Source organism: Actinoplanes nipponensis (assembly GCF_016862275.1).
Classification (GTDB): Bacteria; Actinomycetota; Actinomycetes; order Mycobacteriales; family Micromonosporaceae; genus Actinoplanes; species Actinoplanes nipponensis.
On the sequence record NZ_BOMQ01000059.1, the window covers coordinates 1 to 114,167 of the forward strand.

The 114,167-nt window shown below is 74.0% G+C and carries 98 protein-coding genes and 2 pseudogenes (1 of these 100 running past the window's edge); 62 read left to right on the forward strand and 38 right to left on the reverse strand.

Translation table 11 applies throughout. The annotated features are described in order from the left end of the window. From Ani05nite_RS24335 to Ani05nite_RS24350, 4 genes and pseudogenes are all read right to left on the reverse strand, one after another. Positions 1–2,133, reverse strand: a pseudogene (locus Ani05nite_RS24335) (hypothetical protein); the annotation flags it as partial. Positions 2,134–2,573: 440 nt separating this feature from the next. Further along, positions 2,574–3,011 carry a hypothetical protein gene (locus Ani05nite_RS24340; RefSeq protein ID WP_203771812.1) on the reverse strand — a complete coding sequence of 146 codons (438 nt, stop codon included), beginning with the start codon at positions 3,009–3,011 and terminating at the stop codon, positions 2,574–2,576. Between the two features lie 106 nt (positions 3,012–3,117). Then, on the reverse strand, positions 3,118–4,035 hold the full coding sequence (locus Ani05nite_RS24345) for a pirin family protein (RefSeq protein ID WP_203771814.1): 918 nt from the start codon (positions 4,033–4,035) through the stop codon (positions 3,118–3,120). Further along, positions 4,032–5,369: an acyltransferase family protein gene (locus Ani05nite_RS24350; protein WP_203771816.1), complete on the reverse strand. Its 1,338-nt coding sequence runs from the start codon at positions 5,367–5,369 to the stop codon at positions 4,032–4,034. Before Ani05nite_RS24350 ends, Ani05nite_RS24345 begins: the two co-directional genes overlap by 4 nt. Here Ani05nite_RS24350 and Ani05nite_RS24355 point away from each other — a divergent pair. Beyond that, complete coding sequence (locus Ani05nite_RS24355) at positions 5,368–6,420, forward strand: hypothetical protein (protein WP_203771818.1); 1,053 nt, start codon at positions 5,368–5,370, stop codon at positions 6,418–6,420. The two genes, Ani05nite_RS24350 and Ani05nite_RS24355, sit on opposite strands and share 2 nt — an antisense overlap. Here the strand turns inward: Ani05nite_RS24355 and Ani05nite_RS24360 are convergent. Continuing rightward, a complete protein-coding gene (locus tag Ani05nite_RS24360; RefSeq protein ID WP_203771820.1) occupies positions 6,386–6,820 on the reverse strand; it encodes a pyridoxamine 5'-phosphate oxidase family protein in 435 nt (144 codons plus the stop codon). The genes Ani05nite_RS24355 and Ani05nite_RS24360 overlap by 35 nt on opposite strands. Then, positions 6,817–8,247 carry a DUF2252 domain-containing protein gene (locus tag Ani05nite_RS24365; protein ID WP_203771822.1) on the reverse strand — a complete coding sequence of 477 codons (1,431 nt, stop codon included), beginning with the start codon at positions 8,245–8,247 and terminating at the stop codon, positions 6,817–6,819. Before Ani05nite_RS24365 ends, Ani05nite_RS24360 begins: the two co-directional genes overlap by 4 nt. Before the next feature lie 140 nt (positions 8,248–8,387). Between Ani05nite_RS24365 and Ani05nite_RS24370 the strand changes: the two genes are divergently transcribed. From Ani05nite_RS24370 to Ani05nite_RS24400, 7 genes are all read left to right on the forward strand, one after another. Continuing rightward, positions 8,388–9,401, forward strand: coding sequence for a LacI family DNA-binding transcriptional regulator (locus Ani05nite_RS24370; RefSeq protein ID WP_239130570.1), 1,014 nt, complete (start codon positions 8,388–8,390; stop codon positions 9,399–9,401). Positions 9,402–9,569: 168 nt separating this feature from the next. After that, positions 9,570–11,240, forward strand: coding sequence for a ribulokinase (gene araB, locus Ani05nite_RS24375; RefSeq protein ID WP_203771824.1), 1,671 nt, complete (start codon positions 9,570–9,572; stop codon positions 11,238–11,240). Then, positions 11,237–12,727 carry an L-arabinose isomerase gene (araA, locus tag Ani05nite_RS24380; protein WP_203771826.1) on the forward strand — a complete coding sequence of 497 codons (1,491 nt, stop codon included), beginning with the start codon at positions 11,237–11,239 and terminating at the stop codon, positions 12,725–12,727. Before araB ends, araA begins: the two co-directional genes overlap by 4 nt. A gap of 115 nt (positions 12,728–12,842) precedes the next feature. Beyond that, positions 12,843–13,973: a multiple monosaccharide ABC transporter substrate-binding protein gene (gene chvE / locus Ani05nite_RS24385; protein WP_203771828.1), complete on the forward strand. Its 1,131-nt coding sequence runs from the start codon at positions 12,843–12,845 to the stop codon at positions 13,971–13,973. A 74-nt stretch (positions 13,974–14,047) separates the two neighbouring features. After that, a complete protein-coding gene (gene mmsA / locus Ani05nite_RS24390; RefSeq protein WP_203771830.1) occupies positions 14,048–15,577 on the forward strand; it encodes a multiple monosaccharide ABC transporter ATP-binding protein in 1,530 nt (509 codons plus the stop codon). A 5-nt stretch (positions 15,578–15,582) separates the two neighbouring features. Then, positions 15,583–16,839, forward strand: a complete 1,257-nt coding sequence (gene mmsB, locus Ani05nite_RS24395) for a multiple monosaccharide ABC transporter permease (protein ID WP_203771832.1) — start codon at positions 15,583–15,585, stop codon at positions 16,837–16,839. Positions 16,840–17,021: 182 nt separating this feature from the next. Further along, the gene (locus Ani05nite_RS24400) at positions 17,022–17,858 is read left to right on the forward strand and encodes a helix-turn-helix domain-containing protein (protein WP_203771834.1); all 837 of its coding nucleotides are present in this window, start codon (positions 17,022–17,024) and stop codon (positions 17,856–17,858) included. A gap of 37 nt (positions 17,859–17,895) precedes the next feature. Here Ani05nite_RS24400 and Ani05nite_RS24405 read toward each other — a convergent pair whose 3' ends face one another. Further along, positions 17,896–19,173 carry a DUF1501 domain-containing protein gene (locus Ani05nite_RS24405; protein ID WP_203771836.1) on the reverse strand — a complete coding sequence of 426 codons (1,278 nt, stop codon included), beginning with the start codon at positions 19,171–19,173 and terminating at the stop codon, positions 17,896–17,898. A 5-nt stretch (positions 19,174–19,178) separates the two neighbouring features. Next, the gene (locus Ani05nite_RS24410; protein ID WP_203771838.1) at positions 19,179–20,720 is read right to left on the reverse strand and encodes a DUF1800 domain-containing protein; all 1,542 of its coding nucleotides are present in this window, start codon (positions 20,718–20,720) and stop codon (positions 19,179–19,181) included. Between the two features lie 115 nt (positions 20,721–20,835). Between Ani05nite_RS24410 and Ani05nite_RS24415 the strand changes: the two genes are divergently transcribed. The 5 genes and pseudogenes from Ani05nite_RS24415 (at position 20,836) to Ani05nite_RS24430 (ending at position 25,024) form a co-directional block, all read left to right on the forward strand. Then, a complete protein-coding gene (locus tag Ani05nite_RS24415; protein ID WP_203771840.1) occupies positions 20,836–21,882 on the forward strand; it encodes an ROK family protein in 1,047 nt (348 codons plus the stop codon). A 27-nt stretch (positions 21,883–21,909) separates the two neighbouring features. Further along, positions 21,910–21,984, forward strand: a pseudogene (locus Ani05nite_RS42265) (hypothetical protein); the annotation flags it as partial. A gap of 117 nt (positions 21,985–22,101) precedes the next feature. Beyond that, the gene (locus tag Ani05nite_RS41345) at positions 22,102–22,269 is read left to right on the forward strand and encodes a hypothetical protein (protein ID WP_239130572.1); all 168 of its coding nucleotides are present in this window, start codon (positions 22,102–22,104) and stop codon (positions 22,267–22,269) included. Positions 22,270–22,413: 144 nt separating this feature from the next. Next, entirely contained in the window at positions 22,414–22,890 is a 477-nt protein-coding gene (locus Ani05nite_RS24425; protein WP_307836716.1) for a hypothetical protein, read from the forward strand. 175 nt (positions 22,891–23,065) lie between these two features. After that, the gene (locus tag Ani05nite_RS24430; protein ID WP_203771844.1) at positions 23,066–25,024 is read left to right on the forward strand and encodes a PPC domain-containing protein; all 1,959 of its coding nucleotides are present in this window, start codon (positions 23,066–23,068) and stop codon (positions 25,022–25,024) included. Positions 25,025–25,078: 54 nt separating this feature from the next. Here the strand turns inward: Ani05nite_RS24430 and Ani05nite_RS24435 are convergent, their stop codons facing one another. Next, complete coding sequence (locus Ani05nite_RS24435) at positions 25,079–25,411, reverse strand: STAS domain-containing protein (RefSeq protein WP_203771846.1); 333 nt, start codon at positions 25,409–25,411, stop codon at positions 25,079–25,081. 130 nt (positions 25,412–25,541) lie between these two features. Between Ani05nite_RS24435 and Ani05nite_RS24440 the strand changes: the two genes are divergently transcribed. Then, positions 25,542–26,012 carry a peroxiredoxin gene (locus Ani05nite_RS24440; protein ID WP_275410619.1) on the forward strand — a complete coding sequence of 157 codons (471 nt, stop codon included), beginning with the start codon at positions 25,542–25,544 and terminating at the stop codon, positions 26,010–26,012. Positions 26,013–26,015: 3 nt separating this feature from the next. Here Ani05nite_RS24440 and zwf read toward each other — a convergent pair whose 3' ends face one another. Next, complete coding sequence (zwf, locus tag Ani05nite_RS24445; RefSeq protein WP_203771848.1) at positions 26,016–27,512, reverse strand: glucose-6-phosphate dehydrogenase; 1,497 nt, start codon at positions 27,510–27,512, stop codon at positions 26,016–26,018. 159 nt (positions 27,513–27,671) lie between these two features. Here zwf and Ani05nite_RS24450 point away from each other — a divergent pair, with 159 nt between their 5' ends. Continuing rightward, positions 27,672–28,610, forward strand: a complete 939-nt coding sequence (locus Ani05nite_RS24450; RefSeq protein WP_203771850.1) for an exopolyphosphatase — start codon at positions 27,672–27,674, stop codon at positions 28,608–28,610. 281 nt (positions 28,611–28,891) lie between these two features. Here Ani05nite_RS24450 and Ani05nite_RS41955 read toward each other — a convergent pair whose 3' ends face one another. Continuing rightward, complete coding sequence (locus Ani05nite_RS41955) at positions 28,892–29,716, reverse strand: DUF1775 domain-containing protein (protein ID WP_203771852.1); 825 nt, start codon at positions 29,714–29,716, stop codon at positions 28,892–28,894. 80 nt (positions 29,717–29,796) lie between these two features. On the opposite strand from Ani05nite_RS41955, the gene Ani05nite_RS24460 reads away from it, so the two are divergent. From Ani05nite_RS24460 to Ani05nite_RS24480, 5 genes are all read left to right on the forward strand, one after another. After that, a complete protein-coding gene (locus tag Ani05nite_RS24460; RefSeq protein WP_239130573.1) occupies positions 29,797–30,003 on the forward strand; it encodes an RNA-binding S4 domain-containing protein in 207 nt (68 codons plus the stop codon). Between the two features lie 143 nt (positions 30,004–30,146). Continuing rightward, positions 30,147–31,520 (forward strand): ABC transporter substrate-binding protein, encoded by a 1,374-nt coding sequence (locus tag Ani05nite_RS24465; protein ID WP_203771854.1) that lies wholly within the window; start codon positions 30,147–30,149, stop codon positions 31,518–31,520. A 12-nt stretch (positions 31,521–31,532) separates the two neighbouring features. Beyond that, on the forward strand, positions 31,533–32,495 hold the full coding sequence (locus tag Ani05nite_RS24470) for a carbohydrate ABC transporter permease (RefSeq protein WP_203771856.1): 963 nt from the start codon (positions 31,533–31,535) through the stop codon (positions 32,493–32,495). Further along, entirely contained in the window at positions 32,492–33,358 is an 867-nt protein-coding gene (locus tag Ani05nite_RS24475; RefSeq protein ID WP_203771858.1) for a carbohydrate ABC transporter permease, read from the forward strand. Before Ani05nite_RS24470 ends, Ani05nite_RS24475 begins: the two co-directional genes overlap by 4 nt. A 137-nt stretch (positions 33,359–33,495) precedes the next feature. Continuing rightward, complete coding sequence (locus Ani05nite_RS24480) at positions 33,496–34,383, forward strand: hypothetical protein (RefSeq protein ID WP_203771860.1); 888 nt, start codon at positions 33,496–33,498, stop codon at positions 34,381–34,383. Between the two features lie 117 nt (positions 34,384–34,500). Here the strand turns inward: Ani05nite_RS24480 and Ani05nite_RS24485 are convergent, their stop codons facing one another. Beyond that, positions 34,501–34,869, reverse strand: coding sequence for an FKBP-type peptidyl-prolyl cis-trans isomerase (locus Ani05nite_RS24485; RefSeq protein WP_203771862.1), 369 nt, complete (start codon positions 34,867–34,869; stop codon positions 34,501–34,503). Between the two features lie 156 nt (positions 34,870–35,025). Here Ani05nite_RS24485 and Ani05nite_RS24490 point away from each other — a divergent pair, with 156 nt between their 5' ends. Both Ani05nite_RS24490 and Ani05nite_RS24495 read left to right on the forward strand, forming a co-directional pair. Then, on the forward strand, positions 35,026–35,964 hold the full coding sequence (locus tag Ani05nite_RS24490; protein ID WP_203771864.1) for a lytic polysaccharide monooxygenase auxiliary activity family 9 protein: 939 nt from the start codon (positions 35,026–35,028) through the stop codon (positions 35,962–35,964). Positions 35,965–36,013: 49 nt separating this feature from the next. Beyond that, positions 36,014–37,243, forward strand: coding sequence for a glycoside hydrolase family 3 N-terminal domain-containing protein (locus Ani05nite_RS24495; protein WP_203771865.1), 1,230 nt, complete (start codon positions 36,014–36,016; stop codon positions 37,241–37,243). A gap of 137 nt (positions 37,244–37,380) precedes the next feature. Here Ani05nite_RS24495 and Ani05nite_RS41355 read toward each other — a convergent pair whose 3' ends face one another. After that, positions 37,381–39,825, reverse strand: a complete 2,445-nt coding sequence (locus Ani05nite_RS41355) for a serine/threonine-protein kinase (protein ID WP_239130574.1) — start codon at positions 39,823–39,825, stop codon at positions 37,381–37,383. A gap of 143 nt (positions 39,826–39,968) precedes the next feature. On the opposite strand from Ani05nite_RS41355, the gene Ani05nite_RS24505 reads away from it, so the two are divergent. Further along, positions 39,969–40,406, forward strand: coding sequence for a CBS domain-containing protein (locus tag Ani05nite_RS24505; RefSeq protein WP_203771867.1), 438 nt, complete (start codon positions 39,969–39,971; stop codon positions 40,404–40,406). A gap of 48 nt (positions 40,407–40,454) precedes the next feature. Here Ani05nite_RS24505 and Ani05nite_RS24510 read toward each other — a convergent pair whose 3' ends face one another. From Ani05nite_RS24510 to Ani05nite_RS24530, 5 genes are read right to left on the reverse strand one after another with little or no spacing between them, the layout of a single operon-like run. After that, positions 40,455–41,039, reverse strand: a complete 585-nt coding sequence (locus Ani05nite_RS24510) for a DUF624 domain-containing protein (protein ID WP_203771869.1) — start codon at positions 41,037–41,039, stop codon at positions 40,455–40,457. After that, positions 41,036–41,866, reverse strand: a complete 831-nt coding sequence (locus Ani05nite_RS24515; protein WP_203771871.1) for a carbohydrate ABC transporter permease — start codon at positions 41,864–41,866, stop codon at positions 41,036–41,038. The genes Ani05nite_RS24510 and Ani05nite_RS24515 overlap by 4 nt, the downstream gene beginning before the upstream one ends. Further along, complete coding sequence (locus Ani05nite_RS24520) at positions 41,866–42,849, reverse strand: carbohydrate ABC transporter permease (RefSeq protein WP_377881672.1); 984 nt, start codon at positions 42,847–42,849, stop codon at positions 41,866–41,868. Before Ani05nite_RS24520 ends, Ani05nite_RS24515 begins: the two co-directional genes overlap by 1 nt. 2 nt (positions 42,850–42,851) lie before the next feature. Next, on the reverse strand, positions 42,852–44,189 hold the full coding sequence (locus Ani05nite_RS24525; RefSeq protein WP_203771875.1) for an ABC transporter substrate-binding protein: 1,338 nt from the start codon (positions 44,187–44,189) through the stop codon (positions 42,852–42,854). 5 nt (positions 44,190–44,194) lie between these two features. After that, positions 44,195–45,247 (reverse strand): LacI family DNA-binding transcriptional regulator, encoded by a 1,053-nt coding sequence (locus Ani05nite_RS24530; RefSeq protein ID WP_203771877.1) that lies wholly within the window; start codon positions 45,245–45,247, stop codon positions 44,195–44,197. Between the two features lie 237 nt (positions 45,248–45,484). On the opposite strand from Ani05nite_RS24530, the gene Ani05nite_RS24535 reads away from it, so the two are divergent. From Ani05nite_RS24535 to Ani05nite_RS24560, 6 genes are read left to right on the forward strand one after another with little or no spacing between them, the layout of a single operon-like run. Next, positions 45,485–46,804: a Gfo/Idh/MocA family protein gene (locus Ani05nite_RS24535; RefSeq protein ID WP_275410621.1), complete on the forward strand. Its 1,320-nt coding sequence runs from the start codon at positions 45,485–45,487 to the stop codon at positions 46,802–46,804. A gap of 23 nt (positions 46,805–46,827) precedes the next feature. Further along, the gene (gene uxaC, locus Ani05nite_RS24540) at positions 46,828–48,231 is read left to right on the forward strand and encodes a glucuronate isomerase (RefSeq protein ID WP_203771879.1); all 1,404 of its coding nucleotides are present in this window, start codon (positions 46,828–46,830) and stop codon (positions 48,229–48,231) included. After that, on the forward strand, positions 48,228–49,529 hold the full coding sequence (locus Ani05nite_RS24545) for an enolase C-terminal domain-like protein (protein WP_203771881.1): 1,302 nt from the start codon (positions 48,228–48,230) through the stop codon (positions 49,527–49,529). The genes uxaC and Ani05nite_RS24545 overlap by 4 nt, the downstream gene beginning before the upstream one ends. Then, positions 49,520–51,010, forward strand: a complete 1,491-nt coding sequence (locus Ani05nite_RS24550; RefSeq protein ID WP_203771883.1) for a mannitol dehydrogenase family protein — start codon at positions 49,520–49,522, stop codon at positions 51,008–51,010. The genes Ani05nite_RS24545 and Ani05nite_RS24550 overlap by 10 nt, the downstream gene beginning before the upstream one ends. After that, positions 51,000–52,238: a Gfo/Idh/MocA family protein gene (locus Ani05nite_RS24555; protein WP_239130575.1), complete on the forward strand. Its 1,239-nt coding sequence runs from the start codon at positions 51,000–51,002 to the stop codon at positions 52,236–52,238. Before Ani05nite_RS24550 ends, Ani05nite_RS24555 begins: the two co-directional genes overlap by 11 nt. A gap of 52 nt (positions 52,239–52,290) precedes the next feature. Then, positions 52,291–55,512: an NACHT domain-containing protein gene (locus Ani05nite_RS24560; RefSeq protein WP_203771885.1), complete on the forward strand. Its 3,222-nt coding sequence runs from the start codon at positions 52,291–52,293 to the stop codon at positions 55,510–55,512. Between the two features lie 32 nt (positions 55,513–55,544). Here Ani05nite_RS24560 and Ani05nite_RS24565 read toward each other — a convergent pair whose 3' ends face one another. The 9 genes from Ani05nite_RS24565 to Ani05nite_RS24600 form a co-directional block, all read right to left on the reverse strand. After that, complete coding sequence (locus tag Ani05nite_RS24565; RefSeq protein WP_203771887.1) at positions 55,545–56,339, reverse strand: DUF6807 domain-containing protein; 795 nt, start codon at positions 56,337–56,339, stop codon at positions 55,545–55,547. A gap of 15 nt (positions 56,340–56,354) precedes the next feature. Beyond that, positions 56,355–56,531 carry a hypothetical protein gene (locus Ani05nite_RS41360; protein WP_239130576.1) on the reverse strand — a complete coding sequence of 59 codons (177 nt, stop codon included), beginning with the start codon at positions 56,529–56,531 and terminating at the stop codon, positions 56,355–56,357. Further along, a complete protein-coding gene (locus Ani05nite_RS41365; protein ID WP_239130577.1) occupies positions 56,528–56,749 on the reverse strand; it encodes a TetR family transcriptional regulator in 222 nt (73 codons plus the stop codon). The genes Ani05nite_RS41360 and Ani05nite_RS41365 overlap by 4 nt, the downstream gene beginning before the upstream one ends. Before the next feature lie 125 nt (positions 56,750–56,874). Beyond that, on the reverse strand, positions 56,875–58,275 hold the full coding sequence (lpdA, locus tag Ani05nite_RS24575; protein ID WP_203771889.1) for a dihydrolipoyl dehydrogenase: 1,401 nt from the start codon (positions 58,273–58,275) through the stop codon (positions 56,875–56,877). A gap of 25 nt (positions 58,276–58,300) precedes the next feature. Next, on the reverse strand, positions 58,301–59,686 hold the full coding sequence (locus Ani05nite_RS24580) for a family 43 glycosylhydrolase (RefSeq protein WP_239130578.1): 1,386 nt from the start codon (positions 59,684–59,686) through the stop codon (positions 58,301–58,303). Further along, positions 59,683–62,226, reverse strand: coding sequence for an alpha-L-arabinofuranosidase family protein (locus Ani05nite_RS24585; RefSeq protein WP_203771893.1), 2,544 nt, complete (start codon positions 62,224–62,226; stop codon positions 59,683–59,685). The genes Ani05nite_RS24580 and Ani05nite_RS24585 overlap by 4 nt, the downstream gene beginning before the upstream one ends. Positions 62,227–62,301: 75 nt before the next feature. Continuing rightward, complete coding sequence (locus tag Ani05nite_RS24590; RefSeq protein WP_203771895.1) at positions 62,302–63,063, reverse strand: glycerophosphodiester phosphodiesterase family protein; 762 nt, start codon at positions 63,061–63,063, stop codon at positions 62,302–62,304. After that, positions 63,054–64,805 (reverse strand): acyl-CoA dehydrogenase, encoded by a 1,752-nt coding sequence (locus Ani05nite_RS24595; RefSeq protein WP_203771897.1) that lies wholly within the window; start codon positions 64,803–64,805, stop codon positions 63,054–63,056. Before Ani05nite_RS24595 ends, Ani05nite_RS24590 begins: the two co-directional genes overlap by 10 nt. Before the next feature lie 20 nt (positions 64,806–64,825). Then, entirely contained in the window at positions 64,826–65,833 is a 1,008-nt protein-coding gene (locus Ani05nite_RS24600) for a LacI family DNA-binding transcriptional regulator (RefSeq protein ID WP_203771899.1), read from the reverse strand. A 124-nt stretch (positions 65,834–65,957) separates the two neighbouring features. On the opposite strand from Ani05nite_RS24600, the gene Ani05nite_RS24605 reads away from it, so the two are divergent. Both Ani05nite_RS24605 and Ani05nite_RS24610 read left to right on the forward strand, forming a co-directional pair. Next, on the forward strand, positions 65,958–67,973 hold the full coding sequence (locus tag Ani05nite_RS24605; RefSeq protein WP_203771901.1) for a neutral/alkaline ceramidase: 2,016 nt from the start codon (positions 65,958–65,960) through the stop codon (positions 67,971–67,973). 114 nt (positions 67,974–68,087) lie between these two features. Next, a complete protein-coding gene (locus Ani05nite_RS24610) occupies positions 68,088–69,884 on the forward strand; it encodes a LamG-like jellyroll fold domain-containing protein (protein WP_239130580.1) in 1,797 nt (598 codons plus the stop codon). A gap of 111 nt (positions 69,885–69,995) precedes the next feature. On the opposite strand, the gene Ani05nite_RS24615 is transcribed toward Ani05nite_RS24610, so the two are convergent. The 3 genes from Ani05nite_RS24615 to Ani05nite_RS41375 form a co-directional block, all read right to left on the reverse strand. Further along, a complete protein-coding gene (locus tag Ani05nite_RS24615) occupies positions 69,996–71,675 on the reverse strand; it encodes a glycoside hydrolase family 99 protein (protein WP_203771906.1) in 1,680 nt (559 codons plus the stop codon). Positions 71,676–71,873: 198 nt separating this feature from the next. Then, entirely contained in the window at positions 71,874–72,518 is a 645-nt protein-coding gene (locus Ani05nite_RS41370) for an efflux MFS transporter permease (protein ID WP_239130582.1), read from the reverse strand. A gap of 54 nt (positions 72,519–72,572) precedes the next feature. Beyond that, the gene (locus tag Ani05nite_RS41375; protein WP_239130583.1) at positions 72,573–73,022 is read right to left on the reverse strand and encodes an MFS transporter; all 450 of its coding nucleotides are present in this window, start codon (positions 73,020–73,022) and stop codon (positions 72,573–72,575) included. A gap of 35 nt (positions 73,023–73,057) precedes the next feature. Here Ani05nite_RS41375 and Ani05nite_RS24625 point away from each other — a divergent pair, with 35 nt between their 5' ends. Continuing rightward, the gene (locus Ani05nite_RS24625) at positions 73,058–73,360 is read left to right on the forward strand and encodes a hypothetical protein (protein ID WP_203771908.1); all 303 of its coding nucleotides are present in this window, start codon (positions 73,058–73,060) and stop codon (positions 73,358–73,360) included. Here the strand turns inward: Ani05nite_RS24625 and folP are convergent. Further along, positions 73,357–74,154: a dihydropteroate synthase gene (gene folP, locus Ani05nite_RS24630; protein WP_203772063.1), complete on the reverse strand. Its 798-nt coding sequence runs from the start codon at positions 74,152–74,154 to the stop codon at positions 73,357–73,359. The two genes, Ani05nite_RS24625 and folP, sit on opposite strands and share 4 nt — an antisense overlap. Before the next feature lie 281 nt (positions 74,155–74,435). Here folP and Ani05nite_RS24635 point away from each other — a divergent pair, with 281 nt between their 5' ends. Continuing rightward, positions 74,436–76,022, forward strand: a complete 1,587-nt coding sequence (locus Ani05nite_RS24635) for an ABC transporter transmembrane domain-containing protein (RefSeq protein ID WP_203772065.1) — start codon at positions 74,436–74,438, stop codon at positions 76,020–76,022. After that, complete coding sequence (locus tag Ani05nite_RS24640) at positions 76,019–77,752, forward strand: ABC transporter ATP-binding protein (protein WP_239130586.1); 1,734 nt, start codon at positions 76,019–76,021, stop codon at positions 77,750–77,752. Before Ani05nite_RS24635 ends, Ani05nite_RS24640 begins: the two co-directional genes overlap by 4 nt. Here the strand turns inward: Ani05nite_RS24640 and Ani05nite_RS24645 are convergent. Continuing rightward, the gene (locus tag Ani05nite_RS24645; RefSeq protein WP_203771910.1) at positions 77,729–78,877 is read right to left on the reverse strand and encodes an FAD-dependent oxidoreductase; all 1,149 of its coding nucleotides are present in this window, start codon (positions 78,875–78,877) and stop codon (positions 77,729–77,731) included. The two genes, Ani05nite_RS24640 and Ani05nite_RS24645, sit on opposite strands and share 24 nt — an antisense overlap. 82 nt (positions 78,878–78,959) lie before the next feature. Here Ani05nite_RS24645 and Ani05nite_RS24650 point away from each other — a divergent pair, with 82 nt between their 5' ends. The 6 genes from Ani05nite_RS24650 (at position 78,960) to Ani05nite_RS24675 (ending at position 84,168) form a co-directional block, all read left to right on the forward strand. Further along, on the forward strand, positions 78,960–79,607 hold the full coding sequence (locus tag Ani05nite_RS24650) for a TetR/AcrR family transcriptional regulator (RefSeq protein ID WP_203771912.1): 648 nt from the start codon (positions 78,960–78,962) through the stop codon (positions 79,605–79,607). 745 nt (positions 79,608–80,352) lie between these two features. Further along, entirely contained in the window at positions 80,353–81,213 is an 861-nt protein-coding gene (locus Ani05nite_RS24655) for a hypothetical protein (protein ID WP_203771914.1), read from the forward strand. Further along, positions 81,210–81,638, forward strand: a complete 429-nt coding sequence (locus Ani05nite_RS24660; protein ID WP_203771916.1) for a phage holin family protein — start codon at positions 81,210–81,212, stop codon at positions 81,636–81,638. The genes Ani05nite_RS24655 and Ani05nite_RS24660 overlap by 4 nt, the downstream gene beginning before the upstream one ends. Continuing rightward, the gene (locus Ani05nite_RS24665) at positions 81,614–82,285 is read left to right on the forward strand and encodes a DUF3618 domain-containing protein (RefSeq protein WP_203771919.1); all 672 of its coding nucleotides are present in this window, start codon (positions 81,614–81,616) and stop codon (positions 82,283–82,285) included. Before Ani05nite_RS24660 ends, Ani05nite_RS24665 begins: the two co-directional genes overlap by 25 nt. A gap of 81 nt (positions 82,286–82,366) precedes the next feature. Continuing rightward, positions 82,367–83,329: a TIGR03557 family F420-dependent LLM class oxidoreductase gene (locus Ani05nite_RS24670; RefSeq protein ID WP_203771921.1), complete on the forward strand. Its 963-nt coding sequence runs from the start codon at positions 82,367–82,369 to the stop codon at positions 83,327–83,329. Beyond that, positions 83,326–84,168 carry a glycosyltransferase family 2 protein gene (locus Ani05nite_RS24675; protein ID WP_203771923.1) on the forward strand — a complete coding sequence of 281 codons (843 nt, stop codon included), beginning with the start codon at positions 83,326–83,328 and terminating at the stop codon, positions 84,166–84,168. Before Ani05nite_RS24670 ends, Ani05nite_RS24675 begins: the two co-directional genes overlap by 4 nt. On the opposite strand, the gene Ani05nite_RS24680 is transcribed toward Ani05nite_RS24675, so the two are convergent. Next, on the reverse strand, positions 84,155–85,561 hold the full coding sequence (locus Ani05nite_RS24680; protein WP_203771925.1) for an aldehyde dehydrogenase family protein: 1,407 nt from the start codon (positions 85,559–85,561) through the stop codon (positions 84,155–84,157). The two genes, Ani05nite_RS24675 and Ani05nite_RS24680, sit on opposite strands and share 14 nt — an antisense overlap. A 151-nt stretch (positions 85,562–85,712) precedes the next feature. On the opposite strand from Ani05nite_RS24680, the gene Ani05nite_RS24685 reads away from it, so the two are divergent. The 18 genes from Ani05nite_RS24685 to Ani05nite_RS24770 are packed head-to-tail and all read left to right on the forward strand — an operon-like array spanning position 85,713 to position 101,761. Then, a complete protein-coding gene (locus tag Ani05nite_RS24685) occupies positions 85,713–87,356 on the forward strand; it encodes a carbamoyltransferase family protein (RefSeq protein WP_203771927.1) in 1,644 nt (547 codons plus the stop codon). Beyond that, positions 87,353–88,348, forward strand: a complete 996-nt coding sequence (locus tag Ani05nite_RS24690; RefSeq protein ID WP_203771929.1) for a glycosyltransferase family 2 protein — start codon at positions 87,353–87,355, stop codon at positions 88,346–88,348. The genes Ani05nite_RS24685 and Ani05nite_RS24690 overlap by 4 nt, the downstream gene beginning before the upstream one ends. Beyond that, entirely contained in the window at positions 88,294–89,904 is a 1,611-nt protein-coding gene (locus Ani05nite_RS24695; protein WP_377881642.1) for an HAD-IIIA family hydrolase, read from the forward strand. The genes Ani05nite_RS24690 and Ani05nite_RS24695 overlap by 55 nt, the downstream gene beginning before the upstream one ends. Beyond that, a complete protein-coding gene (locus tag Ani05nite_RS24700) occupies positions 89,901–90,824 on the forward strand; it encodes a glycosyltransferase (RefSeq protein ID WP_203771933.1) in 924 nt (307 codons plus the stop codon). The genes Ani05nite_RS24695 and Ani05nite_RS24700 overlap by 4 nt, the downstream gene beginning before the upstream one ends. Further along, positions 90,815–92,038, forward strand: a complete 1,224-nt coding sequence (locus Ani05nite_RS24705) for a glycosyltransferase (RefSeq protein WP_203771935.1) — start codon at positions 90,815–90,817, stop codon at positions 92,036–92,038. The genes Ani05nite_RS24700 and Ani05nite_RS24705 overlap by 10 nt, the downstream gene beginning before the upstream one ends. After that, the gene (locus tag Ani05nite_RS24710) at positions 92,038–92,661 is read left to right on the forward strand and encodes a D-sedoheptulose-7-phosphate isomerase (protein WP_203771938.1); all 624 of its coding nucleotides are present in this window, start codon (positions 92,038–92,040) and stop codon (positions 92,659–92,661) included. Before Ani05nite_RS24705 ends, Ani05nite_RS24710 begins: the two co-directional genes overlap by 1 nt. Beyond that, positions 92,658–94,049 (forward strand): PfkB family carbohydrate kinase, encoded by a 1,392-nt coding sequence (locus Ani05nite_RS24715; RefSeq protein WP_203771940.1) that lies wholly within the window; start codon positions 92,658–92,660, stop codon positions 94,047–94,049. Before Ani05nite_RS24710 ends, Ani05nite_RS24715 begins: the two co-directional genes overlap by 4 nt. Next, positions 94,046–94,729, forward strand: coding sequence for an SDR family oxidoreductase (locus Ani05nite_RS24720; RefSeq protein ID WP_203771942.1), 684 nt, complete (start codon positions 94,046–94,048; stop codon positions 94,727–94,729). The genes Ani05nite_RS24715 and Ani05nite_RS24720 overlap by 4 nt, the downstream gene beginning before the upstream one ends. Beyond that, the gene (locus tag Ani05nite_RS24725) at positions 94,726–95,661 is read left to right on the forward strand and encodes a glycosyltransferase family 9 protein (protein ID WP_203771944.1); all 936 of its coding nucleotides are present in this window, start codon (positions 94,726–94,728) and stop codon (positions 95,659–95,661) included. The genes Ani05nite_RS24720 and Ani05nite_RS24725 overlap by 4 nt, the downstream gene beginning before the upstream one ends. Further along, a complete protein-coding gene (locus tag Ani05nite_RS24730) occupies positions 95,645–96,622 on the forward strand; it encodes a DNA topoisomerase IB (protein ID WP_203771945.1) in 978 nt (325 codons plus the stop codon). The genes Ani05nite_RS24725 and Ani05nite_RS24730 overlap by 17 nt, the downstream gene beginning before the upstream one ends. Before the next feature lie 34 nt (positions 96,623–96,656). Then, a complete protein-coding gene (locus Ani05nite_RS24735; RefSeq protein WP_203771947.1) occupies positions 96,657–97,067 on the forward strand; it encodes a ChaB family protein in 411 nt (136 codons plus the stop codon). Positions 97,068–97,092: 25 nt separating this feature from the next. Then, on the forward strand, positions 97,093–97,653 hold the full coding sequence (locus tag Ani05nite_RS24740) for a helix-turn-helix domain-containing protein (protein ID WP_203771949.1): 561 nt from the start codon (positions 97,093–97,095) through the stop codon (positions 97,651–97,653). Further along, the gene (locus Ani05nite_RS24745) at positions 97,650–98,186 is read left to right on the forward strand and encodes a GNAT family N-acetyltransferase (RefSeq protein WP_203771951.1); all 537 of its coding nucleotides are present in this window, start codon (positions 97,650–97,652) and stop codon (positions 98,184–98,186) included. Before Ani05nite_RS24740 ends, Ani05nite_RS24745 begins: the two co-directional genes overlap by 4 nt. Positions 98,187–98,208: 22 nt before the next feature. Continuing rightward, complete coding sequence (locus Ani05nite_RS24750; RefSeq protein WP_203771953.1) at positions 98,209–98,670, forward strand: glycosyltransferase; 462 nt, start codon at positions 98,209–98,211, stop codon at positions 98,668–98,670. Continuing rightward, a complete protein-coding gene (locus Ani05nite_RS24755; RefSeq protein WP_203771955.1) occupies positions 98,670–99,164 on the forward strand; it encodes a hypothetical protein in 495 nt (164 codons plus the stop codon). Before Ani05nite_RS24750 ends, Ani05nite_RS24755 begins: the two co-directional genes overlap by 1 nt. Further along, on the forward strand, positions 99,161–99,913 hold the full coding sequence (locus tag Ani05nite_RS24760; RefSeq protein WP_203771957.1) for a class I SAM-dependent methyltransferase: 753 nt from the start codon (positions 99,161–99,163) through the stop codon (positions 99,911–99,913). The genes Ani05nite_RS24755 and Ani05nite_RS24760 overlap by 4 nt, the downstream gene beginning before the upstream one ends. After that, positions 99,910–100,986, forward strand: a complete 1,077-nt coding sequence (locus Ani05nite_RS24765; protein ID WP_203771960.1) for a radical SAM protein — start codon at positions 99,910–99,912, stop codon at positions 100,984–100,986. Before Ani05nite_RS24760 ends, Ani05nite_RS24765 begins: the two co-directional genes overlap by 4 nt. Then, positions 100,976–101,761: a class I SAM-dependent methyltransferase gene (locus Ani05nite_RS24770; RefSeq protein ID WP_203771962.1), complete on the forward strand. Its 786-nt coding sequence runs from the start codon at positions 100,976–100,978 to the stop codon at positions 101,759–101,761. The genes Ani05nite_RS24765 and Ani05nite_RS24770 overlap by 11 nt, the downstream gene beginning before the upstream one ends. A gap of 3 nt (positions 101,762–101,764) precedes the next feature. Here Ani05nite_RS24770 and Ani05nite_RS24775 read toward each other — a convergent pair whose 3' ends face one another. Beyond that, positions 101,765–102,301, reverse strand: a complete 537-nt coding sequence (locus Ani05nite_RS24775; RefSeq protein ID WP_203771964.1) for a hypothetical protein — start codon at positions 102,299–102,301, stop codon at positions 101,765–101,767. Between the two features lie 163 nt (positions 102,302–102,464). Here Ani05nite_RS24775 and Ani05nite_RS24780 point away from each other — a divergent pair, with 163 nt between their 5' ends. Both Ani05nite_RS24780 and Ani05nite_RS24785 read left to right on the forward strand, forming a co-directional pair. Next, the gene (locus tag Ani05nite_RS24780; RefSeq protein ID WP_203771966.1) at positions 102,465–103,592 is read left to right on the forward strand and encodes an alpha/beta fold hydrolase; all 1,128 of its coding nucleotides are present in this window, start codon (positions 102,465–102,467) and stop codon (positions 103,590–103,592) included. 176 nt (positions 103,593–103,768) lie between these two features. After that, positions 103,769–105,280: a serine/threonine-protein kinase gene (locus Ani05nite_RS24785; protein ID WP_203771968.1), complete on the forward strand. Its 1,512-nt coding sequence runs from the start codon at positions 103,769–103,771 to the stop codon at positions 105,278–105,280. On the opposite strand, the gene Ani05nite_RS24790 is transcribed toward Ani05nite_RS24785, so the two are convergent. Genes Ani05nite_RS24790 through Ani05nite_RS24805 form a run of 4 tightly spaced genes read right to left on the reverse strand, consistent with a single transcriptional unit; the run spans position 105,272 to position 113,298 of the window. Continuing rightward, complete coding sequence (locus Ani05nite_RS24790) at positions 105,272–107,305, reverse strand: aminotransferase class I/II-fold pyridoxal phosphate-dependent enzyme (RefSeq protein ID WP_203771970.1); 2,034 nt, start codon at positions 107,303–107,305, stop codon at positions 105,272–105,274. The genes Ani05nite_RS24785 and Ani05nite_RS24790 overlap by 9 nt on opposite strands. 25 nt (positions 107,306–107,330) lie before the next feature. Next, entirely contained in the window at positions 107,331–110,918 is a 3,588-nt protein-coding gene (cydC, locus tag Ani05nite_RS24795; protein ID WP_239130587.1) for a thiol reductant ABC exporter subunit CydC, read from the reverse strand. Beyond that, on the reverse strand, positions 110,915–111,895 hold the full coding sequence (gene cydB / locus Ani05nite_RS24800) for a cytochrome d ubiquinol oxidase subunit II (protein WP_203771972.1): 981 nt from the start codon (positions 111,893–111,895) through the stop codon (positions 110,915–110,917). The genes cydC and cydB overlap by 4 nt, the downstream gene beginning before the upstream one ends. 8 nt (positions 111,896–111,903) lie before the next feature. Continuing rightward, positions 111,904–113,298 carry a cytochrome ubiquinol oxidase subunit I gene (locus Ani05nite_RS24805; protein WP_203771974.1) on the reverse strand — a complete coding sequence of 465 codons (1,395 nt, stop codon included), beginning with the start codon at positions 113,296–113,298 and terminating at the stop codon, positions 111,904–111,906. Positions 113,299–113,372: 74 nt separating this feature from the next. On the opposite strand from Ani05nite_RS24805, the gene Ani05nite_RS24810 reads away from it, so the two are divergent. Together Ani05nite_RS24810 and Ani05nite_RS24815 are read left to right on the forward strand one after the other, a co-directional pair. Continuing rightward, positions 113,373–113,729: a BlaI/MecI/CopY family transcriptional regulator gene (locus Ani05nite_RS24810; RefSeq protein WP_203771975.1), complete on the forward strand. Its 357-nt coding sequence runs from the start codon at positions 113,373–113,375 to the stop codon at positions 113,727–113,729. Beyond that, positions 113,726–114,167, forward strand: the beginning of a protein-coding gene (locus Ani05nite_RS24815) for a M56 family metallopeptidase (protein WP_203771978.1). It continues 482 nt past the right edge of the window; the window shows 442 of its 924 coding nt (coding positions 1–442); the start codon lies at positions 113,726–113,728; the stop codon falls past the right edge of the window. The genes Ani05nite_RS24810 and Ani05nite_RS24815 overlap by 4 nt, the downstream gene beginning before the upstream one ends.

The window sequence follows — 114,167 nt, forward strand, 5'->3', positions numbered from 1 at the left end:
CACCGGCGCACCGGGCGGGACGGGCCGGCCGGCCCCGGACTCGGGAGCGCCGGGGGGCGGCGCGAGGCGGGGATCGTGACGCGGCGCCTGGTCGCCCTCGGCCCACGGGGTGAAGGCGGCCGGGGCCTGCGGGCCGGCCGGGCTCTGCGGCGACTCACCGACCGCGGGCCGCCGGATGGGCGCGGGCGCGGACGGCGGAATCGGCGGCGGCGCGGCGGCCGGCATGACGGGCGGCCGGACGCGCGGCCCGGACGGAGTGGCCGGCGGCGCAGCGGCCGCGCGGCGGTCAGGCGGGGGAACCGCACCGGGCCGGGGCCGCCCCGGTACCGGGCCGGGCGCGGCCGGCGATCCGGGCCGTGCCTGGTCGAACGCGGCGGGGTCGACGGGTGCCCGTCCGGGCCCGGCGGGCGAGCCCGGCCGTGCCTGCTCGAACGCGGCGGGATCGACGGGAACCCGCTCGGCCCCGGCGGGCGCGCCGGGACGTGCCCGGTCGAAGGCGGCAGGATCGACAGCGGCCCGTCCGGCGGCCGGCGACACGGGCCGTGCCTGCTCGAACGCCGCGGGATCGGCCGGTGCTCCGGGCCGGGTCTGCTCGAACGCCGCGGGATCGGCCGGTGCTCCGGGCCGGGTCTGGTCGAACGCCGCCGGGCCGGCCGGAGCCCGTCTCGCCCCCGCCGGTACTCCGGGCCGTACCTGGTCGAACGCGGCAGGGTCGACCGGTCCCCATCCCGGGCCGGCCGACGATCCCGGACGCGCCTGGTCGAACGCGGCCGGATCGGCGGGCACATCGCCGGCCGGTGACACGAAGCCGACCCGCGGCCCGCGGGAGGCGCCCCCGGCGGGCCGGACCGGCGTCGCCTGGTCGTGGGCCGGCGGTCCGGCGACGATCCGGCCCTGCTCGAACGCGGCCGGGGCCTGCCCGGCGCCGGGCGCGACCGGGCGGACGGTCTCGGCGGGCGCGGATGCCGCCGGAGTCTTCGGCACGTTCGGCGGCGCGGGGGTGACCACCCGCGGCGTCGCCGGTGGGTCGGCCTTCTTGACCACCCGGGGCACCGCCGGCGGGTCGGCCTTCTTGACCACCTTCGGCGGCGCGGGAGGCTTTGCCTTGCTCAGCACGCGCGGCGCCACCGGGGGCGGCGCCTTGCTCAGCACCCGCGGACCGTCGCCGTCCTCGGCCTTCTCCACGTCCGCGGCGGCAGCCGGGCGGTCGGCCCACGGCTCGGTCCGGCGGTCCGTGTCCGGCGTCGCGGCGGCGGCCGGCTGGTCGGCCCACGGCTCGGCCCGGCGGTCCGTGTCCGGCGTCGCGGCGGCGGCAGCCGGGCGGTCGGCCCACGGCTCGGTCCGGCGGTCCGCCTCCGGCGTCGCGGCGGCGGCGGGCCGGTCGGACCACGGCTGCTTCTCCGGTACGGCCCCAGCAGGCGCGTCCCACCCGGTCCGTGCCGGCCGGCGGCGCTCGAAGGCGGCCGGCCGCTCGTACGGGAGCAGGTCCTCCTCGCGCAGGTCGTCCACCAGCGGGTCGAACTCGGGCGGCGTCACGCGGGCCCGGCCGCTGACCGGCTGCGGAACCTCCCGGCGGCCCCGTCCGCCCGTCGGCGTCTCGTCCCAGTCCTCGACCACGCGGGAGCGGCGCGACGCGTTGTAGCGCTGCTGCTCCTCCCAGTCGCGCTCGTCGAAGTCGCGGTCGTCGTACTCGAGCTCGTCGAAGTCGAGGCTGCGGCGCTGCCAGCCCTCGGCGCCGGGCGGCGACACCGGGGCGGCGTCGAGGTCGGCCGGGGCGAACGCGGGATCGTCGAGCCAGCTGGGCCGCTCGGTGTCGAACGCCTGCTTGATGCGCTTGTCGCGGTTCGGTGACCGCTGGTATCCGTCCTGGCGGCGCTGGCGGCGGCGTTCGGCCAGCTCGTCGACGCCCGGATCGAACGCGGTGACGGGCGGCGCTACCTGGGGCGGGGCCTCGTCGAATTCGTCCTCTTCGACATATCGGGCGCGAATCGGGGGGCGGCGGGTATCGGCGCCCCAGCGGGCCGCGACGGCTTCCGCGTACGGGTCCCGGGCCGTCGCGGTGGTGTCCGCGTACGGTCGTTTCGGGTCGTCGTCGTACTCGGATTCCCAGTACTCGTCGTCCTCGAAACTCATCGGGTCACCCCGGCGCCGCCCGTTGCGGGGCACGACGGTGGCTGCGCTGAGCCGGCCGGCTGCCGCATCCGTCCCCCCGTCCTCGCTGCCGCGCACCCGTCCCCGCGCCCGGTAGCACCTTCCCCGCCGTACGAATAGGAAGGTTAACCACGGATTTGCGGAGAGCGCTACCGCCCGCGGAGGTCCTTCTCCGGGCCCTCGGACGCCCCGGACGTCCGGAGCCTTCCCGGCGCCGCGGCCCACCGGGAGAGTTCCATCGACAGACAGTACGGATGCGGACGCCCAGCGGTTCATTCCCGATGAGCCGGGCACGGAAGGTTTTCGGGAATCGACGGAAAGTCACTGGTGGGGCCGGGGTCGAGACGCATTCATGAATGGGCGCGGCCACGGAATTTAAGCCATTCTTAACGGCCCGCTCAGGTTCATGCCGCGCCCCGGCCTCAGCGCCGTCCGTCCTTGGTGAACGGCGCCACCAGGGCGGGCAGCACCAGCCCGGCCCCGGCCAGGTCGGTCAGCAGCCGGCCGAGCGCCGCCCGGGTGAGGATCTCCAGCTGTTCCGGCTCCCGGTGTGGCACGTCGAGGGCGCGCGCGGCCTCCACCGCCCGCGCGCCGATCGCCGCCTCCACCGCCCACACCCGGTGGGCCAGCATGGCCAGGTGCGCCGAGCGGGTGAGCTCCTCGTGCAGCCGCAGCAGCCGGCGCAGGTCGGCGGCGAGCTGCTCGATCGGCGGCCCGAGCGGTTGCGGCTCGTCGGCCCGGTGGGCGTTCCAGGCGCGGGCCACGGCGGCCCACCAGCGGGGCGAATAGATGACGGCGGCGCCGATCAGGGTCGGCGTGACGGTGATGAGGGCGAGTTTCCCCACGTCGAGCAGGCTCACGGTGCGCTCCTTCAGCCCGCGTGCATGGCTACCCTCCTGACGATCCGCCCGCGCCGCACCAGCGTCAAGCCGGGTTTGTCCGTCGACCGGAGTGGATCTTCGCAGCTCAGCGGGTGCGGCCCCGGGCGACCAGCCGGGTGATCGGCATCGGCGGCGCCGGGATGTCCGGGCCGTCGTAGCCGCGTACCGTGCCGAAGGGCCCGCCGGCCGCGCGGTTCTCCCAGCCCTGCCGGGCCGCCACGATCTCCTCGTGGTCGCGGCCCACGAAGTTCCACCACATCACGATGCGTTCGGTGAACGGCGCGCCGCCCAGCAGCATCAGCCGGGTGTCCGGCCCGGCCTCCAGCCGCAGCTCCGCGCGTCCCTCGCCGAGGTAGAGCAGCGGCCCCGGCTTGACCGGCACGTCCGCCACCGCGGCCGCGCCGTCGACGACCAGCGCCGCGTACTCGAAATCGGGTCGCAGGGGGAGCGTGGCCCGGCAGCCGGCCGCCAGGGTGACCTCCGCGCCCAGCAGCGGGGTGTGGCACCGGGCCGGGGAGGCCGCGCCGGCCAGCTCGCCCATCAGCACCGTCGCGGTGAGGCCGCCGTCGGTGAGCACCGGCAGGTCCGCGTGGTGGGCGAAGGCCGGGGGTACGGCCCGGTCCGCCTCCGGCAGTGCCACCCACAGCTGCACGCCCTGCAGCACGTCGCCGTGCCGGGCCGGCGTCTCCTCGGAGTGCGAGATGCCGCGTCCGGCCGTCATCAGGTTGAGCTGTCCCGGCCGGATCTCCTGCCGGTGGCCGAGGCTGTCGCGGTGCAGGATCTCCCCGGCGACCAGCCAGCTGACCGTCTGCAGCCCGATGTGCGGGTGCGGGCCGACCCGCATCCCGGGCGAGCCGGCCAGCCGGTGCGGCCCGTACGCGTCGAGGAAGCACCACGCCCCGACCATCCGCCGGTGCTTGCTGGGCAGGGTCCGGGTCACCTCGAGCCCGCGCGGGCCGCCCAGCGCGACGGGGGCGCCCTCCAGGAACTCAGGATCGCTCACCCCTGAGAAGCTACCCGCGCCGGGCGCAGCAGTCCCGCGCCCAGCGCCACCAGGGCCAGCGCGAGCGGCGCGCTGACCGGCACGACCAGCAGCGTCGCCGTGTGCCCGGTGAGCAGCCCGCCGAAGCCGACGCTGGAGACGCCGAGCACGCCCAGGGTGCACAGCGCCGCGCCGGTGGCGGCCCGCGCGGCCGAGCCGGGGGCGATCACGGTGGGCCGGGGCGTGTCGAAGCGCCGGAACGTGACCACGAGCCCGGCGGTGACCAGCGCGGCCGCCCCCAGCCAGAGCGGCCGGGTGGCCCACCAGCCGGCCGATCCCGGCGCCCCGGGCGACCAGCCGCCGAACGCCACCAGGACGGCGAACGCCGCGGTCAGGTGCCACAGGAACGCCGTCATCGCCAGGCCGTTCGCCGCGACGACGGCCCGCCACACCCGGGCCCGGCCCAGCAGCCGGGTGGCCGGGCCGCGCAGCGCCAGCACCAGCCCGGTCAGCCACACCGCGTGCGCCGCCAGCGCCACCGTCGGCGGGGACATGTTGGACATCGCCTCGCCGGGCACGCCGACCATCGACACCGGGTACGGCCCCACGGTGGTGAGCAGCAGCACCGCGCCCAGGCCGGCGCCGGCCAGCAGCAGGGCCAGCCGCCGGCCGCCGCGCTGCAGCGTCCCGTCGGCGTAGAAGAAGCCGAGCTGGTGCACCCCGGCCCACACCACCAGCAGGTTGAGCGCGGCGATCCGCGGGTGCCCGGCGAAGCGCAGCACGTCCACGCCGGCCGCCACGGCCAGCAGCACGATCGGCACCCGCGCGCCGAAGCGCCGGTGCAGCCGCTCCATCACCGGCGCCAGCGCGACGAGTCCGAGGTAGACCGCGAGGAACCACAGCGGCTGCACCGCCGTCCGCAGCGCCGTCCGGACCAGGCCGTCGTCCTGGCCGGACAGCGCCGCCCCCAGCGCCAGGGCCAGCCACACCGCCAGGAAGACCGCGGTGGGCCGCAGCAGCCGGGCCGTGCGGGACCGGGCGAAGTCGGCGTAGCCGCCGCCGCGGCGCCGGATCGAGGCCAGCGCGGTCGCGTGCGCGAACCCGCCGACCAGGAAGAACACCGGCATGACCTGCAGCAGCCAGGTCGCCGGGCGCAGCTGCGGCGCCAGGGCCAGCACGTTGGTGACGCGGAGGCCGCCGCCCGTGCCGGTCACCGGCACGGCCATCAGCCAGTGCCCGGCGATCACGACGCCGAGCGAGGCGACCCGCAGCAGGTCGACGTAGCGGTCCCGGTCGGGGGGTGTGGTCGCCGCCAGGGCGGCCGCGGAGCCGGGCGCGGTGGTGGAGGAGGTCATGGCGATCACCCTGCCGGGCGACCGGCCGGCCCGGATGGGCGCGCGTACTCAGAACGCGCCGGGTACGGGCGCTGACATCGCGCGCCGCCGGCAGTACGGTGGCCGCTGCCCCGCGGACAAGGAAGGGATCGCCGTGCGCCGCATCCTCGCTGCCCTGCTCGCCGCCACCTTGGCCGGCTGCACCGCCGACCGGGTCGAGCCCGCCGCCGGCCCGTCCGGCGCCGCGCCGAGTGCCGCGCCGAGCGCCCGGGCCGCCTCGCCGCCGCCACCGGCGCAGCTGCCCCAGGGCGGCACCAGGATCTTCCCGGCCTACCGGGTCGTCGCCTACTACGGGACCGCCGGCAACAGCGTGCTCGGCGTGCTGGGCGAGGACAGCCCGGACAGGATGCTGCGCAAGCTGCGGTCGGCCGCGAAGCCGTTCGGCGGCGGCCGCAAGGTGCAGGTCGCGTACGAGCTGATCGCCAGCGTCGCGCAGGCCGGCCCCGGCGCCGACGGCGACTACAGCCGGATGATCCCGTTCAGCCGCATCCAGCAGTACGTGGACCACGCCCGCCGGAACAAGGCCCTGGTCGTGCTCGATCTGCAGCCGGGCCGGGGCGACTTCCTGCCCCAGGCCCGCCGGCTGGAGCGTTTCCTGGTGCAGCCGCACGTGGGTCTCGCGCTGGACCCGGAGTGGCGGATGCCGGCCGGCAAGGTGCCCGGCCGGACCATCGGCCGGGTCGGCGCCGCCGAGGTCAACCGGGTCTCGGCGTACCTGTCCGGGCTGGTCGGCGCGCACCGGCTGCCGGAGAAGCTGTTCGTGGTGCACCAGTTCCGCGCGTCCATGCTGCCCGACATCGCCGCGATCAGTAAGCGTCCGGGGCTGGCGCTGGTGCAGCACGTCGACGGCTTCGGCACCCGCGCGGAGAAGGACGCCACGTGGGACAGGTTGCGCCGGCCGGGGCAGTTCCACCTCGGCTACAAGCTCTTCTACGACGAGGACGTCAAGCGCTACGGTGCGGCCGAGGTGCTGCGGTTCAGGCCCGTTCCGGAACTCGTGAGCTTCCAGTAGCGCCCAGGCTGGCCGAGCCGAGCACCCGGGTGATCGTCACCTCGATGACCACCCGCTGCGGGTTCGGCCGGGGCTGGCGGTACCGCTCGGCGTAGCGGCGTTCGGCCTCGGCCACCGACTCGGGGTCGTCGCGGACCACCGCCCGGCCCTCGATCGTGCTCCACCGCGGGCCGTCGACCTGGCAGATGGCCACCCGGTCGCCGCCGGCGCGGACCTGGCGGACCTTGGCCGAGCCGCCGGACGCGATGACCCGCAGCAGCCCGGCCGCCGGGTCGACGGTGGCGCCCACCGGCACGACGTGCGGCGAGCCGTCCCGGCGCAGGGTGGTCAGCGTGCAGAGGTGCCGCTCGGTCCAGAACTGCAGGACCGCGGGCGAGGACAGGGACAACGTTCCGCTCATGCTGGCTCCGCCGGTAGGTGACCCTGGCGCACGGCGGCGACCAGGCATTGGTGGTCGCTCTCGACCTGGTCGGCGTACGCGCGGGCGAACCTGCTCAGCATCTCGTCGAGCTTGTCGCTGCCGCCGATGTACCCCGCGATCATGGAGGCCCCGCTGGTCCGGGCGTGGCTCTTGGCCAGCAGGTACCCGCAGATCCCGGCGTAGTCGGCCAGCGCGCCGGCGTTGATGTCCTCGACCAGGATCGCGCCCTTCATGTCGCGGAACTGGCGCACGTAGAACTGCTGCCGTCCCACGGTGGTCCAGCCCAGCAGCGGATCGCTGACCGTCTGCAGCGCCTGCTGGTACTCCACGACGCGCTGACCCTGGTGCCGGTGCCAGGCGACCGAGCCGTGCTGGTGCCGGGCGACGACCGACCGGCGGGCCTGCTTGAGCTGGAGGAACACCACGTCGTCGGGGCTGCTGCCCTCGCACAGCGCGACGTACGCGCGCAGCCCGACCGAGCCCACCCCGACGACCTTGTGCGCGATGTCGACGATCCGGTAGCCGGCCAGGATGCGCGCCCAGTGCGGCGGCAGCGTGTTGAGGTAGCCGTCCAGCGCCGCGGCCAGGTGGTCGAGCTCCCGGTCGCTGGGCCGGGTGATCAGCGGCGGCTCCTGCACCAGCCGTACGGTGCCGTCGCGGTGCTCGGTGAAGCGGGGCAGCGCGCGGTCGCTGGTGCGGCGGCGGGCGCGGCGGGCGGCTCGCTCGATCTCGTCCCGGAAGCCGGGCCTGGTGGCCGCCTTGCGCAGGTCGTCCACGTCCAGGGCGGCGAACGAGCGGGCCAGCAGCGGCTGCTCGGCGAGGTGGCCGATCTGCTCGCGGTACTCCTCGACGCAGTGCCGTACCGCGTCGGCGCAGGCGTGCTCGCGGAAGCCATTCTGCCGCCCGGCGACCCAGACGCTGGTCACCAGCCGGCGCAGGTCCCACTCCCAGGCGCCCGGGTGGGCCTCGTCGAAGTCGTTGAGATCGAAGACCAGTTCCCGCTCGGGGGAGGCGTAGAAGCCGAAGTTGCCGAGGTGGGCGTCGCCGCAGATGACCGGGGTGATGCCGGTGTGCGGCAGGTCGGCGAAGTCGTCGGCCATGATGTTGGCCGAGCCGCGCAGGAACGCGTACGGCGAGGCGATCATCCGGCCCACCCGGACCGGGATGAGCCAGGGGACCCGGCCCTCGTGCGCCTCGACGATCTGCTGGACCGGGTCGGCGCGGTCCGGCCGGGGCGTCCAGTGCGCCAGATCGGAGCGCGGCGACCGCTCGCGCAGGGAACGGCCGAGTTCGTAGCGCTCGGCCCGGGGCGGGGCCGGCGCGCGCAGCGAGGCGAAGCCGTGGTCGTGGCCGGTGTCGAGCACGACGTGGCCGTTCGGCGGCGGGGAAACCGGTGCTGCGTCCATCACCGCCGAGCGTACGGGTCGGCCCCCGCCGGGGCGCACAGGCCTGTTGACGAGGATCTTGTTATCGCTAACAATGGCGGGCGGGCCCACACTCCGGGATACCGGCCATCTTCTTCGATTGATCGGGACGAGGTGTGGCGATGGACGGGCAAGCGACGCGCAGCCCCGCCATGACCGACGTCGCCCGGCTCGCCGGGGTGTCGCACCAGACCGTCTCCCGGGTGCTCAACGACCACCCGAACGTGCGCGAGCAGACCCGGCTGCGGGTCCGCGCGGCCATCGCCGAGCTGGGCTACCGGCCCAACCGGGCGGCCCGGGCCCTGGTCACCGGCCGCTCCCAGCTGATCGGGATCGTGGCGCAGAACAGCACGCTGTACGGACCGGCCTCGCTGCTGGCGGCGTTCGAGCAGGCCGCCGCCGAGGCCGGCTTCGCGGTCAGCGTGGGCAGCGTGGGGCGCCTCGACCGGGAGTCGATCGCGGGCGCCGTCGAACGGCACCTGGACCAGCGGGTGGCCGGGCTGGTGGTGATCGCGCCGGTGAAGTCGGCCGACGACGCCCTCGAGGGCATGCCGGCCGGGGTGCCGCTGGTGACCATCGACGGCGATCCGGAGCGCTCGCACACGCTGGTGACCGTGGATCAGGCCGCCGGGGCGCGGGCGGCCACCCGGCACCTGCTGGCCGCCGGCCACCGTACGGTGTGGCACATCTCCGGCCCGCCGGACTGGTACGACGCCGCCTGGCGCATCGAGGGCTGGCTGGCCGCCCTGCGGGAGGCCGGCGCCGAGGTGCCGCCGTTGGTGAACGCGGACTGGTCGGCCGCCTCGGGTTACGACGCCGGCCGGATGCTGGCCCGGATGCCCGAGGTCACCGCCGTCTTCGCCGCCAACGACCATCAGGCGCTCGGCCTGTTGCGCGCGTTCAGCGAGCACGGCCGCCGGGTGCCGCAGGACGTGAGCGTGGTCGGCTTCGACGACGTGCCGGAGGCGGCGTTCTTCATTCCGCCGCTGACCACCGTGCGGCCGTCCTTCAGCGCGGTCGCCCGGGCCGGCCTGGATCTGCTGCTGGCCCAGATCACCGACCCCGGCACCCCGCCCAACCGCGTGGTCATCGCTCCGGTGCTGGTGGAGCGGGCCAGCGTGGCCCCGCCCGGCTGAGAAAGTCACCGGCCTGCGCAAACGGTTTCGCCTAGGTTGCCGCGTTGTAACCGCGAACCCGTTGACATCGGAAATGTTAGCGCTCACACTCGATCCCACGCCGCCCGTCGTGTGGTCTCTGACACGCCGGCGTCCCAGCCGGATCCCCCTTCCCGGAGGTACCCACTCATGCCCGTCGCTCCGTCCGAGACCTACGTGATCGGCGTCGACTTCGGCACCCTCTCCGGCCGGGCCGTGGTCGTGCGGGTATCCGACGGCGCCGAGCTCGGCTCCGCCGTCCACGAGTACCCGCACGCCGTGCTCACCGAGGCCCTGCCCGACGGCACGCCGCTGGGTCACGACTGGGCCCTGCAGGTGCCCGCCGACTACGTCGAGGTGCTCCAGCGGGCCGTGCCCGCCGCCGTGCGCGCCGCCGGCATCGACCCCGCGCGGGTCATCGGCGTCGGCACCGACTTCACCGCCTGCACGATGGTGCCGGCGCTGGCCGACGGCACGCCGCTGAACGAGGTCGAGGGCCTGGCGGGCCGGCCGCACGCGTACGTCAAGCTCTGGAAGCACCACGCCGCCCAGCCGCACGCCGACCGGATCAACCAGCTCGCGGCCAAGCGCGGCGAGTCCTGGCTGCCGCGCTACGGCGGCCTGATCTCCTCGGAGTGGGAGTTCGCCAAGGCGCTGCAGCTGCTCGAGGAGGACCCCGAGCTGTACGCGCGGATGGACCGCTGGGTCGAGGCCGCCGACTGGATCATCTGGCAGCTCACCGGCACCTACGTCCGCAACGCCTGCACCGCCGGCTACAAGGGCATCCGCCAGGACGGGCACTACCCGGCGCGGGAGTTCCTCGCCGAGCTCAACCCCGCCTTCGCGGACTTCGTCGCGGAGAAGCTGGACCAGCCCATCGGCCGGCTCGGCGCGGCCGCCGGCACGCTCAGCGCCGCGGCCGCCGGCTGGACCGGGCTGCCCGAGGGCATCGCGGTCGCCGTGGGCAACGTCGACGCGCACGTCACCTCGGCCGCCGCCCAGGCCCTGGAGCCCGGCCAGATGGTCGCCATCATGGGCACCTCGACCTGCCACGTGATGAACGGCGCCGAGGTCGCCGAGGTCCCCGGCATGTGTGGCGTGGTCGACGGCGGCATCGTCGAGGGGCTGTACGGCTACGAGGCCGGGCAGAGCGGCGTCGGCGACATCTTCGCCCACTACCTGCGTGACCTCGCCCCCGAGTACACCCACGAGCGCCTCACCGAGCTGGCCGGGCGGCAGCGGCCGGGCCAGCACGGGCTGATCGCGCTCGACTGGCACAGCGGCAACCGGTCCGTGCTGGTCGACCACGAGCTGTCCGGCCTGCTGGTCGGCGAGACGCTGGCCACCCGCCCCGAGGACGTCTACCGGGCGCTGATCGAGGCCACCGCGTTCGGCACCCGCACCATCGTGGAGACGTTCCAGGCCGCCGGCGTGCCGGTGCGCGAGTTCGTCGCCGCCGGCGGGCTCGTCAAGAACCCGCTGCTCATGCAGATCTACGCGGACGTGCTGCGGATGCCGCTGTCGGTGATCGGCTCCGACCAGGGCCCGGCGCTGGGCTCGGCGATCCACGCGGCCGCCGCCGCGGGCGCGTACCCGGACGTCCGGTCGGCCGCGGCCGCGATGGGCCGCAAGCAGATCGCGGTGTACGAGCCGGACCCGGCCGCCGCCGACGTCTACGACGAGCTGTTCGCCGAGTACACCAAGCTGCACGACTACTTCGGCCGCGGCGCCAACAAGGTCATGCGCAACCTGCGGGCCCTGCAGCGGCGGGTGGCCGCCGGAACGACCATCACCGCCTACGGACAGGAGTCCACCCGATGAAGCCGCAGATCTGGTTCCTCACCGGCAGCCAGCACCTCTACGGGCCCGAGACCCTGGACCAGGTCGCGTCCCAGTCCCAGCAGATCCAGCAGCTGCTCACCTCGTCCGGCGGGATCTCCGCCGAGATCGTCAGCAAGCCGGTGCTCACCGACAGCGCGGCGATCCGCGCGGTGATGCTCGCGGCCAACGCCGACCCGGCCTGTCTGGGCGTGGTCGCCTGGATGCACACGTTCTCCCCGGCCAAGATGTGGATCACCGGGCTGGACGCGCTGCGCAAGCCGCTGCTGCACCTGCACACCCAGCTCAACCAGGCGCTGCCGTGGGCGTCCATCGACATGGACTTCATGAACCTGAACCAGGCCGCGCACGGCGACCGGGAGTTCGGCTACATCCAGACCCGGATCGGGGTGGCCCGCAAGACCGTCGCCGGGCACGCGGCCGACCCGTCGGTGGTCGCCCGGATCGACGGCTGGGTCCGGGCCGCGGCCGGGGTGCAGCGCCTTCGGACGCTGCGCCTGGCCCGCTTCGGCGACAACATGCGCGACGTGGCGGTCACCGAGGGCGACAAGGTCGAGGCCGAGCTGCGCTTCGGCGTCTCGGTCAACACGTACGGGGTGAACGACCTGGTGGCGGTCGTCGACGCCGTCGCCGACAGCGAGGTCGACGCGCTGGCGGCCGAGTACGCGGACGCGTACACCCTGGACCCGCAGCTGGCCCGCGGCGGCGACCGGCACGAGTCGCTGCGCTACGCCGCGCGGATCGAGGCCGGCCTGCGCCGGTTCCTCACCGACGGCGGCTTCGGCGCGTTCACCACCAACTTCGAGGACCTCGGCGGCCTGCGCCAGCTCCCCGGCCTGGCCGTGCAGCGGCTGATGGCCGACGGCTACGGCTTCGGCGGCGAGGGCGACTGGAAGACCTCGGCGCTGCTCGCGGCGGTCAAGGCCATGGGCACGGGCACCGGCCGGGGCACCTCGTTCATGGAGGACTACACCTACCACTTCGGCCCGGGCGAGCAGAAGATCCTCGGCGCGCACATGCTGGAGGTCTGCCCGAGCATCGCCGCCGACCGGCCGTCCTGCGAGATCCACCCGCTGGGCATCGGCGGCCGCGAGGACCCCGTACGCCTGGTCTTCGACGCCGCCCCGGGCCCCGGCGTGGTGATCGGCCTGGCCGACCTGGGGGACCGGTTCCGGCTGGTCGCCAACACCATCGAGGTCACCGCGCCGGACGAGCCGCTGCCGAAGCTGCCGGTGGCCCGCGCGGTCTGGAAGCCGGCCCCGTCGCTGGCCACCTCGGCCGAGTCCTGGCTGACCGCCGGCGGACCGCACCACACCGTGCTCACCCAGGCCGTCGGGGCCGAGCCGCTGCGCGACTTCGCCACCATGCTCGACACTGAACTGCTGCTCATCGACGAGAAGACGACGACGTACGACTTCGCCGACCGGGTGCGCTGGAACCAGGCCTACTACCGACAGTTCGCGCGGTGACACGCGTATCGCCTCAGTAACAAGACTGTCTAGAAATGTTTACTTCTGATCGTACGTGCGGGAAAGTTGCCCCCGTCGTGCGACTTTGGGGACCCACCATCGCAAGGAGAGAACGATGAAGTTGACCCGACTCGCGTCCGTGGCCACGGCCATGACGCTGACGGTGGCGCTGGCCGCCTGTGGTTCGAGTGAGAAGACGGTGGACCAGCAGGCCTCCGGCGCCGCCGACGCGAGCGGCGCGCTGATCGGCGTGACCATGCCGACGCGTTCCTCCGAGCGGTGGATCGGCGACGGCGACAACCTGAAGAAGCAGCTCGAGGCCAAGGGCTACAAGGTCGACCTGCAGTACGCCGAGGACGACATCCCGACCCAGGTGAACCAGCTCGACAACCAGATCACCCGGGGCGCCAAGCTGCTGATCATCGCGTCGATCGACGGCACGGCGATCACCACGCAGCTGCAGAGCGCCAAGGAGAACAACATCCCGGTCATCGCCTACGACCGGCTCATCCGCAACAGCCCGAACGTGGACTACTACGCCACGTTCGACAACTTCAAGGTCGGCGTCCAGCAGGCCACCTCGCTGCTGGTCGGCCTGAAGCTGCTCAAGGAGGACGGCTCCAAGGGCGACGCCAAGGGCCCGTTCAACATCGAGCTGTTCGCCGGCTCCCCGGACGACAACAACGCCACGTTCTTCTTCAACGGCGCGATGTCGATCCTGAAGCCGTACATCGACAACAAGACCCTGGTGGTCAAGAGCGGCCAGACCGACTTCAAGACCGTCGCCATCCTGCGGTGGAAGCCGGCCGTCGCCCAGGACCGCATGGAGAACCTGCTGACCTCGACCTACAAGGGCGGCACCAAGGTCGACGGCGTGCTGTCGCCGTACGACGGCCTGAGCATCGGCATCCTCTCCGCGCTCAAGAGCAACGGCTACGGCACCGCCGGCCAGCCGTACCCGGTCGTCACCGGCCAGGACGCCGAGGTCGCCTCGGTCAAGTCGATCATCGCCGGTGAGCAGTTCGCCACCATCTACAAGGACACCCGCAAGCTGGCGGACACCACCGTGCAGATGGCCGATGCTGTTCTCAAGGGCCAGAAGCCCACGACGAACAACGACAAGGACTACGACAACGGCGTGAAGGTCGTCCCGGCCCAGCTGCTGGACTCGGTGATCGTCTACAAGAGCAACTACAAGAAGGAGCTCGTCGACTCGGGCTACTACACCGAGGCGGACCTCAAGTAATCCGGTCCGGTGCCCGCCGCCGCGACCGGCGGCGGGCGCCGGCTCCGTCTCGCGTGCCGACCCTGGGGAGTTCCATGAGCGACACCATCCTGCGGATGCAGGACATCACCAAGACGTTTCCCGGGGTCAAGGCGCTCCAGGACGTCAACCTGTCCGTACGCCGCGGCGAGATCCACGCCATCTGCGGCGAGAACGGCGCCGGCAAGTCCACGCTGATGAAGGTGCTGTCCGGGGTCTACCCGCACGGCTCCTACGACGGCGAGATCACCTTCGAGGGCGAGGAGTGCCGGTTCTCCGGCATCCGCGACAGCGAGCACCGCGGCATCGTGATCATCCACCAGGAGCTGGCGCTGGCGCCGCAGCTCTCCATCGCCGAGAACATCTTCCTCGGCAACGAGCAGGCCACCCGCGGCCTGATCGACTGGAACCGCACCAACCACGCCGCGGCCCAGCTGCTCGAACGGGTCGGGCTCCGGGAGAACCCGGTTACCCCGATCCTCGAGCTGGGCGTGGGCAAGCAGCAGCTGGTCGAGATCGCCAAGGCGCTGTCCAAGCAGGTCCGGCTGCTCATCCTCGACGAGCCCACCGCGGCGCTCAACGACGAGGACTCGGCGCACCTGCTCGGCCTGCTGCGCGGCCTGCGGGACCAGGGCATCACCTGTGTGATCATCTCGCACAAGCTGAACGAGGTCATGGCGATCGCCGACCGGGTGACCATCCTGCGCGACGGCCGCACGATCTCGACCCTCGACCTGGCGACCGACCAGGTCACCGAAGACAAGATCATCTCCGGCATGGTCGGCCGGGACCTCGACCACCGCTACCCGCCGCACGAGTCGCAGGTGGGCTCCGAGGTGCTGCGGATCGAGGACTGGACGGTGCACAGCCCCACCCAGCACGGCCGGGTGGTGGTCAGCAACGCCAACCTGACCCTGCGCCGCGGCGAGATCGTCGGGCTGGCCGGGCTGATGGGCGCCGGGCGTACCGAGCTGGCGATGAGCGTGTTCGGCCGCTCGTACGGCACCGGGATCTCCGGGCGGATCATCAAGGACGGCAAGGAGATCCACCTGCGCTCGGTGCGCGACGCCATCGACCACGGCATCGCGTACGCCACCGAGGACCGCAAGCGGTACGGCCTGAACCTCATCGAGGACATCAAGCGCAACATCTCCGCGGCCGCCCTGGGCAAGCTGGCCAAGCGGGGTTGGGTGGACGAGAACGAGGAGTTCAAGACCGCCGGGGCCTTCCGCCAGAGCATGAACATCAAGGCGCCGAGCGTGCTGAGCGTCACCGGCAAGCTCTCCGGCGGCAACCAGCAGAAGGTCGTGCTGTCCAAGTGGATCTTCACGAACCCGGACGTGCTGATCCTCGACGAGCCCACCCGCGGCATCGACGTCGGCGCCAAGTACGAGATCTACACGATCATCAACCGGCTCGCCGACGAGGGCAAGGCGGTGCTGGTCATCTCCTCCGAGCTGCCCGAGCTGCTCGGCATCTGCGACCGGATCTACACGCTCTCGGCCGGCCGGATCACCGGTGAGATGCCCCGCGCCGAGGCCACCCAGGAAGCCCTGATGACGCTGATGACCAAGGGAACGGAGTAACCGCGATGTCTGTCGCACCCACCAACGCCGACCTCGCGGTGGCCGAGACGCCGGCCGCGCCGGGCGGGCCGACCACGGATTCGCCCCGCCGGTACAACCTGAACCTGCGCCAGAGCGGCATCTACATCGCGTTCGCGCTGATCGTCGTGCTGTTCGCCGTGCTCACCGGCGGCGACCTGCTGCAGCCGCAGAACATCAGCAACATCATCGTGCAGAACTCGTACATCCTGATCCTGGCCATCGGCATGATCCTGATCATCATCGCCGGGCACATCGACCTGTCCGCCGGCTCGGTGGTCGCGGTCTGCGGCGCGGTCGCCGCCGTGCTGATGGTCGAGCACAACGTGCCGTGGCCGCTCGCGCTGCTGATCACGCTCGTGGTCGGCGGTCTCATCGGCGCGTGGCAGGGCTACTGGGTGGCGTACTTCGGCATCCCGGCCTTCATCGTCACGCTGGCCGGCATGCTGCTGTTCCGGGCCCTGACGCTGACCATCCTGGGCAACCGGGGCATCGGCCCGTTCCCGGACGAGGTGCGCACGCTGGCCAACGGCTTCACCGAGGGCTACCTGGGCAACATCGGCCTCGGCGCGCTCGGTGGCGCGGACCTGTTCAGCATCCTGGTCGGCGTGGTCGCGGTGGTCGGCATCGTGTTCACCCAGTGGCGTACCCGCTCGGCCCGGCAGCAGTACGGTCAGGCCGTCGACCCGATGCCGCTGTTCATCGGCCGCATCGCGGTGGCCTCGTTCCTGGTCATCGCGGTCGTCGTGCAGCTGGCCCGGTTCAAGAACCTGCCCTGGGTGCTGGTGCTGCTGGCGTTCCTGGTGCTGGCGTACTCGCTGCTGACCAACCGGGCGGTCTTCGGCCGGCAGATCTACGCGGTCGGCGGCAACCTGCAGGCCGCGACGCTGTCCGGCGTCAAGGTCAAGTCGGTCATCTTCTGGATCTTCGTGAACATGGGCGTGCTGGCCGCGCTGGCCGGCGTGATTTTCGCCGGCCGGCTCAACCAGGCCAACCCCACGGCGGGCAACCAGTTCGAGCTGGACGCGATCGCGGCGGCCTTCATCGGCGGCGCGGCGGTCCAGGGTGGTGTCGGCAAGGTCGTCGGCGCCATCACCGGTGGCCTGATCATGGGTGTCATCAACAACGGCATGTCGCTGATCGGTGCCCAGAGCGAAACGGTGATGCTGGTCAAGGGCGCAGTCCTGCTGGCCGCGGTCGCCTTCGACGTCTGGAGCAAGCGCCGCGCCGGCGCCTCCCGCTGAGGGAGGAACCGGGCGACGGGTGATAGGGGAGAGACGGCGGCGGCCCTTGGGGGGACCGCCGCCGTCTCGCATGTCGAGCCAACGCAACACCCACGCAGCCGCGGTCTGGATGTCCTGCCCGCCGTCTGGCACAGTTCCCGCGCGCCGGTCGGCGCGCGGGAACGACGAGGGAGGGCGAGGGCGTGGAAGAAGGACCCCTGGTGCGTCGCCGCCGGCTGGGCGGCGAACTCAAACGGTGCCGCGAGGCGGCCGGCCTGACCCAGGAGGCCGTGTCCCGGCACTTCGAGTGGCACGCCGCGAAGGTGACCCGGATCGAGACCGCACGCGTCGCGGTGACCCCCCGCGACGTGCGGGACCTGCTGACCTTCTACGGCGTGCGGGATCCGGCCTACCGCGCGTCGTTGACCGAGCTGGCCGGCCGGGGCCGCGACCGGGCGTGGTGGTCGGAGTACCGCGACGTCATGCGGTCGAACTTCATCGGCCTGGAGGCCGAGGCGACCGGAATGCTCTGCTGGGAGCCGGTCGTGGTGCCGGGGCTGCTGCAGACGGAGTCCTACATGCGGGCGGTCATCCGCGCCACGCTGCCGTCCGAGCCGCGGGAGGCCCTCGAGCGACGCATCGCGCTGCGGCTCCGCCGGCAGGCCCGGCTGACCGGGCACCAGCCGCTCGGACTCAGGACCATCATCGACGAGTCGGTCCTGCACCGCGTCGTCGAGGACGACGACACGACGGCCGGCCAGCTGGTGCGGCTCCGCGACGCCGCCGCGCTGCCCAACGTCACGGTGCGGATCCTGCCGTCCGCGGCCGGCCTGCATCAGCTCATGCCCGGCGCGGCCACGATCCTGGAGTACGCCGGCCCCCAGGCCCGCGACATCCTGTATCTGGAGAGCTTCACCGACACCTGCGTGGACCGGCCGGCGGTGGTCGCCCGCTTCCGGGCGGCGTTCGACGAGCTGAGCGGGCGGGCCCTCGACGAGCGCCGGTCCGTCGACCTGATCGACAACCTGATCAAGGGCTGAGCGGCCGGTCGCCGCTCGGGTCCCCGCGACGCCCGGGTCAGGAGGTGCGGGCCGCCGCCAGGCCGAAGGCGCCCGGGGTCACGTCCGGGAAGACCTCGGCCAGCGAGCCGAAACCGCACCGCTTCTGCAGCACCTCGCCGATCACCGCGCGGTAGTCGGTCGTGGCCGCCAGGTCGCCGCCCACCAGCGCGCCCGCGGCCAGGCCGGGCCAGGTGCCGTACACCGTGCCGCCCCGGACCCCGCCGCCCATCAGCAGCATCGCGTTGCCGTGGCCGTGGTCGGCGCCGCGGGAGGCGTTCTCCGCCACCCGGCGGCCGAATTCGCTCACCGTCACCAGGGTCACCGACGCCATGCCGGCCGGGCCCAGGTCGGCCGCGAACGCCGCCAGCGCCGTCGAGGTCTCGAACAGGTTGTCGTACATGCGCTGGCCCTTGACCGCCGTGCCCAGGCCCTCGTGCATGTCCCAGTCGCCGCAGTCGACCGCCGCCGCGGCCAGGCCGGCCTTCGCCTTGATCAGCCGGGCCACGTCCTTGAGCGCGTTGCCCAGCGGCGTGGCCGGGTACGCGGCCCCGTTCGCCGGCGTGTACGCGGTGGCCCGGATCGAGGCGGTCGCCGTCAGCGCCGCGTCCGCGGCCAGGGCGGGGCCGGCCAGCGGGGCGGGCGCGGTCGCGTACATCCGGCGCAGCGAGGCGGCCATCGGGCGGTTGGCGCTCTCGCCGGCCAGCGTGAAGCTGTCGACCGAGGCCATCGAGACGTCGGAGAAGGCGCCGCCGAACAGCCGGGCGGGCATCGCGTTGCCCATGGCGACCGCGGCCAGCGGGCCGGTCGCGCCGGACAGCCCGAGCATCCGGTCCAGCCAGCCGCTGCGCAGCGAGGTGCCGGCCGCGGCGCGTTCCATCTCCTCCATGGCGGCGAAGTGCGAGCGGGTCGGGTTCGGCTGGCCGACCGCGTGCACCGCGGCCAGGCTGCCGTTCTTCCACATCGGCAGCAGCGGGGCCAGGCCCGGGTGCAGGCCGAACATGCTGTTGCCGCCGATCGCCTGGCTCTTCGGCAGGGCGATGGCCGGGCGCGCCCGGTAGTAGTCGGGGTCGCCGATCGGCGCGATCGCGGAGAGCCCGTCGAAGCCGCCGCGCAGGGACAGCACGACCAGGGTGTCACCGGTGTAGCCCTCGGCGGCGTAGGCCAGGCGGGTGGACAGGCCCTCGCCGGCCAGGCCGGCGAACGCGCCCGCGGCGCCGGCGGCCAGGCCGCGGCCCAGCACGCCCCGGCGGGTGAGCAGCTTGTTCTCGTCGCAGCAGGCCTGTGTGGCGGTCATGGTGGTCACCTCAGCTGGAAGGAGGGCGAGTCGAGGACGAGGGCGATCAGGTACGGCAGGCTCCCGGCGACCGACTCCTTGCTGGTCAGAGAACTCGTCGGCAGCTTCCCGGCGACGCTTAGCACGGCGGCCACGTGATCGGCCGGCAGCGCGACGCCGACCAGCCGCCGGGCCAGGGCGTCCACCAGCGCGCCGTACGTCGGCGGCAGCACCGGCACGAGGGCCGTGAGCAGATCCGCGGGACGGGTGAGCTGCCTGGGGTACCAGCCGGCCGCGAGGTTCAGGTGGCTGTTGCAGCGCATGAGGAACGCCGACGGCGACGCCCAGGCGGCCGCGACGTCCGGGAAGCCGTTCGGCGGGCTCCAGCGGAACGGCGCGTTCCCGGCGTTGACCAGGTTGTTGTAGAGCGCGTCGAGCGCCTTGACGCCGGCGGTCTCCGGGCCCAGGCCCAGGGTGCGGACCGTGGCCGCGAGGTCCTCGAACGGCGTGCGGACCTTCTGCCCGACCGACGCCGCGAACTCCGGCGAGGTGAACAGCGCCCGCAGCACCGGCCCGATCGCCGTGTCGTTGTCCAGGTACACCTGGGCCAGCTTGGCCACCAGCGGCGCCGGGGCCTCGTCGGCCACGAAGCGCAGGCACAGCTTGGTGGCCAGCCGCCGCGCCGTGGCCGGGTGCCGAGCCAGGTGGTCGACGAAGGCCAGCGCGGCCGCCTCGCCACCCTCGGCGGTGGCGTTGGCGTGGCTGAACCCGAGGATCGTGACGGCGCCGGTGGCGTGCTTGGCCGGCGCGTACGTGTAGGCGCCGGTGCTCGCCACGGTCAGGCCGGTGAGCAGCTTCGCGGCGGACTGCACGTCGGCCTCGGTGTAGATCATGCCGACGGTGTGCAGCTCCATGAGCTCGCGGGCGTAGTTCTCGTTCGGCCGGACCTTGGTCGACGACCGGTTGTCCAGGTACGTCAGCATCGCCGGGTGCCGGGCCGAGGCCTTGAGCATGTCGGCGAAGCGGCCGAAGGTGAACTTGCGGGTCACCGACCTGTCGTAGTCGGCGCGGCTGTCCCAGACGCCGCTGGACGGCGCCGCGATGTGCAGGTGGTTGGCCCAGAAGGCGGCGGTGGTCTCGAAGAGCTGCCGGTTGCTCCAGACGGCCCGGGCCACCGTGGCCCGGCCGAGCTGGCCGAACGCCTCGTACGAGTGCCGCGGCAGCGTGGCGCGCACCGTCGCGATGTCGGCGCCGGCCAGGGGCAGCCGGGTGAGCAGCGCGTCCAGCGCCGAGTCGTCGATCGTGGCCGGGTTGAGCTGGCGGTCCAGCCAGGCCGGCACGCCCAGCCGGGCGAGCTCGGCCAGGGCGGCCGGGGTGGGGCCAAACGTGGCCCGGCGCAGCAGGTGCGCGAGCGGGTCGGCGGAGACGAGGTCGGTCGGCACGGGGCTCGCGGCGGCGGCGGGCACGGCCAGCGCCGCGTCGAGGGCGAGGCCCCCGGTCACGGTCACGGCCACGGCCGCGGCGCCACCGAGAACGGCGCGGCGGGTCGGCTCAGGCTTCGTCTGCATGCCGGACCCTTCGACCGGATCCGGAGCCGTCGTCGTGGTGGCAACCGGACGCTCACCGCTCGCAATGCGCTTGCACCCGTCGCTTCCGGACGCCCCGGCACGTACGCTCGGGGCTGTGGATCAGATCGATGTGGTGCGGACCCCGGCGTCCTGGGTCGTCGTGGGTCTCGACAACGGCGGCACCTGCAACAACGCGACCGTGCTGGACGCCACCGGGCAGTTCCTCGTGGATCACCTGGTGGAGAACCCGAGCCTGGTCACCGAGGGCCCGGAGTCGGCGGTCGAGCAGCTCGCCGAGGCGTTCACCGGCATCCTCGCGCTGACCAGCACGCCGGCGACGCTGGTCCGCGCGGTCGGGCTGGACACCCCGGGCCCGGCCAGCGCCGACGGCGTCATCTCGTCGAAGGGCTCGACGAACTTCTCCCAGGTCTCCTGGCACGGCTTCGACATCCGCGGCGCCCTGCAGGCGCGCATCGGCCTGCCGGTGATCTACAACAACGACGCGAACGCGGCCGCGCTCTACGCCCATCACCGGCACTTCGGCGCCGCCGCGATGGAGAAGTCGTCGGTGGCGGCGATCGTCGGCACCGGCCTCGGCGGGGGCGTGGTCGAGGCCGGCAAGGTGATCAGCGGCGCGGCCGGGATGGCCGGCGAGCTGGGCCACGTGCAGATCCCGCTGCAGGGTGTGCTGGAGGACGACCAGCCGGTGCCGCAGTGCAACTGCGGCTTCGCCGGGGACGTGGAGAGCGTCGCCTCGCTGACCGGCATCACCAACAACCTGCTGCCGTACTGGCTGAAGCGCTTCCCGGACCACCCGCTGGCCCGGGAGCCGATCCCACGGGCGGCCAAGCTGCTGCGCGGGTACGGCGAGAAGGAGGACCCGCTCGCCCTGGCGGTCTTCGGTCAGCAGGCCCGGGCGATCGGCAAGCTGTTCACCATCGCGGCGAACTTCACCGACCCGGCCGCGTACTTCCTGGGTGGCGGCGTGGTCGAGGCGGCGCCGCGCTTCCGCCAGTGGTTCCTCAACACCGTCCGGGAGAACACCCAGTTGCGGGCGGAGCAGCAGGCGGCCGCGACCTTCGCGCTGGTGCCGGATCTGGACATGGCCGGCGCCCGGGGCGCGGCCGTCGCCGCGCTGGAAGCGGTACGCCCGGCCGGCTGAGCTGGTGGCCGGACGGCGGGCGACCGGCCGGTGTCGGCGGACACCCGGTTCCCGATCGCCTCACCGACCATGGCGTTCACCACGACCGCCGTCCTGCAGCTGGTCGAGACGGGTCCTGCCGGAGTTCCGGGTCCGCGGTCGGCGGGGCGGCGCGATCACGGTACGGCACCTGCTGAACCAGACCAGCGGCATGGCCGACACCGGCTCCCGGAGCAGACCATGCCGCCGCCGGCCGACTCGGCGCGACGGGTGGCCGGCCTGCGGGCGGCGCGACTGGTCAGCGCGTCGGGCGCCCGGTTCCACTACTTCAACCCCAACTACGACGTGCTGGCCCGGCTGATCGAGGTGACCACGGCCGGTCGTACGCGGACTGGCTGCGAGCCATGATCTTCGAGCCGCTGGGCATGCGGCTGGCTGGTCGCGCAGACCACCGGACAGTACGGCGGCCGCCGGATCCTGAGCCCGGCCGGCCTGAACCTGCTGCGCACGGCGCCGAACGGGGCGGGCACGGGCTACGGCATGGGCTGGGCGGTGGAACGGGACGCGGACAGCACGACGCGGCTGACCCACAGCGGCGTCCTGCCGACCTACTACGCCGAGGCGCTGATCCTGCCGGGGACCGGCACGGGCGTGGTGGCCCTGTTCAACTCCTACCACGCGCTGGCGCCCTACTACGCCATCGTGGCGGGCGTCGCCGCCATCGTTCAGGGGCGGGCGCCCGCCGCCAGAATCCCGTTCGCCGTGATCGAGGTGTCGCTAGGCTGCCTCACGGTCCTGGTGCTGGCCACCCGGATCCGCCGGCTGGCGCGGTCGCGGTCGTGGGCCGCCGGGCGTCGCGGCGTCCCGGCGTGGCGGCTCCTGGCGGGCCTGCTCCGGCTGCTCGTGCCGGCCGGGCTGCTGGTGGCGTTGCCGAATGTCGTCGCGACGTTCACCGGGCGGGTGTACAGCCGTCATCAACGGGTGCGGCCCTGCCGAGCGTGCACGGATTGCTGGGTGTCGCGGCGCTGACCGGGCTGGCGCTGGCCGCCGTCCGGCTGACGCTGCTGGTCCGGCAGCGCCGCGGGAGCCGCATCTGACACCTGTTACATCTCATCGACTCCCCTAGATATTGATCGACACCTTCAGTAGCGTCCCCAGTGCCGTCCGTGGCGGGGGCCCCGGACGCCTCGAAGGGGGATCACAGATGCGACGAAGCATCGCGACCGTCGGAGCAGTCGTGCTCGGGCTCGTTGCGCTCACACCGGGCGCCGCGCCGGCGACTCCACTCCGGACCGACCCGGGGCTCAGCCCCGCCGACCAGGCGTCCGTCGACGCCGGGCTGCCGGTGGCCACCAAGGCCAAGCCGGGCGCCAAGCCCGCCGGGGCCAATCCGTTCCTGGCGTTGCTGCCCGACCCGGCCAAGGCCGACTACAGCGGCTGGGCCACGTACATGAAGAAGCAGGCGTCCGCGAAGGCCGCCGCCCGGGTGAAGGCGCTCACGGCGGGGCCGTCGGCGGCGGCCGTCAAGGCCGCGGCGGCCGCGGTCGTGGTCGACGAGGACGAGCCCGCGGGCACCCGTGGGTCCAATGAGGATCCCGCCTCGGCCCAGCTCATCAGGAACTTCGGCACCGGCAGCGGGCAGAACCCGGCGATCCGCGTGCTCGGCGCGCTCAACCCCGAGACGGTCACCCCGGTCAGCCGGGCCGCCACGCCGGAGGACGACGGGTCGATCCCGCTCGCCGGCGCCACCGGCATCGGCGCCGGGCGCCGGGCGATCGTCACCGACGCCGTCATCGGCGACGGCCCGCACGGCTCGGCCGGCACCGGCACCAACGACTTCGACTTCTACTCGTTGCAGGCCACCGCGGGTCAGGTGGTCACCGTGCAGACGGCCACCCCGACCGGCGCGCTGGACACGCTGGTCGCGCTCTACACCCCGGACGGCACCGTCGTGGCGAGCAACGACGACGCGGGCGGCAGCTTCGACAGCCTGCTGCAGTACCAGGTCCCGGCCGCCGGCACGTACTACGCGGTCGTCGCGGCGTACAGCGGGCTGCCGGCCGATCCGTTCGATCCGGCCAGCGGGGACGGCGGCGCGAGCGAGGGGCCGTACACGGTCACCATCTCGGCGGCCTCCGACGACCAGGACTTCTTCGCGGTCAAGCTCCGGGCCGGCGACGTGCTGGGCGCCTCGGTCAAGGGCGCCGCGGCGTACCTGACCGTCTACGACACCGTCCCGCGTGAGGTGCACGGCTCGGACCAGGACGCGAGCTTCATCTACCCGATGGACTCGCGGCTGCCCGGCGGCGGCAACGCGGCCACCGACTACGTGGCGACCAAGGCCGGCTGGCACTACGTGGGCGTCGCGCGCGGCTCCGGCAGCTACGACATCACCGTCGAGGCGTACCGGCCGGTGCTGCAGGGGGCCAAGCCGGTGCAGACGCTGTTCCTGGACTTCGACGGCGCCCGGGTCAACACCGGCGTCTTCGGCGGCACCGGCAACGTGACGCTGAGCCCGTTCTCCGCGTTCCTCGCCAAGTGGGGCATCCCGCGCGCGCAGGAGGACGCGGTGATCGACGCCGTGGTCGCGGGCGTCACCGAGAACATCAAGCAGGACCTGATCGCCAGCGGTCTCAACGGCAAGTTCCGGCTGAAGATCCTCAACAGCAAGGACCACGCGGACCCGTGGGGCCAGGCCAACGTCAGCCGGATCGTGGTCGGCGGCACGATCGACGAGGCGGGGGTCGAGACCATCGGCATCTCGCAGAGCATCGACCCGGGCAACTTCGAGACCGAGGAGACCGCCCTGGTGCTGCAGGACGTGCTCAGTGACCCGGCCGGCGGGCCGGCCTCGCTGAACACCTACCTGACCCCGGCCAGCGACCGGGTCGCCTTCGTCGGCCGGGCGCTGGGCAACGTGACCGCCCACGAGGCGGGCCACTTCTTCGGCGACTGGCACACCGACAACGCCGACGAGACGCCGAACCTGATGGACTCGGGCGGCGCCAACTTCGACGTGCTCTTCGGCGTCGGCCCCGACGGCGTCGGCGGCACGGCGGACGACACGGACGTCGACTTCGGCGACAGCCGGTTCAGCCCGGCCGAGGGCTTCGTCGGCACGGAGGACACGCTGGGCCGGATCGTCTTCGGCGTCACCAGCTGACGATCGCGCGCGGACAGGGGCGCCCCGGTGCTGCCGGGGCGCCCCTGTCCGCGATCAGTCCTTCATGGCCGTCTCGACGTCGGTGTGCAGCGAGAGGTAGTCGATCAGTCCCAGTGTGTCGAGCAGGCGCCGCAGGAAGCCCGACGGCGCGGCCAGCCGGACCCAGCCGCCGCGTTCCATGGCCCGGCCGTGGGCCGTCACCAGCACGCCGACGCCCATGGAGTCACAGAAGTCGAGGCCGGCCAGGTCGACGATGATGCGGGGACTGGGCCGCTCCACGAGCCGGCTCAGGTTGGCCTTCAGGGACGGCGCGGTGTCGATGTCCAGGGAGCCGCGCAACGTCAGAACGGCCGTGTTGGGTGGATGGTGCGCGACCGAGACCTGCATGGCGATGTCGCTTTCGTCCGGGGGGCGGGCAGGGGTCAGTCAGGGGTGGTGGCGGACAACGTCGGTGGGTCCCTCCACCCTAGGCGAGGACGCCTCGCCCGGCAGAATCAGACCGGGGTACGTTGATCACGTGAGCATCGACAAGGGTGACGTCGCCCCCGACTTCGAACTGTCCGACCAGCACGGAACGCCGCGGCGGCTGAGCGCGCTGCTCGCCGACGGCCCGGTGGTGCTGTTCTTCTACCCGGCCGCGATGACCACCGGCTGCACGGCCGAGGCCTGCAACTTCCGGGACCTGGCGGCCGAGTACGCCGCCGCGGGCGCGCAGCGGGTCGGGATCAGTCGGGACAAAGTGGACAAGCAGCGGCAGTTCGCGGACCTGCACGGCTTCGACTACCCGCTGCTGTCGGACCCGGACAGCGCGGTCGCCGAGGCGTTCGGCATCAAGCGCAAGCTGCCGCTGGGCCCGCTGAGCGTCAAGCGGGTGACCTTCGTCATCGACACCGACCGTACGGTGCTGGAGGTCATCCACAGCGAGCGCAACATGAACGAGCACGCCGACCGGGCCCTCGACGTGGTGAAGGCCCGATCGGCGCGGTAGTCGTCAGACCGCGTTGCGCCACTTGCGGCCGCTGCGGCCGATGAGCCGGTCGGCGTCGGTCGGGCCCCACGAGGCGGCCTCGTACGTCGGGATCGGCGACATGTCGTTCTGCCAGTGCTCGATGATCGGGTCGACGATCCGCCAGCACTGCTCGACCTCGTCGGACCGGATGAACAGCGTGGGGTCGCCGAGCAGGGCGTCGAGCAGCAACCGCTCGTACGCCTCCGGCGACTCCTCGCGGAACGTCTGCTCGTACGAGAAGTCCATGCTCGCCGTGCGCACCCGGAACGAGTGGCCCGGCACCTTGGCCCCGAAGCGCAGCGAGATGCCCTCGTTGGGCTGGATCCGCAGGATCAGCGCGTCCGCGTCCAGCTCGGTCAGCTGGTTGGTCGGGATCGGCAGGTGCGGCGGCCGCTGGAACTGCAGCGCGACCTCGGTGACCCGGGCCGGCAGCCGCTTGCCGGTCCGCACGTAGAACGGCACCCCGGCCCACCGCCAGTTGTCGACGTTGAGCCGCATGGCCGCGTACGTCTCGGTGCGCGACAGCGGGTCGACGCCGGCCTCGTCGCGGTAGCCGGCCATCAGGTCCTGCCGGGTGCCGCCGCGGGTGTACTGGCCGCGGACCGCCACCTCGGCGATGTCGCGGTCGGTGGGCAGCCGGATCGCCTGCAGCAGCTTGACCTTCTCGTTGCGCAGGCCCTCGGCCTCGAACGACGCCGGCGGCTCCATGAGCGCCAGGGCGAGCACCTGGAGCACGTGGTTCTGCACGATGTCGCGCATCGCGCCGGCGTGCTCGTAGAAGCCGCCGCGGGTGCCGACGCCGAGCGTCTCGGCCACGGTGATCTGCACGTGGTCGACCCACGAGCGGTTCCAGATGGGCTGGAAGATGGCGTTGGCGAAGCGCAGCGCGAGCACGTTCTGGACGGTGTCCTTGCCCAGGTAGTGGTCGATGCGGAAGACGTTCGGCTCGTCGAAGGCGGCGTGCACGACGCCGTCGAGCTGGTGCGCGGTGCGCAGGTCGTTGCCGTACGGCTTCTCGATGACCAGCCGGGCGAACGAGCCCTCCCGTGCCTGGTTGAGCCCGGCGCCGGCCAGTCCGTTGATCACCGGGGCGAACGCCTCGGCGGGCGTCGAGAGGTAGAAGATGCGGTTGCCGGCGGTGCCGCGGGTGGCGTCGAGCTCGTCGAGCACCTCGGCCAGCCGCTTGTAGGTCTCCGGGTTGTCGTAGCCGCCGGAGACGTAGCGGACGCCGCCGCCCTGCAGCTGGGGCTTGTCGGCCAGGCTGCGGCCGCCGAGCGCGCTCTCGGCGAACTGGTGGTCCTCCATCGCCGTGCGGGCGACGCCGACCAGGGCGAACTCGTCGGGCAGCCGGTTGTGCCGGGCCAGGCTCTCCACGGCCGGCAAGAGCTTGCGGCGGGTGAGGTCGCCGGACGCGCCGAAGATCACCAGAGTGGCGGGCGGGGCGTTGCGGTCCTGTGCGAGCTGGGGAACGGTGTCCATCGTCAGGTCTTCCTCCGACCGCGTACGTGAGCTTCCGTGAGAACTTTACGCAGCGCGGGCCCACCCCGGATCAAACCGGTACGCCGATGCGACCGGGCCCATAGCCGCATAAGTGGCAAACTGGGGGGTAAGGTGCCAATCGGCAGAGGGAGATTGCTCGTGAAGTACCGGCTCGTGACCCGCAGCGACTTCGACGGCCTGGTCTGCGCCGTCCTGCTGCGCGTGCTCGACATGATCGACGACATCACCTTCGTGCACCCCAAGGATGTGCAGGACGGCGTCGTGGAGGTCACCGAGCGTGACATCTTGACGAACCTCCCGTTCGCTCCCGGCGCGTACATGGTGTTCGACCACCACCATTCGGAGACGCTGCGTAACACCGGCGACCGGTCGAACCACATCATCGATCCGGACGCCCCCTCCGCGGCCCGGGTCATCTTCGACCACTTCGGCGGCGCGGAACGCTTCCCGGAGATCTCCGACGAGCTGATGCGCGCGGTCGACCAGGCCGACTCGGCCGACTACACCCTCGAGGACATCCTCCGGCCCCAGGGCTGGACGCTGCTCAACTTCCTGATGGACAGCCGCACCGGCCTGGGCCGGTTCCGCGAGTTCCGGATCTCGAACTACCAGCTGATGATGCTGCTGATCGACGCCTGTCTGCAGCTGCAGACGGTCGACGAGATCCTGGAGCTGCCCGACGTCCGCGAGCGCGCCGAGCTGTACGCGGACTGCTCGGCGATGTTCGTGGAGCAGTTGCACCGGGTCAGCCACGTGGACGGCGACGTGGTCGTGGTGGACCTGCGCGAGGAGGAGACGATCCACGCGGGCAACCGCTTCATGGTGTACGCGCTCTACCCCGAGGCCCGGGTCTCGGTGCACATCATCTGGGGCCGGCAGCGGCTCAACACGGTCTTCGCCTGCGGCAAGTCGATCCTCGACCGCACCTCGCCGGTCGACATCGGCGAGGTGATGCTGCGCTACGGCGGGGGCGGCCACCTGGCCGCGGGCACCTGCCAGGTCAAGCACGAGGACTCGGCCCGGGTCCTGGCCGAAATCATCGACGCCCTCAAAACCCCGCGCCCCGTCTCGGTATGACCGCAACGAAAGTCGGATTTGCGCCGTCGGTGTCGAGGGCGCCGGAAATGACAAGGCGCCCTTTGCCGTGGTCATTTCCGGTGACCTCGACACCGACCTCCCGGGCGCAAATCCCGCCGAGCCGAAGGCGAGGCCAGAGATAGAGCGGGGCGGGAAGCCGAACCTTCCCGCCCCGCCAAGTGCAGGTCGTGGGTCTTGCCCTGGACCCCACCCGCCGGTCGTGTTCCGCGCCCCACGCGCATCAGCACGACACACCCGCGCCCACCTGCGCGGGACGTCTGTCACTCCTCGGGGCTGTCCTTGTAGCTCCAGGCCGTCACCCGCGGCGCCTTCGCCGCGCCGACCAGTTCCTTGTCCTGCGGCCCGGCCTCGGGTTCGCCGGCGGAGGCGGCGGGCCCGGCCGGGCGGCGGCGCGCGCGCAGGACCGCGATGGCGGCGGCCGCCGCGGCCAGGGCGGCCACGACCCAGCCCGCGATGGTCCAGAAGCCGGGGCCGTCGTTGGCGTCGATCAGCGCCTGGAAGGTCGCCGCGTCGGTGTCGGTGGCGCCGGTGTCCGTGCCGCCGTGCCCGGGGTGGGTCGCGCCCTGCTGGCCCGGCGCCGCCGGGGTCAGGGCGAGCACGACCGGGGGCAGCGGGGCGCCCTGGGCCGGGTCGGCGTACGTGGCCTGCAGGGTGAAGCTCATCTGCGCCGACGCCGGCATCGGGCCCATGGCCACGGTCAGCTCGGCCGACCGGCCCGGGGGCAGCGCCCGGCCCGGCATCGCGGTCCAGGTGATGTCCGAGGCGGTCGAGGTGAGGGCCTCGCCGTGGATGCCGTTCATCGGGGTGTCGAGCGACCGGTTGGTGATCATCGGCGCCCAGTCGTCCACCGACAGCGGGTAGACCTCGGCCACCGGCACCTCGGCCGGCAGCAGCAGCTTCACCTTGGTGATGGCGCTGCGGGCGGTGTTCGTCACCTTGAACGTCACGTTGGCCGCGCCGCCCTGCGGAGCGCTGGGCGGGCTGACGGTCACGTCCGCGGCGGCGGGGGACGCCGCGCAGAGCACGCCCGCGGCGACGGCGGCGGCCAGGACGCCCACCCGGCGGTGCTTCTCGAGGTTCCTCACGAGGGGTAGTTCGGCTGGGACGCGCCAATGGTTCAACCGTGCCGGACTTTCTTTTCGGCCGGTGCCGGATGATGGTCGGCATGCGTGACGTGGCGATCGACAGCGACATGATCAGACTCGGACAGTTCCTCAAGCTCGCCGATCTCATCGACACCGGGGGAGAGGCCAAGATCCTGATCGCGTCGGGCGACGTGACGGTCAACGGCGAGGTCGACACCCGGCGGGGCCGGCAGCTGCGTCCCGGTGACGTGGTGGTCGTGCAGGGACGGTCCGCCCGGGTCGCCTGAGGACGCCCGCGCTATCTCGATACTCATATATGCAGCACTCCGTGACGAGCGGTTGACATCCTGTCGATCTCAGGCATCTACTGAGTCCGGTGTAACCGGCGTCACAGATGCCGGAGTCCGATCCGCCTGGTCGGGGAGGCTCCATGTCACGTGCACGAGTCCGCGCGGCCGGTGCGGCCGCCGCCGCAGCCCTGCTGGTCCTCCCGCTCGCCGGTTGCGCCGGATGGGGTGGCACCAGCGCCGGATCCGGCGGCGCCAACAGCATCGACGTGCTGATGGTGAACAACCCGCAGATGATCGACCTGCAACGGCTGACCGAGGCCAACTTCACCCGGCAGACCGGCATCGGGGTCAACTTCACCGTGCTGCCGGAGAACGACGTGCGGGACAAGATCAGTCAGGAGTTCTCCAGCCAGGCCGGGCAGTACGACGTGGCCTCGCTGAGCAACTTCGAGATCCCGATCTACGCCCGGAGCAAGTGGATCGCGCCGCTGGACGACTACGTCGCCGCGGACACCGCCTTCAACCAGGCGGACATCCTGGGGCCGATGACCAAGTCGCTGACCGCCGAGGACGGCAAGCTCTACGGCGAGCCGTTCTACGGCGAGTCCTCGTTCCTGATGTACCGCAAGGACGTCCTGGACGCCCAGGGCATCACGATGCCGGCCAAGCCCACCTGGCCGCAGGTCGCCGACATCGCCGCCCGGGTCGACGGCAAGGAGCCCGGCATGGCCGGCATCTGCCTGCGCGGCCAGCCCGGCTGGGGCCAGATCTTCGCGCCGCTCACGACGGTGGTGAACACCTTCGGCGGCACCTGGTTCGACCAGGACTGGAACGCCCGGGTCGACGCGCCCGAGTTCCACCAGGCCACCCGCTTCTACGTCGACCTGGTCCGGGCCCACGGCGAGGTCGGCGCCCCGCAGGCCGGCTTCACCGAGTGCCTGAACAACCTGGTCCAGGGCAACGCGGCGATGTGGTACGACGCCACCAGCGCGGCCGGCTCGCTGGAGGCGGCGGACTCCCCGGTCAAGGGCAAGATCGGGTACGTCGCCGCGCCGGTCCTCAAGACGCCCAGCTCCGGCTGGCTCTACGCCTGGTCGTGGAGCATCCAGCAGGCCAGCGACAAGAAGGCCAACGCCTGGAAGTTCATCTCCTGGGCGTCCAGCCGGCAGTACGAGGAACTCGTCGGCCGGCAGCTCGGCTGGTCCAAGGTGCCCGCCGGCAAGCGCGCCTCCACCTACTCCAACCAGGACTACCTCAAGGAGGCGTCGGCCTTCGCCGAGCCCACCAAGCAGGCCATCTCCAGCGCGGACCCGGTCAACCCGGGGGTGCAGCCCCGCCCGGCGATCGGCATCCAGTTCGTCGACATCCCCGAGTTCACCGACCTCGGCACCCAGGTCTCGCAGTACGTCAGCTCGGCCATCGCCGGTCAGATGAGCGTCGACGAGGCGCTGAAACGGGGTCAACAGCTGGCCGACGATGTCGCGGAACGGTACCGATCGCGCGAGAACGGCTAAGGAGGCGCAGCCATGACATCCGTGGCCGAGAAGACGGGCGCCGGCAGGACCGGTCTGACCCCCACCCCGCCCGGAGCGGCGCGCCGGGCCGCCGGCTGGGCGCGCCGGGCCCCGCTGCTGCCGGCCCTGATCTTCATGATCGTGGTGACCCAGCTGCCGTTCGTGGCGACCCTGGTCATCTCGTTCATGGACTGGAACGCGTACTACCCCGACGAGCGCGGGTTCGCCGGCTTCGCCAACTTCCGCCGGGTGTTCACCGACGTCAACATGCGCGACGCGGTGTGGACGACCATCCTGCTGACCGTGGCCGTGGTGCTGATCAGCCTGCTGCTGGGCCTGGGTATCGCGCTGCTGCTGGACCGCAAGTTCCGGGGCCGGGGCGCGGTCCGCACGATGATGATCGCCCCGTTCCTGGTGGTGCCGGTGGCCGCCGCCCTGCTCTGGAAGCACGCCCTCTACAACCCCGAGTACGGCCTGTTCAACGGCGGGCTCAGCTGGCTGTGGGGGCTGTTCGGCTCGGACGACCCCCCGCAGCCCGACTGGATCAGCAACATGCCGCTGTGGTCGGTGATCTTCGCGCTGGTCTGGCAGTGGACCCCGTTCATGATGCTGATCCTGCTGGCCGGGCTCCAGGGGCGGCCGCTGGACGTGGTCGAGGCGGCCCGTATCGACGGTGCGAGCGGCTGGCAGATCTTCCGCAGCATGACCCTGCCGCACCTGCGCCAGTACCTGGAGCTCGGTGCCCTGCTCGGCTCCATCTACATCGTGCAGAACTTCGACGCGGTCTTCACGATCACGTCCGGCGGTCTGGGCACGGCGAACCTGCCGTACACGATCTACCAGATCTTCTACCAGGCGCACGACTACGGCCGGGCCTCGGCCGCCGCCGTGATCGTGGTCATCGGCACGATCATCATCGCGACGTTCGCGCTGCGTACCGTCTCGTCGCTGTTCAGGGAGGATCCGGGCCGATGAGCACCTCGGTGACCCGCACCGCGCCCAGCCACGCCGTGCCGCGCAAGAAGGACCGGGGTGGGCCCTGGCTGTCCCTGCTCGCGTGGGTGGTCGGCATCCTGTTCGTGCTGCCGGTGGTCTGGATGGTGCTGACCTCGTTCCACTCCGAGGCCGACGCCGCCACCAACCCGCCGTCGGTGCTCGCCCCGCTCACCCTGGAGGGCTACCGCGAGTTCTTCTCCGGCGGCGCCAGCCCCTGGCCGCCGCTGCTCAACTCGCTCACCGCCAGCGTCGTGTCGACCCTGCTGGTGCTGCTGCTGTCCTTCCCGGCCGCGTACGCGCTGTCGATCAAGCCGGTGAAGAAGTGGACCGACGTGCTCTTCTTCTTCCTGTCCACCAAGATGCTGCCGGTGGTCGCCGGCCTGCTGCCGCTGTACCTGTTCGCCCAGTACGCCGGCCTGCTGGACAACATCTGGCTGCTCATCGTCTTCTACACCTCGATGAACCTGCCGATCGCGGTGTGGATGATGCGCTCGTTCCTGTCCGAGGTGCCGGTGGAGATGCTCGAGGCCGCCTCGATGGACGGCGCCGGCCTGGCCAAGACGCTGCGCTCGGTCATCGCCCCGGTGGTCATGCCCGGCATCGCCGCCACCGCGCTGATCTGCTTCATCTTCAGCTGGAACGAGCTGCTCTTCGCCCGGGTCCTGACCGCCACCGTGGCGGAGACCTCCCCGGTGTTCCTGACCAGCTTCGTCACCAGCCAGGGGCTGTTCCTGGCCCAGCTGTGCGCGGCCGCCTTCGTGGTCTCGCTGCCCGTGCTCGTCGCCGGTTTCGCGGCCCAGGACAAGCTCGTCCAGGGCCTGTCGCTCGGCTCCGTCAAGTAGCCGCCGTACCCCTTGCCATCATTCCGCCCCGATAGAGGTGACCGGCCCCGCCCCCTGGGGCCGGTCACCGCGTCCGGCGCAGATTTTTCCGCGAAGCGGGTAGGAACCCGCGCGTCCCGGGGTACGTCTGAGCGCCTATGACCAGACTTCGCGGCTTCTGGACGGCCGCCGCCGCCGTGACCTTGTTCCTGCTCAGCGCGTGCGCCCAGCAGACCGCCGCGGGCTCGCCGGGCGTCGTGCCGTCGCCGGACAGCTCATCGACCCCCGCCGGCGGCGACGAGCTCGTGCTGCGGGTCTCCTCCGCCGGCGGCTTCGTGCCCGCGGACCAGCTCGTGGGCCGGCTCCCCGAGACCAGCGTGTACGCCGACGGCCGGGTGATCTTCAACGGCCCGGTCACCCTCAGCTATCCCGGCCCCGCCCTGCCCAACGTGCAGTGGGGCACGATCACGCCGGACGAGCTCCGGAAGCTGCTCGACCGGGCCGAGGCGGCCGGCGTCCGGCCCGGCGCCGACTTCGGCCAGCCGGGCGTCGCCGACGCGCCGACCACCGAGGTGACCGTCGTGACCCCGGCCGGGAAGCGGACCGTGGGCGTGATGGCGCTGCGCGAGGCCCGGCCCGACGACCCCCGGCTCACCGCGGCGCAGCGGCAGGCCCGTGCGAAGCTGCGCGCCTTCGTCGACGAGCTCGGCGACCTGACCACCAGGCTGACCACCGGCAAGCCGCGGCAGTACGAGCCGGAGATCCTGGCCGCGGTCGTGTGGCCGTACGTGACCCGCGACGACGAGCCGGGCCGGCCGCTGACCGTCGAGTGGCCCGGACCGGCGCTGCCGGGTGAGGCCCTCAACCCGGACCTGAAGCTCAGCTGCGTCACCGTCACGGGCGCGCAGCGCGACGCCGTGCTGGCGGCCGCCAAGAACGCCACCGCCCTCACGCCGTGGGTTTCCGCGGGTAACAGCTGGTCGGTGCTGCTGCGCCCGCTGCTGCCGGACGAGACGGGCTGCGCCGACCTGAAGAAGGCCCGATGACGCCGATCGGCGAGCCCTTCGACCCGCCGCCCGGCCCCCGGCCCGCCCGCCACCCGGACAGCGACAGGCCGGGACAGGCGTTGCCCGTCCCGGCCCGCGCGGCCTGCCGGCCCTGGCTTACTGGACGCCGAGCAGATCCACCACGAAGATGAGCGTCTCGTTCGGCTTGATCACGCCACCGGCGCCGCGGGCGCCGTAGCCGAGGTGCGGGGGGATGGTCAGCTTGCGGCGGCCGCCGACGCGCATGCCGACCACCCCCTGGTCCCATCCGCCGATGACCTGACCGGCGCCCAGGCCGAAGTCGAACGCCTCGCCGCGGTTGTACGAAGCGTCGAACTCCTTGCCCGAGGAGAACGCGACCCCCACGTAGTGGACGGTGACCTGGTGGCCCGGCTTGGCCTCGTCGCCGTCACCGACGACCAGATCCTCCACGACCAGCTCGGCCGGCGGCTCACCCGAGATGGGGCCGACGTCGGGCTTCTCCATGTGTCCTCCTGATATGTGTGCCTGCATGGCCATGCAACCACAGCGTGATGTTTTTCCGGGCAGCGCCACCCTCGGGGGTGAACGACCGGGCCCTGATCTCCGTACTGTTCGCCGGGAGGCCCGACCGCCGCCGCCCCGCGAGCACGAGGAGATCGCATGACCGCCGTACGCCGTACCGCTGCCGTCGCCGTGGCCGGCGGGATCGCCGCGGCCGCGACCATGCTCCCGGCCGCTCCCGCGCTGGCCCACGGCGCGCCGATCGAGCCGATCAGCCGCACCGCGGCCTGCGCCACCGGCGGCGAGCAGGCGGCCGCGGCGGCCTGCCGGGGCGCCCGGGCGGCGAACGGCCAGGCGTTCGGCTCGTTCGACAACCTGCGGCTGCCGAACGTGAACGGCCGGGACCGCGACCTCGTCCCGGACGGCAGCCTCTGCAGCGGCGGCCTCCCGGAGTTCAAGGGCCTGGACCTGGCCCGGACGGACTGGCCGACCACGAAGCTGACCGCCGGCAGCACGCTGACCATCCGCTACCGGGGCACCATCCCGCACCAGGGCACGTTCCGGGTCTACCTGACCCGGAACGGCTACGACCCGAAGCGACCGCTGGGCTGGGACGACCTGGGCAGCAAGCCGATCCTGACCGTGCAGGACCCACCGCTGCGGGGCGGCTCGTACCGGATGAGCGCCAAGCTGCCCGCGGACCGCACCGGACGGCACGTGCTCTACACGGTCTGGCAGACGTCGAGCACGCCGGACACCTACTACTCGTGCTCGGACCTCCAGCTCAAGGCGCCCGCGGCGGCCGCCGCCCCGGTCCGGTCCAGCAAGGCCGCCACCGCGGCGCCGAAGCCCAGGACGTCCCGCTCGGCCGAGCCCGGGGTCGTCGCCTCGCCGCAGGAGGCCGCCGGCCCGGCGGCGGCCGGCGTGCCGCGGGAGAGCGAGGAGACCTGGCTGCGCCCGGCCGCGGCCGCGCAGTCGGACGACACCCTGGACCGGGTCGCGCTGGGCCACCAGATCATCATCGCCGCGCTCATCGTGATCGCGGGCGTGCTGGGCGCCACCGGCGTCAAGCGCCTGCGCGCCGGCCGCCGGCGGTAGGGGTCCGCGCCGGGCCCGGCCTACCCCGGGTTCGATAGCGTGGGCGGCGATGACGAGCAGACTGCGGTGGTGGAGTGCCGGGACCGTCCTGCTGATCGTGATCGCGGGGGTGGTGATCCGGCAGGCGGTCACCGACGCCCCGGCGACGCCACGCGCGCTGACGTCCCGTTCGGCCGGGCCGGTGACCGCGAGCCCGTCCGCCGGCGGGCCCGGCGTCCCGGCGAGCGCGCCGGCCCCGTCCGCGAGGCCCCGCAGCTGCGCCGACGCGGCGCTGGCCGGGCTCTCGCTCACCGAGCGCGCCGGCCAGGTGCTCATGATCGGCACGCCGGTCGACCGCCCCGGGGACCTCACCGGCGTCGTCGCCCGCCACCACCTCGGCGGGGTCTTCCTGGCCGGGCGCAGCACCAGATCCGCGGCGGCCCTGCGCGGCGACCTCACCGCCCTGCAACGCCGGGCCGCGACGCCGCTGCTGATCGCGCTCGATCAGGAGGGCGGCAGCGTGCAGACCCTCAAGGGACGCGACTTCCCGGTGATCCCGTCCGCGCAGCGACTCGGCGCCGGGCCCCCGGCGAAGCTGCGCGCCGCCGTACGCGACACCGCGCAGCGGCTCGCCGGGATCGGCGTGACCGTGAACCTGGCCCCGGTCGCCGACACGGTCCCGGCGAAGCTGGGCGAGGGCAACCCGCCGATCGGGGGGTTCCACCGCCAGTACGGCTCCGACCCGGACGCGGTCGCGGCGGACATCGCCACGGTGGTGTCGGCCTCGCAGGGCGCGGACGTGCTGACGATCCTCAAACACTTCCCCGGGCTGGGCCGGGTGCGGGCCAACACCGACACCGCCGTCCGGGTCGTCGACGACACGACCACGGTGGACGACCCGTACCTGAAGCCCTTCGTCGCCGGGATGGGGGCCGGGTCGGCCGGCGTGATGATCTCCTCGGCGACGTACCCGAAGATCGACGGCTCGTCCATCGCCGCGTTCTCCCGGCCGATCGTCACGGGCCTGCTGCGCGAGAAGCTCGGCTACACCGGCCTGGTCATGTCCGACGACCTGGGCGCGGCCGACTCGGCGTCCGCCCTGCCCGCGGGCCAACGGGCGGTGCGGTTCGTGGCGGCCGGCGGCGATCTGGCGCTCACGATCCGGCCCGAGGACGCGGCCCCGATGGCGGCGTCGCTGATCGCGGCGGCCGGCGACTCGCCGTCGTTCTCCGCCCGGCTGGGCGACGCCGCTCGCCACGTGCTCCAGGCCAAGGAACGGGCCGGGCTGCTGCGCTGCTGAGCTGCTCCGCCGCGGCGGGCGGCGGGGCCGGTTGGCCGCCGAGGTGGGGGGTCGGCTGCCGGCGAGCTTCGGTCGGCTGCTGGTGGGGCTTCGGTCGGCTGCCGGCGGGCTTCGGTCGGCTGCTGGCGGGGCTTCGGTCAGCTGCCGGCGGGGCGGAAGCTGTCGAAGACCAGTTGCAGGTCGTCGCGGTCGGCGCGCCAGCGGGCGTCGGTGGTCTGCCAGTAGATGCCGTACGCCTGCCGCTTCGAGGTGATGACGCCGCGGTTGTTGACGTGCTGGCGGGTGCTGCCGTTGAAGGTGAACTCCCAGTCGGCGGCCTTCTGCCAGTACTTCACCGGCGCGATCTTGATCTCGCGGTAGCCCGGGAAGTCGCCCGCGGCGACCCGGTACTCGGCCTTGCCGCGCCAGTCCGCGACCGGGTCCGGCTGCGGCTTCCTGGTCTGGTCGATGCCCAGGACCTGGCCCTTGCCGCTGCGGAAGTAGACGATCGAGCCCTTCTTGGACTTGCGCCAGCTCGCGGGGACGTAAACGCGGAAGCCGGTGGGGTCGCGGTAATCGCGCCAGCCGGCGGGCAGAGGCGGGCGGGCCGCGGGACCGCCGGCGCGGCCGGTGGTCGTGCCGGCGGCCGGGGTCGCGCCGGAGGCCGGGCCCGATCCGGCCGGTACGGCGGCGCCGGGGGAGGCCCCGATGCCGCCCCCGGCGGAGGTGCCCGGGGCCGGCGTGCCCGGGGTCGTCGGGCCCGGGGCCGAGCCGGTCGCTGCGGCGGTCGGTGCGGTCCTGACCGGGGTGGCGGGGTCGTCGTGCTGGGCGTACCAGGTGGCTCCGGCGGCGGCCAGGACGGCTGTGGCGATGCCCGCGACCAGCAGGGACCGGCGGTGTCGTGGGGGAGCGGTCGGGGCGGGCCGTCCGGGAGCGGAGGCGGGGGCCGGGGTGGCCCGGGTGATCGGTGCCGCGCTTGGCCTGCGTTGCCGGGGGACCTGCGGCGCCCGGGCCGTGCCGCGGGCGGGCGCTTCGGCGGGAGACGATGCAGCGGGCCCGGCATCGGCGGCGGGGCGGGGGTCGGCGGCGGCTCCGGGGCCGGCGGTAGGCGCGGGGTCGGCGGCGGCTCCGGGGCCGGCGGTAGACGCGGGGTCGGCGTTGGCGGTGGGCTCGGCGTTGGCGTTGGCGTTGGCGTTGGCGTTGGCGGTGGCCGCGGCGGCGGTGGCCGCGGCGTTGGCGGTGGGCGCGGGGTCGGGGGTGGGCCCGGCGTCAGCGGTGGGCCTGGGGTCGGCGATGGGCGCGGGGTCGGGGGTGGGCCCGGCGTTGGCGGTGGGCCCGGGGTCGGCGACGGGGAACGCGTCCGGCGCGGGTGCGGCTTCGGGGGCGGGCGCTTCAGCGGCGGGCGATGCTGCGTCCGAGGTGGGTGGTGCTTCCTGGGCGGGCCCGGGGTCGGCGGCGGGTGCCGTGTCGAGGACGGGTGCCGCCTCGGCGGCGGGTGGTGCCTCCGGGACGGATGCCGCGGCGGCGGGCTCGGGCTGGGGCGTGGTCGCTGGTTGCGGAGCGGGCTCCGCCGGGCGGGTCGGCTCCGCGGCGGGCAGCGATGCCGGCTCCGCGGCGGGAGGTGCTGCCGATTCCGCTGCTGGGGGCGGCGTCGCGAGCGGGGCCGCCGGTGCGGCCGCGGTCGGTGTCCGGGGTGCCGGAACGGCCGCGCGCCCGGGGCCGCTGCGGGTGACGCGGTCGCGGCCGCGGCGGGAGGCCCACGGCCAGCGGGGGCGGGCCGGCTGCTCGCCGGAGACGATCTCCTCCAGCAGCCGGCGGGCGTCCTCCAGGCCGAGGCGCGCGGCCGGATCCTTGGTCAGCAGCCCGTCCAGCACCGGCGCCAGCTCCCCGGCCCGCTGGGCGGGGGTCGGCTCGTCGGTGGCCACCGCCGTCAGCGTCTCGAACACCGATCCGCGCTCGTACGGCGAGTGCCCCTCCACCGCCGTGTACAGCGTCGCGCCCAGCGACCACAGGTCGGAGGCGGGCAGCGTGGTGCCGTCGCGGACCCGCTCGGGCGACATGTACTGCGGGGAGCCCAGCACCAGGTCGGAGCTGGTCACGATGCCGTCGCCCTCGATGGTGGCGATGCCGAAGTCGGTGAGCACCACCCGGCCGTCGTCGCCCATCAGCACGTTGGCCGGCTTGACGTCGCGGTGCCGCACGCCCGCCCGGTGCGCCGCGCCCAGAGCGCCCAGCACCGCCAGGCCGATCTCGGCGACCCGGCGCGGCGCCAGCGGCCCCTCCGCGGCGATGACGTCGCGTAGGGAACGGGACCGCACGTACTCCATGACGATCCACGTCGAGCCGTCCGCCGCGATCACGTCGTACACCTGGGCCGCGTTCGGATGGCTGATCCGGGCGGCCGCCCGGGCCTCGCGCAGCGTGCGCTGCTGCACGGCGTCGCGGTCCGCGGCGACCAGGTCGTCCGGCAGCACGATCTCCTTGATCGCGACGTCGCGGTCGAGGACCTCGTCGCGGGCGAGGAAGACCCGGCCCATGCCGCCCTGGCCGAGCGTCTCGCCCAGCCGGTAGCGGCTGGCGACGACGACCGGGCCCACTGTCATGAGCCTCGCTGTACCCGGTGACACCGCCGGTCACTCCTGCCGGATCCGCCGGGACCGCGGGCGATCACCGGGAAGTCGCGCCGAGGCGCCCCGGCGGGCCGTCCGCGCCCCTAGGGTGGAGGGACCAGGCCTGGGGAGGAAACATGCGGATCAGTGACGTTCTTCGTGTCAAGGGCGACCGTGTCGTGACGGTGGCTCCGGCGACCCGCGTCGACGAGCTGCTGAAGGTGCTGGCCGAGCACCGGATCGGCGCCATCGTGGTGTCCGCCGACGGGACCCGGGTGGACGGGATCGTCAGCGAGCGCGACATCGTGCGGGCGCTGGCCGTGCGCGGCGCGGCGGTGCTGGCCGAGCCGGTGTCCGCCATCCACACCACCGAGGTGCGCACGGTCGTGCCGGAGGCGCCGCTCGACGAGGTGGAGCGGCTGATGACCGAGCGGCGCTTCCGGCACGTGCCGGTTGTCGTCGACGGGGTGCTGCACGGCATCGTCAGCATCGGCGACGTCGTCAAGCTGCGGATCGACGAGCTCGAGTCCGAGCGCAGCTCGCTCGCCGGCTACATCACCGGCGAACGCAGCTGAGCGGGCGCCGGCCCGGGGCGGTGGACGTCCCGGGCCGGGTCCGGCGCGTCAGAGCGCGTTGACGGGCGTCGCGGGCGACAGCCGGCGCGTCACCACGTGCAGCGCGAAGATCGCGTACCCGGCCAGCACCGGCACCAGCACGGGATGGACCAGGGCGGCGAGCAGCGCCGCCAGCAGGACGACCCCGGCCGCCGCGGCCGCGGCCCGGCCGTGTCCGGGCAGCGCGGACACAGCGGCCCGCCACCGGTGCTCCGGGTCCGCCCCGACCGCCACGACGGCGACCGCGCCGTAGCCGGCGCCGGCCGCCGCGAGCAGCACCGTGAGCGCCAGCAGCGGGGCGCCGCCCGGGACCGTGCCGGTGCGCACGGCCAGCACGTCGACGACCAGCAGCAGCACGGCGACCGCGACGGCCAGGCCGGCGAGCAGCCCGGGCGCCAGCGCGCGCCGGAACGTCGTCCAGCAGGCGCGGGCGGTCGGCCACCGGTCGTGCTCCAGGTGGTGGTGCACCGCGGCGCTGCCGGCCACCACGGCGGCGCCCGCCGTGACCAGCGGCAGGGCCGCGAGACCGACCAGGAAGCCCAGCAGGGCCAGGTCGGTGGCGATCCGGACGGTCTCGCGCCAGTCGCGTCTCATCCCTTGAGCCCGCTGGTGTTGATGCCCTCGACGAGCATGCGCTGGAACGCCACGAAGAACAGGAAGACCGGCACCAGCGACAGCAGCGACATGGCGAACATCGGGCCGACCGAGCTCTCGCTGGTCGAGTCGATGAACAGGGTGAGCGCCACCGGCGCCGTGTAGTCCTGCAGCTCCGACAGGTAGACCAGCTGCCGGAAGAAGTCGTTCCAGGTCCAGATGAACGAGAAGATCGCGGTGGTCACCAGCGCCGGGCGGCTCAGCGGCAGGATGACGTGCTGGAAGATCGCGTACGGCGAGGCGCCGTCGATCTTCGCGGCCTCGTCCAGCTCGCGCGGGATGCCCCGCATGAACTGCACCATGAGGAACACGAAGAACGCCTCGGTGGCCAGGAAGTGGGGCACCACCAGCGGCAGGTACGGCCAGTCGCCGCCCACCCAGCCGAGCGTCCGGAACAGGATGTACTGCGGGATGATCAGCACGTGCCCGGGCAGCAGCAGGGTGCCGATCATGACCGCGAACCAGACCTTGCGCAGCCGGAACCGCAGCCGGCCCAGGGCGTACGCCGCCAGCAGGCAGGAGATCGTGTTGCCCAGCACGGCCAGCACCGCCACCATGGCGCTGTTGAGGAAGAAGCGGCCGAAGCCCACGTCGAACTTGTGCCAGCCGTCGGTGAAGTTGCCCGGGGTGAACTCCCGCGGGACCAGCCCGATGTTGTTGACGATCTCCTGCGGTGACTTGACCGACGTGCCCACCATCCAGAACAGCGGATAGAGCACGACGGCCAGAATGGCCAGCAGCAGGAGCAGGCGCAGCCGGCTACGCATCAGTGCTCCTCGGCGTCGGAGTAGTGGACCCAGAACCGGCCGGTGCGGAACAGCACGACCGTGATGAGCCCGATGGTCAGCAGGAACACCCAGGCCATCGCCGAGGCGTAGCCCATGTTGAGCTCGACGAAGCCCTTGATGTAGAGGTCGAGGGTGTACATCAGGGTGGAGTCGACCGGGCCGCCGGTGCCGTTGCTCAGCACGAAGGCCGCGGTGAAGCCCTGGAAGCCGTGGATCGTCTCCAGCACCAGGTTGAAGAAGATCACCGGGGAGAGCATCGGCAGGGTCACGTTGCGGAACTGCGACCACGTCCCCGCGCCGTCGACGGACGCCGCCTCGTACAGCTCGGCCGGCACCTGCTTGAGGCCGGCCAGGAAGATCACCATGGGCGCGCCGAACTGCCAGATGGCCAGCACCATCAGCGTCTCCAGGGCGAAGCGGGGGTCGTTGACCCACGGCGCGCCCTCGATGCCGAAGAAGGCCAGGAACGAGTTGAACGAGCCGTCCCGGCTGAACATGCTGCGCCAGACGATGGCCAGCGCCACGCTGCCGCCGAGCAGCGACGGCAGGTAGAACAGGCCCCGGAACAGCCCGATGCCGCGGATGGCGCGGTTGAGCAGCAGGGCCACCGCGAGCGCGGCGGCGAGCTTCAGCGGCACGGCGACCAGCGCGAACGTCACGGTGACCTGGACGGCGTGCCAGTAGGACGGGTCGCTGGTGAACATCCGCCGGTAGTTGTCCCAGCCGACCCAGTTCACCTCCGACAGCGGGGTGAGGATGTCGTAGTCGGTGAAGCTCAGGTAGAGCGACAACATCATCGGGATGGCTGTGATCGCCAGCAGGCCGAGCAGCCAGGGTGAGAGGAACACGTACCCCGGCAGGTTCTCGCTGTGGCGCCGCCGGCGCGGGCCCTGCCGGTCGGCAGGGCCCGGGCGGACGGGTTCGATCCGGCTCTGTGCCGTTCGCACCGTGGTCACGACGATCGTCAGCCCTGACCGATCGCTGCCTTGGCGGCGGCGACGAAGGCGGCCGCGCCCTGGGCCGGCGTCTGCCGGCCGAACTGGACCTCCTCGGCGACCCGGATCAGCTCACTGCGGACCTTGCTGTGCCCCTTGAGCGGCACCGCCGGCGCCGGGCCGAAGGTCTTGCCCAGCTCGTTCTGCACCGCGATGGTCTGCTTCATGCTGGGGTCGGTGACGCTGTCGGCGACGACCTGGCGCACCTCGAGGTTGGACGGCAGGCCCCGGTCGGTGCCGAGGATCTTGCCGGCCTCCGGGTCGTTGGCCAGGAAGTTGAGCACGTCCACGGCCTGGTCCTTGTTCGGGCTGCCGCGGAACACCGAGAAGTACATCGAGGCCCGGGCCCACTGCGCCTTCGGGTCGCCGGGGTACGCCACGACCCCCAGCTCGTCCTTGGTGTTCTTCTTCAGCTCGGGCATCTGGTTGGCCCAGACCCAGGAGGTCGCCGCCTTGCCGGTGACCACCAGCTGCTTGCTGATGTCGGTGGCGTTGCCCTCGTGGATGACGTCGGGGGTCGGGGTGGCGCCGCGCTCGCGGGCGCCCTTCCAGAGCTCGAACCAGGCGGTCACGTCCTGCTCGTCGAAGCCGAGCTCCTTGCCCTTGTACAGGTCCTTGCCGCGCTGCCGGAGCCAGACCCAGTACGCCTGGTAGACGGCGCTGGCGTCCTGGGTGCCGGGCACCTTGGCGGTCTTGGACACGTTCTCGGCCCAGGAGATGTAGTCGTCCCAGCTCATCCCCGTCTTGGGCGCGGGCAGCTTGAACTTGTCGAGCAGGGTCTTGTCGTACACCAGGCCCTGGGTGTTCTCGCCGAAGGCCACCCCGGCGAGCTTGCCGTCGACCGTGCCGTACTCCTTGAGGCCGGGCGGGAACTTGGACATGTCCAGGCGCCCGTCGCCGGCGTACGAGGTCAGGTCGAGGGTGACGTTGCGGCCGGCGTACTCGGCGATGTAGTTGTCGTCGATCTGGAAGAGGTCGGGGGCGTTGCCGCCGGCGGTCAGGGTGGCCAGCTTGTCGAAGTAGCCCTGGTTGGCCTGCCAGGTCTTCTTGAACGTCACGTTCGGGTGTTTCTGGTGGTAGAGCTCGAGGGCCTTCTCGGTCAGGGTGGCGCGGCCCTCCGCGCCCCACCAGAAGATGGACAGCTCGACGGGCTTGTTCGGGTCGCTGGACTCGTCGTCGCCGCCGCAGGCGGCGGCGCCGAGGGCCAGGGGTACGACCAGGGCCGCGGCGAGAAGTCGCCGTCGGGTCGCGGTACCGTGGCGGCGCGTGGTTCGCACGTCCGTCGGCGGGGCTTTGTCCGGGTACATGGTGCTCACTCCTTGGCGTAGGAGGCGACAGCTTCGGGGGCGGCGGCAGCCGCGTTGCCCGGATCCGCATGGCTGTGCGGATCCGGGCCCGGTCCCGTCGAGTCGCGGATGACCAACTCGGTCTGAAGGCTCGCATGGGCAGTGGTACGACGGTCGTCTCCGTGCGCGAGGAGCATGTCGACGGCCGCTCTTCCCGCGGCGGCGGCAGGTGTGGCCACCGTGGTCAGCTTGGGATGGATGAGGCGGCTCAGCGCGATGTCGTCGATGCCGACGACGCTGATGTCCGCCGGGACCCGCGCGCCCTGGGCGTGCAGGCCCTCGATGAGGCCGATGGCCATGAGGTCGTTGTAGGCGAGCACGGCGCTGACCCCGCTGCGCAGGACCTGCTCGGCGACGGCGGCGCCGCCGTGCTCGGTGGGTGGGTTGGGGCCGAAGACGGTGAGCTCGGCGCCGCCGGCGCGGGCCGCCAGCGCCGCCGAGCGGCGGATCTCCTTGCTGGTCCAGGAGCCGCGGGGCCCGGCGACCAGGCCGATCCGGCGGTGCCCGAGGCCGCTGAGGTGGTCGATGGCCAGCCCGGCGCCCTGGGCCACGTCCATGACGACGGTGGGCAGGCCGGTGATCTGCCGGTTGACGACCACCAGCGGCACGTCCCGGCTGAGCAGCTCGATCAGGCTGTTGCTCATCCGCGGGCTGCACAGCAGGATGCCGTCGACCTGCTTGGCCAGCGCCCGGACCAGGTCCTCCTCGACCGCGGCGTCCTCGTTGGAGTCGGCCACGAAGATGTGGTAGTCGCGCTGCCGGGCCTGGCTCTCGGCCGCCTTGATCAGCGGGGGGAAGAACGGGTTGGCGATGTCGGCGACGATCAGGCCGACGTTGAACGTGCGGCCGGTGATCAGCGCCCGGGCGGCCCGGTTGGGCCGGTAGCCGAGCTGCTCGGCGCAGGCCAGCACCCGGGTGCGGGTGTCCGGGTTGACCAGGTGCGGCGCCGAGAACGTCCGGGAGACCGTGGAGATGTGCACTCCGGACTCCCGTGCGACGTCGCGAATCGTGGCTGGCACGCCGGCCCTTCCTTCGATGGATGTGCTGTGGTCGGGGTCACTCTGGGGGCCAATTAATGCAAACGGTTGTAGCTGTGTCAACGGCCTTTTGTTGCAGCTTCATGACGGCCGTCCGCATTGCAGGCCGATGTACGGGTCGCTTAATGGCATAAAACCGGACGGACCAGCCCTGAATTCTTGACGACGGGCGATCGACGTGTTTAGTTCTGCTGCAAACGTTTGCAGTGAGGAGAAGCGGTGGACGCACGACGGCGCTACGCCCTGGTCGGTACCGGCGCCCGGGCCGAGATGTTCCTGCGGGCCCTGGCCACCGACCACGCCGACGCGGCCCACCTGGTCGGGCTGGCCGACGTCAACCCGAGCCGGATGGCGGCGCACAACCGCTGGCTCACCGGGCTGGGCGGGCCCGCGGCGCCCACCTACCCGGCCGCGGAGTTCACCACCATGCTGACCGCCGAACGGGTGGACGAGGTGCTGGTCACCAGCGTCGACAGCACCCACGCCGACTACGTGGTGGCCGCGCTGGAGGCCGGTTGCGACGTCATCACCGAGAAGCCGATGACGGTCGACGTGGACGGCTGCCGGCGCATCCTGGACGCGGTCGAGCGCACCGGCCGGCGCGTGCAGGTGGCGTTCAACTACCGCTTCAACCCGCTGCACGAGACCGTCCGCGAGGTGCTGGCCGCCGGCGAGATCGGCGAGATCGGCTCCGTGCACTTCGAATGGCTGCTCGACGTCCGGCACGGCGCCGACTACTTCCGGCGCTGGCACCGCGACAAGGCCAACTCCGGCGGCCTGCTCGTGCACAAGTCGGGTCACCACTTCGACCTGGTCAACTGGTGGCTGGGCGCGGCGCCGGAGCAGGTCTACGCGCAGGGCCGGCTGTTCTTCTACGGCGAGACCGGCCGGCGCCACGGCTACGCCCGCGACTACGAGCGCGCCCACGGCGACCCGGCGGCCGAGGGCGACCCGTTCGCCCTGCGCCTGCGCGACAACCCGCGGCTGCGCGAGCTCTACCTCGACGCCGAGGCCGACGACGGCTACCGGCGCGACCAGAACGTGTTCGCCCCCGGGGTCACCATCGAGGACGACATGGCCGTGCTGGTCCGCTACGACACCGGCGCCACGATGACCTACCACCTGACCGCGTACGCGCCCTGGGAGGGCTACCGGCTGATGGTCAACGGCAGCCGGGGCCGCCTCGAGCTGGAGGTGGTCGAGAGCGACCACGTCAGCCCGGCCGGCGCGAGCGAGGTCAAGGGGGCCGCGATCCACGGGGTGACCGAGGCCGAGGAGCACGGCCGGTCCACGCTGACCGTCCGGCCGTTCTGGGCGCCGCCGCGCGAGGTGCCGCTGCCGGCCGGGTACTCCCGCAGCGGGCACGGCGGCGCCGACTCGCGGATGACCGGCGTGCTCCTGGGCGCCGCCAAGGACCCGCTCGAGCGTTCCGCCACCGCCCGCGACGGCGCGCTCGCCCTGCTCACCGGCCTCGCCGCCAACCGGTCGATGGAGACCGGCGCCCCGGTGCGCGTGGCCGACCTGCTCGACCTCCCCTGACCCGTCGCTCTCCCGAGGTGTCCATGTCCGACCTGCTGTTCGCGGCCGAACCCCGCCAGCGAGACATCGCCCGTGAGCTCTACACGCTCGTGGCGGACCTGCCGCTGATCTCGCCGCACGGCCACGTCGATCCCGGCCTGCTCGCCGACGACGAGCCGTTCCCCGACCCGGCCCGGCTGATCATCGTCCCTGACCACTACATCACCCGGATGCTGCTCAGCCAGGGCATCCCGCTGGCCCGGCTCGGCGTACCCAGCCGCACCGGCGCCCCGGTGGAGACGGACCCGCGCGCCATCTGGCGGCTGCTCGCGGACAACTGGCACCTGTTCCGCGGCACCCCCTCGCGGCTCTGGCTGGAACGCACGTTCGCCTCGGTCTTCGGGGTCACCACCCGGTTCGGCCCGGCCACCGGCGACGCGGTCTACGACGAGATCGCCGCGCGGCTGGCCGAGCCCGCCTTCCGGCCCCGGGCGTTGTTCGACAAGTTCGGCATCGAGGTGCTGGCCACCACGGAGTCGCCGCTGGACGACCTGAGCCGGCACGCCAAGCTCGCCGCCGACGGCTGGGGCGGCCCGGGCGGGCGGGTGATCACCACGTTCCGCCCGGACGACGTGGTGGACATGGAGTTCGAGGGCTGGGCCGAGCGGATCGGCCGGCTCGGCGAGCTGACCGGGGAGGACACCGGGACCTACCGCGGCTACCTGGCCGCGCTGTGGTCGCGGCGGCAGGCGTTCCAGGCGGCCGGCGCGACCTCCTCCGACCACGGGCACCCGACCGCCCGTACCGTGCGGCTGAGCCCGGCCGACGCGGCCCGGCTGTACGAGCGCGGGCTGCGCGGCCGGGCCTCGGCGGCCGACGCCGAGGAGTTCCGCGCGCACATGCTGGTCGAGTTCGCCCGCATGTCCATCGAGGACGGGCTGGTCATGCAGCTGCACCCCGGCGCCGTGCGCAACCACAACAGGAGCCTGCACACCGGGCACGGCCGCGACGTCGGCGGCGACATCCCGCAGGCGACCGACTTCGTGCACGCGCTGACCCCGCTGCTGGACGCGTACGGCAACGACCCCCGGCTGCGGGTGGTGCTCTTCACCCTGGACGAGGACACCTTCACCCGCGAGCTGGCCCCGCTGGCCGGCGGGTACGCCGCGCTCTACCTGGGCGCGCCGTGGTGGTTCCTGGACTCGCCGGACGGGCTGCGCCGGTTCCGCGACGCGGTCACCGAGACCGCCGGCTTCTACAACACGGCCGGCTTCACCGACGACACCCGGGCGTTCTGCTCCATCCCGGTACGGCACGAGGTGGCCCGCCGGGCCGACGCGGCGTACCTGGCCCGGCTCGTCGCCGAGGAGCGGCTGCCGCTGGACGAGGCCGCCGAGACCATCGCCGACCTGGCCTACCACCTGCCGAAGAAGGTGTTCCGGCTGTGACCAGGATCCTCGCCGTCGACGTGCACGACGTCCGGTTCCCGACGTCGCTGACCGGCGACGGCTCCGACGCGATCAACCGCGGCGACTACTCCGCCACCTACGTGGAGCTGCGCACCGACGGCCCGCACGTCGGCGCCGGCTTCACCTTCACCAACGGCCGCGGCAACGAGCTGACCTGCGCGGCGGTCCGGGCGCTGAGCCACCACGTCGTCGGCCGGACGCTGAGCGAGCTGGCCGCCGCCCCCGCCGCGTTCGTCCGGAGCCTGACCGCCGACCCGCAGCTGCGCTGGCTCGGCCCGGAGAAGGGCGTGCTCCACCTGGCGACCGGCGCGCTGGTCAACGCGGTGTGGGACCTGCGGGCCAAGTCGGCCGGCGCGCCGCTGTGGCAGCTGCTGGCCGAGCTGTCCACCGAGGAGCTCGTCGCCTGCGTCGACTTCCACCACATCAGCGACGCGCTCACCCCGGCCGAGGCGGCGGCCATCCTGGACCAGGGCCGGGCCGGCCTGGCCGACCGGCTCGGCGAGGTGTCGCGCGACGGGCTCGCCTCGTACACCACCTCGGTGGGCTGGCTGGGCTACCCGGACGACAAGGTCCGGGCGCTGGCCCGCGAGGCGTACGCCGGGGGCTGGCGGGCGATGAAGATGAAGGTCGGCGGCGACCTGGACGACGACGTGCGCCGGGCCGGGATCATCCGGGACGAGATCGGCCCGGACGCGCTGCTGATGATGGACGCCAACCAGGTGTGGGACGTCGACGAGGCGATCGCCGCGATGACCCGGCTGGCCGCGTTCCGCCCGTACTGGATCGAGGAGCCGACGCACGCCGACGACGTGCTGGGCCACGCCCGGATCCGGCGCGCGGTCGACGAGCTCACCGGCGGCACGTGCCGGGTGGCCACCGGCGAGGTCGCGGCCAACCGGGTGATCTTCAAGCAGCTGCTGCAGGCCGAGGCGATCGGCGTCATGCAGGTCGACGCCTGCCGGGTCGCCGGGGTCAACGAGGTGCTGGCCGAGCTGCTGATGGCGGCCAAGTTCGGCGTGCCGGTCTGCCCGCACGCCGGCGGGGTCGGGCTCTGCGAGCTGGTCCAGCACCTGGCCGTCTTCGACTACCTGCGGGTCGGCACGACACGGGAGGGACGCATGATCGAGTACGTGGACCATCTGCACGAGCACTTCGAGGATCCGGTACGCACCCGCGAGGGCCGCTACCTGCTGCCGGACCAGCCGGGTTACAGCGCCACCATGCGCCCCGCCTCGATCGCCGAGTTCTCCTTCCCCGGCGGCCCGGCATGGCGGTGACCACCACGCCGCTGCTCGGGCTGGCCACCCTGAGCCGGCTGCCCGAGCAGTGCCGCCCACTGATCCGCCCCGGCGACGTCCCGGCCGGCATCGTCCACCTCGGACTCGGCGCCTTCCACCGGGCGCACCAGGCCGTCTACATCGAGGAGGCGATCGCCGCCGGCGGCGGCGACTGGGGCATCGTCGGCGTGGCGCCGCGGTCCACCCGGGTCGTCGCCGACCTCACCGCCCAGGACCGGCTGTTCAGCGTGACGACGATGTCCGGCCCGAGCGCCGGCACCCGGGTGGTCGGCGCCCTGGCCGGGGTGCGGCACGCCGGCACGGACCCCGGCGCGGTGGTCGCCCTGCTGGCCGACCCGGCGATCCGGGTGGTGACGCTGACGGTCACCGAGAAGGGCTACCACCTCGACCCGTCGACCGGCCGGCTCACCGCGGACGCGCAGCTGCGGGCCGACCTGACCACGGCCCGCGCCCCGGTCACGGTGCCCGGGCTGCTGCTGCGGGGCCTGCTCGCCCGCTGCCGCGCCGACGCCGGCCCGATCGCGGTGCTCAGCTGCGACAACCTGCCCTCGAACGGGCGCCGGGTGCAGAGCCTGGTGGACCAGGCCCGGCGGCTGCTGCCGGGCGACCGGGCCGGCTTCGCCGAGTGGCTGGGCGCGAGCGTGACGTTCCCCGGGTCCATGGTGGACCGGATCGTGCCCGCGAGCACGCCGGCGACCCTGGAGCTGGCGGCCGCCGCGCTCGGCGCCCGGGACCTGGCCGGGGTGCACGGGGAGCCGTACCGGCAGTGGGTGATCGAGGACCGCTTCCCCGGCGGCCGGCCGGCCTGGGAGCGGGCCGGGGTGGTGCTGACCGACGACGCCGGCCCCTGGGAGCGGCTGAAGCTGCGCGCGCTCAACGGCGTGCACTCGGCGATCGCGTACCTCGGGGCGGTGGCCGGCCGGGAGACCATCGCGGCCGCGCTGGAGATCCCCGGGATGCGCGCGGCGATGGCGCGCTTCGTCGCCGAGGACGTGGCCGGCAGCTTCCAGCCGCCGCCCGGCGTCTCGATCGTCGGCTACGGCGAATCGGCGCTGGGCCGCTTCGCCGACCCGGCGATCGCGCACCGCACCCGGCAGGTGGCGATGGACGGCTCGCAGAAGCTGCCGCAGCGGGTGCTGCACACCATCGCCGACCGGCGGGCGGCCGGCGCGTCGCCGCGCTGGGCGGCGCTGGTCGTCGCGGCCTGGATGCGGTACGTCCAGGGCGTCGCCGACGACGGCCGGGTGCTGCCGCTCGACGACCCGCTGGCCGACCAGATCCGGGCCCGGCTGGCCGCCGCCAAGCCCGCGCCGGCCTGCGTGGCCGAGGCGCTGTTCGGGCTGGACACGGTGTTCCCGGCCGAGCTGGCCGCGGACGACACGGTGCGGGAGCTGGTCGTCGGCTGGCTGACCGAGCTGGACAAGCACGGCGTCGAGGCGACCCTGGCCGGTGCGGCATGACCGCGGTGCGGCCGGGGCGCGGGGGTACGGCGTGACGGCGGCGGTGGCGCTGATCGGCGCGAACGGGCACGGCCGCTCGCACCGGCGGCGGATCGCCGAGCTGGAGCGGACGGGGTCGGTGCGGTTGGTGGCGCTGGCCGACGTACAGCCGATCGAGCCGGACCCGCCGGTCCCGGCCGGCGCCGCGGTCTTCACCGACCACCGCGAGCTGCTCGCCACGGCCGCCCCGGACGTGGTGGTGATCTGCACGCCGCCGCACACCCACCTGCCGATCGCCCTGGACGCCCTGGCCGCGGGCTGCGACGTGCTGCTGGAGAAGCCGCCGGTGCCGACGGTCGAGGCGCACGCGACGCTGCAGGCGGCGGTGGTGTCCTCGGGCCGGTCGTGCCAGGTCGGCTTCCAGGCGCTCGGCTCGCTGGCCGCGCAGACGCTGTTCGACGCGGTGGCCGCGGGCCGGCTGGGCCGGCTGGAGAGCGTGGCGACGGTCGCGTCCTGGCGGCGCGACGACGCCTACTACGCCCGCGCGCCGTGGTCCGGCCGGCGCGTCGTCGACGGCCGGCCGGTCCTCGACGGCGCGCTGGTCAACCCGTTGGCGCACGCGGTGATGCAGAGCCTCGCGGTGGCCGCGGCGGCGGGCGCGGGCGCCCCGGTGCGGCTGGCGGCCGAGCGGTACCGCACCCGCGACATCGAGGTCGACGACACGGCGTTCGCCCGGATCACCTTCGCCGGCGGGCTGCGGATGATGGCGGCGGTGACGCTGGCCGGGGAGGACTTCGTCGCCGGCTCGGTCATCGTGACCGGCGCCGCCGGACGGGCCGAGCTCGAGTACCCGACCGACCGGCTGGACCTGCCCGGGCTGACGGGCCCGCCGGGCCGCATCGACCTGCTGGAGAACCTGATCGCGCACCGGCGGGACCGGTCCGGGGTGCCGCTGGTCGCGCCGCTGGCCCGGACCGCGGCGTTCACGGCGGTGGCGCAGACGCTGACCGGGCCGGGGGCGGCGCCGCCGGCGCTGATCGACGAGGCGTTCGTGGCGGCGGTGGGAACGGGACCGGAGCGGGTGCAGGTGATCACCGGGATCAACGCGGTGCTGCGGGAGGCCGCGGCGACGCTGAAGCTGCCCTCGGAATCGGGGGTGGCCTGGGCGGTGCCGGCGTACGAGGTGGACGTGCCGATCGCCGGACACCCGTACGGGCACCCGCCACCCGGTTCCGTCGGGGAGTACTGAGCCGGATACTGACAGTGGTCACTGCATTGTCGGCACCCGAGGCGGTGGTTCGGTGGAGCGGGCATGGCGTACGGTCCTGGGGCTGCTGGTCGTCGTCGCGGCCCCCTGGATCGCGGTCTGGACCAGTCGCCTGCGGGAACGGCCGGGCCTGGCCCTGTTGCTGGCCCTGGCGTGGCTGGCCGTGGTGGTGGTCGGCTGGCTCTTCTGGAAGGTGGCGGCGGAGTCCCTGCACCGCCACCTCGGCCTGTGGTCCACCTCGGTCGACCGGTTCATCGATCAGCACCTGTCCCGCTACGGCAAGGTCTACGGCCAGTGGGTGATGGACTCCCGCCGGTTCCTGGACGCCAAGGGCCTCGCCACGGTGGGCACGTTCAGCCCGGAGATGGACGAGGTCTTCGTCGACGTCGGCCTCACCGCCCGGGCCCCCCGCCAGGTGCCGCCGGACCTGCTCGGCACCGCGCCGGTCGACAGCGCTCGGCGGCGCTCCATCTGGGACTTCCTGCACCAGGACGAGCCCGTGGTGCTCGCCGCGATCGGCGCGCCCGGCAGCGGCAAGACGACACTGCTCAACCACGTGGCCCGGAGCACCGCGCGCACCGCCCCGGACCGGCGCCGGCCCATCCCCGTCCTCCTGCAGCTGCGCGACCACGCCCGGGCGGTGGCCGCCGAGCCGGGGATGTCCCTGCCCGAGCTGATCCGGCGCGCGCTGCCCCGCCTGGTCGTGGCCGAGCCGGCGGGCTGGTGGGAGAACCGGCTCACCCGGGGCAAGTGTGTGGTGCTGCTGGACGGCCTGGACGAGGTGGCCAACGCGGCCGAGCGCCGCGACATCGTGGCGTGGGTCAACCAGCAGATCGCCGTCTACCCGCGCAACGACTTCGTCGTGACGTCCCGGCCGCACGGGTACCGGGACGCGTTCGTGGAGTCGGCGACCACGCTGCAGGTCCTGTCCTTCACGCCGGACCAGGTGCGGCGTTTCCTGCACGGCTGGTACCTGGCGGTCGAGCGCCGGGCCACCGGCACCACCGGCCGCGAGGTGGAGATGCTCGCCCAGGAGGCCGCCGACGATCTTCTCGACCGGCTGGCCGCCTCGCCCGCCCTCTACGACCTGACCATCAACCCGCTGCTGCTGACGATGATCGCCAACGTGCACCGGTTCCGGCGGTCGCTGCCGAACAGCCGGGCCGATCTCTACGGCGAGGTCTGCCAGGTGATGCTCTGGCGGCGGCAGGAGGCCAAGCGGCTGGACCTGAACCTGCCCGGCATCAGCAAGGAGCGGCTGCTCGCCTGGCTGGCGTACGAGATGATGCGGTCGGGCACCCGGGACATGAGCCGGCGGCAGCTGGTGGACGGCATCCGCCCCCGGCTCAAGCGGGTCTCCGCCGACGTCACCCCGGAGGACTTCATCAACGACGTCGGATCCAACGGCCTGCTCGTGGAGCGGGAACGGGAGCTGTACGCCTTCGCCCACCTGACCTTCCAGGAGTACCTGGCCGCCCGCTACCTGCAGGAGCACGGCCTCGAGCGGGTGCTGATCGAGGCCGTGGACGACCCCTGGTGGCGGGAGACCACACTGCTGTACCTGGCCGGGGCCGACGCCGACCCGATCGTGCGGGCCGCGCTGCGCTCGGGTACGCCGACCGCGCTGTCCCTCGCCTTCGAGTGCGCCGAGATCGGCGCCGAACTCGCCCCCGAGCTCCGGCAGCGCCTCACCGAGGTGCTGGCCGAGGGCTTCGACCCGGCGGCGAGCGTGGAGAGCCGGCGCCTGGTGGCCGGCGTGCTGGCCAGCCGGTATCTGCGCAGGCTGGTGCCCACGCCGGCCGGCACCCGGGTGTGTCCCGATCCGATCACTGCCGACCTCTACTGGATGTTCCGCAAGGACACCGGCGTGCCCGCACCGGACGGCCGGCCGGCCGTCCGGCAGAACGCACCCGTCCGGGGCGTGTGGAGCACCGACGCGGCCGGGTTCGTCCGCTGGATCAATGCCCTGACCACCGCCAACGGAAGCGGGACCCATCAGGGCGCGGGCCTGCTCTATCGGCTGCCGACCGCCGAGGAGCTCGACATGCTGGCCGCCGGGCCCGGTCCGGCCGCGCAGATCCTGCAGTCGCGGGCCCAGCGGGTGTGGAACACCACGGACGGCGTGAGCGCGCCGACCGTCTGGACGTTGGCCGGCCGGCCGGCGGCCAACGTCGTCCCGACCGATGAGTTGCTCACCGCCGTGGTGGCCGACCTGCGCCCCTCGGGCGTGCTGGCTCAGCTGATGACCGTGACGGCGATCGAAACCGCCGGCCGGCTCGCCCTGACCGGCCCCCCGATCCGGGCCGCGGCCGAGGAGCTGGCCCGCGGCATGATGGCGATCCGCTCCGGCCGCGACGCCGGCGGGCTGGAGAACTCCACGGCCCTGGACGACCTGCGCGGTCCCCTGGCCAAGGCCGGCGAGGCGGCCACCCTCCTCGGCCGGGCGCTGGCCGGCCTGCCCCGGATCAGCCCGGACGTGGCCGAGCAGTTGGAACTGGTGCTCGCCCGCCATCCGATCGCCCGCGCGGTGGAACACCTGGAGAAGGCGGCCTCGCTGGGACGCGACGTCGCCATCGCCCAGGAGTGGAACCGCGACCTGGGGGTGGACAGCGCCCTGCCGAACGCCCGGTCGATCCGCGACCGGGTGCGCCGGTCCCGCCAGCGGCTGCGGGAGCTCGCCGACACCATGGGGAGCCCCGCGCCGACGCTCTCGCCGCTGGAGCTGCGGCTGGGGCTGGACGCCGAGCCGCTCAGGTTCGCCGGCCGGGACCGTGCCGGCCCGTCCCCGAACGGCGCCCTGGGCACCAGCTTGCGCCTGGCCACGTCGGCGGTGCTGAAGCAGCAGGGCCCGGACGCCGATCGGGACGCGGCGACCCGGTTCGGCCTCGCCCTGCTGCGCTTCTCGGCCGCCACCACGCCGGAGCCCATCCCCGTCGACCTCGGCGAGCTGGCCGAGGTGGTGCGGCGCCTGCCGGACAGCGCGGTCCGCCGGTTCTCCTCGCCGGCCTGGGCCACCGCGGTGCTGCGGATGCTCCGGGAGGCCGCCGTGCCGGTCCTGGAGCGTCAGGCGCCGATGACCGAGGCCACGGCCACGGCCATCCGCGTGCCGGCGCTGATCCTGGCCGCCGAGGCGATCCACATCAAACAGGAACCGCTGGCCCGCGACCTGCGGCACCTGGCCGCGGCGACGTGCCTCATGCGCCGCCGGGCGGCGGACGCCGGCCTGCTCGAGAGCCTGATCCTCGCGACCGCCTGACCGCGTCACCGTCGCCGCGGCCCGGCCGGCCCTCACCCGATGATCTGCTCCCGGGTCAGCTCGCCGTCGGCCACCAGCACGGTCAGGTCCCGCTCCAGCGGCGCCCCGGGCCGGACCACGACGGGCTTCTCCCAGGCCAGAGCCGCGCACACCCCGTTGTAGCCGCCCGCCCCGGTGCGGACGAACCAGCGGTCGTCGCCGCTCAGGCCGCGGAAGACCAGGGTGTACGGCCCCGGCCCGGTCAGCGCCACCCACGGCTCGTCGCTGCCGTTGACCTCTTCCTCGCCCGCCCGGGACGCCGTGAAAGCCGTGGCCGGGCCCGGGGTGGCACGCCAGAAGAAGCCGCCGTAGCCCGCGCCGCCGGGGCGGCCGTTGGTGGCCGGGCTGCCCAGCGTGACCTCGCCGGCCGCGCTCAGGGCGTACGAGAAGGACAGCTCCCAGCCCAGCGGGACCGCCCGGGCCGCCACCGCCCGGGTCTCGGTCAGCAGCGTCGCGCCGTGCGGGTCGAGCCAGCGCAGCCGCTCGCTGAAGCCGTCCGCGGCCCGGGCCAGCCACGCGTCGTGGGTGATCCGGCCGTGGTCGTCGAGCCACGTGTAGCCCTGGTCGCGCACGTACGTCCGGCCGCCCCACAGGTTGACGCCGTCGACGTCCTGCATCGCCACCGACACGCCCAGGTGCCAGCGGTGGTCCTCGGGCAGCAGGTCCGTCACCGGTACGCCGGCCAGCGTGCGCACCGGGTGCAGGTACGGCCGCGGACCGTTCAGCGGGTCGATCTCCGGCTCCGCGACGTACTCCGCGACATCGACGTCTTCCACTGTCAGGCGCATGCCCCGGACGCTACCTCAGGCCGGGAAGAGCAGGTCCAGGTGGGCGTCGAGGGCCCCGAGCGCGCGCTCGGCGGTGTCGTCGTGCAGGCCGGCCGCCGCGGCCGGGCGCACCGCCGTGTACGCCAGGAAGGCGAGCGCCACCCGCCCGTTGTCGCGGCTCGGCCCGTCCAGCGGCAGCAGCGCGGTGATCATCGTGCGCAGCAGGAGCCGGGGTGGCGGGTCGGCCCCAGCGCGGCGAGCGCCTCGGTGACCCGCAGCGCGCTGCGTTCCCGCACGACGGACAGCGCGAACGCCATCATCTCGTCGCGGCTGTCGAAGTAGTGCTGCACCATCCCGGCCGAGACGCCGGCCCGGGTCGCCACGTGGCGCAGGCTCACCGATTCCAGGCCCTGCTCGGCGGCCACCCGCATCAGCGCGTCCGCGATGAGCCGGCGGCGTTGCTCGGGGTCAACCTACTTGGGCATCGGTACGCCTTGCGCACCGTCTCGACGGCGTCCCAGCCGATGAAGACGCCGAGGATGGGCTTGACCAGGCCTCAGAGGTTGATCATGTGGCCGGTGAGGCCGTGGAACGCCTCCTGCAGCGCCTCGCTCAGCGTCGGGTGGGTGTGCACGTTGCGGGCCAGCTCGTGCGCCGTCAGGTCCCACTTCTGGGCCAGCGTCAGCTCGGGCAGCAGCTCGGACGCGTCGGGGCCGATCAGATGCCCGCCCAGCAGCTCGCCGTACCTGGCGTCGGCCACGAGCTTGACGAAGCCGGTCGGCTCGGCCAGGCCGTGCGCCTTGCCGTTGGCGGTGAACGGGAACGTCGAGACCTGCACGTCGTGGCCCTCGTCGCGGGCCTGCTGCTCGGTCAGGCCGAAGCTGGCCACATGCGGCTGGCAGAACGTCGCCCGGGGCATCATCCGGTAGTCGCCCAGCGTCATCGTCTCCGCGCCGGCGATGGTCTCCGCCGCCACCACGCCCTGCGCCTCCGCGACGTGGGCCAGCTGCAGCTTGGCGGTGACGTCGCCGATCGCGTAGAGATGCGCGACGTTGGTGCGCATGTGGTCGTCGATCGCGATGGCGCCGCGGTCGGTGAGCGCGACCCCGGTGTGCTCCAGGCCGTAGCCCTCGACGCGGGGGGCGAAACCCACCGACATCAGCACCCGGTCGGCCTCGAGCGTCTCCGACCTGCCGTTCCTGGCCGTGTAGGTCACCACGACCGACGAGCCCTTGTCGGTGACGGTCTCGACCTTGGCCGAGGTCAGGATCGGGATGCCCAGCCTGCGGTACTGCTTGGTGATCTCCTTGGAGACGTCGGCGTCCTCGTTGGGCAGGGCCCGGTCGAGGTACTCCACGATGGTGACGTCCACGCCGTAGTTCCTCAGGACGTAGCCGAACTCCATGCCGATCGCGCCGGCCCCGACGATGACGATCGAGCCGGGCAGGTCGCGGTCGAGGATCTGGGTCTCGTAGGTGACCACGTTGTCGCTGAGCTCGACGCCGGGCAGCAGCCGCACGGTCGAGCCGGTGGCGATGATCGCGTTGTCGAACGTCAGGGTCTCGGTGCCGCCCGCGGACAGCGTGACCTCGAGGGTGTGCGCGTCGCGGAACGAGCCGCGGCCGTCGTACTCGGTGATCTTGTTCTTCTTCATGAGGTAGTGCACGCCCTTGACCCGGCCGTCGGCCACCGTGCGGCTGCGGTCGAACGCGACGCCGTAGTCGAAGCTCACGTCGCCGCTCATCCCGAACGTCTTGGCCTGGGTGTGGAAGATGTGGGCCAGCTCGGCGTTGCGCAGCAGCGCCTTCGACGGGATGCAGCCCACGTTGAGGCAGACGCCGCCCCAGTACTTCTCCTCCACCACGGCGGTCCGCAGGCCGAGCTGGGCGGCGCGGATCGCGGCGACATAGCCGCCGGGACCCGCGCCCAGGACGATCAGGTCGTAGTGCTCGCTCATGCCTCGAGTATCGCGCAGCCGGGCCTCAGCTGAGCAGGAAGACCGATGCGTCGCCGATCACCACCGTGCCGTCCCGGTGGCGCAGGTACCGGGTGGCGTCCTCGGCCAGCTGCAGCCGGACGCCGGAGCCCTGCCGGATCCGGCGTACCGGGGTGGGCGGCCCGGTCTCGAGGCGGACCGCGCCGTCGACGACCCGGACGTGCCGGTCCGGGAAGTCCACCGACTGGATCGCCTCGGCGCCGCCGGCCGCGGGCACGAAGCGGAACTGGGTGTCGGCCAAGCCGTGGTCCGGCGGGCGGACCACCAGGGTGGCGCCGTCGTGCCGGACGAACCGGCTCGGCGCGTCGGCGGGGGAGAGGCGCAGGATCGGGCCGCCGGCCCCGACCGGTACGCCGAACAGCGGCGTGCCGTCCGGATGCCAGTAGACGCGCTGGACGCGGGTGTGCCGGTTCGGGTCGTAGAGCGGGTCGCCGCTGATGTCGCGGTAGTCGCGGGCGTGGTAGACCAGCACGTCGGTCACGCCGTCCTCGGCCACGGTGAAGCTGTTGTGCCCGGGGCCGTAGCGGTCCGTCTCGGGCCGGGTCACCAGGACCGGGTCGGGGTTCTTGGTCCAGGACGCGGGGGACAGCAGGTCGGCGCGGGCGTCCGCGGTGAGCAGGCCCAGGCAGTAGCGGGCGTCGGTGGCGCTGGCCGAGAAGGTCAGGAAGACGCGGCCGTGGCGGATCAGCACCGCCGGGCCCTCGTTGACCTTGAAACCCTGCACCTCCCAGCTGCGGGTCGGGGTGGCGATCCGGGTGGGCTTGCCGCGCAGCGCCCAGGGCGAGCTCATCTCGGCGATGTAGAGGCTGGTGTTGACCGCGATCTCCGGCTCGCTCTGCGCCCACACCAGGTAGCGCCGCCCGCGGTGGGCGAAGGTCGTCGCGTCCAGCGAGAAGCTGTCCCACTCGGTGGCGATCTGGCCCTTCAGCGTCCAGCCGGCCGGGTCGGTGGGGTCGGCCAGCGCGGACTCCAGCACGTACATCCGGATCCGGAAGACGTCGTCGGAGTCGCCGGCGGCGAAGTAGATGTACCACCTGCCGTCGATGCGGTGCAGCTCCGGCGCCCAGATGTGCCCGCCCATCCTGCCGGTGGCGGGGCGGCGCCAGACCACCGACTCGGCGGCGGTGGCGAGCCCGGCGATGGTGGTGGCGCCGCGCACGACGACCCGGTCGTACTCGGGCACCGAGCCGGTGAAGTAGTACCGGCCGCGGTGGCGGTGGGTGATGAACGGGTCGGCGCGCTGCTCGATGAGCGGGTCGGCGGTGGTGACCCCGTAGATCTGGGCGTCGGTGCGGGCCTGGCGGGCCTGCGCCGGGAAGGCGGCGAGCCCCACGCTGCCGAGCAGGACGGCACGGCGGCTGACGGTGTTCACGAGCACTCCCGGATGCGCAGGAAGGTGACGGAGTTGGCGGGGAAGGTGCGCGTGAAGGCCGACGAGATGCCGCCGACGGTCGTGGTGACCGGCTGGATCGGCTCGGCCGAGCGGGTGTTCTGCTCCTGCGGGTCCCCGGTGATCACGGTCATCCGGGCGCGCCCGGCGACCTTGCGGCCGCCCAGGTCTACCCGGGTCACGGCCGGGGTGTCCTGCGCGTTGACGACCTTGACGATGAGCTCGCCGGTACGGTCGTCGCGGGTGATGACCTGGGCGAACGGCTCGGTCACCTGGTCGTCGGTGAAGCTGCCCCACTCGGCGCCGTTGAGGAACAGCCGCACCCGGGTGCCGCGGACCTCGATGCGGATGTCGTACGTGGTCCCGGTGTCGATCGTGTTCGGCTTGGCCAGCACGATCTCCTTGGACCCGCCGGCGCCCTTCTGGACCGCGCCCTGGGTGTTGTTCCAGCCGCCCAGGTTCCACCAGTAGAGCTCCCCGGAGGGCTGCACCCCGAACGCGACCAGGAAGCCCTCGGCGCCGGCCTGCTTGGTGGCCTTGAGCGTCAGGTCGTAGTCGGTGGCGGTGATGTCGCCCGCCTTGACCAGGGTGTCCAGCGCGGCCGTGTCGCTCTGCCGGTAGGCGCCGTCGACGACCGACCAGGCGCCGCGCGGCTCCACCGGCGTCCACTGCCCGGCGCCGCCGGAGAAGTCGTCGCTGAACAGCACCGCGCCCTCCGGGGTGGTCACCTTGACGTCGTCGTAGGTGGCGGCGGTGGCCCAGGTGGAGAGCCCGACGGCGCCGGTGATCGGCTTGGGCTGGACCACCTTGCCGGTCGACCGGCTGGGCACCACGCGGTCGCCCACGTTGGTCATGAACAGCTTCTGCACCTGGTAGCTGGTCGAGCCCCAGGACTCGTCGTTGTCGAACCAGATCAGGTCCGGCTTCCACTGCACGTGGTCGATGTTGGCCAGCAGCGGCGCGTACGAGGCCAGCTTGACCACGTCGGCGTTGCGTTCCAGCCCGGTCATGTACGACGCCTCGGCCAGGGAGTTGATCAGCTTGTTGTCCAGCGACGCGTACTCGCCCAGGAAGACCTTGGGGCCGTTGCGGTCGTAGGAGTCGTACCGCTTGTTGTTGCCGAGGAACCAGGCCGGGCTGTTGTAGTAGTGCTCGTCGACCATCGCCACGTTCGCGGCCTTGTTCTTGGCCCACAGGGTGTCGAAGGTGGCGCCCTGGTCGTCGGGGCCGGAGTTGCCCACCACCACGATGTCCGGGTACCTCGCCGCGATGGCCTCGCGGAACTGACCGAAGTTCGCGAAGTACTCCTCCGGCAGGTTCTCCTCGTTGCCCACGGCCACGTGGGTCAGCCCGAACGGCTTCGGGTGGCCCATGTCGGCGCGCAGCCTGCCCCAGGTGGAGGTGGCCGGGCCGTTGGCGAACTCGATCAGGTCGAGGGCGTCCTGGATGTGCCGTCGCAGCAGCGCCGGATCGTCGGTGGCCCGGTTCTGCCCGCAGCCGGTGACCAGCGCCGGGAGCACCGGCAGCGGCATGGCGCCGATGTCCTCGGCGAACTGGAGGTACTCGTAGTAGCCCAGCCCGTAGGACTGGTGGTAGCCCCAGAAGTTCTTGTTGGCGGCCCGGGTCTCGACCGGACCGACGGTGTCCTTCCACTGGTAGGCGCGCGCCCGCTCGTAGCCGGAGGCGGCGTCGTAACCGGCCATGCTGCCGGTGTTGACCAGGCAGCCGCCGGGGAAGCGGACGAAGCCGGGGCGCAGCGCCGCGATCTTGTCGGCGAGGTCCTTGCGCAGGCCGTTGGGCCGGCCCCGGAAGGTGTCGCGCGGGAACAGCGAGACCATGTCCAGGCGCAGGGTGCCGGTGCCGCCGGCCAGCACGGCCAGCCGGCCGGCGTCGCTGCTGCGGGTCGCCGTCACGGTCGCCGGGTAGCGGGTCCAGGAGTCGCCGCGGACGGTGAGGGAGACCGGCGCGGCGAGCGCCTGGCCGGCGCTGTCGCGCAGGGTCACGGTGAGCGGCGTGCCGGCGGGCGCGTCGCTGCGGGCCCAGACCGAGAAGTCGTACGTGGCCCCGCGGGTGAGCGCGAACCCGGTGTTGTAGCCGGAGTTCGTCACGCCGTAGCGGCCGCCGGCCGGGTTGGTGAGGGCGAGCCGGAGATAGGTGCGGTTGCGCCCGTTGAGGCGGGCGTCGTCGTCGACGGTGGTTGCCGTGCCCGCGCCGCCGCCCTCCGCGCCGGGCGTCCAGGCGGTCAGCCCGGTGTAGGACGGGTTGTCCACCGGGAGGAACTCGAAGGAGCGGTTGCGGACCAACTCGGCGTAGAGGCCGCCGTCGGCCGCGAAGTTGATGTCCTCGAAGAAGACCCCGTACATGGTGTCGGCGATCTCCGGGCCGGTGGCGGCCGGGGCGGCGGTGATCGTGTAGTCGGGGGCGGGCGCCGGGGCCTGGGCCAGGCCCGGCGTCGCGCCGCCGACGGTGGCGAGCAGCGCCGTCACGGTGGCCAGACCGAGCAGCGCGCGGGACGGGGACATCTGCGTCCTCCAATGTGAACGTTAACAACGCCGGCCCGATTATCACCGAGACATAACAGGCCGTCAATGCCCGCGTTACCCGGGCCAGGCGCCCCGGGCGGCGTAGACGTCCCGCAGCACCTCGGGCCGGTCGGTCATGAGGCCGTCCACGCCGAGGTCCAGCAGCCGGTTCATCTCCCGCGGGTCGTCGATGGTCCACACGTGCACCTGCAGGCCGAGCCGGTGCGCGCGGGCCAGGAACCGCCGGTCCACGATCGGCAGCGGGCCGTGCCGGGTCGGCACCTGGGCGGCGACCGCGGACGGCGGCAGCCGCAGCGGCGTGCCGAGCAGCGAGGAGACCCGCAACCGGGCCACCTCGCCGCGGCCCAGCGACGTCGCGACCCGCGGGCCGGCCAGGGCGCGCAGCCGGGCCAGCCGCGCGTCGCTGAACGAGGCGAGCAGCACCCGGTCGGTCGCGGCGGCGGCCCGGACCGCGTCGACGGTGGGCGCCACCGCCGGATCCGCCTTGACGTCGATGTTGAACCGCACCCCGGGCCAGGCGGCGAGCACGTCGTCGAGCCGGGGCACCGCCCCCGCGCCGCCGATCCGCAGCGTCGCCAGGTCGGCCCAGCGCAGGTCGGCCACCCGGCCCGCCGCCCCGGTGAGCCGGTCCAGCGAGGCGTCGTGGAACACCACCGGCACGCCGTCCGCGGTGGCGTGCACGTCCGTCTCGACGTACCGGTAGCCCAGCGCGACCGCCCGGCCGAACGCCTCGGCCGTGTTCTCGTCGCCGTCGGCGGCGCCGCCCCGGTGGGCGAAGGCCAGCGGCACGGGCGAGTCCAGAAAGGTCAGAGGCACTCGTCGTCCAGGTCGGCGAGCAGGGTGTCGCCGCTCTCCAGCAGCTCGAACCAGGCCGTCGTGCGGGGCAGCTCGTGGGTGAAGAAGTAGCGGGCGGCCAGGCGTTTGCCGTCGTAGAAGGCGCCCGGCCGGTCCGCCGCCGCCGTCGCCTGCTCCATCCACATCCACGCGATCACCAGGTGGCCGGCCGCGTTCAGGTACGCCGTGGAGTTGGCCAGGGCGCGCTCCGGGTCGCCGTCCGACCAGAGCTTGCCGGTCACCTCGACCAGCCGCTCGCAGCCGGCCGTCAGCAGCTCGGCGTATCCGGCCAGCTCCGCCGGCGCCCGCCCGGCGGCCTCGCGCATCGTGCGGACCAGCAGCTTCAGCCCGGCGCCGTCCCGCATGACCACCTTGCGGCCCAGCAGGTCCAGGCCCTGGATGCCGTCGGTGCCCTCGTGGATCGGGTTCAGCCGGTTGTCGCGGTAGAACTGCTCGACCGGATACTCCCGGGTGTAGCCGTAGCCGCCGTGCACCTGGATGGCGTGGTCGTTGGCCAGCAGGCACCACTGTGACGGCCAGGCCTTGACGATCGGGGTCAGCACGTCCAGCAGCAGCGCGGCCTCGGCGGCCGCGGCGGCGTCACCGGTCTCCTGCTCGTCGACCAGCCGGGCGGCGTACAGGACCAGGGCCAGGCCGCCCTCGACGTAGGTCTTGGAGGCCAGCAGCATCCGGCGCACGTCCGGGTGGCGGACGATCGGCACCGGCGGGGCCGCCGGGTCCTTGCCGCTCACCGGGCGGCCCTGCAGCCGTTCCCGGGCGTACGCCAGCGCGTGCAGGTAGCCCGTGTAGCCCAGCGCCACCGCGCCGGCGCCCACGCCGATGCGCGCCTCGTTCATCATCTGGAACATGTAGGCCAGCCCGCGGCCCTCCTCGCCGACCAGGTACGCCGTGCTGTCGGTGAACGACAGCACCGCGTTGGTCGTGCCCCGGAAGCCCATCTTGTGGTTCAGCCCGGCCAGCTCGACGCCGTTGCGCTCACCCACCCGGCCGTCGTCGCCGACCAGGTGCTTGGGCACGATGAACAGCGACAGGCCCTTCACCCCGGCCGGCGCCCCGGCCACCCGGGCCAGCACCAGGTGCACGATCGTCTCGCTCAGCTCGTGGTCGCCGCCGGAGATCCACATCTTGCCGCCGGTGACCCGGTAGCTGCCGTCGCCGGCCGGCGTCGCGCGCGTGGTGACGTCGCTGAGCGACGAGCCGGCCTGCGGCTCGGACAGGCACATGGTGCCGCTGAACCGGCCCTCCAGCATCGGCGTGACGAACCGCGCGACGTGCTCGGGCGCGGCGTGGGTCAGCAGCAGGTTGGCGTTCGCCATGGTCAGCAGCGGGTACGCCGAGGTGGCGATGTTGGCCGCCTGGAACCAGGCGAAGCACGCCCGGGCCACCACGTGCGGCAGCTGGAGCCCGCCGGCCTCGGCGTCCATCGACCCGGCGAGCAGGCCGGTGTCGGCGAACGCGGCCAGGGCCGCCGCGACCTCGGGGATGATGTGCACCCGCTCGCCGTCGAAGGTCGGTTCCTCGAGGTCGTTGCGCCGGTTGTGGGGGGCGAACTCCCGCTCGGCGATGCGCGCGGAGACCTCCAGGAACGCGTCGAACGTCTCCCGCGAGTGCTCGGCGAAGCGGGGCCGCGTGGTCAGCGCCGCGACGTCGAGCCACTCGTGGAGCAGGAACTCGAGGTCGCGCGGCGAGAGGATGCTGGGCATCACCCCACCCTAATGTCCGCTCAGCCGCGGGGCGGGCGGGTGCTGTCCCGGACGATCAGCTCGGTGGCGAGCTCGATGCGGGGCGCCTGGATCTCCTCGCCCCGGGCCAGCCGCAGGATCGTCCGGGCGGCCAGCCCGCCCATCTCGGCCAGCGGTTGCCGCACGGTGGTCAGCGGCGGCGAGGCCCAGCGGGCCTCCGGCAGGTCGTCGAAGCCGACCACGCTGAGATCGTCCGGGACCCGCAGGCCGCGCTGCCGGGCCGCCTCGTGCACGCCCAGCGCCATCGTGTCGCTGGAGGCGAAGATCGCCGTCGGCGGATCGTCCATCGCGAGCAGCGAGGCCCCGCCGGCGAAGCCGGAGTCGTAGAGGAAGTCGCCCTGGCGGATCAGGCTCTCGTCCGGGGTGAGCCCGGCGGCCTCCAGCCCGGCCCGGTAGCCGTCGAGCCGGGCCCGGCTGCACAGCAGGTTCTTCGGGCCCGCGATGAAGCCGACCCGGCGGTGGCCCAGCTGCACCAGGTGCTGGGTCGCCGACAGCCCGCCGGCCCAGTTGGTCGCGCCGATGGTCGGCACGTCGACTATCGCCCCGCCGGCCGGGTCGATCACCACGACGGCGATGTTGAGCCGCTGGAGCTCCGCGTGCACCGGCGTGCTGACGTCGGATGTCACGAAGATCACGCCGTCGGAGGCGCGGGCGTAGAGATTTTGCAGCCACTGGCGGGTCGCGGTGCTGCGGCGGTGCACCGCCGAGACCACGGTGCCGACCCCGGAGCTGTGCATGACGTCCTCGACGCCGCGGATCAGCTCGACCGCCCAGGGGCTGTCCAGGTCGTTGAAGACCAGGTCGACCAGGGCGGCCTTGCCGGCCTGCTGGCGCGAGGCGCGGCGGCGGTAGCCGTGCTGTTTGAGCAGGTTCTCGACGGTCTCGCGGGTCTGCGGCGACACGTCGGCGCGCCCGTTGAGAACCCGGGAGACCGTGGGTACCGAGACCCCGGCCTCGCGGGCGATCGCGGCGATGGTCACGCGGGCCACTGGCGTCTCCTCGGAAGTTTCGGATGCAGTTTTCGGAAGTATTCCACATGCCTCGCCGGGAAAACATGAAAGGTATTAACATCTGTCGATATCGATCGCCCTCGGTGTCCTCCCGGAGGTGCCCATGCCCCGTCTCCTGGCCCCCCTCGCCGCCCTTCTCCTGCTGCTGCTCCCCGCCCCGCCCGCCGCTTCCGCGGCCGCCGCCGCCCCCGCCGGATACCAGGTCGGAGCCGGCATCGCCGACATCACCGCCGGCGTCGCCGAGGTCGGCATGCTCGGTTACGCCGACCCCGCCCAGACCACCGCGGGCCTCGCCTCGCGGCTCTGGTCCCGGGCCTTCGTCGTCGCCGACGGCGCCGGCGGGCGCGTCGCGTTCGTCAGCGCCGAGATCGACTTCGTCACCACGGCCGTGCAGGTCGAGGTGCTCCAGCGCCTCCGGGCCCGGTACGGCGCCACCTACACCGACCAGAACGTGGTGCTGACCGCCACCCACACCCACTCCGGGCCGGGCGGCTTCGACGATCACATCCTCTACAACCTCACCACGCTCGGCTTCGAGGCCCCCGTCTTCGAGGCGATCGTGGCCGGCATCGTCCGCTCGATCGACGCGGCGCACGCCGACCTGGCCCCCGGCGCCGTGAAGATCGCCGAGGGCACCCTGACCGGCGCCAACGTCAACCGCTCGATCGAGCCGTTCAACGCCAACCCGGCCGCCGACCGGGCCCGGTTCCCCGGCGCGGTGGACACCCGGATGACCGTGCTGCGCTTCGAGCAGGCCGGGCGCCCGATCGGGCTGCTCGACTTCTTCGCCACCCACGGCACCTCGATGACCCAGCACAACCACCTGATCAGCGCCGACAACAAGGGTTACGCGGCGCACGTGATCGAGGAGGAGGTCCAGGGCGTCGACTGGGCCCACCGCGGCGACTTCGTGGCGGCGTTCGCCCAGACCAACGCCGGGGACATGTCGCCCAACCTGCGCGGCGGCGGCGCCCAGGGCCCGACCGACGACGAGTTCGCCAACACCCGGATCATCGGCCGGCTCCAGGCCGACAAGGCGCGGCAGCTCTTCGACGGCGCCACCGAGGTGCTGTCCGGGCCGATCGTGGCCCGCGGGCGCTACGTCGACTTCTCCGCCGTGCCGGTGGCCGGCGCCTACACGCCCGACGGCCAGGCGCACCGCACCTGCCCGGGGGCGCTCGGGCAGAACTTCACCGCCGGGGCCGAGGACGGACCCGGCCCGGACATCGTCGACGAGGGCGACCTGAACACCAACCCGCTGCTGCTGGTGGCCGGCATCGTCGTCAACCCCACCCCGGCCGCGGTCCGGGCCTGCCAGGCGCCCAAGGACGTGTTCCTCGGCACCGGCAGCCAGAACCCGCCCTGGACGCCGCAGGTCATGCCGCTGCAGGTGCTGCGGATCGGCCAGCTCGCCCTCACCACCGCCCCCGGCGAGTTCACCATCGTCGCCGGCCAGCGGGTCCGTGACGCGGTCGACGCGCAGCTGGCCGGCGTGACGACCCACCAGATCCTGGCCGGCTACGCCAACGCGTACGCCGGCTACGTGGCCACCCCCGAGGAGTACGACCTGCAGCACTACGAGGGCGCGGCGACCCACTTCGGCCGCTACACCCAGTCGGCGTACGCGCAGGAGCTGGCGAAGCTGGCCGCGGCGGTGCGTGACGGGCAGGCCACGCCCAGCGCCGTGCAACCGCCCTCGCTCACCCGGAACAGGATCAGCGTGCGGCCCGGCGTCGTGCTGGACAGCCCGCCGCTGGGCAAGTCCTTCGGCAGCGTGGTGACCCAGCCGGCGGCCGCGTACCCGCGCGGCGCCGAGGTGCGGGCCGACTTCGTGACCGGGCACCCGAACAACGACGTGCGCGACGAGGGCACGTACGTCGAGGTGCAGCGGCAGGTGGGCAGCGCCTGGGAGACGGTGGCCACCGACTCGCAGTGGCAGACGCTGTACCGGTGGAAGCGGGAGTACCTGGGCGTGTCCACGGCCCAGATCACCTGGACCGTGCCGGCCGGCGCGGCGCCGGGCACGTACCGGATCGTGCACCACGGCGACGCCAAGGGACTGACCGGGACGATCAGGCCGTTCACCGGGACCAGCCGGTCGTTCACGGTCACCCCTTAGCGGTCGTACCCGCCGGTGGTGTGACCCGGACGACGGAACGGCGCTCGCGTCCTCGAGGCGCGAGCGCCGTTAGTCAACGTTGTGCGTAATAACCGAAATAGCCTGAAATCCGCAGTGCGCCGGCTGGCTCTCGTCGGCGTCTCCACCGTCGTCGTCGCCGTGGGCGGCGCCGCCCTCGCGGAGGTCGTGTCGGGCCGGCCGTCGCCGTCGCCGTCGTTCAACGGCCCGGTGTACGCGATCGCCCACCGCGGCGAGGTCGTCTACGTGGGCGGCAACTTCACCGGCGCCCTCGTGGCCGGCAAGATCGTCGCCCGCCAGCGGCTGGCCGCGTACAACGCGTCGACCGGCGCCCTGCTCGACTGGAACCCGGGCGCCGACGCCACCGTGCGCGCCCTCGCCGTCGCCGGCGCCACCGTCTTCGCCGCCGGCGACTTCGGCCACGTCGCCGGGGCGACCCGCGACGCGGTCGCCGGCGTCGACGCCACCACCGGCCGGCCGACCGCCCTCAAGCACACCGTCCTCGGCCAGCCCAACGCCCTCGCGGCCGGCAACGGCCGGCTCTACCTGGCCGGCCGGCTCACCGCGGTCGACGGCACCCCGCGGGCCAACCTGGCGGCGTTCTCGCTGACCACCGGCGCGCTCGACGCCTGGGCGCCGACCACCGACGACACGGTCAACGCGCTGGCCGTCAACGGCGCCCGGGTCTACCTGGGCGGCCGCTTCCACAAGACCAACGGGGTCAGCTCGACGCTGCGGCTCACCGCGGTCGACGGCGTCACCGCGGCGCTGGACAAGAGCTTCCTGCCCAAGCCCGTCTCCCAGGTCTTCGCCCTGGCCACCGACGCCAACGGCGTGTACGCCGCGCTCGGCGGCCAGGGCGGCCGGGCCATCGCCTACACGTTCGCCGGCGCGGCCCGCTGGACCCGGGTCTTCGACGGCGACGCGCAGGCGATCGCCACCCTCGACGGCACCACCTACGTCGGCGGGCACTTCGACAACGCGTGCACGACGACCAACAACGGCATCCAGGGTCTGTGCACCGACGGCTCCGTACCCCGGGTCAAGCTCGCCGCGGTCGACGGCGCGGGCAACCTGACCGGGTGGGCGCCGCAGGCCAACGGCGTGGTCGGGGTCCGCACCATGGCCGCGAACCCGGCGCTGGGCCTGCTCGGTGTCGGCGGCGACTTCACCACGATCGCCGGCACCGCGCAGAAGCGGTACGCCGCGTTCGGCGCCCCCGCCACCGCCCAGCGGGTGCCGCCGGCCCCGCCGTCGCCGTACGTGGCGTCGTACAACTTCGACTCCACCGTGGCCGACGGCACCTTCGACGACGGCTCCGGCAACGGCCACCTGCTCCGGACGCTGGCGGTCAACGGCGGCGCGATCACCAGGGTGGCGCACGGCGCCGGCCAGGGCGTCACGTTCCCGCCGAAGTGCGCCGGCACCGACTGCCCCCGGGTGGTCCTGCAGGCCGCCGACGGGGCCGACCTCAACCCGGCGGCCCGCAACCTGCGGTTCGGCGCGGCGGTGCGGCTGTCCCCGGCCGAGACCTCGACCGGCGAGAACGTCATGCAGAAGGGCTACTCCACCGTCGGCGGCCAGTACAAGCTGCAGGTCGACGGCGTCTCCGGCAAGCCCAGCTGCGTGCTCAGCGACAAGACCGACCCGGCCATCCACGTGGCCAAGACCCCGACCTCGATCTCCGACGGCTCGTGGCACACCCTGGAGTGCCGGCGCGCCGGCACCGCCCTCACCATCGTGGTCGACGGCCGGGCGGGCGGCAGCGTGACGGTGCCGGCGACCCTCGAGGTGGTCACGTCGCAGCCGCTGAGTCTGGGCGGCAAGGGCACGGGCGTCAACAACGACCAGTTCCACGGCAGCCTGGACGACGTCTGGATCGCCATCGGCTGACCACGGGCCCGCCGCACCCCACGCGGGGTGCGGCGGGGCCGTGGCCTACGGGCGCGGTGTCACGGCGACCGCGGGCCCCTGCGGCTGGGGATGGAAGCCGCAGGGACCGGGTCAGCCGGCGGCGTACACCTCCAGGGACGAGGCCTGGCCGGCCGGCCAGCCCGTGTTGGCCGTGACGGTGACGCGGACGTACCGGACGGTCGCGGTCGGGAAGGTCACGCTCACCTGGTTGCCGGTGGCCGGGTCGAAGGTGCGGCCGGTCGCGGCGGACAGCGTGGTGAACGAGCCGCCGTCCGCGCTGCCCTGCACGGCCAGCGTCTGCGTGCGCGCCTCCCAGCCGGGCGGCAGCCGGAGCACCACGCGGGCCACCGGGGTCGCCGGGCCGAGGTCCACCTGCACCCACTGCGGGAACGCGTGGTTCGCGCTCTCCCAGTAGGAGCCCGGGTTCCCGTCGACGACGTTGGCCGAGCCGTACCCCTGGGTCTGGCTGCTCTGCGCGGTCGGCCGGCCCGCGGCCAGGTCCCGGTTCGGGTCCGGGCCGGGGACGCCGCCGCCGGGGACCGGTGGCGTCGGGCGGGTCGCGGTCAGGGCGAGCTGGCCCGTGAGCATCCGGCCGCCGTCCGCGGTGATCCGCAGGTAGTAGTCCGGTGAGCAGGCGGTGCCGTCCTCGTCGAGGGCGCGGATGCCCGAGCCGGCCGGCACCCGGGCCGCCGTCGGCGCGGTCTTGGCGATCTGGTTGCCCTCGTTGAACTCGTCGAACATGGACACGTACAGGCCCTGGGAGCCGAGCCGGATCATGTTGTAGAGGCTGCGCCAGTAGTAGTCGCCGTGCCGGCGGTGGCCGGCCGACAGGTCGCCGGGCAGCACGCAGGGCTGGTAGTCGATGCCGTGGGCCTGGCAGTCGGCGTAGTCGCCGACGTTGACGTTCGCGTAGTACGAGTCGAGGTCCGCGGGGGTCGCGGCCCGGCCCACCATCCACGGCGAGATCATGTGGAACGCGTGGTAGACGTCGAGGAAGCCCGGCCGGGAGTCGTTGATGCCCTGGCGCCACCAGGTCGGCACGCCGCCGATGACGTAGCAGCCCTGCGCCTTGAACCAGGTGATCACGTCCAGGCAGGGGCCGGGGGCGAACGGGCGGGCGGGGTCGTCGAAGCCGAAGCCCCAGATGCAGACGACCGGCCGGCCGTTCTGCCGCGCGTACGCCGGGGACGCGGTGTGCGCGGCCATCTTCGCCAGCCAGTCGTTCTTGATCTCCTGCTGCATGGCGGTCCAGCCGGTCACGTCGTACATGATGGAGAACTTGCGGCCGGTCGCCTCGGCCGCGGCGCGCACCTTGACCGTCATGGCGTCGCGGGTCGGCCCCTCGTCGCCGGTCGGGTTGAAGCGCTGCAGCGCGGCCGTGTCGATGCCGTGCTCGCGCATCCAGCGGAAATGCGTGTCGACGGTCTGCTGGTCGTAGGAGGAGAACAGCCGGGCGGGCTGCCCGTCGCCGAGGTTCGGGTACGCGGTGGGGTAGCCGTGGTCGAAGTCGGTGAGGTCCGGCCAGGACACGATCGTGGTGTTGGCGGGCGACGGCGGCTGGAAGCGGTCGCGGCTCCAGTGCCACCAGCCGCCGATCGGGGCGCCGTCGCCGGGGCAGGCGAACCAGCCCTGGTACCCGACGGTGATCTTGCCGACGACGTCGCCGGGCGGGGAGGCGGCGCGGGCCGGGCGGCCGAACAGGCCCGGGGCGGCGGCCGCGGCGGAGCCGGCGGCCACCGCGGACAACACGGTACGGCGGGAGGCGGGCACGGGGATGCTCCGATCCGATCCGCCTCGGGGAGTGGGGGTGGGGTGGCGGATCGACGGTCATCGTGACAGCGCAGGACACAGTCCCGCAATAGTTGAACCGAATCCTGAAATATTTGGGGATCAAGACGCAAGATTGCGTTTCCCCGTTCGGGGCGGCGTGGTGGGCCGCGCCACCCCAAGGCGTCGTACCGCCAGGGCTCAGTCCCGGGGCGCGCCGGGCCGGCGCGGCAGCCACAGGGCGACGACCCCGCCGGCCGCGACGATGCAGGCCCCGACGACGACCGCCGGGACCAGGCCGTCGACGAACGCCTGCCGGCTGGTGTAGTCGCCGGTGGAGCTGAAGATCGAGGCCAGCACCGCGATGTCCACCGCCACCCCCAGCTCCCGGACGGTGTTGTTGGCGCCCGGGGCGACGCCGCGCTCGCGGGCGGTGACGCTGGCCAGGGCCATGGTGCTGATCGGCGCGAAGGTCAGGCCCATGCCCACGCCGGCCAGCACGAAGGCGAGCACCAGGTCGCCGTAGCGCACCTCGGTCGTGGTGGCCAGGGCGATCCACAGGATGCCCGCGTCCAGCGGGCTCAGGCCCTGCACCACCTGGAAGAACGGGGCCAGCAGGAAGACCGCGCCGAAGGTGCCGGCCGAGAAGGCCAGCGTGACGACGTTGACCAGGCTGAAGCCGCGCGACCGGAACAGCGACAGGGGCAGCATCGGCGCGCGGTTGCGGCGCTGCCAGGCGATGAACGCGGTGAGCAGCACGGCCCCGCCGGCCAGCATGGACAGCACCCGGGCCGAGGCCCAGCCGTGGTCCGGGCCGTCCACCACGCCCCACACCAGCAGCAGCATGCCGGCCGCGGAGAGCAGCAGACCCAGCGGGTCGAACCGGACCGCGCCGCCGCGCTACTCGGGCAGCACGGTCGCGGCCAGCACCACGGCCAGCACGCCCACCGGGACGTTGAGCCAGAAGATCCACGACCAGTCGAGGCCCTCGACCACCGCGCCGCCGACCACCGGGCCGACCGCGACGCCGAGGCCGCTGATCCCGCCCCAGATGCCGACCGCCGCGCTGCGCAGCCGGTCGGGGACCGCCTGCGCGAGCAGGGTGAGCGAGAGCGGCGCGACGGCGGCGCCGCCGATGCCCTGCCCGGCGCGCGACGCGGTGAGCAGGAAGGCGGCGAACGGCAGCGTGTACGCGTTCACGAACCACTGCAGGTCGGTCACCGTGGCGCCGAGGTCGGCCCGGATCACCGGCAGGGCCGTGGTGACCACGAGGTTGTCCAGCGTGACCATGAAGACCGGGATGCCGACGGCAACCAGCACCGCGGCGAGGGGGATCGGGCTCTTCGGCACCCACCCTGGAGGGCCTGGGCGTCGCCTACGACGACATGCCGGCCGAGCGCGAGCTGATCACCGTCCTGCTGCACGCCTTCGCCGCCGGGGCCGACCCGGCCCTCGGGCCCACGGTGCGCGAGTGCTTCGGCCGGATCTACCGCACCGTGCGGGAGCTGACCGGCGCGGGCGAGGAGGAGGCGCGCGCCTTCCTGGCGATGGGCATGCTGCTCACGGTCCTCGGCGCGATGCAGATCATCGGCCCCGACGCGGTGCCGCACGAGCCCTGGATGACCGAGCTGATCGGCGGGGTGGGCCTGAAGAAGGGCTGGGTCGCGCCGGGCGGGCCGACGCCCTAGATGTTGTGCCGGGTGAAGGCCGGAGCGCGCAGGCCCAGCATCGCCTCGGTCATCCGGACCGCGTCCACCGCCGCGCGCACGTCGTGCACCCGTACGATGCGGGCGCCCTGGGTCACGCAGAAGACCACCGCCGCGACCGTGCCGACCAGGCGTTCCCGCTGCGGCCGGTCCAGCGTCTCGCCGATGAAGTCCTTGTTGCTCAGCGCCGCCAGCGTCGGGTAGCCGATCGCGGTGATCTCGCTGAGCCTCCGGGTCAGCTCCAGCGAGTGGTACGTGTTCTTGTTCAGGTCGTGGCCGGGATCGATGATGATCTGCTCCGGCCGCACGCCCCGGGACAGCGCCAGCGCCACCCGCTCGCGCAGGAAGCCGCCCACCTCGGCGACCACGTCGTCGTACCGCGGGCTGGGGTGCAGGGTGCGCGGTGCGGCCAGGCTGTGGGTGATCACCAGGGCGGCGTCCGTGCCGGCCACGGCGTCGGCCATCGCCGGGTCGCGCAGGCCCGACGTGTCGTTGATGACGCCCGCGCCCGCCGCGATGACCTCGCGCGCCACCTCCGGCCGGTACGTGTCGACCGACACCACCGCCAGCCCGCGCGCCGCCTCGACGACCGGCAGCACCCGGTCCAGCTCCTCGGCCGCGCTGACCTCCGGCCCGGGCGCGAACGGCACCCCGCCGATGTCGATCCAGTCCGCCCCCGCGTCCGCCGCCGCCCGCACCGCCGCGGTCGCCTTCTCCAGCGCGAAGGTCCGGCCCCGGTCGTGGAACGAGTCGGGGGTGCGGTTGACGATCGCCATCACCGTGACCCGGCGCGAGAAGTCGTGCGCGCGCCCCCCGATGACGTGGTCGGCGCTGATCAGCGGGGGTGCGAAGGCGGTCACGCCCGGAGACTAACCCGGCATCCGGGGTCCCCGGAATTCGGGCTCCCGCCGATGATCCATGCTGCTCTAAGGTGCAAGGCGTGACGGAAGCGGGACACGCGGTTGCCGACGTGCGGGGCCCGCTGCCGTACCTGTGGTGGCTGGTGCGCCGCCAGAAGCTGCGGGTCGCCGCCGGGGCGGTGCTCGGGTCGCTGTGGATGGTCGGGCTGACGCTGCCGCCGTACCTGCTCTCCCAGGCCATCGACCAGGGCCTGCGCGGACGCGACCGGTCCGCGCTGGCCGGCTGGGTGGCCGCGCTGTTCGTGGTCGGCGCGGTCAACGCGCTGCTGGCCATCCTGCGGCACCGGACCATGACGAAGATCCGGCTCGACGGCGGTTTCCGCACCGTGCGCGCGGTCATCGCGCACGCGACCCGGCTCGGCGCGGGGCTGCCGCGGCGTATCGGCGCCGGCGAGATCGTCACCATCGGCATCGCCGACGTGTGGGTCCTGGCCCAGGCCCTCACGGTGACCGGGCCCGGGCTCGGCGCCGTCGTGGCCTACGTCGTGGTGGCCATGCTGCTGCTGGAGATCTCGCCGCTGCTGGCCGTCGTGGTGCTGGCCGGGGTGCCGGTGCTCGCGCTGGTGGTCGGGCCGATGCTGAGCCGGCTGCAGCGCGCCGGCGCCCGCTACCGCGACCACCAGGGCGCGCTCGCCGACCGGCTCGTCGACATCGTGGGCGGCCTGCGGATCCTCAACGGCCTGGGCGGCAAGGACGCCTACGCCCGCCGCTACCGCCGCGACTCGCGGCGGGTGGCCGAGGAGGGCTACCGGGTCGGCGCGGTGACCAGCTGGATCCAGGCGCTGGGCGGGGGCCTGCCGGGGCTGTTCCTGGCCGTGGTGATCTGGCTGGCCGCGCGGATGGCGGCCCGGGGCGAGATCACGGTCGGCGAGCTGGTCGCGGTCTGGGGGTACGCGGCGGTGCTGGTCGTGCCGGTCGCGTTCTTCATCGAGGGCGGCTTCGACCTCAGCCGGGCCCTGGTCGCCGGCCGCCGCGTGGTGGACTTCCTGCGCCTGCCGGTCGAACCGACGCCGGGCGGGCGGGGGCCGGACGGCCCGGCGGCGCTGCGTGACCCCGAGTCCGGGGTGGTCGTGGTGCCCGGCCGGTTCACCGTGCTGGCCAGCGCCCGGCCCTCGGACGCCGCCGCCGTGGTGGACCGCCTCGGCCGGTACGGGCCGACCGCGGCGACGTGGGGCGGCCGGCGCGTGGAGGCGCTGGCGGTGCGCGACCGGATCCTGGTCGCCGACAACGAGGCGTACCTGTTCACCGGCGCCCTCGCCGACGTGGTCGCCGGCCGGACCGCCCTCGACGACGCGGCGGTGACCCGCGCGCTCACCGCCGCGGTCGCGGGGGACATCGTGGACGGCCTCAGCGACGGCACGGCCTCCGTCGTGGACACCCAGGGCCGCAACCTCTCCGGCGGCCAGCGCCAGCGCATCCGCCTCGCCCGCGCCCTCTACGCCGACCCGGAGGTCCTGCTGGCCGTCGAGCCGACCTCGGCGGTGGACGCCCACACCGAGGCGGCCATCGCGCAGCGCCTGCCGGCCGCCCGGGCCGGCCGGACCACCCTGGTCGCGACGACCTCCCCGGCGCTGCTGGACCGGGCCGACATCGTGCACTACCTGGTGGACGGCCGGCTGGCGGCCACCGGCACGCACCACGCCCTGCTCGAGACCGAGCCCGGCTACCGCGCGCTGGTCACCCGGGCGGCGGGGGAGGCGGCCACGCCCGAGGCCGTCCGGTGACCGCACTGCCGGTCGCCGGCAGCGCGCGCGTGCGCCGGGCCACGGCCGGGCTGATCCGCGCCGACCGGCGCGCGGTCGCGCTGATGGTGCTGCTCAACGCGCTGGCCGCGATCGCCGGGCTGGCCGGGCCGTGGCTGCTGGGCCGGATCGTCGACACCGTGACGGCCGGCCGCGCCTCGGTGCCGGACGTCGACCGGCTCGCCTTCGCCATCCTGCTGTGCACGGTCGCCCAGATCCTGCTGGCCCGCTCGGCGCTGGCGGTCGGCTACCGCTTCGGCGAGCGCACCGCGGCGCGGGTCCGCGAGCGGTTCGTCGACCGCGCCCTGGCGCTGCCCGCCGCCGTGGTGGAACGGGTCCCGACCGGCGACCTCGCCGCCCGGGGCACCGGGGACGTGAGCACGGTCGCCGTGACGCTGCGCGACGCCGTGCCCGAGGTGCTCATCGCCGCCGTGCAGGCGCTGTTCGTGCTGGTCGCCGTCTTCCTGCTGGACCCGTTGCTCGGCGTGGTGGCGCTGGCCGGGCTGGCCGCGATCCCGCCGGCCACCCGCTGGTACCTGCGCCGGGCCCGGACCGCCTACCTGGACGAGGGCGCGGCCGGCTCCGCGCTGGCCGACGAGCTCGCCTCCACGATCGCCGGCACCCGTACGGTCGAGGCGCTGGGCCTGCAGCAGCGCCGCCGGGCGGTGGGCGACGCCGCGATCGCCCGGGCCCGGCGCACCCGGCTGCGCACGCTGTTCCTGCGCAGCGTGCTGTTCCCCGCGGTCGACGTGTCGTACGTGGTGCCGGTGGTGGCCGTGCTGCTGGTCGGCGGCGCGCTCTACTTCGACGGGCTGCTCTCCCTGGGCGCGGTCGCGGCGTCCGCGCTCTACCTGCGCCAGCTCGCCGTGCCGCTGGACGCGATCCTGATCTGGCTGGAGCAGCTGCAGAGCAGCGGCGCCTCCTTCGCCCGGGTGGAGGGCCTCGCGGTGATCCCGCGCGCGGTGGTGACCGAGCGGCGAGCGCCGGCCGGCGACCGGATCGAGGCCCGCGGCGTCCGGTACGCCTACGACGGCGGCCGTGACGTGCTGCGGGGTGTCGACCTGACCGTGCGCCCGGGGGAGCGGCTGGCCCTGGTCGGCCCGTCCGGCGCGGGCAAGTCCACGCTGGGCCGGCTGCTCGCGGGGGTCGACCGGCCCCGGGCCGGGACGCTGACCGTCGGCGGGGTGGCGGTCGCCGAACTGCCGCCGAGCCTGCTGCGCCGCCAGGTCGTGCTGGTCACCCAGGAGCACCACGTGTTCCGCGACGCGATCCGCGACAACCTGACCCTGGCGGCGCCGGACGCGACCGACGACGACCTGCGCTCGGCGCTGGCCATCGTCGGCGCGGACTGGGCCCCGGAGTTGCCCGACGGGCTGGACACCCGGCTGGGCGGGGACGGCTTCGTCCTCGACGGCGCGCAGGCCCAGCAGCTCGCCCTGGCCCGGGTGGTGCTGGCCGATCCGCACACCGTGGTGCTGGACGAGGCGACGGCCCTGCTGGATCCGACCACCGCTCGGGATGCGGAACGGTCGCTGGCGGCGGTGCTGCACGACCGTACGGTGATCGCGATCGCGCACCGGTTGCAGACGGCGCACGACGCCGACCGGGTGGCGGTGATGGACGGGGGGCGGCTGGTGGAGCTGGGCACCCACGATGAGCTGGTCGCGGCGGACGGCACGTACGCGGCCCTATGGCGCACCTGGCACGGCTAGCAGCTGCCGGGCCATCCGCACCGAGCGTTCCACCGTGTCGAAGCCGCGCGGCAGCATGACCGCCTGGTAGGCGGCGACCGCCTCGGTGAGGGGCCGGCCGCCGCGCAGCAGTTCGCCGGAGAGCGTCGCCGCGTCCTGCAGCGCGGTGTTGGCCCCGACGCCGCCGGTCGGCGGCATGGTGTGGACGGCGTCGCCGAGCAGGGTGACCGGGCCGGCGGGCCAGGCCGCGACGCGTTCGGCGGCCCGGATCACGATCGGGAAGAACGAGCCCGGGTCGGCGTGCGCGAGCAGCCGCCGGACCGTCGGATGCCAGTCCGCGGTGGCGGTGACGGCGAGCTGCCACAGCGCCTCCGACGTCATGCCGAACAGGTCCTGGTCGGTCCGGCCGAGCCGGGCGGGGGTCGCGACCAGGGTGGTCATCAGGTAGTCGGGCGTGTCCCCGGGGCGGCTGCGGAAGCGGACCGGCGCGAATCCGGCGCCGTATCCGGTGTCGTCCGCGACCCAGCAGAAGCCGCGGTCGAAGTCCGCCGGCACTTCCGGGCCGGTCGTCGCGTCGAGGGGCATCCGCCCGTAGAGGCAGCGCAGGCCGAGGTCGCGCACGACGGCGTGGGGCAGCAGTTGCCGGCGCACCGCCGAGCCGACCCCGTCCGCGCCGACCAGGAGGTCGCCCTCGTCGCTGCCGCCCTCGGCGAACTCCACCCGGACCCGGCCGGCGCTCGTGACGCGGTAACCGGTCACCGTGCGTCCGAAGTGGACGACGTCGTCCAGGCCGGTGCGGAGCGCCCGGCGGAACGTGTCCCGGTCCACGTGGGTGATCTCGTCGCCGGCGATCCCGGGGAACACCTGGGCCGCCGTCCGTTCCAGCCGGTGGGTGTACGCGGCCACCAGGTCGCCGTTGACGGCGCTGGTGCGGCGCACCCGGTCGAGCGCCCGCGCCGGCAGGCAGGCGCGCAGCGCGGCGTTGCCGTCGGCGTCGATGTGCAGGCGATAGCCCTGGTTGCGGGTGTCCGGGGTCGGGTCCCGTTCGTAGACGGCGACATCGAGACCGCCGTGGCGGGCCGCCTGGGCGAGCGCGAGCCCGCCTATGCCGCCGCCGGCGATGAGGATCCGTGGTGAGCCGGGCATCGGTGCGCACCTCTCAATCGGATGAGTGGTCTTATCAAACAACTGGATAAATAGCAGTGTCAAGCGTCCGTATGATGAGGGCATGCCATCGTCATCGCCGCGCCGGTCGCCCGCGCCCGCCGAGCGGCAGCGCGACCCGGAGCGCACCCGCCGGCGGATCCTGGAGGCCGCGGCCGGCGAGTTCGGCGCGCACGGTTACGCCGGCGCCCGGGTCCGGGCGATCGCGGCGCGGGCCGGCGTCAACCAGCAGCTGGTCTCGTACTATTTCGGGGGCAAGGAGGGCCTGTTCCAGGCCATGTCCCGGCAGTGGGAGCAGCGGCGCGGCGAGCTGGCGCCGGCGGACACCCCGCTGTCCGAGCAGTTGCGCGCCTACGCGCTGGAGGCTGTGCGCAACCCGGAGGGCGTCCGCGTGTTCGCGTGGAGCGGACTGCAGTACACCGGCCCGGACGACGATCCCGACCGGGCGTCCCGGGCGCGGATGCTCGCCGGCAGCGCCGACGAGGTGCGCGCGCTCCAGGCGTCCGGCCGGCTCCCGGCCGAGGTCGACCCGGCCTGCCTGCTGGTCATGCTGATGGCCGCCACCATGGCGACCACCACGCTGCCGCACGTCGTCGAGAGCGTCTGCGGGGCCGACCCCCGTGACCCGGCGTTCGTCACGCACTTCGCCGATCAGGTGGCCGTCCTGGCCCGGCTGGTCGGTCTGGGGCCGGATCAGCGGCAGAGCGGGTAGCCCACGTCGCGGCCCGGCCGGGGGCGACGCGGCGGTCGAAGGGCCGGCGTCCGGGCCCGTGCGGCCGATGGAAACGCATGGTCCAGGGGAGCTGCGACCGTTGCCGCACATTCCACCGTCACGGTGCGCGATTCGGCCGGCAGCCGGCGCCATTCGTCATACGATATATCGACCGGCCGTGCGCAGTCCGGCGCCGAAGATCCGCACCCGCCAATCGGCCGAATCGATGATCGGCGTGCTGGTGTGGTGGCGCGCGAAGAAACGGTCGATCGGCACCGGAAAGCCCCGACCGCTCGGAGCGGACCCGGGCATCTCGGCGTCGGCGCCCCGCGCGGTGAACGGCTCCCGGGGCAGCGGCTCGACGATCGGCCCGGGTGCGCCCCCGCACCCCCGGCCGTGCCGCCGGCCGGCCCCGCGCCGAGCGCCGCGGTCAGTTCGAGCAGGTCGCGGCGGGAGTGGCCGGAGGCCCGCCCGGACCGCCGCCGGGCCGGGGGGCACCCGGTCGTCGGTCGACCCGTCCCGCCTGTCGTCCCTCACGGCGCTCCGCCGTCGCTATCTGCCTGAACATACCAAACCTATCGACCAAGTAGAGTAGACGAGCACAGTTGAGTACCCCAAGAAAACGGATCTATGCGGGAATAATTCCACTCATTGTCTGACGGCAATCATGCGTTAGTGGAAGCGCCGGGGGGTATTGGATACCGCGAAGCACCAAACGGACGAACGAACCACGATGGAGGCAGCAATGAGTGACCCGTCTGCGGGCGCCCGCGCGCCGGACAGCACCCCCCTCGCCGACGTGCCGGTCACCGAGACCTACGCGGCGACCACATATCCCGAGACCACCTACCCCGCCGAGACGTACCCCACGGCCGGGCAGGGCTCCTCGGGCGGCGACCAGTCCGCGGTCAAGCAGGCCGCCGGACAGAGCGCCCAGGCCGCCGGTCAAGCCGCCAGCGACGTCAAGGACACCGCCAAGCAGCAGGCCCAGCGGGTCGGCTCCGAGGCCAAGACCCAGGTACGCAACGTCGCGTCCGAGGTTCGCGGCAAGGTGACCGAGCAGGCCCGTACGCAGAACGACAAGCTGGTCGGCAGCATCCGCGAGATGGCCGACCACCTCGACGAGATGCGCAGCGACCGCGCCGACTCGCCCGCCACCCAGATCGTCTCGCGGGTCGCCGACAGCGGCCGGCAGCTCGCCGGCTACCTGGAGACCAACGGCCCCGAGGGCGTGCTGCGCGAGGTCCAGGACTTCGCCCGGCGCCGCCCCGGCGCGTTCCTGGCGTCCGCGCTGGCCGCCGGCTTCGTCGTGGCCCGGCTCGGCAAGGGCGTGGCCAAGGCCGACGAACTGCCGTCGGACACCTCGGCCAAGCCCGCCAGCGACTCGTTCGTGTCCCGCCCGGACAGCTACGACACCGGCTACACCAGCGGGACCACCGACTACACCACCGCGACGACCGGCTACACCGACCCGGTCGCCGGCACCACCGCCGGCTACCCGGCGGCGACGACCGAGTACGCCTCGACGGGCACCGGCACGCCGGTCGTGGTCGAGGAGGAGTACATCGCCGGGACCACGCGGGATTACCCGGGCGGCACCCGATGACGGCGCCCTACCCCACGGACCACTCGCGGGACCACGCCGAACAGGTCAGCGAGACCTCCGTCGGTGAACTGATCGGCAACATCAGCAACGACCTGTCGACGCTGTTCCGCCAGGAGGTGGAACTCGCCAAGGTCGAGCTGAAGCAGGAGGCGTCCAAGGCGGGCAAGGCCGCCGGGATGCTCGGCGCCGCCGGCTTCGCCGGCTACCTGGTCGTGATCCTGCTCAGCTTCGCCCTGGTGGCCGCGCTCAGCAACGTGATGGACCCGGGCTGGGCCGCGCTCATCGTGGCGGTCCTCTGGGGGATCGTCGGCGCGGTGCTCTACGCCAACGGCCGCAAGAAGCTCAAGACCGTGGACCCGACCCCGCGGCGCACCGTCGACACCCTCAAGGAGGACGCGCAATGGCTGAAGAACCCGACCGGTTGAGGCAGGACATCGAGGCGACGCGCGCCTCCATGACCCGCCACGTGGATCTGCTGGCGGAGAAGACCAGCCCGACCAAGGCCGCCCAGCGCCGCTGGACCGCCGTGAAGGAGAAGGTCATGGGTAGCTCGGAGCACGCCCGGCACTCGGCGGGTTACGCCGCCGGCACCGTGCAGGACAGGGCCTCGTCGGCCGCCGGCACCGTGCAGGACAAGGCCTCCTCGGCCCTGGGCACGGTGCAGGACAAGGCGTCGCAGCTGAGCGACGCGGCCGGCGACAAGGCGCACAGCGCCGCGGACGCGGTCCGCAGCGCGCCGCGGACGGTCGCCCAGCAGGCGCAGGGCAACCCCCTCGCCGCGGGCATCATCGCCTTCGGCGTGGGCATGCTCGCCGCCACGCTCATCCCCGTCACCGACGCGGAGAAGCGGGCCGGCCAGCAGCTCAAGGAGCACAGCGGCGACCTGACCGACAAGGTCAAGGACATCGCCTCGGAGATGAAGGACGACGTCTCGGGCACGGTGCAGCACGCCGTCGGCCAGGTCAAGGAGACCGCCGCCGACGCCGCGCAGACCACCAAGCAGCAGGCGCAGTCCTCGGCGCAGGACGCCAAGGAGCAGAGCAAGCAGGCGGTCAGCGACGCCCGGTCCTGACCGGCACGACCCGACGCCGGGCCCCCCACGAACAGGGGAGGCCCGGCGTTTGTCGTGCCGCCGCCCGGGCACACCCCGACCATGACTCTCAAGTTCGGTTACAAGCTGTCCGCCGAGGGCTTCGGCCCGAAGGAGCTCATCCAGCAGGCCGTCCGGGCCGAGCAGGCCGGTTTCGACTTCGTCGAGATCAGCGACCACTACCACCCGTGGCTGGACGAGCAGGGTCACTCGCCGTTCGCCTGGACCGTGCTCGGCGCGATCGCCGCCCGGACCGAGCGGCTCGGGCTCGCCACGGGCGTGACCTGCCCGACCGTGCGCTACCACCCGGCGATCATCGCGCAGGCGGCGGCCACCCTGGCGATCGTGTCGGACAACCGGTTCACCCTCGGCGTCGGTTCGGGGGAGCGGCTCAACGAGCACGTGGTCGGCCGGGGCTTCCCGAGCGTGCGCGGCCGGCAGGAACGGCTGCGCGAGGCACTCGAGATCATCAAGCTGCTCTGGCAGGGCGGCTACCAGTCGTACGAGGGCAAACACCTGCAGCTGGAGGACGCCCGCGTCTTCGACCTGCCCGACCGGCTCCCGGTCATCGCCGTCGCGGCCGGCGGCAAGGACGCCGCCACCCTGGCCGCCGAGCTGGGCGACGGGCTGTTCGCCACCGAGCCCCGCAGCGACCTGGTGCAGACCTACACCGGCGCGGGCGGCGCCGGCCCCCGCTACGCCGAGGTGCCGATGGCCTGGGCCACCACCGAGCAGGCCGGGATCGACGAGGTGTTGCGGACCACCCGCTGGGCCCTGACCGGCTGGAAGGTGATGAGCGAGCTGCCGAACCCGGTGAACTTCGACGCCGCGTCGCAGACGGTCCGCGCGGAGGACGTGCGCGGCCAGTTCGCCCTCGGCCCGGACGCGGAGCCGTACGTCGAGGCGGTGAAGAAGTACGCCGACGCGGGGTTCGACCATCTCGTGCTGCAGAACGCCGGCCCCGATCCCGAGGGCTTCCTCGACTTCTTCCAGAAGGACCTGCACGACAAGCTCCAGCGGCTGTGAGCGGCCCGGAGCAGGCGCCGGTCACCGTCGTCGTGGCCACCCGCAACCGGCGGGACCGGCTGCTGGAGACGATCCCGCGGCACGAGGGCCCGGTCATCCTGGTCGACAACGGCTCCGACGACGGCGGACCGGAGGCCGTCGAGGCGGCGTTCCCGCAGGTCACGGTGGTGCGGCTGGGCGAGAACCGGGGCGCCGCGGCGCGCAACGTCGGCGTGGAGCTGGCCCGGACCCCGTACGTGGCGTTCGCCGACGACGACTCGTACTGGGCGCCGGGCGCGCTGGGCGGGGCCGCGGCGCTGCTGCGCGACCACCCGCGGGTCGGGCTGCTCAGCGCCCGGGTGCTGGTCGGGCAGCAGGGCCGCCTCGACCCCGTCTCGGCGGCGATGGCGGCGGCCCCGCTGGGCGTGCCCGCCGGCGCCCCCGGCCCGGCCGTCCTGGGCTTCCTGGCCTGCGCGGTCACCGTCCGGCGGGAGGCGTTCCGGCAGGTGGGCGGCTTCAACCCGCAACTGCACGTGTACGGCGAGGAAGCGCTGCTGGCCATGGACCTGGCCGCCGCGGGCTGGCTCCAGGCGTACGCGCCGCAGCTGGTCGTGCGGCACCTCCCGCTCCCGGCCGGCCGCGACAACGGCGCCCGGCACCGCATCGAGGCCCGCAACCGCGTGCTGACCGCGCTGCTGCGCCGCCCGCCGGCCGTGGTGGCCCGCACGACGATGGCCGCGTGGCGCGACGACCGCCGGGGCGTGGCCGACGCCGCGCGCCTGCTCCCGTGGGCGCTGCGGCAGCGCCGGCCACTTCCGGACACTGTGGAGAACGACCTGCGGACGCTCACCAGCCGGTAGGCGGGGCCTCCAGGTGGACCGCCTGCACGACGGTCAGCTCGTCGAGCAGCTCCGGGCCGTAGCCGAAGCCCTGGCCGCTGCCCCCGCGCGGGTGGGCCGCACCGCCGGGGGCGCCGCCGAACACCGCGTTGACCTTGACGGTGCCGACCGGCAGCTCGCGCCACGCCTGCTGGGCGTGGCTCATCGAGCCGGTCAGCACCGTCGCGGCCAGCCCGTACGGTGACCGCGCGGCCCGCTCCAGCGCCTCGCCGAACGACGCGACGACCACCACCGGGGCGACCGGCCCGAACGTCTCCTCGCGCAGCACCGCCATGTCGTCGGTGCAGTCGGCCAGCACGGTCGGCGGGTAGTACGCGCCCGGCCCCTCCGGCAGCTCGCCGCCGGTGAGCACCCGCGCGCCGTCCCGCACCGCCGCGCTGACCTGCGCGTGCACGGTCTCCCGGAGCCGGGTGTCGACCAGCGGGCCGAGGTCGCCGGCCCACTTGTCGGCCTGGGCGGCCAGCTCCCGCAGGAACGCCTCGGCGACGTCGCGGTGCACGTAGATGCGCTCGACGGCCACGCAGATCTGCCCGGAGTTGGCGAAGGAGCCGAGCGCCGCCTGCTCCGCCGCCCACGCCGGGTCGACGTCCGCGTCCACGATCAGCGGGTCGCTGCCGCCGTTCTCCAGCAGCGCCTTGGCCCCGGTGCGCGCGCAGGCCGCCGCGATGGCCCGCCCGGTCGCCGTCGACCCCACGTGCGCGACCACGTCCACCTCGGCCGAGGCCAGCGCCGCGCCCACCGAGCCGTCGCCGCTGAGCAGCGAGAACACGCCGTCCGGGAAGTGCGGGGCGAGCAGCTGGGCGAGCCGGTGGCCGGTGCCCGGGGTGCGCTCGCTGGGCTTGTACACCACCGTGTTGCCGGTGACCAGGGCGGCGCCGAGCAGGCCACAGGAGACGGCGACCGGGTCGTTCCACGGCGTCACCACCGCGACCACCCCGCGCGGCCCGTACGCCATCAGGTCGATCGCCTCGTCGTTGCCGGCCAGCGCCCGGCCCCGATGGGTCGGGCCCAGCTCGGCGTACTGGCGCAGCGTGCCGACGCCCGCGCCGATGGAGTCCCGGGCGCCGTCGACCGGCTTGCCCATCTCGGCGTTCATGAGGGCGGCGAGCTCGTCGGCCGCCGCCTCGACGGCGTTCGCCGCCGCGTGCAGGGCGGCCGCTCGCGCGCCCGGGGCGGTCCGCCGCCAGCCCGGCGCGGCGTCGCGGGCCGCTTGCACCGCGGCGGCCACATCGGCCTCCGAGGCGACCGCGACGGTCGTGACGGCCGTGCCGTCGCCGGGGTTCAGCACGGTCAGCCGGGCGCCGCCGCGGCCGGGTGTCCAGTTTCCACCGATGAGTTGTCCGACGTCATACATGGCTGCCCGGTTGCCCGGCCACCGCCGCCGCAAACTCACCGGGTCTTCTTTATCAGTGCAGGTGGGAGGGCTCTGAAGAAGCGCTGAAGAAGTCGTGAAGAAGTCGATGACCAAGCGAATAAGTCCTCAGGGCCCGGGTACCCGGCCTGCCATGCGTGTCCTCGGTATCAATGCGATCTTCCACGATCCGGCCGCCGCCCTGGTCGTCGACGGCCGGGTGGTCGCCGCCGCGGAGGAGGAGCGGTTCAGCCGCCGCAAGCACGGCAAACGACCGGTGCCGTTCTCCGCCTGGGAGCTGCCCGAGCTCGCCGCCGCCTGGTGTCTGGAGACGGCCGGGCTCCAGCCCGGCGACCTGGACGCGGTCGCGTACTCCTTCGACCCGAACCTGACCCGCGACGCCGCCGATCTCGGCCTCGCCGACCCGTGGGACCACCTGCGGGTCGACTACGCCCGGCGGGCGCCGCAGTTCCTCGCCGCGGCCCTGCCCGGGCTGGACCCCGAGCAGGTCCGCTTCGTCCCGCACCACGTCGCGCACGCCGCGTCGGCCGGCCTGGCCGTGCCCGAGGACAGCGCGGTGCTGGTCCTCGACGGCCGCGGCGAGGTGGCCAGCCACCTCTCCGGCGTCTACCGCGACGGCGCGCTGACCGTGCTGGCCGGCCAGGGGCTGCCGCACTCGCTCGGCCTGCTCTACGAGGACCTGACCCGGCACCTGGGCTTCCTGCACTCCAGCGACGAGTACAAGGTGATGGCGCTGGCCTCGTTCGGCACCCCGAGGTTCCTGCCGCTGCTGCGCGAGCTGGTGCACGCCAACGACGACGGCGGCTTCACCGTCGAGCGCATCGACTGGTCCGCGCTGGCCAAGGCCCGCAGCGCCGAGGGCGAGATGACCGACGCGCACGCCGACCTCGCCGCCAGCGTCCAGGTCCGCCTCGAGGAGGTCATGCTCGACCTGGCCCGCTGGACCTACGACGCCGCCGGCGGCCCGAAGACGCTGACCATGGCCGGGGGCACCGCGCTCAACTGCGTGGCCAACGCGCGGATCGCCGCCGAGGGCCCGTACGAGCGGGTGTGGGTGCAGCCGGCCGCCGGCGACTCCGGCACCGCCCTGGGCGCCGCGCTCAGCGTGTCCCGCGAGGCCGGCCCGGTGGTGCCGTTCACCGGCGCGGACCTGGGCCGCGGCTGGAGCGACGAGGAGCTCGAGGCCGAGCTGAAGCGGGCGGCGCTGCCGTACACCCGGCCCGATTCGATCGCCGCGGAGGCGGCCCGGGTGCTGGCCGACAACGGCATCGTGGCCTGGTACCAGGGACGCAGCGAGTACGGCCCGCGCGCCCTGGGGCACCGCTCGCTGCTGGCCCACCCCGGCGACCCCGACACCCAGACCCGGATGAACAACGTCAAGGGCCGCGAGCAGTTCCGCCCGATCGCGCCGATGGTGCGGGCCGAACGCTTCGCCGACATCTTCGACGGCGTCTACCCGAGCCCGTACATGCTGTTCGTGCACCGGGTGAAGCCCGAGTGGCGGGACCGGATCCCGGCCGTGGTGCACGTCGACGGCACCGCCCGGGTGCAGACCGTGCACACCGACACCGAGCCGCTGGTGGCCGAGATGCTCGCCGAGTTCGAGCGGCGCACCGGCCTGCCGGTGGTGGTCAACACCTCGCTCAACACGGCCGGACGGCCCATGGTGGACACCCCGCGCGAGGCGATGGAGCTGTTCGGCTCCGCCCCGGTGGACCTGCTGGCCCTCGGGCCGTTCGCCGTGCACCGCGCCGCGGCCTTCGGGGGCGGCCGATGACCGGAGTCTCCGTCGTCGTGCCCACCCTCGGCCGGCCCAGCCTCGCCGCCCTGCTGAGCGCCCTGGCCGCCGCCCCGGCGCCCCTGCCGGTGGAGCTGCTGCTGGTCGACGACCGCCCGGAGCGGGCCGAGCCGCTCGCCCTGCCGCCCGGCATCGACGCGAAGGTCCTCACCGGGCGCGCCGCCGGTCCGGCCGCCGCCCGCAACGTCGGCTGGCGCGCCGCGAGCCACGAGTGGGTGGCGTTCCTCGACGACGACGTGCTGCCGGACCCGGACTGGTTCGCGCGGCTCGCCGCCGACCTGACCGGGGCGCCCGCCCCGGTCGGGGGAGTGCAGGGCCGGCTGCGGGTGCCGCTGCCGGCGCGGCGGCGCCCGACCGACTGGGAACGGGTCACCGCCGCGCTCGCCGACGGCGCGTGGATCACCGCCGACATGGCGTACCGGCGGTCCGCGCTGGAGGCCACCGGCGGCTTCGACGAGCGGCTGCCGCGGGCGTTCCGGGAGGACGCCGAGCTGGCCCACCGGGTACGTGCCGCGGGCTGGGAGCTGCGGCGGGGCAGCCGCACGGTCACCCATCCGGTGCGCCCGGAGGACCGCTGGGTCAGCGTGCGCACCCAGCGGGGCAACGCCGACGACGCGCTTCTGCGCCGCCTGTACGGCCGGCATTGGCGCACCGAACTGGACATCCCGCCCGGCCGCCGCGGCCGGCACCTGGCCGTCACCACCGCGGGCGCCCTGGCCGCCGGAAGCCTGCTCACCGCGCTGCTCACCCGGCGCCGCGGCGCCCTGGCCGTGGCCGCCGCCGCCGCGGCCGCCTGGGGCGCCGGCACGGCCGAGTTCGCGGTGGCCCGTATCAAGCCCGGGCCGCGCGACCGCCGTGAGGTCGTGACCATGCTCGCCACCAGCGCCGCGATCCCGCCCATGGCCGTCGGGCACTGGTGTCGCGGCTGGATCCGCTGGCGCGGCGCCCGGCCCCTGGGGACGACCCCGTGACCGCCCTCTTCGATGCCGTCCTGTTCGACCGGGACGGCACTCTCGTCGTCGACGTCCCGTACAACGGCGACCCGGCCCGGGTCGAGCCGATGCCCGGCGCCCGTGCGGCGCTGGACCGGCTGCGCGCCGCCGGGCTGCGCCTGGGCGTGGTGACCAACCAGTCCGGGCTGGCCCGCGGCCTCTTCACCGAGGCGCAGCTGGCCGCGGTCAACGCCCGCGTCGAGGAGCTGCTCGGGCCGTTCGACACCTGGCAGGTGTGCCCGCACGACGACGCGGCCGGCTGCCGCTGCCGCAAGCCCGCCCCGGGCCTGGTGCTGGCCGGCGCCGCGGCGCTCGGCACCACCCCGGCGCGCTGCGTCGTCGTCGGCGACATCGGCCGCGACATGGTCGCCGCGGGCGCGGCCGGGGCCACCGGCATCCTGGTGCCGACCCCGGTGACCCTGCGCCCGGAGGTCGCGGCGGCTCCCGCCACGGCCGCCGACCTGACCGCGGCCGCCGACCTGATCCTGCAACGCCAGGCGCTGGTGACGCCCACCGAGCCGCGCCGGCCCGGCGGCACCGTGCTGGTCGTGCGCTCCGACTCCGCCGGGGACGTGCTGCTGACCGGCCCGGGCATCCGGGCCGTCGCCGCCGGCGCCGACCGGGTGGTGCTGCTCTGCGGGCCGCGCGGGCGGGCCGCCGCCGAGCTGCTGCCCGGCGTCGACGAGATCATCGAGGCCCGGCTGCCGTGGATCGACCCGCAGCCGCCGCCGGTCGGCCCGGACTTCGCCGGTGACCTGGTCGCCCGGCTGGCCGCCACCGGCGCGGAAGAGGCGGTCGTGTTCACCTCCTTCCACCAGTCGGCGCTGCCGCTGGCGCTGCTGCTGCGCACCGCCGGGATCGCCCGGATCACCGCGATCAGCGACGACTACCCCGGCTCGCTGCTGGATGTGCGGCACCGCGTGCCGGCGGGGGTGCCCGAGGCCGAGCGGGCCCGCTCGGTCGCGGCTGCCGCCGGCTTCGCCCTGCCGGCCGGCGACGACGGGACCCTGCGGGTACGCGCGGCCGCGCCCCGCGTCGCCGGTGACTACGTCGTCGTGCATCCCGGGGCCTCCGTGGCCGCGCGGGCCTGCCCGCCCGAGACCGTACGGGCCGTCGTGGTCGCGCTGGAGGAGGCCGGGCACCGCGTGCTGGTCACCGGCGGCCCCGGCGAGCAGGCCCTCGCGGCCGCCGTCGGCACACCGGCCGGGCCGACCAGCCTCGCCGAACTGGCCGGCCTGCTCGCCGGGGCGTCCTGCGTGGTGGTCGGCAACACCGGTCCGGCACACCTGGCCGCCGCCGTCGGCACGCCCGTCGTCAGCCTGTACGCCCCGACCGTTCCCTTCGGCCAGTGGGGTCCGTACCGGGTGCCGGCCGTGCGCCTCGGCGACCCGGCCGCCGCCTGCCGCGACACCCGGGCCTCCGTCTGTCCCGTGCCCGGCCACCCGTGCCTGACCCGCGTCGACCCGGCCGAGGTCGTCGCCGCCGTGCGCCTGCTCGGTGTCCCCGTACCCGTCATCAGTGAGGCAGCCGCGTGAACATCCTGCTCTGGCACGTGCACGGCTCCTGGACGACCTCGTTCATCCAGGGCAAGCACCGCTACCTCGTGCCCGTCAACGACGCCCGCGACGAGTGGGGCCGCGGCCGGGCCCGCACCTTCGACTGGCCGGCCACCGTCACCGAGGTCGACCTCGCCGACGTGCGCGACGTGGACGTCGTCGTCCTGCAGCGCCCCGAGGAGCTCGAGCGGGTCGCGCACCTGGACGTGCCGAAGATCTACGTCGAGCACAACACCCCCAAGGGCGACGTGCCCAACAGCCGGCACCCCATGGCCGACCGCGACGACCTGGTCATCGCCCACGTCACCCACTTCAACGACCTGTTCTGGGACGTCGGCGGCACCCGCACCACGGTGATCGAGCACGGCATCGTGGAGCCGGCCGCCCGCTGGACCGGCGAGCTGGAGCGCTTCGCGGTGGTCACCAACGAGCCGGTACGGCGGAACCGGGTCACCGGCACCGACCTCATGCCGCGGTTCGCGGCGGTCGCCCCGCTGGACGTGTACGGCATGGGCGTCGCCGGCCTGCGCCTGGACGACGTCACCCCGTACGACGACCCGCCCCAGGCGCGGATGCACGCCGAGATCGCCCGGCGGCGGGCGTACCTGCACCTGTGCCGGTGGACCTCGCTGGGGCTGAGCCTGATCGAGGCGATGCAGATCGGCATGCCGGTGCTCGCGCTGGCCACGACGGAGGCGATCGCCGCCGTCCCGGACGACGCCGGCGTGCTCGCCACCCGCGTCGACACGCTGGTCGAGGCGGCCCACTGGCTCATCGACGAACCCGAGCAGGCCCGCCGGCTCGGCACCCGGGCCCGCCAGGTGGCGCTCGCCCGTTACGGCCTCGACCGGTTCCTCGCGGACTGGGACCGCTTGTTGGAGGAGGAGACATGCGCATAGCGATGGTCTCGGAGCACGCCAGTCCGCTGTCCGCCCTCGGTGGCGTAGACGCCGGCGGGCAGAACGCGCACGTCGCCGAGCTGGCCGCGGCCCTGGTGGCGCAGGGCCACGAGGTCCGCGTCTACACCCGGCGGGAGAGCCCCGAGCAGCCCCGGGTGGTCGCGGCCAACGGCTTCGAGGTGGTGCACGTGCCGGCCGGCCCGGCCGCCGTGCTGCCCAAGGACGACCTGCTGCCGTTCATGGGCGCCTTCGCCGAGCACATGGCGGCCGACTGGCGCGAGCGGTGGCTGCCCGACGTCGCGCACGCGCACTTCTGGATGAGCGGGCTGGCCGCCGTGACGGCCGGCCGGGCCTGCGACGTGCCGGTCGTGCAGACGTACCACGCGCTCGGCACGGTCAAGCGCCGCCACCAGGGCGCCGCCGACACCAGCCCGGCGCACCGGGTCGCCTACGAGCGGCAGCTGGGCCGGGTCGTGGACCGCGTCGTGGTGCAGTGCCAGGACGAGGTGCGGGAACTGCTCCGGATGGGCGTGCCCCGCTCGCAGATGGCGCTGGTGCCCTCGGGGGTCAACATCGAGCGGTTCCGCCCCGACGGTCCGGCCGAGCCCCGCGACCCGGACGTGCCGCGCATCCTCACCGTGGGCCGGCTGGTCGAGCGCAAGGGCTACGAGGACCTGATCCGCGCGCTGCCCGGCGTGCCCGCCGCCGAGCTGGTCATCGTCGGCGGCCCGCCGGACGGCTCGCTCGACGACCACCCGTACGCCCGCAAGCTGCGCGCCCTCGCCGAGCGTTGCCGGGTCGGCGACCGGGTCCGCCTGGCCGGCGGGGTGGCCGCCGCCGACATGCCGCGCTGGTACCGCTCGGCGGACCTGCTCGCCGCGGCGCCCTGGTACGAGCCGTTCGGCCTGACCCCGCTGGAGGCGATGGCCTGCGGGGTGCCCGTGGTCGGCACCGCCGTCGGGGGGCTCACCGACACCGTGGTCGACGGGATCACCGGCGACCTGGTGCCCGCCCGGGACCCGCGCGCGCTGTCCTCGGCGCTGCGCCGGCTCGTCACCGACGACGTGCGGCGGTTCTCGTACTCGGCCGCCGCCGTGGACCGGGCCACCCAGTCGTACTCGTGGCGGCGGGTGGCCACCCGGCTCGCCGCCGTCTACGCCGCAGTCACCGGCCGCGCCCTGGCCGAGGACCAGACCCGAGAGGCAGTCGCCTGATGGACCTGTTGGACGAACACCTCACCGGCATGGCCGCGGCCCTGCTGCCGTACCGGGCGGCGGCCGCGGACCGGCTGGCCCGCTGGGGCGGCGAGCTGGCCCGGCACCTGGGCCACGGCGGCCGGTTGCTGGTCGCCGGCAACGGCGGCAGCGCGGCCGAGGCCCAGCACCTGGCCGCCGAGCTGGTCGGCCGGCTGCGCGACGAGCGCATGCCGCTGTCGGCGATCGCGCTGACCCCGGACTCGTCGGCGGTCACCGCGATCGGCAACGACTACGGCTTCGACGAGGTCTTCGCCCGCCAGGTGCGCGCCCACGGCCGCCCGGGCGACGTGCTGATGCTGCTGTCGACCAGCGGCCGCAGCCCGAACCTGCTCGCCGCCGCGGACGCCGCCCGCGAGGTCGGCGTGCGCAGCTGGGCGCTGTGCGGGCCGGGCCCGAACCCGCTCGCCGACGCCTGCGACGAGGCGCTGTGCTGCCCGTCCGGGGACTCCCAGGTGGTGCAGGAGCTGCACCTGATCTCGGTGCACGTGATGTGCGAGTACCTGGACCGGGCGCTGCCGGTGGTGCTGGGAAAAGCACCGGCGCGACCCGTGCGGCGCATGCAGCCGGTGCTCGCGTCATGAGCGGCCCGCTGCTGGTCGTGGTCGGTGACACGCTGCTCGACCGCGATGTCGAGGGCAGCGTGCGCCGGGTCGCGCCGGACGCGCCCGCGCCGGTGCTCGACGAGGAGTCCGTGACGGACCGCCCCGGCGGCGCCGGGCTGGCCGCGCTGCTGGCCGCCGGTCAGGGCCACGACGTCGCGCTGGTCACCGCCATCGCCGACGACGAGGCCGGCAGCCGGCTCTGCGAGCTGCTGACCGACGCCGGCATCGCGGTCTACCCGCTGCCGCTGCCGGGCGCCACGCCGGAGAAGGTCCGGCTGCGGGCCGACGGGCAGGTGCTCGTACGCCTGGACCGCGGCGGCGCCCCGGTGGCCCCGGGCGACCCCAGCGAGGCCGCCCTGGCCGTGCTGCGCGACGCGTCGGCGATCCTGGTCAGCGACTACGGCCGGGGGGTCGCCCGCAACCCGCGGCTGCGCGCCGCCCTGCAGCAGGCCAAGGCGCCGGTGGTCTGGGACCCGCACCCCAACGGGCCGGCCCCGGTGCCCAACGTGCGCCTGGTCACCCCGAACGAGGCCGAGGTCCGCAAGCTCGCCGACGACGCCGGGTCGGGGCCGATGCTGAGCACCGTGCACCGCGCCGGGCAGCAACTGCGGCAGCGCTGGCGGGCCGGCGCGGTCGCGGTGACGGTCGGCGCCAACGGGGCCGTGCTGTGTCACGCCGGCCCGACGCCGCTGGTCGTGCCCGCTCCGGGCGCCGCCGACGGGGACACCTGCGGCGCCGGGGACCGGTTCGCCGCCACCGCCGCGCTGGCCCTGGCCGGCGGCGCGCTGGTGTCCGAGGCGGTACAGCAGGCGGTGGTGGCCGCCACCGAGTACGTGGCGGCCGGCGGCGTGACCGTCGCCCTGGCCCCGCCGGAGGAGAAGACGGACCGCCGGGCCGAGGAGGCGAGCCGGGTGATCAGCCGGGTGCGCGCCCAGGGCGGCACGGTCGTGGCCACCGGCGGCTGTTTCGACCTGCTGCACATCGGGCACCTGGCGACCCTGCAGGCGGCCCGCAAGCTGGGCGACTGCCTGGTGGTCTGCCTGAACTCCGACGCCAGTGTCGCCGCCCTGAAGGGCCCGGACCGGCCGCTCACCGGGCAGGGCGACCGGGCCCGGCTGCTGGCTGCCCTCGACTGCGTGGACGCGGTCGTGGTCTTCGACGAGCCCACGCCGGAGGCGGTGCTGGCCCGGCTGCGCCCGGACCTCTGGGTCAAGGGCGGCGACTACGCCGACGGCGGGCCGGACCTGCCGGAGGCCGAGCTCATGCACCGCTGGGGCGGCCAGACCGTCATCGTGCCGTACCTGGACGGCCGTTCCACCACCCGGACCATCGCCGCCGTGCGCGGCCACTCGGAAGGACCCTCATGACCGACGCTGTCATCATCACCGGCGGATCCAGCGGCCTGGGCGCCGCCGTCGTCGATGCCGTGCTCAAGGCCGGCGGCCGCCCGTTCGTCATCGACCGGCAGCCGCCCGCCGAGGGCGTGCCGTGGGTCGAGTGCGACCTGGCCGACACCCGGGCCGCCGAGGCCGCCACCCGGCAGGCGATCGAGCAGGCCGGCGGCAGCATCGACGGTGTCGTCACCGCGGCCGGGATGGACGTGCCGGGCGCGCTGGCCGACATCCCGGGCGAGACCTGGGACCGGATCGTCATGATCGACCTGCTGGCCACCGCCGCGGTGGTGCGGGCCGCGATCCCGGCCCTCAAGCAGTCGCACGGCACGGTCGTCACCGTCGCCTCCACGTTGGGCATCAAGGCGGTCGGCGACGCCACGGCGTACTGCGCGGCGAAGTTCGGCGTCGTCGGTTTCACCCGGTCCCTCGCCGCGGAACTGGCCGGTCAGGTGGGCGTCACCCTGCTGATCCCCGGCGGCATGCGGACGAAGTTCTTCGACGACCGCGACGAGCAGTACAAGCCCGGCCCGGACGCGATCCTCAACGACCCGGCGAACGTGGCGAGCGCGATCATGTTCGCGCTGACCCAGCCGGCCGGGTGCGCGGTGCGGGAGCTCATCGTCGCGGCCGAGCAGGAGACGTCGTACCCGTGATCCTGGTGTTGCGCGCCCTCGGCGTCGGCGACCTCGCCGCGGGCGTGCCCGCGCTGCGCGCCCTGCGCGCCGCCTTCCCGGACCGGACGCTGGCGCTGGCCGCGCCGGCCTGGCTGACGCCGCTGATCGAGCTGATCGGCGGCGTCGACCGGATCGTGGCCACCGACGGGCTGGCGGCGCCACCCGCGCTGCCGGCTCCCGAGCTGGCGGTGAACCTGCACGGCAGCGGGCCGGAGTCGCACCGGCTGCTGCAGGCGCTGGCGCCGGGGGAGCTGTGGGCGTTTGCCTGCGCCGCGGCGGGGCATCCCGACGGCCCGACCTGGGCCGAGGAGGAGCACGAAGTGCGACGCTGGTGCCGGCTGCTGAGCCACTACGGGGTCCGCGCGGATGCCGCCGACCTGTCCCTGGCCGTGCCCGGGGCCGGGGCGCCGCGCGGGGTCACGATCATCCATCCGGGGGCGAAGTGCCCGGCGCGCCGCTGGCCGCGCTTCGCGGCGGTGGCCCGCGGTCTGGCCGCCCGGGGCCACGAGGTGGTGGTCACCGGCTCGGCGGGGGAGCGGGAGCTCGCGCTGGCGGTGGCGCGCGACGCCGGGTTGCCGCCGGCCGCCGTCCTGGCCGGCCGGACCGGGCTCGACGAGCTGGCCGCGCTGGTCGCCCACGCGCGGCTGCTGGTCAGCGGCGACACCGGGATCGCGCACCTGGCCACGGCCTACCGCACGCCGTCGGTGGTGCTGTTCGGGCCGGTGCCGCCGCGTCGCTGGGGACCGCCGGCGGACCGGGCGTACCACCGGGCGATCTGGCACGGCGCCCGCGCCGAGCGCGGCGACAGCATGGAGCCGGGGGTGCACCCGGCGCTGCTGCGGGTGGGCGTCGACGAGGTGCTCGCGGCGGCGGACGAGGCGGAGAAGGCGCGCCATGCGGTTGCGGCGTAGCCGGCTCGACCAGCCCGGCTACGGCCGGCGCCGCTCCGGCAAGGGCTTCCGGTACCTCGACACCGACGGCGCCACGACGCTGCGCGATCCCGAGGCGCTGGCCCGGATCAAGGAGCTGGTCATCCCGCCGGCCTGGACCGACGTGTGGATCAACACCGACCCGCACGGGCACATCCAGGCCACCGGTCAGGACGCCGCCGGGCGCAAGCAGTACGTCTACCACCCGCGGTGGCGGACCGCCCGCGACGAGAAGAAGTTCGAGCATGCCCTGGAGATCGCCGAGCGGCTGCCGGAGCTGCGGTCCCGGCTGTGCGCGGACCTGAGCGGGCGCGGCCTCACCCGGGACCGGGTGCTGGCGGCGGTGGCGCGCCTGCTCGACATGGGCATGTTCCGGGTGGGCAGCGACCAGTACGCCCGCCGCGACGAGGACCCCTCCTACGGGCTGTCCACGCTGCTGCCCGAGCACGTGCGGGTACGCGGCGGCTGCGTGGTGCTCGAGTTCACCGGCAAGTCCGGCGTCGAGCACGCCAACCCGGTGGAGGACGGCGAGGTCTGCCAGGTGCTCAGGGACCTGAAGCGGCGGCGCCGGGGCAAGCAGCGGCTGTTCGCGTACTGGGATCCGGCGGCGCGGCGGTGGCGGGAGATCCGGGCCGACGACGTCAACGCCTACCTGCGGGAGATCAGCGGCGAGGAGATGACCGCCAAGGACTTCCGGACCTGGCACGGCACGGTCAAGGCGGCCGAGGAGCTGGCCGCCGCCGGGCCGCAGGAGACGAAGACCGGGCGCAAGAAGGCCGTCGCGCACGCCATGAAGGAGGTGGCCGAGTTGCTCGGCAACACCCCGGCGGTGGCCCGCAGCTCCTACGTCGACCCGCGGGTGGTCGAGAGCTTCGAGAAGGGCGAGACCGTGGACCCGCAGGAGCCCGCCGAGCAGGCCGTGCTCGACCTGCTGAAGGACTAGTTTCGCCCCGCCGGCGGGCGGGAACCCGGGTGGTATGCCCGCACGCGAGAACCTGCCCAGCACCATCAAGCGGTCGCCGCGCAAGGCCCAGGACACGTACGCCGAGACCCTGGACAGCGCCGTCGAGCAGTACGGCGACGGCGAACGCGCGCACCGCACCGCGCTGTCGTCGCTGAAGCACTCGTTCGAGAAGGTCGGCGACCACTGGGAGCCCAAGGAGCAGCGCGGACCCAGCGACGCCCAGGCGGCGGGCGGGGTGGACACGAACCGGCCGACGGCCGGCGGCGTGGACGCCAACGCCAGCAAGAAGCACCTGCTGGAGGTGGCCAAGCGGCTCGACGTGCGCGGCCGGTCCCGGATGACCAAGGAGGAACTGGTTGAGGCGATCGGCCGGGCCAACGACGCGGCCAGCCGCCGGGCTCTGAAGGCCGAGCGCGAGGACTGACCATATCTGGGATAGCATCCCGGATATGAGAGACGAGCTCGACGCCCGGCTGGCCTCCCGCATCGCCGAACTGCGGGTCGGCCGGGGCTGGTCGCTGGACGACCTGGCCGCCCGCACCGGGGTGAGCCGGTCCACCCTGTCGCGGCTGGAGCGCGGCGAGATCAGCCCGACCGCCGCGCTGCTCGGCAAGCTCTGCACCGCGTACGGCCGGACCATGTCCCGCCTGCTGGCCGAGGTCGAGGCCGAGCCGCCCGCCGTGGTCCGCGCCGCGGACCAGGCGCTCTGGCGCGACGGGTCCGCCGGCTTCACCCGCCGCGGCGTCTCCCCGCCGCACGCGGGCCTGCGCGGCGAGCTGATCGAGGGCGTGCTCGACGCCGGCGCGGACATCGGCTACGACGCGCCGCCGGTGACCGGCCTCGAACAGCACGTCTGGGTCCTGGACGGGTGCCTGGAGCTGACCGACGACCGCACCCCGCACCGCCTGGAAGCGGGCGACTGCCTGCGGTTCCGGCTCTGGGGTCCGACCCGCTTCCGCAACCCCGGGCCCGGCCCGGTGCGCTACGCCGTCTTCGTGGTGCTGCCGTGACCATCACCCGGCTCACCGCCGCCGACTTCGCCGAGCACCTCCCCGCGCTGGCCGGCCTGCTGGTCGACGCGGTGGCCGACGGCGCCTCGGTCGGTTTCCTGGACGACCTGGACCACGCGGCCGCCGCCGGCTGGTGGCGGTCCCGGGCCGCCGCGGTCGCGGACGGCGCCCTCGCCGTGTGGGTCGCCACCGGCCCGGCCGGCGTGACCGGCACGGTCAGCCTGGCCTACCCGGACAAGCCGAACGCCCGGCACCGCGCCGAGGTCGTCAAGCTCATGGTGCGCCGCGACGCGCGGGGTCACGGGCTGGGCCGCCGCCTGCTGGCCACCGCCGAGGAGGCCGCCGCGGCCGCCGGCATCACCTTGCTGCTGCTCGACACCGAGACGGCCAGCGCCGCCGAACGCCTGTACGCCGCCGCCGGCTGGCACCGCTACGGCATCGTCCCCGGCTACGCGGCCGACCCGTCCGGGCGGCTGCGGGACTGCAGTTTCTTCGCCAAAAGTGTCGGAAAGTCGCCTCTCCACAGTGGATGAGCAGGCGCTAGCGTGATGCCCCATGGGCCGGCGCTACCGGGTGCTCCTCGTGTCCAGCAGCGGCGGTGTGCTGCTGGACCTGCTCGCCCTGCGCCCGTGGTGGCAGCGCCACGACCCGGTGTGGGTGGCCGTGCCCGCCCCCGACACCGAGGTGGCGCTGACCGGGCAGCGCGTGCACTGGCGCCCCGAGCTCACCCTGCGCACCCGGCTGCGGGTGCTGCCGTCGGCCTGGCAGGCGCTCCGGCTGCTGCGGGCCGAGCGGCCGGACGTGATCGTGTCGGCCGGCACCGGCGTGGCCGTCGGCTTCTTCCTCGCCGCCCGCCTGCTGCGCGTGCCCTGCCTGTGGCTGGAGACGTTCAACATGACCGGTCCGGCCGGCGCCGCCGCCCGGGTGTGCGCCCGGCTGGCCTCGGCCGTGCTGGTGCAGCGGCCCGCCCTGCTGGAGACCCGCCGCCGGGCCGTGCTGATCGGGGAACTCTACTGATGGCCCGCGTCCTGGTCACCGTCGGCATGGGCCCGTGGCCCTTCGACCGGCTGATCGCGGCGCTGGCCCCGCTGTGTGCCGAGCATGACGTGTTCGCCCAGACCGGCACATCCACCGTGGTGCCGCCCTGTCCGCACGCCCCGTTCCTGCCGCTCGACCAGGTGCAGGAACGGCTGGCCGCCGCGGACGTCGTCATCACCCACGCCGGCAACACCGTCCGGCTGGTGCAGCGGCTCGGCGGCGTGCCGGTGGCGGTCGCCCGCGAGGCCGCGCGCGGCGAGATGGGCAACGACCACCAGGTGGAATACCTGCGGTCCGAGGAGCAAGTCGGCCGGGTCGTCGCCGTCTGGGACGTCGACGAGCTGGCGGGAGCGGTCGCCCGGCACCGGGAGGACGCGCTGCGGTTGCTCGCCGAGCGCCCGCTGCCGCCGGCGGTCTCCGACGATCGGCTCGTGGCCGTCCTCGACGAGCTGTGCGGGCGGCTGGTCCGATGAACCCGTTCGCCGGCCATCCGCTGCACCGGTACGCCTTCGCCTGGGAGCAGCTCGACGGGCGCACCGGCCGGCACCTCGACCTCGGCTGCGGCACCGGCGAATTCCTGGGCGTGCTGGACACCGCGGGCAGCGTCGTCGCGGAAGGGGCCGACCCGCACCCCGGATACCTGGCGGAGGTACGGGCGCGGCACCCCGGGATCACCCTGCACCGGCTCACCGTGGGCGCGCCGCTGGAGCTGCCCGACGCCGGCTACGACTCGGTCACCGCGCTGGACATGCTCGAGCACGTACCGGACGAGGCCGAGCTGCTGGCCGAGGTGCGCCGCGTGCTGGCGCCCGGCGGGTTGCTCGTGGTGACCGTGCCGCGCCGGCACGTCTTCTCCTTCCTCGACCCTGACGACGCCAAGTTCCGGCTGCCCCGGCTGCACCGCTGGGTCTACACCCGCCGGTTCGGCGCCCGGGTCTACCACGAGCGCTTCGTGGACCTGGCGAACGACCTGCGCGGCGACATGTCCGTGGGCCGCGACCGGCACACCAACTACCGCACGGCGGAGCTGCTGGGGCTGCTGCGCGACGCCGGTTTCGAGCCGGTGGTGGTCACCGGGGCCAACCTGTTCTGGCGCTGGCTGCAGATCCCGGCGCTGCTCACCGGCGGCCCGCTGCGCCGGCTGCTGGAGCGCGGCATCCACCTGGACGGGCGGCTGTTCCGCTCAGCCAACCTGTTCGTCGCGGCGCGGAGGCTGCCATGACCATTGCGGAGAAGGCCCGGCTGGCGATGTTCTTCGGCCGGCTGGCGGTCAAGGAGCGCCTCGCGCCGCGGCTGCACGTCCGGCCGCTGGTCGCCGAGCTGTTCCTGACCGACAACTGCAACCTGCGCTGCACCAGCTGCGGCTGCTGGACCGCCAACACCAAGGGCGAGCTGTCCACCGGGGAGTGGCGGGACGTGCTGCGCCAGCTCGTCGCCCTGCGCATCCACAAGGTCAACTTCACCGGCGGGGAGCCGCTGCTGCGGCCCGACGCGATCGGCCTGATGGCGTACGCCCGCAGCGCCGGCGTGCGCCACCTGCACCTCAACAGCAACGGCATCCGCCTCACCCCGGCCGTGCTGGAGGAGGTGATCGCGGCCGGCGTACGCAGCTTCAACGTCTCGGTCGACGGGCCCACGGCGCTGGTCCACGACCGGATCCGCGGCCGCCTCGGCGCGTTCGCCACCACCACCGAGCACCTGCGGCACCTCATCGCCGAGCGGGACCGGCACCGGCTCAAGGTGCGGATGAACTTCACCGTGATGCGCGACAACGTGGACAGCCTGCCGGCCATCGCCGCCCTGGCCCAGGAACTGGACGTGACGCTCTACCTCAACCTGGTCACCGACCGCACGTTCCTGTTCCGCACCGACGCGGTGACCGACCAGACCGCCGTGGACCGCGGCCGCCTCGACGCGGCGCTGGCCGAGCTGGAACGGATGGCCCGCCGCGACCGCCGCCGGCTGCCCCGCTACTCCGACCTGCGCTACCTGCGCGGCCACTTCAGCGACCTGGTGCAGCGCGACCTGCCGTGCGCCGAGTCGCAGCTCAAGCTCATGATCCACTCCCAGGGCCAGGTGGGCGGCTGCTGGGCGCACGACCCGACGGCCACCGTCCGCGCCCGGACGCTGGCCGAGATCGTCGACGCCCCCGAGTACCGCGAGGAGCACGCCCGGCTGTTCCGCAAGGAGTGCGTCGGCTGCGGCAGCAACTACAGCCTCAACCTGCGCTGGCGGCCCGGCACGTACCTCGCCGACCTGCAGTGGCGGGCGGGACGGCGGTCCCTTGCGGTCTAGCCGGCCCCTCTACGACGCGCTCGCGGCCGGCTACGAGGACCACTTCGCCGTGCCGCACCGCCGCGCCTACGACGACCTGGCCTGGGACCAGGTCGTCGCGCTGCTGCCGGAGCCGCCGGCCGGGATCGTCGACGCCGGCTGCGGCGTCGGCCGCTGGGCGCGGCGCCTGCAGGCCCGGGGGTACGCCGTGACGGGCGTCGAACAGTCCCCGGGCATGATCGCCGCCCTGCGGGCCCGCCCACCCGGCCCCGGCTTCACCCTCGTCGAGGCGTCGATGGACGACGCCGAGCTGCCCCCGCGGGCCGCGATGGTGCTGGCCATGGGCTCGCTGCAGTACACGGCCGACCCCGAGGCGACGATCGCCCACCTGGCGGGCTGGCTGCGCCCGGGCGGCGTGCTCGCCGTGCTGGTCGACTCGCTGGTCGGGCTGGTGCTGGAGCTGCTGCGCGACGGCCGCGAGCAGGAGGCCCTGCGGCGGCTGGCGACCCGGCGCGGGGTGTGGCGCCAGCACGGCCTGGAGGCCGACCTGCACCTGCTGGACCGGGCCCGGCTGGAGGCGGCGTGCGCCGCGGCCGGGCTCACCGACATCCGCACCCGGGGGCTGCTGGTGACGGCGGCGGCGCTGGGCCGCGACGAGCTGAACCACCGCCTGACCACCGACGGCGACGCCCACCTCGCCCTGGAACGCCGCCTGCTGGAGTCGCCCCTGCTGGCCGACACGGGCAAGCAACTGCTGGTCACCGCCCGCCGCGCTGCTCCGGCGGAGGCCGGCTGAGGCTCAGGTGTTCTTCAGGCACACGAACGGGCCGCGCACACCCGCGTTGAACCGTTCGGCCGCGGCCAGCGCCGTCCGCACCCGCCGCCGCGGGCCCAGCCCGGTGCCGGCGGTGGCGAACAGCGCCCCCAGCGCGATCTGGTCGCCGCAGCCCACCGCGGCGAAACCGTCGGCCGCCTTGGCCACCTGGTAGTCGTCGTGGACGGCGAACAACTGTCCGCGGACGCCGACCAGGAACGTGCCGCCCTCCTCCCGGTCGTTCTCCTTCGCCGCCCAGCCGCCCGCCTTGAGGCAGTCACGCACGGCGTCGATGAACGTCGTCGCCATGAACGCGTCCAGGTCGCCGCGCGGCTTCGGCAACGTCAGCGAGTAGCGGATGAGCTGGCCCATCCGGAACGAGGTGGTGAACCCGAACAGGTAGCGGTTCTTGCGGAAGACCTTGGCGTCCGCGCGCACGGTCAGGCTCAGACCCGACACCCCGGCACTGTCCCCGCCGATGTACACCGCGCCCGCCCGGGCCAGACCCACGATGGCCGTCATCGGATCACCGTCGCACAACGACGGCGTTACGTCGATCGGCCGGTGGTCGCACAGCCGTTGGGCCAGACCCCCGCGGCCGTCGCACGAAATGTGCGAGATCGCCCGGGTGTGGGGGCTTGCATGGAGGCAGATCCGAGATCACACACCCGGAAGGGGTGAGAGCATGAGTGCAGTCCTACGGCATCAGGCCAGGAGGGCGGCCGTCGCCGGATCCGTCCTGGCGGTCATCTGCGGCGGTCTCGCCGGTGGCGCCCCGGCGGCCGCGGCCGCCGGAGCGCCCGGCACGGTCCTGACCACGGCGGCGGCGACCCTCCCGCCGGAGCTCACCGAGCTGGCCACCGGGCAGCGCATCTCGTACGTCAGCACGGGCGTCACCGGCGCCGGCATCACCGCGACCGGGCTGGTGCTCACCCCGAGACGCAAGAAGGTCAACAAGACGGTGGTGTGGGGGCACGGCACCACCGGGCTGGCCGACCAGTGCGCACCCTCCGACCACCAGGACGTCTTCTGGCCGGAGGCCCGCGCCGCCATCGCCGAACTGCTCGGCCGCGGCTGGACGGTGGCCGCCCCCGACTACCCCGGCCTGGGCACGCCCGACGCCCACCCGTACCTGATCGGCGGCAGCGCGGCCCGCGCGATGATCGACAGCGTCAGGGCGGCCCGCTCGCTGGACCCCGCCCTCGGCCCCGACTACGTGCTGGACGGCCACTCCCAGGGCGGCCAGGGCGCGCTGTTCGCCGGTGAACTGGCGCCCGCCTACGACGGCGCGCTGACCCTGCGCGGCGTGGCGGCCATCGCCCCGGTCTCCAACGTGAACCTGCTGGCGCCGCTCATCCCGGGCACGCCGGGCCAGGGCTACCTCGTGATGGCCCTGTACGGCCTGGCCACCGTGCAGCCGTCGTTCGACCCGCTCACGGTGCTGGCGCCGCCGGCCCGCACCCGGGTGCCGGTGCTGGAGTCCGGCTGTCTGTACGAGATCCTGGCCGCGTACCAGCCGTTGCAGGCGGGACAGCTGGTCCTCGGCGGCGCGCTGCCGCAGCCGGTGGTGGACCAGCTGGCCCGCTACGACAACCCGGCCCAGACGGCGCCGAGCGCGCCGATCCTGCTCGTGCAGGGCACGGCGGACGAGGCCGTGCCGTACGACATCACCGCCGGCCCGCTGCTGGACCAGCTGAACGCGTACGGGCAGCCGGTCAGCCTGGTCACCCTGCAGAACCAGAACCACGACGGCGCGGTCTTCGCCTCGACGGTCCTCGTGGCCGACTGGATCGCCGGGCGGTTCGCCGCCTGACGGCCACCGGCCGGCCGCTGAGATGCGCCCCCCGCGGGACTCAGCGGCCGGCCGGAGGCTGTCGGAGGCGATGGCGCTTGAGACTCCGCTGCCGCTTCCGGCCCGGCGGACCGGGCGTGGCAGGATGCCCGCGGGTGACCGCCGAGGGCGGTCCGGCGGACGGACGGTGACCGGAGATGCTGCAGGCCGGGGTGCGGCTCGGTGACCGCTACCGCCTCGACGCGCGGATCGGCGCCGGCGGCATGGGTGAGGTCTGGCGGGCCGTCGACGAGGTGCTGGGCCGGGTCGTCGCCGTCAAGGCGATGCTGCCCGGCGTCGCCGGGCAACCCGACTTCGCCCGGCGGTTCCTGGTCGAGGCCCGGGCCATGGCCAGCGTGAACCACCCCGCGGTGGCGTCGATCCACGACTACGGCCAGGACGGCGGGCTCACCTTCCTGGTCATGGAGTTCATCGACGGCGAGTCGCTGGCGCAGGTGCTGGCCCGCGGCCGCCTCGACCCGGCGACGACCATGCGGCTGCTCGCGCAGGCCGCCGACGGGCTGCGGGCCGTGCACGCGCGCGGCATCGTGCACCGTGACCTCAAGCCGGCGAACCTGCTGATCCGCCGCGACGGCAGCCTGCTGATCACGGACTTCGGCATCTCGCGGACCGAGGACGGCACCCAGCTGACGGCCTCCGGGGCGATCCTCGGCACGCCGACGTACCTGTCGCCCGAGCAGGTGCTGGGCCGGCCCGCCACCGGCCTCAGCGACGTCTACTCGCTCGGGCTCACCGCCTACGAGTGTCTGACCGGCCGGCGCCCGTTCGAGGGGGACAACCCGTACGCGGTGGCCCTGCAACGGGTGCAGGCGCCGCCGCGCGCCCTCGGCGCGGACGTCCCGGCTCCGGTCCGGGCTGTCGTGGAGCGCGCGCTGGCGACCGATCCGGCCGACCGCTGGCCCTCGGCGGGGGCGCTGGCGGCCGCTGCCCGGGCGGCCGTGACCGTCGAGCCGGCGCCCGCCCCCGTCCCCGTTCCCCCTCCCGTCCCCCTGCCGGCGTCCGTTCCCGCGCCCGTTCCCGCGCCCGTTCCCGCGCCCGTTCCCGCTGCCGCTCCCGCTCCCGATGATCTTGCTTTCGGGTCGCGCGCGTCCGGCGCACCGCGACCACGGGCGGCGGTCCGGCGCCGGTGGGCGGTGCTCGCCGCGGTCCTGGTGGTCGTCGTGGCCGGCGGCGCCGCCGTCCGGCAGGCGCTCGGCCCCGACGACCCGGTCACCCCGGGCGCCGGCGGTCCGGCGGTCTCCGGTTCGCCCGGGCCCGCCGCCGCCCCGGCGGGCTTCGTCGCCTGCGGCCCGATGCTCTGCCCGGCCGAGCCGTTGTGCTGGGCCGGCCTGACCTCCATCAGCGGCCGCGCGATGTCGCCCCGGAGCCTTCCCTGCGACCGGGAGCACACCTGGGAGACCTTCGCCGCCACCACCCTGCCGGCCGACGCCGCCGCCGGAGGCGAGGACGAACTCCTGCTGCGCGACGACATCGCGGCCGCCTGCTCGGCGCGGCTGGTGGCCGGCCGCAGCCGGGACCGGGACGTCACCCAGGGCTGGGTGCGGGATGCCTGGCCCATCGAGGTGCCCGGTACGGGTCTGCGCCTGGTCCACTGCCTGGCCCGCCCCGAGCGGGGCGAACCGTCCCGTCCCGCGTTCCGCTCACCCTGACGCCAGGCTGCGCCGCACCGCCGCGACCACCCGCTCGGCCTGCTCCACCGTCAGCTCCGACGACAGCGGCAGCGCCAGCGCCTCGGCGTGCAGCGCGTCGGTCACCGGCAGGGCCTCGCCCGCGCCGAGCGGACCCCGGTGCACGGCCGCGAAGTACGGCTTGGTCTGCACCCCGAGCTCGCCGAGCCGCCGCGCCACGGCGTCGCGGTCGGCGAAGCGGGCCACCCAGTGCACATAGCTGTGCCGGTCGCCGGCGCGCACCCGCTGGGTGGGCAGCGGCAGGTCCGCGTAGACGGCCGCCACCTCGCCGCGCCACCGGACCAGGTCGCCCAGGACCGCCAGCTGGTCCAGCGCGACGATGGCGTGCAGCTCGTTCATCAGCTCCGAGCGGGTCCAGCCGGCCGGATCGGCCAGCACCCGCTCGGCCGCCTCGGCCGGCAGCACCACCGCGCCGCCCGCGCCGCCGGCCGACAGGACCTTGGCGAAGCTCATCGAGTACGCGTGCGCGTCCGCCTGCTGCGCCACCGGCCGGCCCTGGTGCAGGCTGCCCAGCGCCGCCGCCGAGTCGGCCAGCAACGGCACCCCGGCCCGGCGGCAGACCGCGCGCAGCCCCGGGTAGTCGCACGGGTTGCCGAAGGTGTCGACCGCCAGGACCAGCCGGACGTCGCCCGGGCGCAGCGCCCCGGCGACCGCCTCCGGCGACAGCGTCCAGGTGGCCGGGTCCACGTCGGCGAAGCGCAGCCGGTAGCCCAGCTGCACGAGGATCTCGGCGGTGGCCGGGAACGTGTACGACGGCAGCACGGCCACCTCACCCGGCCGGGCCGGGCCCACGGTCGCCGCCACCATGATCCGCAGCGCGGCCGTGCCCGACGCGGTGAGCAGGACCCGCCGGTCGTCGTCGAGGTCCAGCTCCTTGCCCAGGCGCTCGGTCAGCTCCCGGGTCCACCGGTTGCCGTGCTTCACCTCGCCGCTGACCAGGCACTGCTGCTGGCGGGCCACGATCAGCTCGGGCCGGTCCGGGCGCGGCGGCACCACCACCGGCAGCGGCGGCCGGAACAGCGGCTCCCGGTCGTCGCCGATCTGCTCGATGAGCCGGGCCAGGTGCGGGCGCAACGAGCCGATCCGGTAGCCGGCCGCGGCGAGCCGGCGGGTGACCACCAGCCCCGAGCTGTCCGGCAGCCGGCGCGGGCGCTCGTGCACGGGGGACGCCGAACCGCACAGGGTGCGGATCTCGGTGGCCAGCGCCTGCAGCGGGACCGGCGGCCCGCCGACGTTGAAGACCCCGGGCCCGATGCCCCCCACGATGATCCGGCCCAGCTCCGCCGGCGGCAGGAAACTCCGCAGCGTGCCGGCGGTGACCGGCAGCGGCTGCCCGGCCCGCGCCCGGCGGACCAGCCGGGTGGCGACCCGGTCCTGGCCGGCGCCGAACGCGTTGGCCAGCCGCAGCACGGTCAGCCGGCCGGCCGGCACCACCGTGGCGACCAGCCGCTCCTGGGCCAGCTTGGCCAGCGCGTACGTCCACCGGCCGGTCGGATCGGCCGCGGCCATCCGCCGGGCCAGCGGCGCGGCCCGCCACGGCGGACAGGCGGCGCGGGCCAGGTCCCGGGCCTCGGCGCACCACGCGTCGATCTCGGCGGCCGACCAGGGCAGGACGGGCTCGGTCTCCTCGGTCAGGGGGCCGGGCGCCGACCCGTACACCTCGACGGTCGAGGCCAGAATGACCCGCCGCCCGGCCAGGGCGGGCAGCAGCCGGGCCGTGCTGATCGCGTTGTGCAGCGGCAGCGTCCACGGCCGCCGCGGCCGCGGATCGCTCGCGCCCAGCAGCACCACCACGACCCCGGGCGGCAGCGCGGGCAGGTCGTCGACGAGCAGGTCGGCGGCGACCCAGCCGAGCCCGGCCGAGGCGGTGGCCTCCGGCGGCGCCACCCGGTCCACGCTGGTGCCGGCGGCGCCGGCCGCGAGCAGGGCGGCGGCCACCTCGGTGCCGAGGAAGCCGGACCCGCCGACCAGCACGAAGCTGTTCATGCATCCTCCACAAAGGAGGTCAGTATCACCGGGCGGCGGCCACCGCGGTGTCCGCTCGCCGACAGCGGGACAGCCGCCCGTCCCGCAGCTCGTACCGGGCGTCCACCCGATCGAGGCCCTCCGTCCGATGGGTCAGCAGCAGCACCGTACGCCCGCCGGCGGCGCCCAGCAGGTCGGCCATGAGCGCCGCGGCGCCGGCCTCGTCCAGGCCCTCGGTCGGCTCGTCGAGGATGAGCAGGTCCGGGTCGGCGAGCAGGGCGCGCGCGGTGGCCAGCCGCCGCCGCTCCCCGCCGGAGATCGTGCCGCCGCCGGTGCCCAGCCACGTGTCCAGCCCGGCCGGCCGGGCGGCCAGCCAGCCGTCGAGCCGGACCCGGGCCAGAGCCGCGAGCAGCTCGGCGTCGGTGGCGGCGGGCCGGGCCAGGCGCAGGTTCTCCCGTACGGTGGAGGCGAAGACGTGGTCGGCCTCGTCACCCACCAGCGCGCTGCGGCCCAACCCGGTGACCGTCCCGGCCCGCGGGCCGAGCAGCCGGGCCAGCACGGCGGCCAGGGTGGACTTGCCGCCGCCGGAGGGTCCCAGCACCGCGATCCGCGAGCCGGCCGGCAGGTCCAGGTCGACGCCGGCCAGCGCGGGCGGCCGCGCCGGGTCCCAGCCGGCGACCAGACCGCGGATCAGAATGTCGCCGGTCGTGCCGGTCGTGCCGGTCGTGCCGGTCGTGCCGGTCGTGCCGGTCGTGCCGGTCGTGCCGGTCGTGCCGGTCGTGCCGGTCGTGCCGGTCGGGCCCGGGACCGTGGTCGGCGGTTGGGCGGTGATCTCCGCCAGCCGGATCCGTGCGCCGGCCGCGCGCCGCCGGGCCACGGCCGCGTCCGGTAGGGCAGCGACGGGCTCGCCCAGGGCGACGACCGCGAGCAGCAGCACCGCGGCCCACTCGCCGGACAGTCCGCCGGTGGAGACCACCAGGGCGGTCCCGGCGACCGCGACGCCCCAACCGAGCAGGCCGAGCGCGGCGGCCGCGCCGGCCGAGCGCGCCGCCCGCGCCTCCAGGTGGGCCAGGGTCCGGCTGCGCCGATCCGGTACGGCCAGCGCGTCCCCGCCGGCCCCCCGCACCGCCAGCTCCTCGACCCCGTCGACCGTCTCCACGACGGCGTCCCGCAGCTCGGCCCGGGCCTGCCCCGTGGCCGCGTCGAGCCGGCCGGCCTGCCGCGCGGCCAGCGTCGGCGCGGCCACCCCGCTGATCAGCAGCCCGGCGGCGAGCGGAAGGGCGACCGTGGGCAGCAGAAACACGGCGGCGAGCGTCACCACCGCCACGGTCGTCACCGCGGCGAGGGCGGGCAGGCGGCCGCGCAGCAGCCCGTCGACGCGGGCGTCCACGTCGTCGCCGACGCGGGTGAGCAGGTCGCCGCGGCGCCGCAGCCGGGGCCCGGGCACGCGGGGGATCAGGCCGGCGAAGACCTGGGCCCGCCACTGGCCGAGGCGGGCGAAGGCGACGTCGTGGGCGACGAGCCGCTCGAGGTAGCGCAGCAGCGGCCGGGCGACGGCGCTGCCCCGCACGAGCACCACGGCGGTCGACAGGGTCAGCACCGGCGGCCGGGCCGAGGCGCGGACGAGCAGCCAGGCGGCCGCCCCGGTGAGCACGATCCCGGCGAGCCAGGACGCGGCCCCGAGCCCGACGGCCGTGCCCGGTCGCCGCGCGAACCACCCGGCCACCCGCCCCACCAGCGCATTCCTCGCGGTCCTCCCGGCCCCCGGCCCGCCCGGCGCCGCACCCGGCCCGCTAGGTGTCGCGCCGGAGGTGGCGTCCACGCCGACAGTGCCGGAAGCGGACGCCGGCCGGTCGTCGGGCGGGGGAGGAGTGACGTCGACGATCCGGTCCGCCGCGGCCAGCAGCCCCGGCCGGTGCGCGACCACCAGCACCGCGCATCCCCGGTCCGCGGCCGCCCGCAGCCCTTCGATCACCAGCCGTTCGGCGTCCGCGTCGAGGTGCGCGGTGGGTTCGTCGAGCAGCAGCACCGCGGGCCCGCGCCCGGCCGCCCGCAACACCGCGGCCAGGGCGAGCCGCTGCCGTTGTCCCGCCGAGACCCCGCTGCCGTGTTCGCCGAGCACCGTCGTGGTGTCCACCTCGGACTCCAGGCCGACCGCGCGCAGGGCTTCGCGGGTCTCCTCCGGCGTCAGCCCCGGGAAGACGTCGGCCACCGTGCGCACGTGCGGCAGGGTCGGCCGCTGCGGCAGGTAGAGCAGGCCGGGCCCGGCCAGCTCGACCCGGCCGGTGACCGCCGGTTGCAGCCCGGCCAGCACCCGCAGCGCCGTGGTCTTCCCGGCGCCGGACGGCCCGCGGAGGGCGACCAGTTCCCCCGGGCGGACCGCGAGCGCGTCCAGGGCGAGCGCGTCCCCAGCGGCCCCGGGCTGCCGCACCCGGAGCCGGGCGGCGAACACCGCCGGCCGCGCCCCGCCGGCGCCGAACCGCCCCTCCCGGTCGGCGGCCAGCACCGCCGCCGTCGGCACCAACATCCCGGAGGAGGACGGCAGCCCCGCGCCGGAGGACGGCAGCTCGGCCGAGTGGGGCGGCAGCTCGGCCGAGTGGGGCGGCAGCTCCGCGGCCGAGGACGCCGAACCGGCCAAGGAGGACGCCGAACCGGTCAAGGAGGACGCCGACCCGACCAAGGAAGGCGTCGGCGAAGCGGAAGCCCCGGCCGGCGCGAGGATCTCGTCGGCGTCCGCGATCACCGCCGACGCGTCGGCGCTGGCGTGGTAGCGGGCCGCCATCTCGCGCAGCGGCCGGTACACCTCCGGCGCCAGCAGGATCACCAGCAGCGCCGGCCCGAGCCGCAGGTCACCCGCCGCGACCCGGAGCCCGGCCTCCACCGCGATCAGCCCGACCGACAGCGTGGCGACCAGGTCCAGTGCCGTCGAGGACAGGAACGCCACCCGCAGCACCCGCAGGGTCGCCGTACGGTGCCGGTCGGTCATCTCACGGACCACCGTGGTCTGGCGCTCCGCGCGCCCGTACACCCGCAGGGTCGTCAGCCCGGCCACCACGTCGAGGAAGTGGCCCGCCAGCCGCGCGTCGGCGGCCCAGGCCCGTTCGGCCCGCTCCCGGGTGGCCCAGCCGATCAGCGCGCCCAGCACCGGGATCAGCGGCAGCGTGACCAGCGCGATCAGCGCCGACGCGGGGTCGGTGACGGCCATCGCGACGATGACCAGGGGCGGCAGCGCCACGCCCAGCACGAGCGCCGGCAGGTAGCCGGAGAACCACGGGCGCAGCGCGTCCAGGCCGCTGCCCAGCACGGCGGTGAGCCGGTTGCCGCCGAAGCGGGCCACCCAGGCCGGGCCGTGGCGCAGGGCCGCGGCCAGCGCCGCGCGGCGCAGCTCGTCGGTCACCGCGGCCGCCGTGCGCTGGGCCACCACCTGTTCGGCCCAGGTCAGCGCGGCGCGCAGCAGGAACGCCCCGGCCAGCAGGGCCAGCGCGTCGTGGCCGGTGACGGTCCGGGCCAGGGCGACGGCGACCGCGACGGTCGCGGCCGCCTGGCCGGCGCCGAGCAGGGCCAGGACCCCGATTCCGGTACGGCTGGCCCGCGCGTGCCGCAGCAGCCGCGGGTCGAGCGGCCCCCGGCTCACGACGCCACCCGCTCGCTGGCCACCCGGCGGCGGAACACCCAGTACGAGAACGCCTGGTAGACCAGGACGCCGGGCAGCACCACGACGCCGGCCACGCTGATCAGCCGCAGCGCGGAGTCCGTGGCCGCCGCCCCGGCCATGGTCAGCGACCAGGCGGGGTCCAGCGTGCTGCGCAGCACGACGTCGCCGTGCGCGGTGAAGACGGCCACGACCGCGCCCGCGACGCCCAGCGCCGTACCGCCGAAGGCCAGGGCCTCCCGGCCGCTGCGGGCCAGCATCGCGATGCCCACGCACAGCACCGCCGCGACCAGCGCCGGCCGTGACCCCGTACCGGAGCCGACCGCGACCAGGGCGGCGGCGCCGCCGGTGGCGAGCGTGCCGCCGAGCCGGCGGGCGCGCTGGTGCACCGGGCCGGTGGTGCGCAGGGTCACGAAGGTCGCGCCGATCAGCAGGGCGGCGAACAACGCCGCGCCGGCGCCGGCGAGCGCCGCCCAGCTCAGCAGCGGCGCGGTGCTGCGGCCCACGCCCGTGCCGGTGACCTGGCCGTCGGGGCCGAGGGCGAGTCCGTGGGTGAGCACGCCCAGCACCGCACCCCAGAGCAGCACGATCCCGGCGGAGCTGGCGGCCAGGGCGGCGTCGCAGCGGCGGCGCCAGCGCGGCCCGTCGCCCTTGCCGCGGAATTCCAGGGCCACGCCGCGCACCGCCAGCAGCAGCAACAGGGCGGCCATGGGCAGGTAGAGGCCGGAGAGCAGGGCGGCGTACCAGGCGGGGAAGGCCGCGAAGGTCACCCCGATCGCGGCGACCAGCCAGACCTCGTTGCCGTCCCAGAACGGGCCGACGGTGCGCACGACCGCGCCCCGCTCGTGGTCGTCGCGGCCGAGGACCGGGGCGAGCAGGCCGACGCCGAAGTCGAAGCCCTCGAGGACGAAGAACAGCACCCAGCAGAGCACGACCAGCGCGAACCATACGGTGATCACGACGCTCCTCAGTAGACCGGGACGGGCTCGCGCTCGGCCGGCTGCTCGTCGGCCGGGGTGAGCGGGGCGGGGACGGCGAGCGGCTGCCGGGACAGGTGGCGGATCAGGCGCAGCCAGACGGCGGCCAGGATGCCGTAGACGACGGCGAAGCCGATCAGGGAGACGAGCACCTCGGCCCGGGTCAGGCCGGGGGAGATCCCGTCGGCGACCCGGGAGATGCCGAACGCGAGCCAGGGCTGGCGGGCCGTCTCGGTGAAGACCCAGCCGAAGGTGTTGGCGGCGGCCGGCAGGATCGGGATCAGCGGCAGGAAGCGGACCAGCAGCCGGTGCGCCGGCCGGTTCCCGCGGGTGCTCCACAGGTAGTACGCGGCCACCGCCGCGGCCAGCATGCCGATGCCGATCATCAGGCGGAAGCTCCAGAACGCCACCGGGATCATCGGGATGTAGCTGCCCGGGCCGTACTGGGCGGCGTACTGGGCCTGCAGGTCGTCGATGCCCTGCACGGTCGCGTTCGGGTCGCCCTTGGCCAGCACCGACAGCAGCCAGGGGATCTCCAGGCTGAAGAACGGCCGGCCGCCGTCGGGGCCGCCCAGGGCGAAGACGGAGAAGGGCGCGCCGGTGGTGGTCGCGTACAGGGCCTCGGCGGCGGCCATCTTCATCGGCTGCACCTGGGTGATGACCTTGCCGAGGTGGTCGCCGGTGAGCGCGGTGAGGGCGCCGCCGGTCAGCGTCAGCCAGGCGCCGAGCCAGGCCAGTGTCCGGAACGCCGCCTCGCCCGCGGCGCGCAGCCGCCACACGCCGATCGCCAGCAGCAGCGACCCGCCGGCCATGGCCGCGCCGGCCAGGGTGTGCGGGAACGCGGCCAGGTTCACCTTGTTGAGCAGCAGCGCGCCGAAGTCGTCCAGGTGCGCCCGTCCGGTCGCCGGGTCCAGCGAGTACGCGACCGGGTTCTGCATGAACGAGTTCGCGGCCAGGATGATGAACGCGGACAGCACGGTCCCGACGGCCACGACGACGATCGTGGCGGCGTGCAGTTTGCGCGGCAGCCGGTCCCAGCCGAAGTACCAGAGCGCCAGGAACGTGGCCTCCAGGAAGAACGCGAGCATGCCCTCGATGGCCAGCGTGGGGCCGAACACGTCGCCGTAGAAGCGGGCGAAGGCGCTCCAGCCCATGCCGAACTGGAACTCCTGCACCAGCCCGGTGACCACGCCGACGGCGAAGGTGACGATCAGCAGCTTGCCGACCAGCTCGGTGAGCTGCCGGTGGCTCTGCTTGCCGGTCCGCAGCCAGGCCAGGTGCAGGCCCGCGGCGGCGCCGGCCAGGCTGATCGACAGCGGTACGAAGAAGTAGTGGTAGATCGTCACGACCGCGAACTGGAGCCGGGTCAGGTCGAGCACGTCCATGGCTGCCCTCTCTACGACGTCTCGTAGTAGATACTACGTCGCGTAGTACGACGCCGTGCAGTAGAGTGGGTCACATGGCCCTGGGAGACCTCGAACGCGAGGTCATGACGCAGTTGTGGAACGCCGGTGAGCCGCTGACCGTGCGCCAGGTGCACGAGCGCCTGAGCCGCGACCGCGAGCTGGCGTACACGACCGTGATGACCGTGCTGGACCGGCTGGCCAAGAAGGGCGTCGTCACCCAGCAGCGCGCCGACCGGGCGTACCGCTACACCCCCGCCCAGACGCGGGAGGAGATGACGGCCGCGCTGATGCTCGACGCGCTCAGCGCCGCCCCGGACGGCGTCCGCGACGCGGCCCTGGCCCACTTCGTCGGCCGCCTCGACCCGTCCGCCCTCACCGCCGCCATCGAGGCGGCCCGGAAGGGCAAGTGACCGCCCTGCTGCTCGGCGCGCTCGGGCTGACCCTCTCGCTGGTCGTGCCCGGCGTCCTGGCCGGCGCCCGCTGGCCCGACCGCGCGCCGGTCGCCGCCGTCGCGCTCTGGCAGAGCATCACCCTGGCCGGCGTGCTGTGCGCCCTGGGCGTGGTCCTGGCCGGGCCGCAGGAGCTGGTCGGCGAGCTGGGCGCGGACCGGCCGGCCGGGGCGGCCGCGCTGGTCTTCGCGCTGGTGGTGGCCACGGTCATCATCGGCCGGTTGCTGGTCTCGCTGGTGCGGGTGAGCCTGCGCTCGCGGGCCCGCCGGTCCCGGCACCGGCTGCTGGTCGATCTGCTGGACACCGCCGAGCGCCACGGTGAGCTGCCCGCCGAGGTGCCGGCCGGGCTGCGGGTGCTCGACGGGGAGCTGCCGTTCGCGTACTGCCTGCCGGGCCGCT

Coding starts and splice junctions, on each gene's coding strand:
- Ani05nite_RS24355 (WP_203771818.1), top strand. CDS start 5,368: ATGGCGATCACCCTGCCGGGCGACCGGCCGGCCCGGATGGGCGCGCGT.
- Ani05nite_RS24350 (WP_203771816.1), bottom strand. CDS start 5,369: ATGACCTCCTCCACCACCGCGCCCGGCTCCGCGGCCGCCCTGGCGGCG.
- Ani05nite_RS24360 (WP_203771820.1), bottom strand. CDS start 6,820: ATGAGCGGAACGTTGTCCCTGTCCTCGCCCGCGGTCCTGCAGTTCTGG.
- Ani05nite_RS24365 (WP_203771822.1), bottom strand. CDS start 8,247: ATGGACGCAGCACCGGTTTCCCCGCCGCCGAACGGCCACGTCGTGCTC.
- Ani05nite_RS24370 (WP_239130570.1), top strand. CDS start 8,388: ATGGACGGGCAAGCGACGCGCAGCCCCGCCATGACCGACGTCGCCCGG.
- araB (WP_203771824.1), top strand. CDS start 9,570: ATGCCCGTCGCTCCGTCCGAGACCTACGTGATCGGCGTCGACTTCGGC.
- araA (WP_203771826.1), top strand. CDS start 11,237: ATGAAGCCGCAGATCTGGTTCCTCACCGGCAGCCAGCACCTCTACGGG.
- chvE (WP_203771828.1), top strand. CDS start 12,843: ATGAAGTTGACCCGACTCGCGTCCGTGGCCACGGCCATGACGCTGACG.
- mmsA (WP_203771830.1), top strand. CDS start 14,048: ATGAGCGACACCATCCTGCGGATGCAGGACATCACCAAGACGTTTCCC.
- mmsB (WP_203771832.1), top strand. CDS start 15,583: ATGTCTGTCGCACCCACCAACGCCGACCTCGCGGTGGCCGAGACGCCG.
- Ani05nite_RS24405 (WP_203771836.1), bottom strand. CDS start 19,173: ATGACCGCCACACAGGCCTGCTGCGACGAGAACAAGCTGCTCACCCGC.
- Ani05nite_RS24410 (WP_203771838.1), bottom strand. CDS start 20,720: ATGCAGACGAAGCCTGAGCCGACCCGCCGCGCCGTTCTCGGTGGCGCC.
- Ani05nite_RS41345 (WP_239130572.1), top strand. CDS start 22,102: ATGCCGCCGCCGGCCGACTCGGCGCGACGGGTGGCCGGCCTGCGGGCG.
- Ani05nite_RS24430 (WP_203771844.1), top strand. CDS start 23,066: ATGCGACGAAGCATCGCGACCGTCGGAGCAGTCGTGCTCGGGCTCGTT.
- Ani05nite_RS24435 (WP_203771846.1), bottom strand. CDS start 25,411: ATGCAGGTCTCGGTCGCGCACCATCCACCCAACACGGCCGTTCTGACG.
- zwf (WP_203771848.1), bottom strand. CDS start 27,512: ATGGACACCGTTCCCCAGCTCGCACAGGACCGCAACGCCCCGCCCGCC.
- Ani05nite_RS24460 (WP_239130573.1), top strand. CDS start 29,797: ATGCGTGACGTGGCGATCGACAGCGACATGATCAGACTCGGACAGTTC.
- Ani05nite_RS24465 (WP_203771854.1), top strand. CDS start 30,147: ATGTCACGTGCACGAGTCCGCGCGGCCGGTGCGGCCGCCGCCGCAGCC.
- Ani05nite_RS24470 (WP_203771856.1), top strand. CDS start 31,533: ATGACATCCGTGGCCGAGAAGACGGGCGCCGGCAGGACCGGTCTGACC.
- Ani05nite_RS24475 (WP_203771858.1), top strand. CDS start 32,492: ATGAGCACCTCGGTGACCCGCACCGCGCCCAGCCACGCCGTGCCGCGC.
- Ani05nite_RS24480 (WP_203771860.1), top strand. CDS start 33,496: ATGACCAGACTTCGCGGCTTCTGGACGGCCGCCGCCGCCGTGACCTTG.
- Ani05nite_RS24485 (WP_203771862.1), bottom strand. CDS start 34,869: ATGGAGAAGCCCGACGTCGGCCCCATCTCGGGTGAGCCGCCGGCCGAG.
- Ani05nite_RS24490 (WP_203771864.1), top strand. CDS start 35,026: ATGACCGCCGTACGCCGTACCGCTGCCGTCGCCGTGGCCGGCGGGATC.
- Ani05nite_RS24495 (WP_203771865.1), top strand. CDS start 36,014: ATGACGAGCAGACTGCGGTGGTGGAGTGCCGGGACCGTCCTGCTGATC.
- Ani05nite_RS41355 (WP_239130574.1), bottom strand. CDS start 39,825: ATGACAGTGGGCCCGGTCGTCGTCGCCAGCCGCTACCGGCTGGGCGAG.
- Ani05nite_RS24505 (WP_203771867.1), top strand. CDS start 39,969: ATGCGGATCAGTGACGTTCTTCGTGTCAAGGGCGACCGTGTCGTGACG.
- Ani05nite_RS24510 (WP_203771869.1), bottom strand. CDS start 41,039: ATGAGACGCGACTGGCGCGAGACCGTCCGGATCGCCACCGACCTGGCC.
- Ani05nite_RS24515 (WP_203771871.1), bottom strand. CDS start 41,866: ATGCGTAGCCGGCTGCGCCTGCTCCTGCTGCTGGCCATTCTGGCCGTC.
- Ani05nite_RS24525 (WP_203771875.1), bottom strand. CDS start 44,189: ATGTACCCGGACAAAGCCCCGCCGACGGACGTGCGAACCACGCGCCGC.
- uxaC (WP_203771879.1), top strand. CDS start 46,828: ATGTCCGACCTGCTGTTCGCGGCCGAACCCCGCCAGCGAGACATCGCC.
- Ani05nite_RS24550 (WP_203771883.1), top strand. CDS start 49,520: ATGGCGGTGACCACCACGCCGCTGCTCGGGCTGGCCACCCTGAGCCGG.
- Ani05nite_RS24565 (WP_203771887.1), bottom strand. CDS start 56,339: ATGCGCCTGACAGTGGAAGACGTCGATGTCGCGGAGTACGTCGCGGAG.
- Ani05nite_RS41360 (WP_239130576.1), bottom strand. CDS start 56,531: ATGATCACCGCGCTGCTGCCGCTGGACGGGCCGAGCCGCGACAACGGG.
- Ani05nite_RS41365 (WP_239130577.1), bottom strand. CDS start 56,749: ATGCGGGTGGCCGCCGAGCAGGGCCTGGAATCGGTGAGCCTGCGCCAC.
- lpdA (WP_203771889.1), bottom strand. CDS start 58,275: ATGAGCGAGCACTACGACCTGATCGTCCTGGGCGCGGGTCCCGGCGGC.
- Ani05nite_RS24585 (WP_203771893.1), bottom strand. CDS start 62,226: ATGTCCCCGTCCCGCGCGCTGCTCGGTCTGGCCACCGTGACGGCGCTG.
- Ani05nite_RS24595 (WP_203771897.1), bottom strand. CDS start 64,805: ATGCCCAGCATCCTCTCGCCGCGCGACCTCGAGTTCCTGCTCCACGAG.
- Ani05nite_RS24605 (WP_203771901.1), top strand. CDS start 65,958: ATGCCCCGTCTCCTGGCCCCCCTCGCCGCCCTTCTCCTGCTGCTGCTC.
- Ani05nite_RS41370 (WP_239130582.1), bottom strand. CDS start 72,518: ATGCTGCTGCTGGTGTGGGGCGTGGTGGACGGCCCGGACCACGGCTGG.
- Ani05nite_RS24625 (WP_203771908.1), top strand. CDS start 73,058: ATGCCGGCCGAGCGCGAGCTGATCACCGTCCTGCTGCACGCCTTCGCC.
- folP (WP_203772063.1), bottom strand. CDS start 74,154: ATGGCGATCGTCAACCGCACCCCCGACTCGTTCCACGACCGGGGCCGG.
- Ani05nite_RS24635 (WP_203772065.1), top strand. CDS start 74,436: ATGGTCGGGCTGACGCTGCCGCCGTACCTGCTCTCCCAGGCCATCGAC.
- Ani05nite_RS24645 (WP_203771910.1), bottom strand. CDS start 78,877: ATGCCCGGCTCACCACGGATCCTCATCGCCGGCGGCGGCATAGGCGGG.
- Ani05nite_RS24650 (WP_203771912.1), top strand. CDS start 78,960: ATGCCATCGTCATCGCCGCGCCGGTCGCCCGCGCCCGCCGAGCGGCAG.
- Ani05nite_RS24655 (WP_203771914.1), top strand. CDS start 80,353: ATGAGTGACCCGTCTGCGGGCGCCCGCGCGCCGGACAGCACCCCCCTC.
- Ani05nite_RS24660 (WP_203771916.1), top strand. CDS start 81,210: ATGACGGCGCCCTACCCCACGGACCACTCGCGGGACCACGCCGAACAG.
- Ani05nite_RS24665 (WP_203771919.1), top strand. CDS start 81,614: ATGGCTGAAGAACCCGACCGGTTGAGGCAGGACATCGAGGCGACGCGC.
- Ani05nite_RS24670 (WP_203771921.1), top strand. CDS start 82,367: ATGACTCTCAAGTTCGGTTACAAGCTGTCCGCCGAGGGCTTCGGCCCG.
- Ani05nite_RS24680 (WP_203771925.1), bottom strand. CDS start 85,561: ATGTATGACGTCGGACAACTCATCGGTGGAAACTGGACACCCGGCCGC.
- Ani05nite_RS24685 (WP_203771927.1), top strand. CDS start 85,713: ATGCGTGTCCTCGGTATCAATGCGATCTTCCACGATCCGGCCGCCGCC.
- Ani05nite_RS24690 (WP_203771929.1), top strand. CDS start 87,353: ATGACCGGAGTCTCCGTCGTCGTGCCCACCCTCGGCCGGCCCAGCCTC.
- Ani05nite_RS24705 (WP_203771935.1), top strand. CDS start 90,815: ATGCGCATAGCGATGGTCTCGGAGCACGCCAGTCCGCTGTCCGCCCTC.
- Ani05nite_RS24710 (WP_203771938.1), top strand. CDS start 92,038: ATGGACCTGTTGGACGAACACCTCACCGGCATGGCCGCGGCCCTGCTG.
- Ani05nite_RS24715 (WP_203771940.1), top strand. CDS start 92,658: ATGAGCGGCCCGCTGCTGGTCGTGGTCGGTGACACGCTGCTCGACCGC.
- Ani05nite_RS24720 (WP_203771942.1), top strand. CDS start 94,046: ATGACCGACGCTGTCATCATCACCGGCGGATCCAGCGGCCTGGGCGCC.
- Ani05nite_RS24730 (WP_203771945.1), top strand. CDS start 95,645: ATGCGGTTGCGGCGTAGCCGGCTCGACCAGCCCGGCTACGGCCGGCGC.
- Ani05nite_RS24735 (WP_203771947.1), top strand. CDS start 96,657: ATGCCCGCACGCGAGAACCTGCCCAGCACCATCAAGCGGTCGCCGCGC.
- Ani05nite_RS24740 (WP_203771949.1), top strand. CDS start 97,093: ATGAGAGACGAGCTCGACGCCCGGCTGGCCTCCCGCATCGCCGAACTG.
- Ani05nite_RS24750 (WP_203771953.1), top strand. CDS start 98,209: ATGGGCCGGCGCTACCGGGTGCTCCTCGTGTCCAGCAGCGGCGGTGTG.
- Ani05nite_RS24755 (WP_203771955.1), top strand. CDS start 98,670: ATGGCCCGCGTCCTGGTCACCGTCGGCATGGGCCCGTGGCCCTTCGAC.
- Ani05nite_RS24760 (WP_203771957.1), top strand. CDS start 99,161: ATGAACCCGTTCGCCGGCCATCCGCTGCACCGGTACGCCTTCGCCTGG.
- Ani05nite_RS24765 (WP_203771960.1), top strand. CDS start 99,910: ATGACCATTGCGGAGAAGGCCCGGCTGGCGATGTTCTTCGGCCGGCTG.
- Ani05nite_RS24775 (WP_203771964.1), bottom strand. CDS start 102,301: ATGACGGCCATCGTGGGTCTGGCCCGGGCGGGCGCGGTGTACATCGGC.
- Ani05nite_RS24780 (WP_203771966.1), top strand. CDS start 102,465: ATGAGTGCAGTCCTACGGCATCAGGCCAGGAGGGCGGCCGTCGCCGGA.
- Ani05nite_RS24785 (WP_203771968.1), top strand. CDS start 103,769: ATGCTGCAGGCCGGGGTGCGGCTCGGTGACCGCTACCGCCTCGACGCG.
- Ani05nite_RS24790 (WP_203771970.1), bottom strand. CDS start 107,305: ATGAACAGCTTCGTGCTGGTCGGCGGGTCCGGCTTCCTCGGCACCGAG.
- Ani05nite_RS24805 (WP_203771974.1), bottom strand. CDS start 113,298: ATGGACGTGCTCGACCTGACCCGGCTCCAGTTCGCGGTCGTGACGATC.
- Ani05nite_RS24810 (WP_203771975.1), top strand. CDS start 113,373: ATGGCCCTGGGAGACCTCGAACGCGAGGTCATGACGCAGTTGTGGAAC.